102 protein-coding genes, 1 tRNA gene and 1 riboswitch (1 of these 104 running past the window's edge) are annotated in these 115,343 nt (G+C 65.0%); of the genes, 57 read left to right on the plus strand and 46 right to left on the minus strand.

What is annotated here, in order from left to right; genetic code table 11:
* Positions 1 to 155: 155 nt before the first annotated feature.
* A complete protein-coding gene (locus A5785_RS16315) occupies positions 156 to 719 on the minus strand; it encodes a dihydrofolate reductase family protein (protein WP_064867600.1) in 564 nt (187 codons plus the stop codon).
* 197 nt (positions 720 to 916) lie between these two features.
* On the opposite strand from A5785_RS16315, the gene A5785_RS16320 reads away from it, so the two are divergent.
* From A5785_RS16320 to A5785_RS16330, 3 genes are all read left to right on the plus strand, one after another.
* Positions 917 to 1,183, plus strand: coding sequence for a type II toxin-antitoxin system Phd/YefM family antitoxin (locus tag A5785_RS16320; protein WP_005206757.1), 267 nt, complete (start codon positions 917 to 919; stop codon positions 1,181 to 1,183).
* Positions 1,176 to 1,604, plus strand: a complete 429-nt coding sequence (locus tag A5785_RS16325) for a type II toxin-antitoxin system VapC family toxin (RefSeq protein WP_064867602.1) — start codon at positions 1,176 to 1,178, stop codon at positions 1,602 to 1,604. The genes A5785_RS16320 and A5785_RS16325 overlap by 8 nt, the downstream gene beginning before the upstream one ends.
* A gap of 217 nt (positions 1,605 to 1,821) precedes the next feature.
* Positions 1,822 to 2,448 (plus strand): maleylpyruvate isomerase family mycothiol-dependent enzyme, encoded by a 627-nt coding sequence (locus A5785_RS16330; protein WP_082938094.1) that lies wholly within the window; start codon positions 1,822 to 1,824, stop codon positions 2,446 to 2,448.
* Positions 2,449 to 2,631: 183 nt separating this feature from the next.
* Here A5785_RS16330 and A5785_RS16335 read toward each other — a convergent pair whose 3' ends face one another.
* The gene (locus A5785_RS16335) at positions 2,632 to 3,405 is read right to left on the minus strand and encodes an SDR family oxidoreductase (RefSeq protein ID WP_197494595.1); all 774 of its coding nucleotides are present in this window, start codon (positions 3,403 to 3,405) and stop codon (positions 2,632 to 2,634) included.
* Between the two features lie 60 nt (positions 3,406 to 3,465).
* Here A5785_RS16335 and A5785_RS16340 point away from each other — a divergent pair, with 60 nt between their 5' ends.
* A complete protein-coding gene (locus A5785_RS16340; protein WP_082938093.1) occupies positions 3,466 to 3,900 on the plus strand; it encodes a MarR family winged helix-turn-helix transcriptional regulator in 435 nt (144 codons plus the stop codon).
* Between the two features lie 44 nt (positions 3,901 to 3,944).
* The gene (locus A5785_RS16345; protein ID WP_064867606.1) at positions 3,945 to 4,169 is read left to right on the plus strand and encodes a hypothetical protein; all 225 of its coding nucleotides are present in this window, start codon (positions 3,945 to 3,947) and stop codon (positions 4,167 to 4,169) included.
* A gap of 38 nt (positions 4,170 to 4,207) precedes the next feature.
* On the opposite strand, the gene A5785_RS16350 is transcribed toward A5785_RS16345, so the two are convergent.
* Positions 4,208 to 4,663, minus strand: a complete 456-nt coding sequence (locus tag A5785_RS16350) for a MarR family winged helix-turn-helix transcriptional regulator (RefSeq protein WP_064867608.1) — start codon at positions 4,661 to 4,663, stop codon at positions 4,208 to 4,210.
* Between the two features lie 62 nt (positions 4,664 to 4,725).
* Here A5785_RS16350 and A5785_RS16355 point away from each other — a divergent pair, with 62 nt between their 5' ends.
* Entirely contained in the window at positions 4,726 to 5,094 is a 369-nt protein-coding gene (locus A5785_RS16355; protein ID WP_064867610.1) for a VOC family protein, read from the plus strand.
* Here A5785_RS16355 and A5785_RS16360 read toward each other — a convergent pair.
* Complete coding sequence (locus A5785_RS16360) at positions 5,079 to 6,293, minus strand: DUF2235 domain-containing protein (RefSeq protein WP_064867612.1); 1,215 nt, start codon at positions 6,291 to 6,293, stop codon at positions 5,079 to 5,081. The genes A5785_RS16355 and A5785_RS16360 overlap by 16 nt on opposite strands.
* 207 nt (positions 6,294 to 6,500) lie before the next feature.
* Between A5785_RS16360 and A5785_RS16365 the strand changes: the two genes are divergently transcribed.
* Positions 6,501 to 8,033, plus strand: coding sequence for an MFS transporter (locus tag A5785_RS16365; RefSeq protein ID WP_197494594.1), 1,533 nt, complete (start codon positions 6,501 to 6,503; stop codon positions 8,031 to 8,033).
* A 175-nt stretch (positions 8,034 to 8,208) separates the two neighbouring features.
* Positions 8,209 to 8,721 carry an alpha/beta hydrolase gene (locus A5785_RS16370; protein WP_064867614.1) on the plus strand — a complete coding sequence of 171 codons (513 nt, stop codon included), beginning with the start codon at positions 8,209 to 8,211 and terminating at the stop codon, positions 8,719 to 8,721.
* 21 nt (positions 8,722 to 8,742) lie between these two features.
* On the opposite strand, the gene A5785_RS16375 is transcribed toward A5785_RS16370, so the two are convergent.
* Positions 8,743 to 9,174: a PPOX class F420-dependent oxidoreductase gene (locus A5785_RS16375; protein WP_064867842.1), complete on the minus strand. Its 432-nt coding sequence runs from the start codon at positions 9,172 to 9,174 to the stop codon at positions 8,743 to 8,745.
* A gap of 68 nt (positions 9,175 to 9,242) precedes the next feature.
* Between A5785_RS16375 and A5785_RS16380 the strand changes: the two genes are divergently transcribed.
* A complete protein-coding gene (locus A5785_RS16380) occupies positions 9,243 to 9,863 on the plus strand; it encodes a LysE family transporter (RefSeq protein WP_064867616.1) in 621 nt (206 codons plus the stop codon).
* A gap of 63 nt (positions 9,864 to 9,926) precedes the next feature.
* Positions 9,927 to 10,628 (plus strand): M24 family metallopeptidase, encoded by a 702-nt coding sequence (locus A5785_RS16385; RefSeq protein WP_064867618.1) that lies wholly within the window; start codon positions 9,927 to 9,929, stop codon positions 10,626 to 10,628.
* Positions 10,629 to 10,963: 335 nt separating this feature from the next.
* On the opposite strand, the gene A5785_RS16390 is transcribed toward A5785_RS16385, so the two are convergent.
* The 3 genes from A5785_RS16390 to A5785_RS16400 form a co-directional block, all read right to left on the minus strand.
* Positions 10,964 to 11,034 (minus strand) — tRNA-Cys (locus tag A5785_RS16390).
* A 540-nt stretch (positions 11,035 to 11,574) separates the two neighbouring features.
* Positions 11,575 to 12,483, minus strand: a complete 909-nt coding sequence (locus A5785_RS16395) for a hypothetical protein (RefSeq protein WP_064867620.1) — start codon at positions 12,481 to 12,483, stop codon at positions 11,575 to 11,577.
* A gap of 10 nt (positions 12,484 to 12,493) precedes the next feature.
* Positions 12,494 to 13,300 carry a GNAT family N-acetyltransferase gene (locus A5785_RS16400; RefSeq protein ID WP_231894307.1) on the minus strand — a complete coding sequence of 269 codons (807 nt, stop codon included), beginning with the start codon at positions 13,298 to 13,300 and terminating at the stop codon, positions 12,494 to 12,496.
* Positions 13,301 to 13,358: 58 nt separating this feature from the next.
* Between A5785_RS16400 and A5785_RS16405 the strand changes: the two genes are divergently transcribed.
* The 3 genes from A5785_RS16405 (at position 13,359) to A5785_RS16415 (ending at position 21,901) form a co-directional block, all read left to right on the plus strand.
* Positions 13,359 to 13,802, plus strand: coding sequence for a Fur family transcriptional regulator (locus tag A5785_RS16405; RefSeq protein ID WP_156525506.1), 444 nt, complete (start codon positions 13,359 to 13,361; stop codon positions 13,800 to 13,802).
* Positions 13,803 to 13,838: 36 nt separating this feature from the next.
* Positions 13,839 to 16,070 carry a catalase/peroxidase HPI gene (katG, locus tag A5785_RS16410; RefSeq protein ID WP_064867627.1) on the plus strand — a complete coding sequence of 744 codons (2,232 nt, stop codon included), beginning with the start codon at positions 13,839 to 13,841 and terminating at the stop codon, positions 16,068 to 16,070.
* Positions 16,071 to 16,360: 290 nt separating this feature from the next.
* Positions 16,361 to 21,901 (plus strand): ATP-binding protein, encoded by a 5,541-nt coding sequence (locus A5785_RS16415; protein WP_064867629.1) that lies wholly within the window; start codon positions 16,361 to 16,363, stop codon positions 21,899 to 21,901.
* A 99-nt stretch (positions 21,902 to 22,000) separates the two neighbouring features.
* Here A5785_RS16415 and A5785_RS16420 read toward each other — a convergent pair whose 3' ends face one another.
* A complete protein-coding gene (locus tag A5785_RS16420; RefSeq protein WP_064867631.1) occupies positions 22,001 to 22,567 on the minus strand; it encodes an FBP domain-containing protein in 567 nt (188 codons plus the stop codon).
* A gap of 470 nt (positions 22,568 to 23,037) precedes the next feature.
* Between A5785_RS16420 and A5785_RS16425 the strand changes: the two genes are divergently transcribed.
* From A5785_RS16425 to A5785_RS16440, 4 genes are all read left to right on the plus strand, one after another.
* Entirely contained in the window at positions 23,038 to 24,321 is a 1,284-nt protein-coding gene (locus A5785_RS16425) for a GTP cyclohydrolase II (RefSeq protein WP_049700751.1), read from the plus strand.
* A complete protein-coding gene (locus A5785_RS16430; protein ID WP_064867634.1) occupies positions 24,318 to 25,547 on the plus strand; it encodes a URC4/urg3 family protein in 1,230 nt (409 codons plus the stop codon). The genes A5785_RS16425 and A5785_RS16430 overlap by 4 nt, the downstream gene beginning before the upstream one ends.
* Before the next feature lie 26 nt (positions 25,548 to 25,573).
* Positions 25,574 to 26,206, plus strand: coding sequence for a uracil phosphoribosyltransferase (gene upp / locus A5785_RS16435; RefSeq protein WP_049700665.1), 633 nt, complete (start codon positions 25,574 to 25,576; stop codon positions 26,204 to 26,206).
* Between the two features lie 62 nt (positions 26,207 to 26,268).
* Positions 26,269 to 27,237, plus strand: coding sequence for an arsenic resistance protein (locus tag A5785_RS16440; RefSeq protein WP_064867636.1), 969 nt, complete (start codon positions 26,269 to 26,271; stop codon positions 27,235 to 27,237).
* Between the two features lie 10 nt (positions 27,238 to 27,247).
* Here the strand turns inward: A5785_RS16440 and A5785_RS16445 are convergent, their stop codons facing one another.
* Positions 27,248 to 27,982 (minus strand): glucose 1-dehydrogenase, encoded by a 735-nt coding sequence (locus tag A5785_RS16445; protein WP_049700667.1) that lies wholly within the window; start codon positions 27,980 to 27,982, stop codon positions 27,248 to 27,250.
* A gap of 159 nt (positions 27,983 to 28,141) precedes the next feature.
* On the opposite strand from A5785_RS16445, the gene A5785_RS16450 reads away from it, so the two are divergent.
* Both A5785_RS16450 and A5785_RS16455 read left to right on the plus strand, forming a co-directional pair.
* A complete protein-coding gene (locus tag A5785_RS16450) occupies positions 28,142 to 29,245 on the plus strand; it encodes an NAD(P)H-dependent amine dehydrogenase family protein (protein WP_064867638.1) in 1,104 nt (367 codons plus the stop codon).
* A 10-nt stretch (positions 29,246 to 29,255) separates the two neighbouring features.
* Complete coding sequence (locus A5785_RS16455) at positions 29,256 to 30,098, plus strand: crotonase/enoyl-CoA hydratase family protein (RefSeq protein ID WP_049700669.1); 843 nt, start codon at positions 29,256 to 29,258, stop codon at positions 30,096 to 30,098.
* A gap of 16 nt (positions 30,099 to 30,114) precedes the next feature.
* Here A5785_RS16455 and A5785_RS16460 read toward each other — a convergent pair whose 3' ends face one another.
* On the minus strand, positions 30,115 to 30,609 hold the full coding sequence (locus A5785_RS16460; RefSeq protein ID WP_064867846.1) for a nitroreductase family deazaflavin-dependent oxidoreductase: 495 nt from the start codon (positions 30,607 to 30,609) through the stop codon (positions 30,115 to 30,117).
* A 171-nt stretch (positions 30,610 to 30,780) separates the two neighbouring features.
* Between A5785_RS16460 and A5785_RS16465 the strand changes: the two genes are divergently transcribed.
* Entirely contained in the window at positions 30,781 to 31,251 is a 471-nt protein-coding gene (locus tag A5785_RS16465; protein ID WP_082938095.1) for a hypothetical protein, read from the plus strand.
* Between the two features lie 27 nt (positions 31,252 to 31,278).
* Complete coding sequence (locus tag A5785_RS16470; RefSeq protein ID WP_064867642.1) at positions 31,279 to 32,214, plus strand: N-acetylglucosamine kinase; 936 nt, start codon at positions 31,279 to 31,281, stop codon at positions 32,212 to 32,214.
* Positions 32,215 to 32,270: 56 nt separating this feature from the next.
* Here the strand turns inward: A5785_RS16470 and A5785_RS23040 are convergent, their stop codons facing one another.
* Positions 32,271 to 33,725 (minus strand): DUF4878 domain-containing protein, encoded by a 1,455-nt coding sequence (locus tag A5785_RS23040; protein WP_082938092.1) that lies wholly within the window; start codon positions 33,723 to 33,725, stop codon positions 32,271 to 32,273.
* Positions 33,726 to 33,864: 139 nt separating this feature from the next.
* Positions 33,865 to 35,841: a molecular chaperone HtpG gene (gene htpG / locus A5785_RS16480; RefSeq protein WP_064867850.1), complete on the minus strand. Its 1,977-nt coding sequence runs from the start codon at positions 35,839 to 35,841 to the stop codon at positions 33,865 to 33,867.
* 213 nt (positions 35,842 to 36,054) lie between these two features.
* Here htpG and A5785_RS16485 point away from each other — a divergent pair, with 213 nt between their 5' ends.
* A complete protein-coding gene (locus A5785_RS16485; protein WP_064867643.1) occupies positions 36,055 to 36,807 on the plus strand; it encodes a PIG-L family deacetylase in 753 nt (250 codons plus the stop codon).
* Position 36,808: 1 nt separating this feature from the next.
* On the opposite strand, the gene recD is transcribed toward A5785_RS16485, so the two are convergent.
* The 4 genes from recD to A5785_RS16505 are packed head-to-tail and all read right to left on the minus strand — an operon-like array spanning position 36,809 to position 46,175.
* Positions 36,809 to 38,680: an exodeoxyribonuclease V subunit alpha gene (gene recD, locus A5785_RS16490; RefSeq protein WP_197494593.1), complete on the minus strand. Its 1,872-nt coding sequence runs from the start codon at positions 38,678 to 38,680 to the stop codon at positions 36,809 to 36,811.
* Positions 38,677 to 42,162, minus strand: coding sequence for a UvrD-helicase domain-containing protein (locus A5785_RS16495; RefSeq protein ID WP_064867645.1), 3,486 nt, complete (start codon positions 42,160 to 42,162; stop codon positions 38,677 to 38,679). The genes recD and A5785_RS16495 overlap by 4 nt, the downstream gene beginning before the upstream one ends.
* Positions 42,159 to 45,662, minus strand: coding sequence for an exodeoxyribonuclease V subunit gamma (recC, locus tag A5785_RS16500; RefSeq protein ID WP_064867647.1), 3,504 nt, complete (start codon positions 45,660 to 45,662; stop codon positions 42,159 to 42,161). Before recC ends, A5785_RS16495 begins: the two co-directional genes overlap by 4 nt.
* Positions 45,663 to 45,680: 18 nt before the next feature.
* Positions 45,681 to 46,175 carry an acyl-CoA thioesterase gene (locus A5785_RS16505; RefSeq protein WP_231894218.1) on the minus strand — a complete coding sequence of 165 codons (495 nt, stop codon included), beginning with the start codon at positions 46,173 to 46,175 and terminating at the stop codon, positions 45,681 to 45,683.
* A 233-nt stretch (positions 46,176 to 46,408) separates the two neighbouring features.
* Between A5785_RS16505 and A5785_RS16510 the strand changes: the two genes are divergently transcribed.
* Both A5785_RS16510 and A5785_RS16515 read left to right on the plus strand, forming a co-directional pair.
* The gene (locus tag A5785_RS16510) at positions 46,409 to 47,026 is read left to right on the plus strand and encodes a GNAT family N-acetyltransferase (protein ID WP_064867649.1); all 618 of its coding nucleotides are present in this window, start codon (positions 46,409 to 46,411) and stop codon (positions 47,024 to 47,026) included.
* 175 nt (positions 47,027 to 47,201) lie between these two features.
* On the plus strand, positions 47,202 to 48,662 hold the full coding sequence (locus A5785_RS16515) for an NAD(P)/FAD-dependent oxidoreductase (protein WP_064867856.1): 1,461 nt from the start codon (positions 47,202 to 47,204) through the stop codon (positions 48,660 to 48,662).
* Positions 48,663 to 48,687: 25 nt separating this feature from the next.
* Here A5785_RS16515 and A5785_RS16520 read toward each other — a convergent pair whose 3' ends face one another.
* The 8 genes from A5785_RS16520 to A5785_RS16555 all read right to left on the minus strand — a co-directional run bounded on the left by A5785_RS16520 (position 48,688) and on the right by A5785_RS16555 (position 55,110).
* Complete coding sequence (locus A5785_RS16520) at positions 48,688 to 49,395, minus strand: urease accessory protein UreD (protein WP_064867651.1); 708 nt, start codon at positions 49,393 to 49,395, stop codon at positions 48,688 to 48,690.
* On the minus strand, positions 49,395 to 50,081 hold the full coding sequence (gene ureG / locus A5785_RS16525; protein WP_064867653.1) for an urease accessory protein UreG: 687 nt from the start codon (positions 50,079 to 50,081) through the stop codon (positions 49,395 to 49,397). Before ureG ends, A5785_RS16520 begins: the two co-directional genes overlap by 1 nt.
* A gap of 77 nt (positions 50,082 to 50,158) precedes the next feature.
* Complete coding sequence (locus A5785_RS16530; RefSeq protein WP_064867655.1) at positions 50,159 to 50,827, minus strand: urease accessory protein UreF; 669 nt, start codon at positions 50,825 to 50,827, stop codon at positions 50,159 to 50,161.
* Between the two features lie 38 nt (positions 50,828 to 50,865).
* Complete coding sequence (locus A5785_RS16535) at positions 50,866 to 52,584, minus strand: urease subunit alpha (protein WP_064867657.1); 1,719 nt, start codon at positions 52,582 to 52,584, stop codon at positions 50,866 to 50,868.
* 1 nt (position 52,585) lies between these two features.
* Entirely contained in the window at positions 52,586 to 52,915 is a 330-nt protein-coding gene (locus A5785_RS16540; RefSeq protein WP_064867659.1) for an urease subunit beta, read from the minus strand.
* A gap of 120 nt (positions 52,916 to 53,035) precedes the next feature.
* Positions 53,036 to 53,338 carry an urease subunit gamma gene (locus A5785_RS16545; RefSeq protein ID WP_064867661.1) on the minus strand — a complete coding sequence of 101 codons (303 nt, stop codon included), beginning with the start codon at positions 53,336 to 53,338 and terminating at the stop codon, positions 53,036 to 53,038.
* 96 nt (positions 53,339 to 53,434) lie between these two features.
* Entirely contained in the window at positions 53,435 to 54,682 is a 1,248-nt protein-coding gene (locus tag A5785_RS16550) for a DUF6986 family protein (protein WP_064867663.1), read from the minus strand.
* On the minus strand, positions 54,679 to 55,110 hold the full coding sequence (locus A5785_RS16555; RefSeq protein WP_064867664.1) for a PaaI family thioesterase: 432 nt from the start codon (positions 55,108 to 55,110) through the stop codon (positions 54,679 to 54,681). Before A5785_RS16555 ends, A5785_RS16550 begins: the two co-directional genes overlap by 4 nt.
* A gap of 253 nt (positions 55,111 to 55,363) precedes the next feature.
* On the opposite strand from A5785_RS16555, the gene A5785_RS16560 reads away from it, so the two are divergent.
* From A5785_RS16560 to A5785_RS16575, 4 genes are all read left to right on the plus strand, one after another.
* On the plus strand, positions 55,364 to 55,762 hold the full coding sequence (locus tag A5785_RS16560; protein ID WP_005206837.1) for a BlaI/MecI/CopY family transcriptional regulator: 399 nt from the start codon (positions 55,364 to 55,366) through the stop codon (positions 55,760 to 55,762).
* A gap of 99 nt (positions 55,763 to 55,861) precedes the next feature.
* The gene (locus A5785_RS16565; protein ID WP_005206839.1) at positions 55,862 to 56,812 is read left to right on the plus strand and encodes a M56 family metallopeptidase; all 951 of its coding nucleotides are present in this window, start codon (positions 55,862 to 55,864) and stop codon (positions 56,810 to 56,812) included.
* Positions 56,813 to 56,916: 104 nt separating this feature from the next.
* Positions 56,917 to 58,377: an NADP-dependent phosphogluconate dehydrogenase gene (gndA, locus tag A5785_RS16570; RefSeq protein ID WP_064867666.1), complete on the plus strand. Its 1,461-nt coding sequence runs from the start codon at positions 56,917 to 56,919 to the stop codon at positions 58,375 to 58,377.
* A gap of 53 nt (positions 58,378 to 58,430) precedes the next feature.
* Entirely contained in the window at positions 58,431 to 59,054 is a 624-nt protein-coding gene (locus A5785_RS16575; protein ID WP_269449596.1) for a PIG-L deacetylase family protein, read from the plus strand.
* Positions 59,055 to 59,634: 580 nt separating this feature from the next.
* On the opposite strand, the gene A5785_RS16580 is transcribed toward A5785_RS16575, so the two are convergent.
* Entirely contained in the window at positions 59,635 to 60,684 is a 1,050-nt protein-coding gene (locus A5785_RS16580) for a glycosyltransferase family 2 protein (protein WP_064867668.1), read from the minus strand.
* Between the two features lie 148 nt (positions 60,685 to 60,832).
* Here A5785_RS16580 and A5785_RS16585 point away from each other — a divergent pair, with 148 nt between their 5' ends.
* The 6 genes from A5785_RS16585 to A5785_RS16610 all read left to right on the plus strand — a co-directional run bounded on the left by A5785_RS16585 (position 60,833) and on the right by A5785_RS16610 (position 69,485).
* Positions 60,833 to 62,272 carry a GuaB1 family IMP dehydrogenase-related protein gene (locus A5785_RS16585; protein WP_064867860.1) on the plus strand — a complete coding sequence of 480 codons (1,440 nt, stop codon included), beginning with the start codon at positions 60,833 to 60,835 and terminating at the stop codon, positions 62,270 to 62,272.
* A 150-nt stretch (positions 62,273 to 62,422) separates the two neighbouring features.
* Entirely contained in the window at positions 62,423 to 63,829 is a 1,407-nt protein-coding gene (locus tag A5785_RS16590; protein WP_064867670.1) for a hemolysin family protein, read from the plus strand.
* Entirely contained in the window at positions 63,822 to 64,898 is a 1,077-nt protein-coding gene (locus tag A5785_RS16595) for a hemolysin family protein (RefSeq protein WP_064867673.1), read from the plus strand. The genes A5785_RS16590 and A5785_RS16595 overlap by 8 nt, the downstream gene beginning before the upstream one ends.
* A gap of 2 nt (positions 64,899 to 64,900) precedes the next feature.
* Positions 64,901 to 65,860 (plus strand): hypothetical protein, encoded by a 960-nt coding sequence (locus tag A5785_RS16600; protein ID WP_064867862.1) that lies wholly within the window; start codon positions 64,901 to 64,903, stop codon positions 65,858 to 65,860.
* Between the two features lie 141 nt (positions 65,861 to 66,001).
* On the plus strand, positions 66,002 to 68,218 hold the full coding sequence (locus A5785_RS16605; protein WP_064867675.1) for a malate synthase G: 2,217 nt from the start codon (positions 66,002 to 66,004) through the stop codon (positions 68,216 to 68,218).
* A 67-nt stretch (positions 68,219 to 68,285) separates the two neighbouring features.
* A complete protein-coding gene (locus tag A5785_RS16610) occupies positions 68,286 to 69,485 on the plus strand; it encodes a substrate-binding domain-containing protein (protein ID WP_064867677.1) in 1,200 nt (399 codons plus the stop codon).
* 10 nt (positions 69,486 to 69,495) lie between these two features.
* Here A5785_RS16610 and gcvP read toward each other — a convergent pair whose 3' ends face one another.
* From gcvP to secA2, 8 genes are all read right to left on the minus strand, one after another.
* The gene (gene gcvP, locus A5785_RS16615) at positions 69,496 to 72,390 is read right to left on the minus strand and encodes an aminomethyl-transferring glycine dehydrogenase (protein WP_064867679.1); all 2,895 of its coding nucleotides are present in this window, start codon (positions 72,388 to 72,390) and stop codon (positions 69,496 to 69,498) included.
* A gap of 168 nt (positions 72,391 to 72,558) precedes the next feature.
* A riboswitch (glycine riboswitch) is annotated at positions 72,559 to 72,650 on the minus strand.
* A 26-nt stretch (positions 72,651 to 72,676) separates the two neighbouring features.
* Positions 72,677 to 73,282 (minus strand): MerR family transcriptional regulator, encoded by a 606-nt coding sequence (locus tag A5785_RS16620; RefSeq protein ID WP_049700756.1) that lies wholly within the window; start codon positions 73,280 to 73,282, stop codon positions 72,677 to 72,679.
* A 310-nt stretch (positions 73,283 to 73,592) separates the two neighbouring features.
* A complete protein-coding gene (locus A5785_RS16625; RefSeq protein WP_049700692.1) occupies positions 73,593 to 74,093 on the minus strand; it encodes a bifunctional nuclease family protein in 501 nt (166 codons plus the stop codon).
* 117 nt (positions 74,094 to 74,210) lie between these two features.
* Positions 74,211 to 74,897 carry a transcriptional regulator FtsR gene (ftsR, locus tag A5785_RS16630; protein WP_005206868.1) on the minus strand — a complete coding sequence of 229 codons (687 nt, stop codon included), beginning with the start codon at positions 74,895 to 74,897 and terminating at the stop codon, positions 74,211 to 74,213.
* A 43-nt stretch (positions 74,898 to 74,940) separates the two neighbouring features.
* The gene (garA, locus tag A5785_RS16635) at positions 74,941 to 75,390 is read right to left on the minus strand and encodes a glycogen accumulation regulator GarA (RefSeq protein ID WP_049700693.1); all 450 of its coding nucleotides are present in this window, start codon (positions 75,388 to 75,390) and stop codon (positions 74,941 to 74,943) included.
* A 212-nt stretch (positions 75,391 to 75,602) separates the two neighbouring features.
* Positions 75,603 to 76,007, minus strand: coding sequence for a glycine cleavage system protein GcvH (gene gcvH, locus A5785_RS16640; protein ID WP_049700694.1), 405 nt, complete (start codon positions 76,005 to 76,007; stop codon positions 75,603 to 75,605).
* 28 nt (positions 76,008 to 76,035) lie between these two features.
* Positions 76,036 to 76,656: a CDP-alcohol phosphatidyltransferase family protein gene (locus A5785_RS16645; protein ID WP_049700695.1), complete on the minus strand. Its 621-nt coding sequence runs from the start codon at positions 76,654 to 76,656 to the stop codon at positions 76,036 to 76,038.
* A gap of 1 nt (position 76,657) precedes the next feature.
* Positions 76,658 to 79,096, minus strand: coding sequence for an accessory Sec system translocase SecA2 (secA2, locus tag A5785_RS16650; protein WP_064867681.1), 2,439 nt, complete (start codon positions 79,094 to 79,096; stop codon positions 76,658 to 76,660).
* Between the two features lie 131 nt (positions 79,097 to 79,227).
* Between secA2 and A5785_RS16655 the strand changes: the two genes are divergently transcribed.
* The 4 genes from A5785_RS16655 to A5785_RS16670 all read left to right on the plus strand — a co-directional run bounded on the left by A5785_RS16655 (position 79,228) and on the right by A5785_RS16670 (position 82,063).
* Entirely contained in the window at positions 79,228 to 79,722 is a 495-nt protein-coding gene (locus tag A5785_RS16655; RefSeq protein ID WP_231894216.1) for an META domain-containing protein, read from the plus strand.
* Positions 79,723 to 79,782: 60 nt separating this feature from the next.
* Positions 79,783 to 80,769 carry a malate dehydrogenase gene (locus A5785_RS16660; RefSeq protein ID WP_064867683.1) on the plus strand — a complete coding sequence of 329 codons (987 nt, stop codon included), beginning with the start codon at positions 79,783 to 79,785 and terminating at the stop codon, positions 80,767 to 80,769.
* Between the two features lie 74 nt (positions 80,770 to 80,843).
* Positions 80,844 to 81,698: a polyphosphate kinase 2 gene (gene ppk2 / locus A5785_RS16665; RefSeq protein ID WP_064867685.1), complete on the plus strand. Its 855-nt coding sequence runs from the start codon at positions 80,844 to 80,846 to the stop codon at positions 81,696 to 81,698.
* A 68-nt stretch (positions 81,699 to 81,766) separates the two neighbouring features.
* Positions 81,767 to 82,063 carry a DUF503 domain-containing protein gene (locus tag A5785_RS16670; protein WP_064867687.1) on the plus strand — a complete coding sequence of 99 codons (297 nt, stop codon included), beginning with the start codon at positions 81,767 to 81,769 and terminating at the stop codon, positions 82,061 to 82,063.
* A 40-nt stretch (positions 82,064 to 82,103) separates the two neighbouring features.
* Here the strand turns inward: A5785_RS16670 and mug are convergent, their stop codons facing one another.
* A complete protein-coding gene (gene mug, locus A5785_RS16675) occupies positions 82,104 to 82,688 on the minus strand; it encodes a G/U mismatch-specific DNA glycosylase (RefSeq protein WP_064867689.1) in 585 nt (194 codons plus the stop codon).
* Between the two features lie 49 nt (positions 82,689 to 82,737).
* On the opposite strand from mug, the gene A5785_RS16680 reads away from it, so the two are divergent.
* From A5785_RS16680 to poxB, 7 genes are all read left to right on the plus strand, one after another.
* Positions 82,738 to 84,369, plus strand: a complete 1,632-nt coding sequence (locus A5785_RS16680) for a PucR family transcriptional regulator (protein WP_156525507.1) — start codon at positions 82,738 to 82,740, stop codon at positions 84,367 to 84,369.
* A gap of 120 nt (positions 84,370 to 84,489) precedes the next feature.
* Entirely contained in the window at positions 84,490 to 85,842 is a 1,353-nt protein-coding gene (locus tag A5785_RS16685) for a diaminopimelate decarboxylase (protein WP_064867693.1), read from the plus strand.
* Between the two features lie 21 nt (positions 85,843 to 85,863).
* On the plus strand, positions 85,864 to 87,261 hold the full coding sequence (locus tag A5785_RS16690) for an amino acid permease (RefSeq protein ID WP_064867695.1): 1,398 nt from the start codon (positions 85,864 to 85,866) through the stop codon (positions 87,259 to 87,261).
* On the plus strand, positions 87,258 to 87,671 hold the full coding sequence (locus A5785_RS23915) for a serine hydrolase (protein WP_269449594.1): 414 nt from the start codon (positions 87,258 to 87,260) through the stop codon (positions 87,669 to 87,671). Before A5785_RS16690 ends, A5785_RS23915 begins: the two co-directional genes overlap by 4 nt.
* On the plus strand, positions 87,650 to 88,075 hold the full coding sequence (locus tag A5785_RS23920) for a serine hydrolase (RefSeq protein WP_269449595.1): 426 nt from the start codon (positions 87,650 to 87,652) through the stop codon (positions 88,073 to 88,075). Before A5785_RS23915 ends, A5785_RS23920 begins: the two co-directional genes overlap by 22 nt.
* 134 nt (positions 88,076 to 88,209) lie before the next feature.
* Entirely contained in the window at positions 88,210 to 88,611 is a 402-nt protein-coding gene (locus A5785_RS16700; RefSeq protein WP_064867697.1) for a hypothetical protein, read from the plus strand.
* Positions 88,612 to 88,706: 95 nt separating this feature from the next.
* Positions 88,707 to 90,440 carry a ubiquinone-dependent pyruvate dehydrogenase gene (poxB, locus tag A5785_RS16705; protein WP_049700758.1) on the plus strand — a complete coding sequence of 578 codons (1,734 nt, stop codon included), beginning with the start codon at positions 88,707 to 88,709 and terminating at the stop codon, positions 90,438 to 90,440.
* A gap of 21 nt (positions 90,441 to 90,461) precedes the next feature.
* Here poxB and A5785_RS16710 read toward each other — a convergent pair whose 3' ends face one another.
* Complete coding sequence (locus tag A5785_RS16710; RefSeq protein ID WP_064867699.1) at positions 90,462 to 91,826, minus strand: DUF4185 domain-containing protein; 1,365 nt, start codon at positions 91,824 to 91,826, stop codon at positions 90,462 to 90,464.
* 134 nt (positions 91,827 to 91,960) lie between these two features.
* Positions 91,961 to 92,773 carry a shikimate 5-dehydrogenase gene (locus A5785_RS16715; protein WP_064867864.1) on the minus strand — a complete coding sequence of 271 codons (813 nt, stop codon included), beginning with the start codon at positions 92,771 to 92,773 and terminating at the stop codon, positions 91,961 to 91,963.
* Between the two features lie 118 nt (positions 92,774 to 92,891).
* On the opposite strand from A5785_RS16715, the gene A5785_RS16720 reads away from it, so the two are divergent.
* Positions 92,892 to 93,695: an SGNH/GDSL hydrolase family protein gene (locus A5785_RS16720; protein WP_064867701.1), complete on the plus strand. Its 804-nt coding sequence runs from the start codon at positions 92,892 to 92,894 to the stop codon at positions 93,693 to 93,695.
* On the opposite strand, the gene A5785_RS16725 is transcribed toward A5785_RS16720, so the two are convergent.
* Positions 93,667 to 94,083, minus strand: coding sequence for an NUDIX hydrolase (locus A5785_RS16725; protein ID WP_064867866.1), 417 nt, complete (start codon positions 94,081 to 94,083; stop codon positions 93,667 to 93,669). The genes A5785_RS16720 and A5785_RS16725 overlap by 29 nt on opposite strands.
* Before the next feature lie 39 nt (positions 94,084 to 94,122).
* Positions 94,123 to 96,591, minus strand: coding sequence for a Tex family protein (locus tag A5785_RS16730; protein WP_064867703.1), 2,469 nt, complete (start codon positions 96,589 to 96,591; stop codon positions 94,123 to 94,125).
* 174 nt (positions 96,592 to 96,765) lie between these two features.
* Between A5785_RS16730 and A5785_RS16735 the strand changes: the two genes are divergently transcribed.
* Positions 96,766 to 98,658 (plus strand): acyl-CoA thioester hydrolase/BAAT C-terminal domain-containing protein, encoded by a 1,893-nt coding sequence (locus A5785_RS16735; RefSeq protein WP_064867705.1) that lies wholly within the window; start codon positions 96,766 to 96,768, stop codon positions 98,656 to 98,658.
* Positions 98,659 to 98,701: 43 nt separating this feature from the next.
* Here A5785_RS16735 and A5785_RS16740 read toward each other — a convergent pair whose 3' ends face one another.
* Complete coding sequence (locus tag A5785_RS16740) at positions 98,702 to 99,733, minus strand: LLM class flavin-dependent oxidoreductase (protein WP_064867707.1); 1,032 nt, start codon at positions 99,731 to 99,733, stop codon at positions 98,702 to 98,704.
* Between the two features lie 192 nt (positions 99,734 to 99,925).
* Here A5785_RS16740 and A5785_RS16745 point away from each other — a divergent pair, with 192 nt between their 5' ends.
* The 6 genes from A5785_RS16745 to A5785_RS16770 all read left to right on the plus strand — a co-directional run bounded on the left by A5785_RS16745 (position 99,926) and on the right by A5785_RS16770 (position 107,279).
* On the plus strand, positions 99,926 to 101,884 hold the full coding sequence (locus A5785_RS16745; protein ID WP_064867868.1) for a hypothetical protein: 1,959 nt from the start codon (positions 99,926 to 99,928) through the stop codon (positions 101,882 to 101,884).
* The gene (locus tag A5785_RS16750) at positions 101,877 to 103,265 is read left to right on the plus strand and encodes an MFS transporter (RefSeq protein ID WP_064867709.1); all 1,389 of its coding nucleotides are present in this window, start codon (positions 101,877 to 101,879) and stop codon (positions 103,263 to 103,265) included. The genes A5785_RS16745 and A5785_RS16750 overlap by 8 nt, the downstream gene beginning before the upstream one ends.
* Before the next feature lie 19 nt (positions 103,266 to 103,284).
* Complete coding sequence (locus A5785_RS16755; protein WP_064867870.1) at positions 103,285 to 104,811, plus strand: pyridoxal phosphate-dependent decarboxylase family protein; 1,527 nt, start codon at positions 103,285 to 103,287, stop codon at positions 104,809 to 104,811.
* 59 nt (positions 104,812 to 104,870) lie between these two features.
* Entirely contained in the window at positions 104,871 to 105,947 is a 1,077-nt protein-coding gene (locus A5785_RS16760) for a threonine aldolase family protein (RefSeq protein ID WP_064867871.1), read from the plus strand.
* A 127-nt stretch (positions 105,948 to 106,074) separates the two neighbouring features.
* The gene (locus A5785_RS16765) at positions 106,075 to 106,929 is read left to right on the plus strand and encodes a sigma-70 family RNA polymerase sigma factor (protein WP_064867711.1); all 855 of its coding nucleotides are present in this window, start codon (positions 106,075 to 106,077) and stop codon (positions 106,927 to 106,929) included.
* 113 nt (positions 106,930 to 107,042) lie between these two features.
* A complete protein-coding gene (locus A5785_RS16770; protein ID WP_064867713.1) occupies positions 107,043 to 107,279 on the plus strand; it encodes a hypothetical protein in 237 nt (78 codons plus the stop codon).
* On the opposite strand, the gene A5785_RS16775 is transcribed toward A5785_RS16770, so the two are convergent.
* Positions 107,280 to 107,777 carry a flavin reductase family protein gene (locus A5785_RS16775; protein ID WP_064867715.1) on the minus strand — a complete coding sequence of 166 codons (498 nt, stop codon included), beginning with the start codon at positions 107,775 to 107,777 and terminating at the stop codon, positions 107,280 to 107,282.
* 79 nt (positions 107,778 to 107,856) lie between these two features.
* Positions 107,857 to 108,279, minus strand: a complete 423-nt coding sequence (locus A5785_RS16780) for a nitroreductase family deazaflavin-dependent oxidoreductase (RefSeq protein ID WP_064867873.1) — start codon at positions 108,277 to 108,279, stop codon at positions 107,857 to 107,859.
* 104 nt (positions 108,280 to 108,383) lie between these two features.
* Between A5785_RS16780 and A5785_RS16785 the strand changes: the two genes are divergently transcribed.
* Positions 108,384 to 109,757, plus strand: a complete 1,374-nt coding sequence (locus tag A5785_RS16785; RefSeq protein ID WP_064867717.1) for an NADP-dependent succinic semialdehyde dehydrogenase — start codon at positions 108,384 to 108,386, stop codon at positions 109,755 to 109,757.
* A gap of 35 nt (positions 109,758 to 109,792) precedes the next feature.
* Here the strand turns inward: A5785_RS16785 and A5785_RS16790 are convergent, their stop codons facing one another.
* The gene (locus A5785_RS16790; protein WP_064867719.1) at positions 109,793 to 110,389 is read right to left on the minus strand and encodes an Ltp family lipoprotein; all 597 of its coding nucleotides are present in this window, start codon (positions 110,387 to 110,389) and stop codon (positions 109,793 to 109,795) included.
* A gap of 204 nt (positions 110,390 to 110,593) precedes the next feature.
* Between A5785_RS16790 and thiD the strand changes: the two genes are divergently transcribed.
* Both thiD and A5785_RS16800 read left to right on the plus strand, forming a co-directional pair.
* Positions 110,594 to 111,406: a bifunctional hydroxymethylpyrimidine kinase/phosphomethylpyrimidine kinase gene (gene thiD / locus A5785_RS16795; RefSeq protein ID WP_064867721.1), complete on the plus strand. Its 813-nt coding sequence runs from the start codon at positions 110,594 to 110,596 to the stop codon at positions 111,404 to 111,406.
* A gap of 138 nt (positions 111,407 to 111,544) precedes the next feature.
* Entirely contained in the window at positions 111,545 to 112,363 is an 819-nt protein-coding gene (locus A5785_RS16800; RefSeq protein WP_064867877.1) for a DUF1684 domain-containing protein, read from the plus strand.
* Here A5785_RS16800 and A5785_RS16805 read toward each other — a convergent pair.
* Genes A5785_RS16805 through A5785_RS16815 form a run of 3 tightly spaced genes read right to left on the minus strand, consistent with a single transcriptional unit; the run spans position 112,357 to position 114,831 of the window.
* Positions 112,357 to 112,965: an MSMEG_1061 family FMN-dependent PPOX-type flavoprotein gene (locus tag A5785_RS16805; protein ID WP_064867875.1), complete on the minus strand. Its 609-nt coding sequence runs from the start codon at positions 112,963 to 112,965 to the stop codon at positions 112,357 to 112,359. The genes A5785_RS16800 and A5785_RS16805 overlap by 7 nt on opposite strands.
* Positions 112,966 to 112,999: 34 nt before the next feature.
* Entirely contained in the window at positions 113,000 to 114,142 is a 1,143-nt protein-coding gene (locus tag A5785_RS16810) for a sensor histidine kinase (RefSeq protein ID WP_064867879.1), read from the minus strand.
* On the minus strand, positions 114,142 to 114,831 hold the full coding sequence (locus A5785_RS16815) for a response regulator transcription factor (RefSeq protein ID WP_064867723.1): 690 nt from the start codon (positions 114,829 to 114,831) through the stop codon (positions 114,142 to 114,144). Before A5785_RS16815 ends, A5785_RS16810 begins: the two co-directional genes overlap by 1 nt.
* A gap of 177 nt (positions 114,832 to 115,008) precedes the next feature.
* Here A5785_RS16815 and A5785_RS16820 point away from each other — a divergent pair, with 177 nt between their 5' ends.
* Positions 115,009 to 115,343, plus strand: partial view of a DM13 domain-containing protein gene (locus tag A5785_RS16820; RefSeq protein WP_064867725.1) — the 5' portion only. Its footprint extends 130 nt past the window's final position; the window shows 335 of its 465 coding nt (coding positions 1-335); its start codon is at positions 115,009 to 115,011; its stop codon lies off the right edge, out of view.

Raw genomic sequence — 115,343 nt, forward strand, 5'->3', positions numbered from 1 at the left:
CCGCGCCTCGCTATTGAATACAACGCTGCCGCGCGGCCAGGCTGTGCACCTGGGTGCGAATATGCAGCGATCGAATATGCAGGATTACCAGTAGCACCGAAACGCGCGGTTCGAGAGCAGCGCCGGATCGTCGGTCCACCCCGACATCGCAGGCGTTAACGTTGGACGTCGAGAACTTGTTTTTGAATTCCGTTGTTGTAGACCTCATGTTCGACTAGGACGAGCTTGGTTGCGTCTTTATCGGTCCGGCTGAACAGCCGTTTTCCGGCGCCGAGAAGGAGCGGAAACACCAGTAGGTGGTATCGGTCCACTAGACCGGCGTCGGCCAGCGCGGCACCCAACGTGGCGCTGCCGTGCACCGCAATCGGGCCACCGTCACCCTCCTTGAGTCGGCGCACCTCGTCGATTGAGCGCAGCACCGTCGCCGGCCACCGCTTGTCGTCACCGTCGAGAGTCGTTGACACCACGTAGCGGGGCATCGAGTTGTACCCCGCGAATTCGTCCATTGTGGGCCAGACCGGCGCGAACGCCTCATACGATCGGCGCCCTAACAGCAAGGCAGCTGTTTCGTGCTGCTCGCGGCCCTTGAGTTCATACGCCGCCGGATCGAAAGCGACATCCTTGAACGTCCAACCCGAGTTGCGGTACCCGGGCTCCCCACCAGGGGCCTCCATGACTCCATCGAGTGAAACGAAAGCTGAGACGATGAGTGTGCGCATGACTCTCCTGGACTGGTGATGAACGGCTAACCGCCGCTCCGGGGTGGAACGGCTTTGCGTGATTGTTGACCACAACCACTGCCGAAACTCATCGCCAAGCTACCGTTCGAGTTCCACGAGCCGCCACCGAGCGCCCCGCCCTCGACGACGTTCGCTACGGCCTCTACTTCGTGCCATTCCGTGCTACCATGTAGCACATGAGTGTGCCGCGCGAGGTAAGCCAACGCGACCTCCGCATGCGTTCCAAAGAGATCATGGACGCGGTGGAGTCCGGTGATTCCTTTACGGTGACCCGCGACGGCCGTGGGATAGGAGAACTCGTCCCCCTACGTCGACGACGCAGCTTTGTTTCCCGCACAGAGTTCGCCCGCGGCTCGGTGTCGGCTCCATTGATTGATGTGGAGAAGTTCCGGTCTGATCAGGACCGCGTATATGACGAAACTTTGAGCGACCCGTATGCCTGACGAAGTACGGCGGGGGTTACTCGACACCAGCATCTTGATTCTTCGCCACGCAATCGAGCCTGCGGAACTGCCGGACGAGATGGCAATTAGTGCGATCACCCTGGCTGAGCTCTCCGCAGGCGTACACCTGGTAACTGGCGACGACCCACAGGCCTCCGACGAACGCGCACGCCGCGCGGATGTTCTCCAGCGCGTCGAGAACGAGTTCGACCCCTTACCGTTCGGCACTGATGCTGCTCGCGCATTCGGCCGCATCAGCGCCGCGGTCCAAGCTCGCGGAAGAACGCCGCGGAGACGACTGGCGGACCTCATGATCGCATCTGTTTCGACCGCAGCCAGGCTTCCCCTCTACACCACCAACCCCAACGACTTCGAAGGCTTGGACGGCATTGTTCGCGTCATACCCGTGAGCCGCCCCTGAGCTGAGAGCTGACCTCAGCTCGAGTCTCTCATCGACAGGGTCCAGACAATATGCAACAACCGAATATGCAGGGTTACCGGTAACCCACCTCGTGCATCATCAGATCGATCGACGGCTCCTTTCGTCCTGACTGCCCCTCTCACACCCCGCTCCGGCGGTACGCTCCCTCCACGGCGCTGGGACACCCTCGACCAGTCGTGAGTCCGGAGGTACGGCGATGATGTCAGACGACGAGACCTTCGAGGCCATCGCCGATGAACGACGCTCGCTCGCAAACACATTGGAGACACTGACACCTGCTCAGTGGGATCACGCGTCGCTATGTGGCGAGTGGACCGTCCGCGACGTCGCAGCGCATCTCGTGGCACCGTTGGTGGTTCCGATGTGGCGTTTCGGTGTTCTCATGCTTCGCGCCCGCGGCAATTTCGACGAGGCCAACAAAATGATGACCGACATGGTGGTACGCCAGCACGGCAGTGAGCTGGTCTCACTCCTCCGTGACCGCGCCGACAAGCGTTTCACGCCGCCTGGCCGGGGTCCCGCTGCTCCCCTGACCGACATCGTCGTGCATGCGCTCGATATCTGTCGCCCCTTGGGTATTGCACGCAGTTCGCCCGACGACCGTCGCGTCGTCGTTCTCGATCACGTCACTGGTCTCCGCGGGCGCGACGCGTTTGCGCATTCCGCTGCTGCGGTGCGATGGGAAGCCACCGATATCGACTGGAGTCACGGCGACGGACCGACCGTCCAAGGGACGGCGGACACGCTGATGCTCGCTATCACCGGACGACGCGGTGTCGTCGAAGAGTTGTCCGGTGACGGCGTGAGTCTTCTGGGCGCGTAGCACGCTGATGGTGGACCATTCGAATACGCCGGTGCAAATAGGCCGTCACCTATTGCACTGTGTTGCAGGGCCATTGAGGCGGTCAGCGTCGACAGCAATGTCGTGGTGGCTGAGGCTATCGCGGCGACGGTACTGCCTCGCGCCTCTCCCGTGGCCATACGCATTTACTTGGCACACGGCCACCTAGCGAGGACGAATCGAATAGTCCGCCACCGGAACCCTCGTCGACGCGGCGTCAAACATCTCCCGATCCATCTCGCGACGTCTCAGCACGGCTGGCGAATCGGTGGCGCCGTAGCCGATTTCGTCGAGGCGCCCTTCAACGAGTGCGTCGAACACGGCATCGACGAAATCCTCCACCGGCGCGCCGTGTACGTGTCCGGGTCCCGCCAACCGAGTTGCCACCGCCGGCGGGATGACCTCGACGACCCTAACCCTTGTGTGACGCAAGGCAAAACGAAGATTGATCGTGTAACTGTGCATCGCGGCCTTACAAGCGCTGTAGACAGGAGCAAACGGCTGAGGGATGAGCGCACCACCCGAAGTGACGTTGACGATCACCGACGGTCGGGAGTGCCCCACCAGGACAGGTGCGAGTAACGCGTTCAGGTGAATCGGACCCGCGAGCAGCGTGTCGATTTCCACTTGTCGTTGATGCCAGGGAGCGTCGTCGACCGCAAGAGGCACCCGGCGCTGAACGCCCGCATTGTTGACGAGCATATCGATCTCGGGCATCTCGGCGAGAACGTGTGCGGCAAGCCGCTCCCGATCGATCGGCGCAGAGATGTCACTGACGACGGTCTCGAGTCCGGGGTTCCCCTGCGCCGCGTGGCGCAGTGCGTCGGCGGATCGACCAGTCACCATGACGCGGTCGCCCCGCTCGGCGTACCGCTGCGCAAGCGCCAATCCGATACCGGCACTGCCGCCCGTAATCAGAACCGATCTTGATGTTGACATGTCAACATGGTGCATCCAGTCAGTTGACATGTCAACATCGTCCTTCGTATAGTCCGGCGAATGACGACATCGCGATTGAACGACACCGAACTGCTGCACTGGCAACAGTGGAAACGGGCCGCCGACCGGGTGTGGTCGTCAACGGTCAACCAGATCACCGCGGAGACAGGGCTGTCGGGAGCCGATTTCTCTGTTCTGACCCGGGTAGCCGAGTCCGACGGTAACCGCATTCAGCAAGCGCGCCTCGCGGAGTTGTTGGGATGGGAGCGCAGCAGGCTCTCTCGGCAAGTCTCACGAATGGTCGACCGAGGACTACTCACTCGCGATGTGGTACAAGGGGTTCGGACGATTGGCACCACCGAGGCAGGACAGTCTCAGGTGGTTCGCGCCCGTCACGCGCATTCACGAGCTGTGCGAACACATCTGTTCGACCGAATCGAGGCCAAAGACGCCGACGCATTCTGGAGGGTGATCGACTCCTTGACCCGCGAATGAGACCCATCAACCGAGCATCCATGGGCTACTACAGTTGACCCCACATGCCACCACTCGACGCAGCAAGCACCGTGATGCTGATCATCAGCATCGCCCTCGGCGTGGCCGCGTCCGGCTGTGCACTCGCCGCCGCCTACGTTTACCTTCACGAAAACCCCAAGCGCGACAACATCACCCGGGATCGCCTTGCTCGACGCTGGCTCGTCGCCACCGCCGTTCTCGGGTTCTCAGTTGTCTTCATGCGGTTCATCTGGCTGCTGGTGCGGTAGTTCCACGAAATCGTCGGCGAAGCAACACAATCGATGCGTCAGCGAAGCGACCGGCTCATCTGTTGGAGGGCCCGTAACAGCGACGCCTGTTCGACGTCGCTGAGGCCTGAGAGCATCCGCTCCTCCACCGAACGCACTGCTGCAGAAGCCTTCTCGAGCTTGCGGCGCCCGCGGGGCGTGAGCCGTGCAGGAAGCACCCTGCCCACAGGCGCGGCGTCGGGTCTGCTGACGAAGCCATCCCGTTCCAGTCCTTGCAGTAGGACATTCATCGCTTGACGTGTGATGAACGTGCCGCGGGCCAGTTCGGAGTTCGACAGACCAGGCCGCTGCGCAAGCAGTTCAAGACACGAGTACTGGGTCACGCTCAGTCCGAGCGGTCGGAGAACGTCCTCCATCGCCGCTCGGAGCGCACTTGCCACCTCCTTGAGGGCATACCCCACAGAGGTCTCTAGCTCGACGGTCTGCCGTTCGGCGCCGCTTCCGTCTTGACTCATGTCAACATACTGACATACATTGGCCGATGTCAGTAAGTTGACATTCAATCCCGGAGGAAAACATGCCCGTCAGCGGCCCCGACTTCATCTCCCTGCAAACCCGCAACCTAGAAGCGTCCCAAGCGTTCTACGAGAAGTATCTTGGCCTCGTCCGCGCGCCGGCCGGGCCACCGCACGCGGTCGTGTTCGACACCAAGCCGATCGCCTTCGCCCTTCGTGATCTGATTCCCGGCACAGACCTCGACGCCGCCGCGCAACCCGGTATCGGTGCAGCAATCTGGCTTCACGCCACCGGTGTGCAGGAGATCCACGACGCCCTTGTCGCGGACGGATACACGATCGTGTCAGAACCGATCGACGGCCCATTCGGGCGGACATTCGCATTCGCCGACCCCGACGGCTATCACATCACTCTTCACGATCGCGCTTGAACCGCGCCCACCTGGTTCTGTCTGCTCGCCGATGCGAGAGTAACTGCGGCAACGACGAATTTCTCCCGCTCGGCGGGCGACGCACCCAGTCCGTCGAACCACGGCGTCAAATTAGGATTCGCGGCACGCCTAATGGCAGACCGTTCCACGCTCACATCACATGCGGGCGCATAGCCCAGTCCAGGCACCGCGACGGTAGGTGCGAAGTTGCGCCACCCGCCAACGAAGAGCGGAACGTACGGTGCAACCTTGCGGCGTATCGACTCGTGTAGCGCGCTGAACACGTTGCTGATCCGGTAGGCGAACGACAGGGAATTGTGCTCGGTCACGCTCTCGTCGTCGCGACATAGAGTGGTACCCAACCGTTTCCAGTCAATGGCCACACCGGAGCGTCGTTCATCACGAGCCGTTGCCTCAGATGCCATCCACAGCAACGATTTGTCGGAGTAGTAGCAATTCTCGTACCCTCCCCCGACGTCGCTGTGCACGCCGTCGAACCAGACCTGGCTGATGTCGGCGTGCCGACCTCCCCAGAGGCACGGCGCGAAGACTCGTCGACGCTCGGCGATCGCCAGCGCTTGCCTGGCGGTCTTCACCATCGGCGAGAGCGTCACGTCGTGGAACGTGTACTTCGCGCGCGCGATTCCCGGAACGCCCAGGGCGCCAACAGTGTCGAACACCCCGAGGAATTCGATGCGTACCTCGCCACGCCGGTGGGTGTGCTTGTCGATGGCCGCAAGCGCACGCTGGTGCGCGGGATCGGCGGGAGGAGTCTCGGTGGAACTCTTCGCGCGCGGTCTGTTGCGGTAGAGGTCCATCGCTGTGGGCAACTGTCCCTCCGCGACCCCCATCGGGGTGAGCAGTCCGACATGCGCGATCATGCCGCACAGACTCCTGGCCGTGTATGCGCCGCGACTGAATCCGAACACAAAGATGCGGTCGCCAGGTTCGTAGTTCAGCGCGAGGAATCGATAGCAGTCGACGATCGCGTCGTCGAGGCCCACGCCGAATGCGCCGGCAACGATACGTTCTATCCAACTGCCTGTTGACCCGACGCCGCGCGCGTAATGCACGATCTGGGTCTCGCCGTCGAAGCCGCGGGGTGCAATCGAACGCGCGATCTTCTCGACGTTCGAGACGTAGCGATCGTCGGAGTTCTTCCACGTCCCGTCACAGCACACCACGAGATTCTTGGTCATGATGTCGACGCTAAGGCACTGCCTACGCGCCCACACGGGTAGCACGGTACGCGTTTGCGTTCCGGTCAGCCGATCAAGCCTGCGTAGTCGGGCCGGATCGACGCCGATGAGAAAGAAGACGGAACCCGATTCATCGAGGACCGGATGTGTCCGCTATCCCTCATAACGTCGCCGTTGTCAGATCAACCCGCCACCCAGGAGCACCTGATGACGACAGCACCACTCGAGCCCGCCGACGACAAAGTCGTCGACGCCTCCCCTGGCACCACTCGACGTTCACCTGAATCGTCGCCTTCCACAACACCTTCCGACGCCACGCCGAGCATCGGAGGCAAGGCACGAACCATCGCGCTGATCTGCTTGCTCGCGGCGTCGTTCATGGAGCTCATGGACGCAACCGTCGTCAACGTCGCGCTGCGCACGATGCAGGTCGACCTCGGCGCGTCCGCAGTGAGTCTGCAGTGGATCGTCGCGGGCTATCCACTCACCTACGCCGTTGGCCTGATCCTCGGCGCACGGCTCGGCGACAACTTCGGCCGACGTAAGCTCTTCGTCGCCGGTCTTGCCGCGTTCGGACTCGCTTCTCTGGCATGCGGACTCGCGACCGGTCCCACCGAACTCGTCGTCTTCCGCCTCATCCAAGGAGTGGCAGCAGCACTGATGGTGCCGCAGGTGCTCAGCAACATCCAGGTGCTGTATCCACCGGCCGAGCGCGGGAAGGCGATGGGCATGTTCACGTCGGTCATCGGTCTCGCGGCGGTCACCGGCCCCATCCTGGGGGCTGTGATCACCAACGGCGATTGGTTCGGGTTGTCGTGGCGACCGGTGTTCCTGATCAATGTGCCGCTGGCAGTGCTCGCTATCGCGGCGGCGATCGCCTTCATTCCCGAGTCACGCTCGGCGATCAAGACACCCATCACAGCCGGTACGGCGCTGCTCCTCGGCGGCTCGTTGGCGGCGATCATGCTTCCGATCACACTCGGACCTGAAAACAATTGGCCGGCTTGGGGATTCGTCGTGATGGTTGCTGGTGTCGCCGGGCTCTGGTTGTTCGGACTCCGACAGGTGCGTTCGGCTCGACGTGGCATCGAACCCATGGTCCCGCCGACCCTGTTCGCCACTCGATCATTTTCGGTCGGGCTCGCGGCATTCACGGCGTTGATGGTCCCCACCGGCGGATACTTCCTGGTCCAGTCACTGCACGTCCAGCTAGCGCTCGGATGGTCGGTACTTCACGCGGGTCTCATGTGGATTCCGTTCTCGCTCGCGGTGCCGATCTCGGCTGGTCTCGCCGCGACGGTGCTCGTCGCACGATTCGGTAAGCGGGTTCTGCAGGTCGGAGGTGCGGTGTTCATCGTCGGCATGCTGCTGATGGCCTTCGCCGAGCAATCGGCGCATCCCGCGCTGTGGTTTGCCGCGGCTCTGACCGTCGCGGGTCTCGGCTTCGGCGGAATCGTCGGCTCGGCCGGGCTGCTGGTACTCAACGACGTTCCGGTTCGCCTCGCAGGCGCGGCGTCCGGGGTCTTCAACACCGCCCAGGCACTCGCGGTGGCGTTCGGCGCCGCGGTCGTCGGAACCGTGTATACGTCGGTAGGAGAATCGTCGGGTCTCGAGTCCGCCTACCGCGCGTCACTGATCGTCATGATCGGGTTCATCGTGGTGGGTGGCGTGATCGCCCAGGCCTTGCGCACCTCGACCACGACGTCCGACGCAACTGACCTCGAACCGGTGGTCGCGTAACGTCTCGCCTGATTTCACTGCCGGACGACGGGGGCCTGCACCAGCAGGCTCCCGTCGCCGCCGAACGCACGTAATTGCCAACCAACTCACGGCCGACGCACCCAGGACCGATGAGTTCCGACGCGGCGCTGAGTCACAACCTTCGAGAACCGGCGTCGACACAGAGGGACACGAGATGGCCACCGAGATGTTGTTCCTGCACGGAGCGGGCGGATTTCACGACGATCAGCCGCTTGCCGTCGCGCTGGGAAGCGAACTCGACGCGCACGTCTCGATGCCGGAGCTACCCGACGAGGACATGTCCGTCTCGGCTTGGACGTCGGCGATACGCCCCCACGTCGACGGGCTGACTGCATCCGATGTGCTCGTGGCCCACTCGTTCGGTGCGTCGATGTTGCTCGCTCTGTTGAGCACCATGGCGACACCTCCGCCGCGCGCGTTTCTACTGGCGATGCCGAACTGGGGCGATCAAGGCTGGGCGGTCGCCGACTACGACGTCAGCGGTCCGGAACCGACAACGACTCTCTTCCTGCATCACTGCGAGGACGACGACGTCGTCCCCGTCAGCCATGTGGCGCTCAACCAGCGGCTCCTGCCGTCAGCAGACGTTCGCCTCCACGAAGTAGGTGGACATCAATTCGACGGATGCGCCTCGCTCGTCGCCGCCGACATTCGTGCGCACAGTTGACGTCCATCACCCGACCACCGCTCAGCGCAGTTTGGCGCCGTACACCCGTGTAACAGCCAGCTTGAGCAGCACGCGACGGTCGCTCACCATCACCTCGCGGTACTCGGCCCAGTCCGGATGCTCCCCCGCACCGAGGCGGTAGTAGTCGACCAACGCGTCGACCTCCGGACCGTCCGGATCGCTCGACGGACCGATCAGCTCGGCGGTTCCCTCGGCCGTCGTCCACGTAAAGCCGTCGGCGCTGGTGTATTCGATGGCGGCTCGCGGATCTCGGCGGAGATTCCTGGTTTTCGCACGTCCGTCGGTCATGGATACGTAGATCGTGTCGGCCTCACGGTCGTACACCGAGGTGACCGGTGAGAGTTGAGGAAGTCCGTTCGCCTTGATCGTGGCGAGGATGGCGATCGACGTGTCGGCGATCAGGTCACGGGGGTCGTACTGCTCGTCAGTCATGGTTGTGGCAACCGTCACCACGCCGGGGGCATTCCCGTGCGGTGTCGACGCACCACTACCCTCTGCAGGTGACTTTCTCGACCTGGGCGGCGCTGCTGACTGCGTGCGTGCTGATCAGCTTCACCCCGGGAGCCGGCGCGATCAACACGATGAGCAACGCCATGAATGTCGGATTCCGACGTGCGTTCTGGGGCGTACTCGGCCAACAGGTCGCGCTGCTCATCCAATTGCTCATCGTCGCCGCGGGACTCGGCGTCGTCATCTCCCGATCCCACACCGCCTTCGAGGTCATCAGGTACACCGGCGCGGCCTACCTCATCTACCTCGGAATCCGACAGTTCTTCCGACGCCCCGACATGTCCGACGAGGAAAACGAATCCGTCCAGAACGAATCGGCTGCGTCGATGTTCACCCGAGGACTCTGGGTCAACCTGCTGAACCCGAAGGCGATCGTCTTCTTGCTCGCGTTCATCCCCGGATTCGTGCGCCCGAACGATCCGCAGCTGATCCAGTACGTGGTCATCGGAGTGACGATGGTGGTCGTCGACATATCCGTGATGTGGTTCTTCTTCGCCCTGATAGCACGGGGATTCGCGCGTGTCACGAGGACCGAACAGGGCCAGCGTCGCCTCAACCGTGTGTTCGGCGTTCTGTTCGTCGCCGTGGGCGTCATGCTCGCGCTTGTGTGACCATGTTCGAAGGCCAGAGGGATCGAAGGCCTCACGGTTACCAGCACCATTGGAGGAGTCACCATGTCATCGCCCGAGCTCGACGATCGCGCACGCGTCGACAGCCTCCTCGACGCGCAGACCAAGGCTGAACGACTCTTCGACGAGGTGGAGCGGCGCGGCATGATCCGCGCGGGAATCGGCGAGCGCGCACTCTCCGACGAGATCCGTGACCTGGCCGCCGAGATGTTCGGCGTCACGCGTCACTGGCACAAACGAATCGTCCGCGCCGGCGAGAACACCCTGGAGACCTTCCGCGCCAACCCGCCGGACCGGATCATCGCCGACGACGACATCCTGTTCCTCGACTTCGGCCCGATCTTCGAAGAGTGGGAAGCCGATTTCGGCCGCACCTTCGTCTTGGGCGACGACGCGCTCAAACGACGCCTCGCCGACGACCTGCCCCGAATCTGGGATGCAGGCCGCGCCTACTTTCGTGCACACCCCGAGATCACCGGGGCCGAATTGTTCGACCGCGTCGTCGAACTCAGCGAGGAAGCCGGATGGCATTTCGGTGGCGAGATCGCCGGACACCTCGTCGGCGAGTTCCCGCACGAGAAGATCTCCGGCGACGAGATCGAGAGTTATGTGGCACCAGGTTCGTCGGGTCCCATGCGTCGCCTGGATCCGTCGGGGCGTGTGTGCCATTGGATTCTCGAGGTGCATCTCGTCGAACCCGACCGTCGATTCGGTGGCTTCTACGAGGAACTCCTCGACCTTCCGTGAGAAGAGATTGTGTGTGCGGGGAATGAGACTACTTCCCCACTGCCGGTGACCTTTTGCGCGCTGTATTCCCTGCAGGGGGTTTGCGGCGTATCCACCGCCTCTCGACGGTATTCACCATGTCCGGTGCCGTGTCGTGGCACCACGCGTATCGACGACCGCTTCTCCACCGCTGTCACGTCGAAGAGAGACTGGCCGGTCTCTCCGCTACCGCTACTGGCGCGTGAACGTCACTCGGGCCTTGCGGGCTCGAATGTCGCCCTGATTCGTCGTGCGACGTCAGGGATTAGGACACTGTCGCGATGTCGTCGGGAAGAGGCTTTCGCTTGTGTGGTGGTAGCCACGCTGGACTTGAACCAGCAACCTGCCATTCTGCAAATGACCGCTCTGCCAATTGAGCTAGTGTCGCGTTGACTGAGGATGTGCTCTTCCGTGCGGTTCCAGGCCTTTTGGGCCCAGAATGCCGCACACCCTCGACCTTTCGGATGTCGGTCCTACTCGATCTCTCCTGTCTCGGCGAAGCTGCCACGCCCCGCCTCCACAGTCATGGAATACGCCCTCGACTGAACCATCTCGGACTGAAATTCCTTCCCTCACCGCAACATTCGTCGCTACTGACCACACCTGGCAGATGTCGGGTCACCGATCGGCTCTCCCGGCTCTCACCGTCAGATCGCTTCGACGTTGCCTCCACCCTGGGGTGAAGGTTCCGGCTCGGAGTGCATGGGGTACCGGAACTTCTCCCGGCGACGGATGTCACCCCGCCTTTCACCGGATCACTCCGGCTTATGCGCCATGCCGCATTCGTATGTCGATGTAGTTGTCAAACGTCCTGCACCACTTGGGTTGTCGTCGTCGAGCAGTGCGAGTAGCGACTCTAAGCGGTCCGGCTACGACGCACAACAGCTTTTCCGCCGAGTCCGAGAACACCGACATTGAGCGGCACTCCTCAGTCCCGATCGGCGTCGCCCGAAAGATCGTCGAGACGCAGATCATCGAGACGCTGCTGTGCGCGCGATCGCGCGTCGGATGCCGCCTCCAGAGCGGTCGCGGCTTCGTCACGCCGGGACCGCGCCGTCTCCGCCGCGCGCTGCGCGAAGCGCTGCTCCTGTTCAGCACGATCCAGTTCCGCGCGCACCCGTGCGACTCGGTCCTCGAGATCGGCAGCGGTGCGCTCGGCATCGTCGACGCTGCGTTGCGCGCTATCGAGTTCGACGGTCGCCGAGTCGACGTCGGCAGCGTGTCGATCGAGAAGTGCTCTGGCAGCGTCGATCTCCGCTTCGCGTGTGGCCGTCGAACCCTTGTCAGCACTGGACGAGGGTTCGGGCATCCCTGCGGTCGCCTCGTCGGCGGGTGCCGGCGAATCTGCGAGTGCCACCAGCCCGGCCGGGCCGAAGCCGCTGTACTCCATCGCGGTGACCAGCCGACCGCGACGCAACAATTCGGCCACCTGTTCGTCGCCGATCGCCGCACGCAGTGTCTGGACAGCCTCTCGCTCGATCGTCGTGCTCATACCCGCACCGATCTCGGCCGCGAACGACCGTAGGTGCTCGAGCGCGGTGTGCACCACATCGCGTCGTCGTGTTGACAGCTTCCGCAGGAGTTCGGCCGACGAGCGGCGCTGCGCCTCGCGGAGTTCGTCGGCAACGCTGAGCAGGGGGTCGAGATCGGTCGGCGAACGTCGAATCCACTGGTTGAGCAGCCAGGCGACCTGCGTCGGCTTGCGCGCACGCGAGATGTCGAGGGCGAGCTCGGAAGCATCGGCCGCGCGTGCCGAACGTGTCAGTTCGCGCCTACGTGAGACGAATTCGCTTGGTGCGCAACCATACAACTCGTCGAGAGCGTCGTCGAGGTCCACGAGCGAACCCTCAGATGCCGAACTCGATGATCGCTCGCTCGCCGAACTTCCGAAAGCCCATGCGCTGCAACAGCGGCGACGACGTAGCGGTCTCGGCATGCACGAGCCCGAGCGAGGCTCCCCGACGTCGCGCATCGTGAAGTCGAGCGACGATCAACGCCCGATAAACGCCGCGACCCCGATGAGCGGGAAGGACGGCGCCACCCCACATTCGAGCGACCTCACCCTCGAGCGTGTAGCCGCCCGCACCGGCCGGTTCCAGGCCGTCGCGCGAACCGACTCCGGCCACGAACAGCCCGGGCGGCGTGGCGTCCCGCGTAGCAGCGTCGTCGAGGATGGGTGGCGGAAAACCCCAGGCGTCGAGGGAGATTCGGGCGAACTCGGCGATTCCGGCATCGTCGTCGACGCGGCGCGCGACGACTCCGTCGGGTGTCGGTATCCGGTCGACGATCTCTGCCGCTGTCTTGAGCGCGACGATGTCGCGGACCGCGATCGTCGTGGCATCACGTCGCTCTAGTTCGGCGTCATCGACACCCCCGAACAGTCCCGGCGCACGCGTGAATCGCACACGCCGGGCGTCGAGTCGCCTCGCATGGGCGGCGGCCTCATCGAGCACGACGATCGGATCACGTTGCGTCCCGTGGTAGTTCAGCAACGTGGCGGTTCCGTCGAGCACATAGAACTCGTAGCCGTCGATGTCGAGATGGCGCGAGCCGACCGGATGCCAGGAAGACGTCCACCGTATCGATTCAGCGCGCACGCGCTCCGGTGTCCACATCACCAGACAAGCGTGCCACAGCGGAGACGTGCCGATCACGGCGTCTCAGTTTGAGAGAAATCCTGAATCATTCCAGAATGCGTTGCATACTGACGAGGTGTCCCCCACGCCGGAGTACGCAGACCAACTGCGTGCAGCCGAACTTCGAGTGACCCGTCCGCGGGTCGCGGTGCTGCAGGCCGTCAATACGCACGCGCACGCCGACACGGAGACCATTTTTCTCGCCACACGCACGATACTGCCCGACGTCTCACGCCAGGCGGTCTACGACGTACTCGGTGCGCTGACCGACGCCGGACTCGTCCGACGCATCCAGCCCTCCGGCCTCGTCGCCCGCTACGAGGCGCGAGTCGGCGACAACCATCACCACACCGTGTGCCGTTCGTGCGGCGCAATCGGCGACGTCGATTGCGCTGCGGGAACAACGCCGTGCCTCACGGCATCCGACGACAACGGCTTTGTGCTCGACGAGGCCGAGGTCATCTATTGGGGCCTATGCCCCGACTGCAACACAACGTCCACACCGGGGTCACATTCGTGATCACAGCCCGAATCTCCACTTACCGGAAGGAAGACAGTGTCTGAAGAGAAGTCAGCCCCCGAAGCTCCCCCCATCGGTGAGGCACAGACCGAACCTGCCGAATCAGGTTGTCCGATGCACATCCGCCCACCGGTCGAAGGCGGCGGCAATCAGCAATGGTGGCCGGACAAGCTGAATCTGCGTGTGCTCGCGCACAATCCGCAGGTCATTCGTCCCCGCGAACCCGACTTCGACTACGACGCCGCGCTCGCCGACCTCGACGTCGAGGCGCTCGTCGGCGACCTCAAAGACGTCATGAAGGACTCGAAGTCGTGGTGGCCCGCCGACTTCGGTCACTACGGCCCCTTCTTCATCCGAATGTCGTGGCACGCCGCGGGCACCTACCGCGTCGAGGACGGCCGTGGCGGCGCCGGAACCGGAATGCAGCGTTTCGCTCCTCTGAACAGCTGGCCCGACAACGTGAGCCTCGACAAGGCACGACGACTCCTGTGGCCGGTGAAGAAGAAGTACGGCAAGGCACTGTCGTGGGCCGATCTCCTGGTCCTGGCCGGAAACGTCGCGATCGAGGACATGGGTCTGCCGACCAAGGGATTCGCCTTCGGGCGTCCCGACGAGTGGGAAGCAGACGAGGTCTATTGGGGTGCCGAGTCGGTGTGGTTGGGCACCAACCTGCGCTACCAGGGCGGCAAGCGCGAACTCGAAGAGCCGCTGGGCGCAACCACCATGGGTCTCATCTACGTGAATCCCGAAGGCCCGGAGGGTGTTCCGGACTACCTCGCGGCCGCAGCCGATATTCGCGAGACGTTCGGCCGCATGGCCATGAACGACGTCGAGACCGCAGCGCTGATCGTCGGCGGTCACACCTTCGGCAAGACGCACGGCAACGGCGACGCCGAACTCCTCGGCCCTGAGCCCGAAGCCTCACCGATCGAGCAGATGGGTCTTGGTTGGAAGAATCCGCAGGGCACCGGCGTCGGCAACGACACGGTCACCAGTGGTCTCGAGGTGACATGGACCCACACGCCGACCAAGTGGGACAACAGCTTCCTCGAGATCCTGTACGGCAATGAGTGGGAACTCTTCAAGAGCCCCGCGGGCGCCAACCAGTGGCGACCGAAGGACGGCGGCTGGGCCAATTCGGTGCCCGTGGCCCAGGGCGACGGCAAGACCCACCCGTCGATGCTGACCACCGACCTGACGATGCGATTCGACCCGATCTACGGGGAGATCACCCGGCGTTGGCTCGACCATCCAGAAGAACTCGCCGACGAGTTCGCGAAAGCGTGGTTCAAGCTCCTCCACCGCGACATGGGACCTGCCATTCGCTACCGCGGGCCGCTCGTGCCGTCGGAAACCTACATCTGGCAGGACAACGTCCCCGCTGCCGAGGGACCGCTGCTCTCCGACGCCGACGCCGACAGCCTGAAGTCCGCGATCCTCGAAACCGGTCTCACCGTGCCGCAGCTCGTGTCCACGGCATGGAAGGCGGCGTCGACGTTCCGTGGCAGCGACTACCGCGGAGGCGCGAACGGCGGACGGCTGCGCTTGCAGCCGCAGCTCGGCTGGGAATCCAGTGAGCCCGACGAGCTCGCGCAGGTGATCAGCAAACTGGAACTCGTCGCCGAGCAGTTCAACTCCGAGCCCGGCACCAAGGTGTCGTTCGCCGATCTCGTGGTGCTCGGCGGAGCCGCGGCGATCGAGAAGGCGGCGAAGGATGCCGGCGTCACGGTGACGGTCCCGTTCACCCCAGGCCGCACCGACGCGACGCAGGGGCAGACCGACCAGGAGTCGTTCGCCTACCTCGAGCCCCGCTACGACGGATTCCGAAACTACGAGGGCAAGGGCAACGAGCTGCCCGCGGAGTACAACCTCGTCGACAAGGCCAACCTCCTGACCCTGTCGCCGCCGGAGATGACGGTGCTCGTCGGTGGTCTACGCGTACTCGGCGCCAACCACAAGAACTCCTCGCTCGGAGTGCTGACGACCAAGCCGGGCACGTTGACGAACGACTTCTTCGTCAACATCACCGACATGGATGTCGAATGGTCGGCATCGCCGGCAGACGACGGCACCTACGTCGCGGTCGATCGTGAGTCGGGCGAGCAGAAGTGGACGGGTTCGCGGGTCGATCTGGCCTTCGGTTCGAACTCCGATCTGCGTGCGCTCGCCGAGGTCTACGCCGAGGACGACTCGAAGCAGAAATTCGTCGACGACTTCGTCGCCGCGTGGGCCAAGGTCATGGAACTAGACCGCTACGACCTGCACTGATTCGACCGATCACCACCGATGCACCTCGTGGACACACTCCACGGGGTGCATCGGTGTGTGTGGCAGCCCACGTAGTCTTACGCCATTGCCCGACACGTCGAGTCACTCCCCCGTACTCGCGCGTAGCGCAACGATTCGACACAATCGTCCGGGGCCGCAAGTTTTTGCAGTCACGCGTGCGTCCGCATGGGCGTGACGCACACGTGGGCCCACATCCGCGAAGTTTCGTGCTTCGCACGGCGAGCGGGGGCGCTGCCGACGAGCAGTTCCAGAAGAGAAGGGAGTCGGTGATGTTCACGCGCATTGCCATCGTGAACCGAGGTGAGGCCGCGATGCGGCTCATCCACGCCGTCCGCGGATTGTCTGCCGAGACCGGTCAGCCCATCGAAGTCGTAGCCCTGCACACCGACGTCGACCGCAACGCCACATTCGTCCGCGAAGCCGACATCGCGTACAACCTGGGAGCGGCAGCCGACCGCCCCTACCTGAACCTCAAGGTGCTCGAGCACGCCTTGCTCGAGACCGGCGCCGACGCCGCATGGGTCGGCTGGGGATTCGTCGCAGAGGATCCGCTCTTCGCCGAACTGTGCGACCGCATCGGCGTCACCTTCATCGGCCCGTCCGCCGAGGCGATGCGCAAACTCGGCGACAAGATCGGCGCAAAGCTGATCGCCGAAGAAGTCGGTGTTCCGGTCGCCCCGTGGAGCCGCGGGTCCGTGGACACCATCGACGACGCGCTCGAGGCCGCAGCGTCGATCGGGTACCCGCTGATGCTCAAGGCGACCGCAGGCGGTGGAGGCCGCGGTATCCGCGTCATCACCAGCGACGACGAACTCCGCGACGCCTTCGACCGCACGCGCGACGAAGCCGCCCGCGCCTTCGGCAGCGGCGTCGTCTTCCTCGAACGACTCGTCACCGGAGCCCGCCACGTCGAGGTCCAGGTCATCGCCGACGGCCAGGGCACCGCATGGGCGCTCGGCGTCCGCGACTGCTCGGTACAGCGCCGCAACCAGAAGATCATCGAGGAGTCGGCATCGCCGGTTCTCGCACCAGAACAGGTCGCCGATCTCAAGGCATCCGCTGAGCGTCTCGCCGTCGCTGTCGGATACCGGGGCGCCGCAACCGTCGAATTCCTCTACCACCCGGGCGAGCAGCTCTTCGCCTTCCTCGAAGTCAATACCCGCCTGCAGGTGGAGCACCCGATCACCGAGTGCACGACGGGAATCGATCTGGTCCGCGCACAACTTCACGTCGCGTCGGGCGGCCGCCTCGAAGGCGAGCCTCCGGCTGAGCGCGGCCACGCCATCGAGGCGCGCCTCAATGCCGAGGATCCGGACCGTGACTTCGCACCGGCACCCGGCCGCATCTCCCGACTCGAACTCCCCGCCGGTCCCGGCATCCGCGTCGACACCGGAGTCAGTGAGGGCGACACGATCCCCGCTGATTTCGACTCGATGATCGCCAAGATCATCGCCTACGGCGCCAACCGCAACGAGGCCCTCGGCCGTCTGCGTCGCGCCATGAGCGAGACGCGCGTCGTCATCGAGGGTGGTGCGACCAACAAGAGTTTCGTCCTCGAGCTACTCGGGCAGCCCGCGGTCATCGACGGAAGCGCCGACACCGGCTGGATCGACCGCGTCCGCGCCGAGAACGGACTCGTCGTCAACCGCCACTCGGCGATCGCGCTGATCGCCGCCGCGATCGACAGCTACGAGGAGGAGGAAGCCGTCGAACGTCAGCGCCTGCTGTCGACGGCGTCGGGCGGACGCCCACAGGTGCAGCACGAGAGCGGTCGACCGCTCGACTTGAAACTGCGCGGCGTCGGATACCGGGTACGTGTCGCCCGGATCGGCGCGAGCCGCTTCCGTGTGTCGATCGAATCGGGTACCGACACCTACACCGCGGACGTCGACATCGAGCGCTTCGACGAGCACACGGCACAGATGGTGCTCAACGGGGTCCGCTACCGCCTCGTCACAGACACGCACGGCCCAACTCACCTCATCGACGTCGATGGCGTCGCCCACCGCGTCAGCCGCGACGAGGGCGGCGTTGTGCGCTCCCCTGCTCCTGCACTCGTCGTCGCCACTCCGTTGGCAGTCGGCGACGAGGTCGAGGCCGGCGCACCCGTGCTCGTTCTCGAGAGCATGAAGATGGAGACCGTGCTGCGCGCACCCGTGCGCTCGCGACTCAAGGAGTGCACCGTGTCGGTCGGCTCCCAGGTCGAGACCGGCGCGACGTTGATGCGCCTCGAACCGATCGTCGACGCCGAGGACGATGCCGATGCCGCCCAAGAGCCCGCCGAGAGCGTCGAACTCGAGCTACCCGCGGCTCTCGACAACGTCGACCCGGACGTCAGGACCACTCGCACCCAGGAAGATCTGCGCAGTCAGCTCCTCGGGTACGACGTCGACCCGCACGACCGATCGCGACTCCTCGACGACTACCTCAGCGTGCGGCGTGAAGTCCGTGCTTCTGGTCGACGCCCCATCGGGGATGAACTCGAACTGCTCACGGTCTTCGCCGATCTCGCCGAACTGAGCCAGAAGCGTCCGCCGTTGGGCCTCAATCCTGGGTTCGAGCATGTGCACAGCTCACGCGAGAACTTCCACACGTATCTGCAGAGCCTCGACGTGGAGCGTGACGGTCTCCCCGAAGCGTTCCACGACCAGCTACGGCTGGCGCTGCGCCACTACGGGGTCACCGAACTCGACCGCTCACCGGAACTCGAAGCCGCGGTCTTCCGCATCTTCCTGACGCTGCAGAATCCTGGTGCATCGGTCACCGTCATCACCACGCTGTTGCGTGAGTGGCTCAATGAGCCGACACCGCGCGACGAGTTGCGCGAGGACATCGGTTTCGCGCTGGATCGGATCGTGGCCGCGACACAGGTGCGCTTCCCCGCGATTGCCGACCTCGCACGCGGTGTGATCTATGCCTGGTACGGCCAGGCGATGCTCCTGCGCGACCGTGCACGCGTCTACACGAACGTGCGCAAGCACCTCAAGTACCTCGACGAGAACCCCGATGCCGCCGACCGCAGTGAGCGCATCGCCGACATGGTGCGAAGCACCGAGCCTCTGGTTCGCCTTCTGGGACAACGCATTCAGCGCAGCGGCACCGACAACACCGTCATGCTCGAAGTACTCACCCGCCGCTACTACGGCAACAAGGGTGTCGACGTCATCACCACGCAGACCGCACGCGGCACAACGTTCGTCGTCGCCGCACGCGACGGCGCCAGCGTCGTCTCGGCAGCGGTGCCGTTCGACGAATTGGCTTCTGCGGCAAGCGGACTCATCGAGTTGGCGCGTACCAGTGCGTCGATCGCAGCCGACATCTACGTCAGCTGGGAAGACCAGCCGGACGACTTCGACACCATGGCCGCGGCATTGCACGAGATCGTCGCGGCGGCACCGATGCCCGGCCAGGTGCAACGCGTCACGTTCACCGTCGCCGGACGCGGCACCGCTGTGATGCATCACCACTTCACGTTCCGGCCGTCGGCCACCGGCATGGTCGAGGAACGACTGATCCGTGGTCTGCATCCCTACATCGCGCAGCGGATGCGCATGGAGCGGCTCCGCAAGTTCGACCTGACGAGGCTGCCCTCGGCAGACGACGAGGAGATCTACCTGTTCCGCGCCGTCGCGAAGGAGAACCCAGCCGACGACAGGCTGGTCGCCTTCGCGCAGGTACGCGACCTGAGTTCGCTGCGCGAAAACGACGGTCGATTGCTGTCGCTGCCCACGGCCGAGACTGTGCTCGCCTCCTGCGCCGACTCGATTCGTCGCGCCAAGCGTGGCCAGAAGCGTGCGGTCAACACCAACCGAATCGTCATGTACGTGTGGCCACCTGTCGACGCTTCCGCGGACGATCTGGCCACGATCGCCGACCACATCCGCGGTACGACCGCCGACGTCGGGCTCGAAGAAGTGCAGCTGATCGCCCGACGCCGCGACCGCGACACCGGCGAACTGCGCAAGGTCTCCATTCGCTTCTCTGTCAACGCGACAGGTGGATTCGACGTCTCGGTGGGAGAACCATCTGCCGAGCCGATCGAGCCCGTCGACGAATACCGTCAAAAGGTCCTCAGCGCCGCTCGACGCAACACGGTCTACCCGTACGAGTTGACCGGCCTGCTCGGCGACTTCCGGGAGTACGACCTCGACGCCGAGCAGCGACTCGTACCGGTACAGCGCCCGAAGGGACGCAACACCGCAGCGATCGTCGCGGGCGTCGTGACGACGCCGACCGAGAAGTATCCGCAGGGCATCACCCGCGTCGTGTTGCTCGGCGACCCGACGAAATCGCTTGGTGCACTGTCGGAACCCGAGTGTGCGCGGGTGATCGCGGCACTCGACCTCGCCGAGGAGATGAAGGTCCCCCTCGAGTGGTACGCCCTCTCATCCGGCGCGCGCATCTCGATGGATTCGGGCACCGAGAACATGGACTGGGTGGCGCGCGCACTGAAGCGGGTCGTCGAGTTCACCCAGGATGGCGGTGAGATCAACATCGTCGTCGCAGGCATCAACGTCGGAGCCCAGCCGTACTGGAACGCAGAGGCGACCATGCTGATGCACACCAAGGGCATCCTCGTGATGACCCCGGAGTCGGCCATGGTGCTGACCGGTAAGCAGTCGCTGGACTTCTCGGGCGGTGTCTCCGCGGAAGACAACTTCGGCATCGGCGGCTACGACCGGGTCATGGGTCCCAACGGCCAGGCTCAGTACTGGGCCCCGAACCTCGGGGCCGCACGCGACGTGCTGATGGCGCACTACGACCACACCTACGTGATGCCCGGTGAACTGACTCCTCGACGCCTCATCACGACCGACCCGGTCGACCGCGACGTCTCCGACTACCCGCACGTTCTTGCGGGCAGCGACTTCACCACCGTCGGACAGATCTTCTCCAAGGAGATGAATCCCGACCGCAAGAAGCCGTTCGACATCCGGACGGTCATCCGCGCCGTCGCCGACCAGGATCATCAGGTCCTTGAACGGTGGGCCGGAATGGCCGACGCCGAGACCGCCGTGGTTTCCGACGTGCATCTCGGCGGAATCCCGGTGTGCCTACTCGGGATCGAATCGCGCGAGGTATCGCGCCGTGGCTACACCCCGACCGACGGGCCGGACACCTACACGGCGGGCACGTTGTTCCCACAGTCGTCGAAAAAGGCTGCGCGAGCAATCAATTCGGCGAGCGGCAATCGTCCGCTCGTGGTGCTCGCCAACCTCTCCGGATTCGACGGTTCGCCGGAGTCGATGCGCAAACTTCAGCTCGAGTACGGGGCTGAGATCGGACGCGCGATCGTCAACTTCCGCGGCCCGATCGTCTTCTGCGTCATCTCGCGGTATCACGGCGGAGCGTTCGTCGTGTTCTCCAAGGCGCTCAATCCGAACATGACGGTGTTGGCGATCGACGGCTCATTCGCCTCCGTGCTCGGTGGCGCTCCCGCCGCGGCCGTGGTGTTCGCGGGCGACGTCAACAAGAGAGTCGACGCCGACCCGCGTGTGCGCGACATCGAGGCACGGTTGGCGGAGGCTTCCGGCTCGGACCGTTCGGCGCTGAGCGCAGAACTGGCCGATGTGCGTCAGTCCGTGCGGGCCGAGACGATCAATGCTGTCGCCGCCGAGTTCGACGCCGTGCACAGCATCCGACGCGCTGTCGAGGTCGGTTCTGTGGACGCCGTCATCGACGCCGCCGAACTGCGTCCGCGGATCATCGCCGCGATCGAGGCGAATTCGACATGGTCGCACCGTCGTCATGAGGCTGCCGAGCCCCAGCAGGTCGGCACTGAGCAGGTCGGCACGAGTTCGGAGTCGTAGCACCGACTCGGGATACATCGATAACCGACGGCGCGGGGCCGGGATCAGAGAAACACTCTCCGATCCCGGCCCCGCGCTCTGTCTCGTCGCGCCCGCGCGCTAGGCGATCTCGTCGGCTCCGGCACGCACGACGAAGCGTCGAACACGGTCGCGTAGATTGTCGATCCTGTTGAGCCGCACAGCTTCCCGATCCTGACCGGCCATCGCCGAGGACGGCAACCGGTGGACGTTGCGTGAACACTCGAAGTGCGAGCAGATCAGTGTGCCGATCGTGTCGCCGCGGCGACCGGCCTTGCCCACGCGCCGCGCCGTGAACAGCAGGACCTCGTTCGGGATCGAGACGTCTTCACACAGCGCGCACAGCACACGTGTGCGTGGCGGCACCACGCCCGCCCGCAGACGCAGGCCGACGAGACCGGCCGCGGTATCGGAGTCAGATACCTCGGAAGCTTCAGATACATCGGCAGCGTCGGGGACTTCAGAGACGTCGGAGAGATCGACGACCAGGTAGCCGATGGTCGGCGTCTTGGGATCACGCCAACCGAGATATTCGAGCCGATCCCAGTCGAGCGTGTCGAACTCGGCGGGTAGATGGAGTTCCTTACGTTCCCGTACCGAGGCATTGACGAGGGAAGCGCGCAGTTGTTTTTCGGAGAGTTGTCGCATGGTGAATTCACCTGTTTCGTGAGTGGCGTGCCGCCCTGGAAACCTGAGAACCTCGGAATCCTGGAAACCTCGGAATCCTGGAAACCTCGGAATCTTGGAAACCGTGGAGTCTTGGAAACCGTGGAGCGTTGGTGACGGCACGAAGTAGAGAGGACGGCCGGATTGGCGTATGGACGATCACGCCCTCACCGATCACGGCGAGCGCGCGGTCAGCGCAGACGGCTATCTGTTGTCGGCGTGCACGCCGACAACCTCCTCACGCCGCACGAGGCGGACAGATGGTGCAGACACGCACTCGAGTCTGCCGTCGACCGCGTCTCGTCGTCAACGCGGTAAGCGAATCGAACGGTCATCGCTCGCCCGGCGGCAGGCTCTGGTTGTGGCTATGCTGGCGGTTTCCCGACGCGCCGGCGCGACCTCACGGTGGCTCCGACCCGCGACGCCGGGGCCATCCGCGGAAGGAGCGCACCGTGTCAACCGACTCCGGCGCACACGCCAGACCGACTTCTGGGCAACGTCTGCCCGGTCACATCAGATTGACGTCACACAGCGGCGGAGTCGACGCGCCGTCGATCACCTGGGGCGCACCGACCGCGGCAGCGCGTGGTCCCGTCATCGCGACCACCACGACGCGTGGACACCGCAACGTCGTCGGCACTCATTCGGGCTCGTACAGCGTGTATCGGGCATTGGCGGTGGCGAGCGGGGCACTCTCGCGCGAGCACCGCGCCGACCTCACCAACACCTCGCCCACCGACGTGGTCGGCCCCTACCCGCAGTGGAGCGACCCCGAAGCCATCGTCAGCATCGACCCCTGGGGCGCGACGATCGCCGACTCGTTTCCCGATCAGCTTGCCGCCGGATACGACGTCCGGCCGACCATCGCCATCACCAAGGCTCACGTCATCCTCCCCGAGATCGCCGACGCGATCGCGAAGGGACGCTTGGTCCCCGACAACGAGACCCTGCTGCCCAACGGTGCCGCACTTGTGACGAAGGCCGCAGTCGAACCGGTGTGGTACCTGCCCGGTGTCGCCAAGCGATTCGGTTGTAGTGAAACGGAATTGCGTCGTGTTCTGTTCGAGGAAACCGGTGGCATGTACCCCGAGTTGGTCACGCGTTCCGACCTCGACGTGTTCCTTCCGCCCATCGGCGGCCAGACCGTGTACATCTTCGGCAACCCACGCGATCTCGCAGACCCGACCGTCGAGCTCACCGCACGCGTGCACGACGAATGTAATGGGTCGGATGTGTTCGGCTCCGACATCTGCACCTGCCGCCCCTACCTCACCCATGCGATCGAGGAGTGCATCCTCGGAGCGCAGAACGGCGGCGTCGGTCTGGTTGCGTACTCGCGCAAGGAAGGTCGGGCGTTGGGCGAGGTGACGAAGTTCCTCGTCTACAACGCGCGCAAGCGACAGGTGGGCGGCGACACCGCCGACCAATACTTCGCACGCACGGAATGCGTTGCGGGAGTCCAGGACATGCGCTTCCAGGAGCTGATGCCCGACGTCTTGCACTGGTTCGGCATCACGAAGATCGACCGGCTCGTCTCGATGAGCAATATGAAGTACGACGCGATCACCGGGTCCGGGATCGCCGTCGGAGAACGTGTCGACCTCCCCGACTACTTGATTCCCGACGACGCGCGCGTGGAGATCGACGCGAAGACCGCCGCCGGCTACTTCACGAGTGGCGTGATCCCGGACGCCGACGAACTGCGTAAGGCGAAAGGTCGGGGTCTGACCACATGAGGGCGACGGACACGGTCGTCGATCCCCTCGCGACCCTGCACAGCACCGACACCATCCGCGACCGAGCGACAACACTTCTCACCCGCGCACGCGAGGGCCAATCGGAGTGGTTCACCGTCGACGACGATGCCATCGGGACGACTGTCGGCCTCGTCGCCGATGTCACACGCGCGCGCTACCCCGACCTCGACGTTCCGTTCCACAGCCGATGGCGCCACTTCGAGGCCGCGGGAGTCGACAGGGTCGCCGGGCTGGCGCAGCGGATGAGCGCTTTGACTGTGGCTGAACGGATCAGCACGCGCATCGACCTCGCCGTCGTGAGCGTGTTGCTCGACGCGGGCGCGGGTCCGCACTGGCACTTCGACGAGCCCGGCACCGGCATCCGCCTCACGCGGTCGGAGGGACTCGGCGTCGCGAGTTTCCACGCGTTCACCGATGGTCTGTTCTCCGGCGTGGACGAGGATCCACTGCGCGTCGACGCAGCAAGTCTGCGTGCGCTGACCGCTGACCGGCTCGCGCAGGCGTTCCAGGTGAACGCCGACAATCCGCTCGTCGGCGTCGAGGGACGCCTCGGGCTGCTCCACGAACTCGCCGACGTGCTGGAGGCGACGCCGGGCGTCTTCGGCGAGGACGGCCGCCCCGGCGGACTGGGGACTGTGCTGACAAGCGGCTCCGATGGTGTTCGCGCAGCAGACATCCTCGAACTACTGCTCACGTACTTCGCGCCGATCTGGCCCTCTGCCAATCGAATCGACGATCGCCCACTCGGAGACTGCTGGCGGCACAGCGACGTCGGCGGCGACGGCGTCACCGCCGGATGGATGCCGTTCCACAAGCTGTCGCAGTGGCTTTCGTACTCGTTGCTCGAACCGTTCGGCGACGAGGGAATCACCGTCACGGGACTCGGGTATCTGACCGCGCTGCCCGAATACCGCAACGGGGGTCTGCTCCTCGACACAGGAGTCCTCGTCCCGATTCCGGCCGACTGGTCGACGCGCGAATGGCAGGTCGACGATGAGTTCATCGTCGAGTGGCGCGCGCTGACCGTGGCGCTGCTCGATGAATTGGCGCCACTCGTCTGCGCCGAACTCGGACTCGACCCCGCCACCACTCCCCTCGCGTGCATTCTCGAAGGCGGCACCTGGGCTGCGGGTCGCGAGGCCGCCGCGCAACGGCGACAAGGACTTCCACCCCTGACCATCATCAGCGACGGCACGGTCTTCTGACCGTCCGAAGAACGAGAAGAGCACACATGGGCGGCACGGTTCACGTCATCGATCACCCGCTGGTCGAGCACAAACTCACCTTGATGCGTCAGAAAGAGACCTCTACCAACGATTTTCGACGCCTCCTCGACGAGATCTCGACTCTGATGGCCTACGACGTCCTCGCCGACATCCCGATGCACGAGATCAAGGTCGAGACGCCGATGGAGGTGACGACCGGCCGGGTGATCGACGGCAAGAAGCTCGTCTTCGCGTCGATCCTGCGGGCAGGGACGTCGATCGCGGACGGCATGTTGAGCGTGGTGCCCGGCGCACGCATCGGTCACATCGGGCTGTATCGAGATCCGAAGACGCACATCGCCGTCGAGTACTACTTCAAGATGCCCAAGGAACTCGCCGAACGCGACGTCGTCATCGTCGATCCCCTCCTCGCGACAGGCCACTCGGCGGTCGCGGCGGTCGACCGGCTGAAGGAGTATCAGCCACGCTCGATCCGATTCGTGTGCCTCCTCACCTGTCCCGAGGGACTCGCCGCGCTCCACGACGCACACCCCGACGTCCCCGTGTACACGGCTGCCGTCGACCGTGAGCTCAACGACGACGGCTACATCCTTCCCGGGCTCGGCGACGCCGGCGACCGGATCTTCGGAACCCAGTAGGCACAACCCACCCGCCGTAGGGTGCCCGCCGGGCGGCGCACTGCGTTGGGGAGAATAACCGCATGCAGGCTTCCGCGATAGGTGCGTCGCTCGAGCGCCACCAGGTCGCTGTGTACCTGTGCGCGTTCGCCCTCGGTGGCCTCGTCGGGCTGGCGTTGCCGCAGACCAGCGGTGCCGCAGAGTATTTGGTGACGCCGGCGCTGGCGGCGCTGTTGTTCCTCACGTTTCTTCAAGTACCGGTGTCGGGATTGGCTACGGCGTGGCGGGACTGGCGCTTTCTTCTCGCGCTCGTCGCCGTGAACTTCGTGGCCGTCCCCGCGGTGGTCGCGCTGTTGACTCTGGTCATGCCCGACTCCGATCCCGTTCGCCTCGGGATGCTGATCGTGTTGCTCTGTCCGTGCGTCGACTACGTCATCGTGTTCAGCGGACTCGCGGGAGCGCGCAGCGACCGACTGCTGGCAGCGACCCCGCTGTTGCTGATCGCCCAATTCCTGTTGTTACCGGCCTATCTCGCGATTATCGGCGGCGGCGCCTCCCTCGGCGCAATCGACCCGGCGCCGTTCGTGTCAGCGTTCATCTTCCTGATCGTCATTCCGCTGCTGTGCGCCTGGGGCGTTCAGTTGTGGACACGCAACAGTTCGACACGCGAATCGCTGGTCCGTCGACTCGATGTGGCCATGGTCCCGATGATGGCGTTGGTTCTGGCGCTCGTCGCCGCGTCGCAGGTGGCGCGTCTGGGTTCAGACTTCTCGACGGTGGCAGGCGCGCTGTGGATCTACGTCGTGTTCCTCATGGTGATGCCGTTGATCGGATGGGCGGTAGGACGACTCCTCGGTCTCGACACCGGATCGACGCGCGCCGTCGCATTCTCCGGCGCGACACGAAACTCGTTGGTGGTCTTACCCCTTGCCCTGTCGCTGAACGAGGGGGCCGACCTCGCGGCCACCGCAGTGGTGGCGCAAACGGCCGTCGAACTGGTCGGGATGGTGGTGTTCGTGCAACTCATCCCGCGGATGATCCGCGACCGCTGACCCGCCCTCGCTATTTGTGCGGCACGTCGGCGGAAAGCCCGCCGTCCATGACGAATTCGGCGCCCGTCGCATACGACGACTCGTCACTGGCGAGGAAGACCACAAAGGTCGACACCTCGCTCGAATCCGCTGCACGGCCGAGAGGCACCTTGACCATGTCCTCGGGCAGACCCTCAGTCATCGGCGTCCTGATGAGGCCGGGATGGATCGAGTTGACCCTCACATTGTGTGGCGCGAGTTCGAGAGCGGCCGACTTCGCCAGGCCACGAACACCCCACTTCGACGCGACGTAACCGTGCGCCCACGGACTTCCACGGAGCCCCTCCACAGACGACACGTTGATGATCGATCCGCCGCCGGCAGCGATCATCGGATCCGCTACCGACTGGATTCCGAGGAAGGTGCCCGTCAGGTTGACATCGATGATCTGCTTCCACTTGTCGAGGCGAAACTTCTGGACCGTCGACCCGTTGACGATGCCAGCGTTGTTCACCAGAACGTTGACCTTGCCGAAGTCGTCGACCGCCGCGGCGACCGCCGCCTGCCAGTCCTCCGGTGACGTGACGTCGAGGTGCACGTAGCGTGCCGAGTCTCCGATCGCGGCGGCGAGCGCTTTGCCCTCGTCGTCGAGAATGTCGCCGATCACGACCTTCCCACCCTCTGCGACGAGTGCCCTCGCGTGCTCCGCACCCATGCCGCGGGCACCGCCGGTAATGATCGCAACCTTGCCGTCAACACGTCCCATGGCGACACACGGTACCTGCTCGGAGGCCAAATGAGAACACGTTCTACCTATCTGCGTCGTTCCGTGTTCTACTCATATGGACATCAGTCCGGACAGATGTTCACCCCTGCCTGACTTTCACCACTGACAGAGGTTCACACAGCGAGGAGGCATCGGCACATGACGATCAGGGTGGCTCTCGTCGGCACCGGAAACGCGGGCAGACTCGCGCTGACCCAACTCATCGACGACGACCGGTTCGATCTCGTCGGTGTCTGCGTCAACAACCCGGACAAGGTAGGCGTCGACGCCGGAATCCTGGCAGGAGGTGACAGCGCCACCGGCGTCGTGGCCGTCGGCGATCTGGAGTCGATCATCGAAGGTTCACCGGACGTCGTCGTCTACTGCGCCATGGGCGACACACGCCCGATCGAAGCGTTCAACGACATTCTCGCGATCGTCTCGGCGGGCATCGACGTCGTCGGCTCGGCGCCCGGCGGACTGCAGTATCCCTGGGGCGTCATGCCGGACAAGGCGATCGCCAAACTCGAGAAAGCCGCCCACGACAACGACGCGAGCGTGTTCATCACCGGCGTCGATCCCGGATTCGCCAACGACCTCATCCCGTTCGTCTTCGCGGGTACCTGTCAGCGGATCGAGCAGGTCCGGTGCATGGAGATCGCCGACTACGCGACCTACGACGGCGCCGAGGTCATGTTCGACGTGATGGGTTTCGGCAAGCCGCTCGACGAGACGCCCATGCTTTTCCTCCCCGGAATCCTCGGGCTCGCGTGGGGCACGACGATGCAGATCCTCGCCGCCGGACTCGGCATCACCATCGACGAGGTCGTCGAGCACCACGAAAGTGAGCCCGCACCAGAGGAATTCGAGATCGCGGCGGGGGTGGTGGAGAAAGGTACCCGAGCCGCCGTGCGTTTCGAGATCATCGGGATGTCCGCTGGGCGCGAAGCCGTCGTGATCGAACACGTCACGCGGCTACGCGACGATCTGCGGCCCGACTGGGCGCGGCCGTCACAACCGGGCGGGTGCTATCGCGTCGAGATCGTCGGCGAACCGTCGTACCGCGTCGACATCATGCCGACGAGCGCGAAGGGCGACCACAACCACGCCGCGATCGTGGCCGCCATGGGACGGATCGTGAACGCGATCCCGGCCGTCCACGACGCCCCCGCAGGTATCCGCACAACACTCGATCTCCCACTGGTGACCGGTAACGGCGTGTTCGCCACAGGCGCCCCGACCGGCGAGGATGGCCTCCGGTAAGTTGACCCCCATGAGCGAGCAGACCGTCAGTGACCGTGAATGGAAGGCCTTCGAGGTCGATGTGGCCGACCAGGTCGCCGAAGTCCGTCTCACCGGCCCCGGCAAGGGCAATGCGATGGGACCCGACTTCTGGCGCGAACTTCCCGACATCATCGAAGGCCTCGACGCCGACGATGAGGTTCGCGCAATCATCATCACCGGGTCGGGAAAGAACTTTTCCTACGGACTCGACATTCCCGCGATGTCAGGATCGCTTGGCCCGGTTTTGGCCGACAATGCAAAAGCCAAGCCGCGCATGGATTTTCATGACACCATCATCTACATGCAGCGTGCGATCAACGCCGTTGCCGACTCTCGTACTCCGGTCATCGCGTCGATCAGCGGTTGGTGCATCGGCGGTGGAGTCGACCTGATCACCGCGGCAGACATCCGCTATGCGAGTGCCGATGCCAAGTTCAGCGTCCGCGAGGTGCGCGTCGGCATGGTCGCCGACATGGGCAGCCTCGCCCGACTGCCCGCGATCATCGGCGACGGCCACATGCGTGAGCTGGCGCTGACCGGCAAGGACATCGACGCGCAGCGGGCTGCCGCGATCGGCCTGATCAACGAGGTCACAGAAACCCCCGAAGAGTCTCTCGCTCTCGCACGCACGACGGCCGCGCAGATCGCCGCTAATCCTCCGCTCGTGGTCAAGGGCGTCAAAGCCGTTCTCGATCACACCCGTTCGGCGGCGGTTGCCGACAACCTCCGCTACGTGGCTGTTTGGAATGCGGCGTTCCTGCCCAGTAACGACCTCACCGAGGCGGTCGCGTCGATCTTCGAGAAGCGCGACCCGAACTTCACCGGCTCCTGACGTCGGACCTCACCGGTCACTGACTCGTGGTCCGGTCTTCTCGTTCGTCGGTGACGAGCGAGAAGACCGGAATCTTTCTGTCCGTGCGCTTTTCATACAGATCGAAGTTCGGCCAAGTCGCACGCAGTACCTGCCAGGCCTGTGCGCGCTCGTCGCCGTCGAGCTCGCGCACCGTCGCCTCCGATGTCAGCCCCGCGTGACGCACCTTGACCGTGTCCGTCGCGCGCAGGTTGAAGACCCACTGCGGCATATCCGGCCCGCCGAAATACGAACCCGCGATCAACCAGCCCGCATCGGTGGGGGCCGCGAGCAGCGCGGTGGCGCGCTCGACACCGCTACGGCGTCCGCGCACGATCACCGTGATGTGCGGGAGGCCCGCGATATCGAGTAAGCCGTAGCGCTGACGCGTGAGCACCGCAATCGCCTTGTCGCACTTCACGATCTGCGGCAGATACTTCGGCATCCATGGGATGGAACCGACCTTGATCGCAAGCGGAGTCAACAGGCCCATGTGGTCAGTGTTCCATGCGACCATTTCGCGGCCCGATTCCACCACACCGAATGCCTCCTACGCACCGTGCCAAGGTCGCACCGTGCCAAGGTCGCGCCGTGTCAAGGCGGATGTGCACAGCTGTGGAAGCGGCTCTGATCGTCTCGTCCGATCGGGACGACGATGACACGCATGAACCACGACAACGCTTCTGACCGCATCTCCGACGCACCCGACAGCGAGCCCATTCCCGACATCAAGACCGCGAAGCTGCCGTTCGACAGCACCGAGGCGCTGCGCCAGCGGTGGCGCGCCCTCATGGGACCGCTCGGCTTCAGCGAACCTTGTCTCTGGATCGCCTTCATCGACGATGCTCGCCTGGTCCCCGGGGCTCTGCCGCGCATGACATTGCCGACCGTGCCCGACGCGCATCTGATCGACACCCTCATCACCCAACTCCGCACGGTTACTGACGACGGGCATCTGTCGCTGGCGTTCCTGCTCACACGGCCTGGCAGGGACGGGATCACCGCGCGCGATCTCGGATGGTGCCGTCTCCTCGTGAGTGCCGCGCAACGCTTCGGCGTGCCCATTCTTCCGATCCACCGAGCCAACGACGTTGCACTCCTGACCATCCCGATCCCCGTCGAACGCGCGGCATGAGCGGGTAGTTTCGGACCGGGAGGTGCCATGACAACCGGACCGGACACACGTCGAGTCAGCATCGACGGAGGGCAGAGCGGCTCACGCGTCCGCCTCGCCATCGACGGCACGACGACGGACCGCGACGACGGGCCGATCTTCACGTCGCGACCGGTTGTGGAGCAAGTCGCCGAGATCGCACGGCGAGCGCTCGCCGACGCGCCGGTTCGCGCGACGACCCTTACCGCGGGGGTATCAGGGCTGACCCCCGATCAGTCACGTCCCGAGCGACTGCTGGCACTGACTGCCGATCTCGGCGTCGATTCGGTGTTCCTGGTTCATGACTCGGTGTCTGCGTATCTCGGCGCCAACGGATTCGACCATGGAGTCGTCACCGCGGTCGGGACCGGGGTGGTGACGTTGGGCGTGGGAGACCTCGGTACGGCGCGGATCGACGGGTGGGGTCACCTTCTCGGTGACGCGGGCAGCGCCTACTGGATCGGACGCGCCGGACTCGACGCGGCGCTGCGTTCGTTCGACGGACGCAGCGGCGCCACCTCGCTGGAACGCGCGGCGGTCGACGAGTTCGGTGAGCTACCTGAGCTGTACATGCGACTGCAGGGAGCGCCGGACCATGTCGCGTCGATCGCGGGATTTGCCCGGATCGTCGGGCGGGAAGCCGATAGCGGCGACGGAATCGCCGTGGACATTCTTCGCCACGCAGCCACAGAGCTGGCCACGTCGGTGATCGCGGCGCTACGCCGCACCGGGTGGCACGAGGGCGATGCATCTCGCGTGAGCTGGATGGGGGCGGTCCTCACCCGCAACGACATGCTGCGAGAGCATCTGCGCGACGAGATCAGCACGCGCGCACAGGGAGCCGTCGTCCAGGCGCCGCTGGGCACGTCGCTCGACGGCGTCGAAAAGGTCGCCGATACGCCGCCGGGGCACCCACTCGACATCGAGATCTACAGAGCAGGCTGATGGCTGGGCGCGACGTCCCCGTCGCGCCCAGCCATCAGGTGGTCGCCTGCACCTCGTCAGCGAGACGCGGTGAAGGTGGGCTGGGCAGCCGCGAGGTCGACAGAGCCACTGAGGTAGTCGCTGTCGGTGTAGCTTCCCGGGCCGGACGAGGTCGACATGTACGTAGCGGGCCACTCCACACTGCCGTATACCTTCACGCTGGTGGGAGTCTCGTAATCCGGGCTGAGCCTCAGTTCATTGATGTCGGTCGGCTTGGTCCAGCGAACGCTTCCCGGGACGACCGACTGATACAGCGACTGCGAACATCCCGGCTTGTCCTTCGACGCGTCGGCCTGCGTCGAACCCGCGCAGTTCGTGAAGTACGTGTCGAGGGCCGTCGCCACGGCCTTGGTTCCCTGATCGCTCAACTCGACTTTGAGGGAGTTGTACGACGCGTATGTCGGCCCCAGCGGGAAGTCGCCGGAGTTATCGGCCTTGACCGAGAAGTTCGGGTTGGCCGAACCCCACTCGACCGGCCCCGGGAACACGTAGACCTTGCTGTCCTTGCTGACGTCGACACCGAACGCGGTCAGTTGCGGCACGCGGGTGTCATCGACATCGATCGGGATGGTCCCATTGTCGACGGTCCACTTGCCGTCGGACTTCTTGAGCCTGAAATCGATGTCGGCGTTGCGATCTCCGAATTTGTACGTGGCTTTCACCGTGGCCATCGACGACAACGACGTCGACGGTTCGCGCACGTTGATGTCCGAGATCTTGGCGGTTGCCTGTTGCTTCTTCAGCACCTCGTCGGTGAGCAGTTTTTCCGACGGCGGTGTTCTGACGACGCTCAGCGCCTTCTTGGCGTCGCCGCTGGAGAGACCTTCGAGATAGGTCTGAACCGCGGCCTTTGGCGAACCGCCGGGACCCGAGTCGCCGGTGAACACGACGATCAGCGTCACCACGAGGGCGACGATCAGGACCAGGGCGCCGCCGCCGATTCCCAGAAGCAGAAAGAGCCGCTTGTTCTTCTGCTTCGGACGTTGCGGCGGCACTCCCCCGCCGCCCATCGCCGGCTGCGCACCCCACCCCGCACCGGGTTGCTGACCATATCCCTGAGGTTGGCCCGCCTGACCGTACTGGGGCTGACCGTATTGAGGCTGCTGGCCCGGGTTCGCGTCGTAACCCTGGTGCGGCTGACCGACATTCGCCGCCGGTTGGGCGGTGCCGGCCGGCGCCGACTGCCACTGCTCGTACCCGCCCTTGCCATACGCCGGCTGGGCGGCGTCGGCCTGGCCATACGTCGACTGCCCATAGTGCGACTCGCCATACGTCGACTGTCCGTACACCGGTTGCGCGGGACTCTGCTGCCCGTATGGCGCGTACCCGCCCGCCGACTTGCCGTCACTCGAGGTCGCATCACTCGCCCCGGGAGCACTCTGGGGCGTCGCTTTCTGGGGTGTCGCTTTCTGGGGCGTCGCACCCTGGGGCGTCGAATCGCCCGGCTGGAACGGATCGTGCGGATAACTCACGGCGGCATCTCCCCCTGTCGTCGCCGACGCGGCCAGCCTCTGTGGCTCGTTGCACTCGCTGTCGGACTCGTCGGAATCGGACCAACCTTAAACGAACGTGAACGACCTATGGCAGTCGGGTCAGACGGGTGAATGATCGTCAGTCGCTACCACCTGCAGGGGCTACGGAGGCGGTGAGCGTTCCCGTCAGCAGACGTGCGAAATCGGCGGGGTCGTCGAGCTCCCCGCCCTCGGCGATCAACGCCATCCCGTAGATGAGCTTGGCGGTAGGGGTCAGCCGCGAATGGTCGGTGTCGGCCTTGAATGCCGCGTTGAGACCGACGACCAGCGGATGATCGGCATTGAGTTCGAGGGCACGCTTGGTCTTGGGCAGTTCCTGACCCGACGCACGATAGAGGCGTTCGAGTTGCGGCGACATCGAGTAGGTGTCTCCGACGAGACACGCGGCCGACTCGGTGAGACGGTGCGAGAGTCGGGCTTCACTGATGTCGGCGTCAAGCGCCTCACCGAGCCAGGTGAGCAGTTCCTCGAACTCGGCATTGCGCGTATCGGTCGACTCGTCGGAAGTGCTTGTGTCACCGTCGAGTTCGTCGAGATCGACTTCGCCCTTGGCGATCGAACGGAACGGCTTTCCGTCGAATTCGACACCGCTCGAGACCCACATCTCGTCGACAGGGTCGTGCAGGAAGAGCACCTCGATGCCCTTGGCCCGGAACGCCTCCATATGCGGCGAGTTCTCGATCTGCTGACGGGATTCGCCGGTGAGGTAGTAGATCGACTTCTGTGCGTCGGACATCCGACCGACGTAATCGGCCAGCGATGTCAATTCGTCTGCGGCATGGCTGGTTTCGAATGCCGATGCCTTGAGAAGCGCATCACGATTGTCGCCGTCGTTGACCAGACCTTCTTTGAAGACGCGCCCGAAGTTATCCCAGAACGTCCGGTAGTCGTCGGGACGGGCGGCGCGCATCTCGTCGACGGTCGAGATCACCTTCTTGGTGAGTCGACGACGGATTGCTCTGATCTGTCGATCCTGCTGGAGGATCTCGCGGGACACGTTGAGCGAGAGATCCGCAGCGTCGACAACGCCCTTGACGAAGCGGAGATACTCGGGCATCAGCTCGTCGCAGTCGTCCATGATGAACACTCGTTTGACGTACAACTGCACTCCGCCGGTGCGTTCACGCATGAACAGATCGAACGGCGCCTGCGACGGGATGAACAGCAGCGCTTGATATTCGAACGTTCCCTCGGCCTTGAGGGTGATGATCTCGAGCGGATCGTCCCAGGCGTGCGCGACGTGGCGGTAGAACTCCTTGTACTCCTCGTCGGACACCTCGTCGCGCGAACGCGACCACAGCGCCTTCATCGAATTGATGGTTTCGGTTTCCGTGGTGGTCGTGGTGACCGGTTCGTCGCCGTCGTTCTCCGCGGGAGTGGTGGTCGTCTTCTCGACGTCCATCCGGATCGGCCACGCGATGAAATCGGAGTAACGCTTGACGAGTGCGCGAAGCTTCGTCTGGTCGGTGTAGTCGTAGAGGTGGTTCTCGGTGTCGGCCGGCTTGAGCGTCAGCGTCACCGACGTTCCCTGCGGTGCGTCGTCGACATCTGTGATGGTGTAGGTGCCGTCACCCGTTGACTCCCAACGGGTTCCGGTCTGCTCGCCTGCCTTGCGGGTGACGAGGGTGACCTTGTCGGCGACCATGAAGGTCGAATAGAAGCCGATGCCGAACTGTCCGATCAGCTCTTCGGTTGCCGCGGAATCCGACGCCTGCGCGAGCTTGGCCCGCAATTCAGCGGTGCCCGAGCGCGCAAGGGTGCCGATCAATTCGACGACCTCGTCGCGTGACATTCCGATGCCGTTGTCGCGAATGGTGAGGATGCGCTCGGCGCTGTCGTTCGAGCTCGGCTCGAGCGTGATGTGCAGATCGGAGGTGTCGACGTCGAGGTCCTTGTCGACGAGCGACTCCAGTCTGAGCTTGTCGAGCGCGTCGGATGCGTTCGAGATCAGCTCCCGAAGAAAGCTGTCCTTGTCGGAGTACACGGAGTGCACCATCAGGTCCAGTAGCTGACGGGTCTCTGCCTGGAATTCGCGGGTTTCCGACTGGGTGCTCATCATGTGCCTCCGGATCAGTACGACTGGGCGCGTTGTCTGCCGATTCGATGCCGTCGCGACCTCACGGGGTGCGACGTGCGCGACGTAAGAATTTTACCGACGCCGTGCGCAGTACCCTGAGGAGGGTCGGAGCACGGCGAACCTCACCGCGTTCGGACACAATCGACCCCAGCACCAACGACCGCAAGACCACCGAGCCTTGGAAAGCGAAGGATGTCGACACCGCGCATCATGCTCGTTCACGCACACCCCGACGACGAGTCGCTGTGGACCGGCGGCCTGATCGCCCGCGCGATCGCCGCAGGTGGCGAGGTCTCCGTGGTGATGTGCACGTGGACGTCGGGCACTCCACGGCATCGCGAGCTGCTCGACGCACTCGGCGAACTAGGCGTTCACGACGAACCGATACTGCTCGACTACGCCGACCTGAAGGTGCCGGAGTCCGCGCCCGGGCATCAACGGTTGACCGATGCGTCGTTCGACAGCGAGGTCGCCGAGTTGGCCGGCCACATCCGCCGTCTACGACCCGACGTTCTCGTCACCTACGACGCGTATGGGATCTACGGACACCCCGACCACATCAGGGCACACAGAATCACCTGTGCTGCCGCCGATGCTGCCGCCACCCCAACCCTGTACCGCGATGGCTTACCGGCCTGGCAGGTGCGTTCGCTGTACTTCGCGACCATCGCCGACTGGATGGTCGCCGAACTGGCGGACACACTCTTTCCGCTACTGCAGCCCGGCGACTTTCCCGGCGCGCCCACACATACGCTCGGGCTTCAACTCGATGTATCCGAGTGGATCGAACACAAGGTTCGCGCGATCGAGTCCCACAAGACCGAACTGGCACGACGATCCACCGTCTCTGCGCTGATGAGTCTGCCGCGCGCGCAACGTGATCTGGCCCTCGGCACCGAGTGCTTCCTGCGGCGCGACCTCACCGCAGACGGCTGCGACATCTGAATCAGGGCAAGTCCCGGACCGACGACCGCAATCCACTTGCCCGATGAACACGGCGAGTAACGGCCTCGGCCAATACTTCTCGCGTTCCGACGATCCGCACGCGAGTACGTGCCCTCGTGATCGCGGTGTAGAGGAGTTCACGCGTCAGCAGCTCTGAGCCCGCGGGCGGCAGCACGATGGTGACACCTCCGAACTGGCTTCCCTGACTGCGGTGAATCGTCATCGCGTACGCGGGTGCGACGTCTGGCAGTTGCACCGGGGCGATCAGACGCTCCTGCGCGCCGCGGCGGAACGCGACCTGCACCCGGTCGGGATCGGTCTCGTCACCGGTACGGACAACCACTCCGCAGTCGCCGTTGAACGTCCCGGTCTGTCGGTCGTTCGACGTCACCAGCAGCGGCTCACCCACGGACCACACCATCGTGTCGAGCTCGATCCGCGGAAGGCCCGGCGACTCCGACAGCCAGTCGGCAACGCGTCGTTGCCAACCGCGAACGCCCCAGAGCCCCTCACGATGCGCGCACAGAACCCGGTGCGAATCGAGCGCGGCCAACGCGGCGTCGACGTCTCCGGTGTGCGCCGCGCGGTGCAGCGCCCTGCCCCAGGCGACGATGTCGTCGCGTACGGAGTCGAGGTTGTCGGGGGCGACGAGCTGTACGTCGGCGATCTCAGGCGAGGTGACCAGGTCGACGACGGCATCCGCGTCGCCACGATTGACCGCATCGGCCACGCGGGAGATCTCACCGCCGAATCGAAACCCGCGACGCAGCGTGACAACTCCGTCATTCAGACGCGCCGATTCGTCGGCGTCCAACTCGATCGACGGGTCGAGCGGCATCGTCGGGTACGCCGACGGGGGTGGCGGGCCGGGCGCACGCTCGACGAGGTCGGCAAGGACTGCACCCGCTTCCACCGAGGCCAGCTGATGGGGATCGCCCACGAGAATCAGCCGAGCGTCTGAGCGGACGGCGTCGAGCAGTCTGCTCATCGCGGTCATCGACAGCATCGACGTCTCGTCGACGACGATCACGTCGTGCGGCAGCTTGTTGGCCCGTCCGTAGCGGGGCGTCGAGCCCGGACGCCAGCCGAGAAGGCTGTGCACGGTCACCGCCCGCACCGAGGTGGGCAACGTCCCGTCAAGGTCGACCGACGCCTGCAACTGGGCTGCCGCTCGACCGGTCGGCGCGCACATGCCGATGCGCAGGCCACCTCCGGCGACGTTGTCGAGAACAGCAAGGTTGTCGAGAACGGCAAGAATCCGCGCGACCGTGTACGTCTTTCCCGTTCCCGGCCCACCGGCGAGAATCGACGTCCAGTGCGAGGCGGCAACCTCAGCCGCGAGGCGCTGCCGAGGCTCTGCGGTGCTGTCGGCGAACACCTGCTCGACCTGCGCCCGCACCGCGGCCGCATCGACATCGGGCGCACTGGTCGCGCGGTTGGCGAGCGTCTCACGGATCGACTGCTCCTGGCGGAAGTACTTCCGGAGATAGATCAACGGACCGTCGTCTGAATCCATCAGCACGACGGGCTGCAGTGTGGACCCGCGGGCGCCGACGATCAGCGGAGAATCCCGCAGTTCGGCGAGCATCTCGGCGGCACTCGGAAGCGCGAGCGATCCCACGCCCGGCAGATCGTCGACGGAGGCAAGCGCGAAACACGTCGACCCGAGACGCACCGAGCGCACGGCGAGTGCGGTGGCAACCTGAGCCGCGACCGACACCGGCTCGCCGCACATGCGGACCACGCGCGAGGTGATGTGCAGATCCGATGCAGCGAAAAGGCCTGCGGCGTTTGCATCGGCGAGGATGCCGTCAGCGTCGCGAACCCGTCGCGCATCGTCGACGGACAGCACACCGGGATTGTCGGTGCTCACCGGTCGTCGCCTCCTTCGATGCCCGCGAGTAGATCCGACAACTCGGTGACCAACCCGGTGGGGATGTCCCATTCGTAGACACCGCAACCCGGTGGGGTGTCGGCGCCCACCATCCCGCGCACGAAGTGGTATTGCACCGGACCTAGGTGCTCGGCAGGCTTGTAGCCGGGTAGTCGCCAGCGAAGATAGCGGTGCAGCGCAACGGAATACAGCAGTGCCTGCAACGGATAGTGTGCGCCGATCATCTCCGCGGCCATCGCATCGGCGGTGAAGTCTTCAGCGCTCAGCTCGCCCGGACGCAACCGGTTGGTCTTGTAGTCGACGACGACGTATCGGCCGTCGGATGTGCGGAGCACCGAGTCGATACTCCCGGTGAGATAGCCGCGCAGTGCGCGCGGCGGAATCTCGGCGAGCGACTCGGCGTAGGCGCGCAGCGGATCCTCTTCGGAGAGATGGTGATTCATCAGGGCGGCGACGTCGGATAGGACCGCCGCGGCGGACGGCGTCGACGCCGCGTTACCGAGCGGGAACTCGAAGTCCAACTCTGCCAGCCGATCTCGCGGCCTGACCGACCACAGGGTGCCTCCGAGCGACGCCAAGGGGGTTGTCAGTACGGCTCGTAGCGCGGCGGCGAGATCGTCGACGTCGACGTCGAGTGCGTGCCTGGTCGCGGACGTGGCACACAGTTCGCGGACATGGTCGTCGATGTCGGGTGCTGCGGTGTCGACGTATTCGAGCACCTCGTGGACCAGTGTTCCGAAGGCCGCTCCGAATGGCATGCCGTTCATCAGCGACGGTGTTCCGTCGGGAAGCGCCGAAGCCTGTGCGGCTGCCGGATCCGTTGCCGCATAGGGATCGCCGGAGTCGAGAGTGTCGGCGGGATCGGCAGGCTCGTCGGTGATCAACTCGCCGTCGGCAGCGGAGCCGACCTCGGGTTCGCTGCCGGTTGTCAGGGTCGGATGTCGGTGCGCGGCACCGGCGATCAGGGCCGAGTACGAGGTGCGACGCCACTGCTGGTCGATCGTGCGGGTGAACCGCGCGACGTCGAGTTCGGGGCGGCTGTCGTCGTCATCGGGCGGTGTCCACACCGGTGCCGGCGAGTCGTCGGCGTGCTCGACACTGATCGACACCGGCGGATCGGCTGCGAGCGCGCGCAGGGTCGACACGCACGTGTGGTCGTCCGGCACGTTCACCGAGGTCGGTACGGTCTCGGCGGCGATGCCGCGTCGCGTCTCGCCTGCGTGTTCTTGGCGTCCGAACAATAATCGGTGCAGTGGACCCTTCGACGTGTTGAACGACGGTGCCCAGTGCATGACAACCTGTGACGAGGCGCGCGTCAATGCGACGTAGAGCAGGCGGAGGTCCTCGCCCGCTTCCTCCTCGTTACGACGCGCGATCCGCTCACCCCATCCGCGAGTCCCCTCGCCACCGACGTCGAGGTGACGGCGACCGGCATCGTCGTGGTAGCGAAAGGTTTTCGGCTTCGAGACCCGCGCGGCGTCCCAACCGAACGGCACGTACACGATCGGGAACTCCAGTCCCTTGCTCGCGTGCACAGTCATGATCTGCACGACATGGGTGTCGCGGTCGAGACGTCTGGTCTGATCCTCGTGGCGCCGCCACTGGGATTCATCGGCGATGCGATCCGCAAGCCACTCCACGACGCCTGCCAGCCCGCACTCGCTCTCGACGACGTGCTTGTTCACCAGCGACGCCACCTGCAGCAGATCGGTCAGTGCGCGTTCGCCGTCCTCGATTCCAAGCACACGCCCAGCGACGTTCTCGGCTGCGAGGAGACGTTGAGACAGGGCTGCGAACCCACCGTCGGCGAAGACTCGCCCCAGTTCGGCGAACATCGACGACAGCTCCGCGAGGCGGGTGTCGGAGGCCTCTGCGAGTTCGCTTGCGTCCCAACCGATCAGAGGCGTGAGCGCGGCAAGTCGGACGCGGTCGGCACGCGCCGGTTGCTCGATCGCACGGATCACCCACAACCAGTGCAGCGCACCGATCGTGCGGAAGACGCTGGTCCCGGTGCCGACGACTGAGGCGATGCCGAGTTCCGACAGCGCTCGCTGCAGCGGCTCGATGGTGCCGTTCGTGCGAACGAGAATCGCGATGTCGCCCGGGGTGACGGCGCGTGGTCCGTCGCCGGTGTCGAGCCGGGCGTCGGAGGCGAGGAGCCGGGCGATGTCGTTCGCGACGTCGGCCGTGATCGCGGACCGGACGTCGGCAACCGGAGGGAATCCATTCTTTCCACGGATGGTGAAGTCGCTTCGCGACAGGGCGCGCACGCGCAGAGCCGGTGCACCGGAGATCCGACTCCCCGACCGCGCGGCCCGAACGGGGTGCACCGTGATCGATCGATCACCGAGGCTCGCGCCGCCGTAGATCCGATCCAGCGCGGTGACGAGGTCGGCGTCGGAACGGTGATTCGTGTCGAGCGCACGGAGTGAATCGGCGACGTCGACGGCCGTCAGATAGCTGCGGACCTCCGCACCACGGAACGCGTAGATCGACTGCTTCGGATCGCCGACGAGAACCAGTTGTCGATGCCCGTGAAAGCAGCGCCGCAGGATCTCCCACTGGAACGGGTCGGTGTCCTGGAATTCGTCGACGAGGATCAACTCGAACGACGCCCGGATGCGCTCGCACGCCGCCTCACCGAACTCCGGGTCGGTGACGACCCGGTACAGAATCATCTGGAGGTCGTCGTAGGTCCGCAGTCGCGCGAGGCGCTTGCGACGTTCGACGCGGCTGCGCACGCGCTCGCAGAACCGCACCCGCTGGGTTGCGGCCGATGGTGTGGTGTCTGCGGTGTCGTCGGGTTGCGGCGCCAGCGGCACCCCCGCGCTGCGGACGGCCTCGCGCGCGATCGCCATCGCCTCGCCGACGGAGAATGGCGGGCGATCGGCATCACCCGCATACGACGACAGGTACAGATCGAGCGCGGTCTGTTCGACGATGTCGTCGGTGTCTTCGACGACGTCGTAGATCAGTTCGCGTTCGCCGAGGAAGCCCAGCGCTTCGAGCATCCGGTTACAGAACGTGTGCGTCGTCGCGATCGTCGAGGCGTCGAAATCGGAGAGCGCCTGCATGAGACGTCCACGGCGCGCGGCGATCTCGTCGGGGCTACCTGTCAGCACCGTGCGTAACACCGGATCGTCGTCGCCGTCGCGATCGGTGTGCACGCGCGCCGGGTCGAGAGCGACGACGAGGTCGGCGAGGCGTGCGCGCATGCGCTCGCGCAGTTCGGCACTCGCCGAGCGACTGAACGTGACCAACAGCAGCTTGTCGATCGGCAGGCCGTCGGCGATCTGTCGAGCCGCGACGCCGACAATCGCATACGTCTTACCTGTCCCCGCGCTGGCCTCAAGGACCGTTGTGCCGCCGGGCAACGGTGCTGCAACGTCGAAAGGCTGTGGTGCAGAGGCGGTTTCGGACCCAGGTCTTCCCGTGTCGGGGATGGTGCGCGCTTTGGTCATGACATCGTCTCGTGGTCGAGGAGTGGATTCCAGAGGGCGCGGGCGAGCCTGGTGAACAGCGGCGCCTCGGCCTCTCCGGGCAGGATCAGCCCGGCCCACCGGGGGTCGTCGGAGGTCGACATCCGCAGGATCTCGTCGAATGCGACCGACGACGTCACGTCGGCCCCGAACACGAAGCGCAGGTAGGTGTCGGTGCCCGCTCCGAACATCCCGTCGAAGCTGCGTCGTGCGGTCTCCACCGCCGCGTCAGAACGGACGCCTGCGCACACCTTGGTGGCGTACTCCTCCGCGGGTTCGAGCGGCAGGGGAAGCGGCGAGCGCAACCCGAGATCGCGTAGCCGCACGAGATCGTTGAGCACGGCGCGTGCGTCGTCGGGAGCTGTGAGCATGGACTGGGCAACCGCTCCCGCGCCGCCGCGGCCGACGACGAGCGCCGACGGCGGTGACGCGTCGGCGGCCGACGCCGCGAGCAGCAGCAATCCCAGCCACGCGGTCAATCGCTGCTTGGCCCGCACACGAGAGTACGTCGCGGTGACGATCGTCGTTCCGAACGGCGAGTTCTCGACGATGTCGGCGATGCTGCCGTGGACGCGACGACCGTCGGGCAAGGTGACGACGACGTCGCGGGTGACCGGCGGCTGCGTGCGTACCGAGGCGACCGCGTCGTACACACGTGACACCGTTTCGGAGATCTCGACCAACTCACGGCGCCCGAACTCGTATGGAGGCAGGTTGCCACGTCGCAGCTCTGCTGCCTGAGAGGTGACGAGATCGTCGCCCGCGAGCATCTGTCGTAGGAATCGGTCGCCGACGCCCCACCTGTCGAGAGCATCGAGTTCTACGTCGAGTTCGTCGGTGTGTGCCCGATCGTCGTCTGGCATTCGTGCCCCGAGTCGCTGACGCACGAAGCCCTCGATCGGATTCGCGAGGAACGCTACGAGGTCGCGCAACTCGATGTCGGCGGGTTCGAGATCGCCGACCTCGGCGTCGGACAATCGCGCGGACGGCACCGCGTCAGAGTCGAGAGCCTGTGCGCCCGCGAGCAACTCGGCGTCGAAGCTGAATGGTGTCGGAATCGAACCGATCGCGCCGGGGGTGAAATTCAACCGATCGAATCCGTGCAGGGTGTGGGTGATGACGACGTCGGAGGGGTCGTCGAGTCCTCGCAAGGTGGCGACACTCTCGGCGAGTTCGCTGACGACCACCGCGGGCGGGATGCGGCTTCCGTTCACCGGGTCGGCTCCGTTGTAGAACACGAGTAGCGAGTCCCCGGCGGCGCCGATCGCATCGAGGAACAGCTGCCTGTCTTCGTCGCGCGGATTCCGTTCCCCGACAAGCGGATCACGGCCGAGGACATCGTCGCCATCGGTGCGCTGTGCGCGTGGGAAAGTGTCGGCGTCGACTCCGAGGAGCACGATCACACGGTGTGGCACCGAACGCATCGGCACCATGGTGCAGACGGTCAGTTCGCCGGTCCGGAAGTTGGCGCGCGTCGGTCTCCCCGCCACCACCCCGGCCATCAGGTCACGGATGTCGGCGAGCAGCAGATGCTGCGAATCGGACTCATCGGCGTCAAGAGCGTCCGTTATCGCCCGGACCGCCTGTGCCCGTTGCCATTCCTCGCCCGGATCGGACAGCGTGAGCTGGTCAACGACGTCGATCAGCGTCTGTTGCCACGCTGCACGGGAGGAACGACCTCCCATGCGGTCGAAGAGGTCTGCGAGCCGGTCGACGAATTCCGTGAACCTGCCGGCCAAGTCGATCTCGGTACTCTCCACACCTGCCAGCGGGAGCGCGGCGCCCAACCATTCGCCGTCGGCCTCCTCGGCGACTGCTCCGAGAGCGATGCGATCGACTCCGCTCGCGAAGGTTCCCTGACGGAAGCCGGACAGTCCGAATCGGGCGCGTTCATTCTCTCCGAGACCCCAGCGAATGTTGCTGTGCGCCAACCACTCCCGAATCATGTCGAGATCGTCGTCGTCCATCGCGAACCGGGACCGAACCGGCGAACGGCTCAACAGGTCGACGATGTCGCCTGCCGCTGCTCGACTCGCAGCGAGTTCGACGATCGACGCCACCACGTCGAGGACGGGGTTCACCTGACGGGGACCGCGGTCGGCCAGGCGCACCCGGAGGTTGAACGCCGGGTGGTCGAGGCCGGATTGACCGAAGGCACCACGGATGAGCGGCGCGAACGACTCGACGTCGGGACACATGATCAGGACGTCGCGCGGTTCGAGCGTCGAATCGTCGGCGAACAGGTGCAGCAGTCTGTCGCGCATGACCTCGACCTGCCGCTCGGCACCGTGGCACGCGTGTATCTCGAGCGACGAGTCGGCCGGCGCCGTGGTCGGGTGCACGGTGTCGTCGCGCAGGTCGGCCTGCAGGCGCGGCAGCAGACGTGTCGAGTCGACGCCCGCCCCGGCTCGAGACTGTTGGACTCGAGACTCGTGATAGATGTCGCTGTCGACGATAGGGGCGATGCGTTGCTGGAGTTCCTGGACATCGCGCGACAGCCCGGCTAGCAGCGGATGATCGATCGCGGGGATCGGCCGGTCGGCGCGACGCACCTGATCGACGGTTTCGGAGCCCGCCTGTGTATCGGCGCGCGCCACCGATGCCCACAGCGCAGGCGACGGGTGCGGCAGAAACAGGTGCACATCGCGATGGCGTGCGAGTGCAGACAGTATTTGTCGGAATGATTCGGTCACTCGAGTCGCACCGAAGACACTGATGCGTTCGGGGAGGTCGACGGCATCGGGGTCAGAGCGGACGCGTGCGCACACGTCGTCGAGCAGAAGCGCGGGATGGTCGACGCCGATCCGCGCGTGTACCGCCCGCCAGAATCGGGCCTGCCACTTCATGTCCGATGCGAGTGCCGCCCCGGATCCGTCGGTGTCGTGGCCGTTGGCCCATTCGACAAGCATTGCGGGGCGCTGGCGCCCGTACCGATCGAAGAGGTCGGCGAGATGGCGAGCGGTGGCGAAGCGTCGGCCGATCCGTAGGTCACTGTCGCCTGCCGTCGCGGAGCGACCCGAACCTGCCGTCGCGGAGCGACCCGAACCTGCCGTCGCGGAGCGACCCGGACCTGCCGTCGCGGAGCGACCCGAACCGATATGTCGCGCAATGATGTCGAGTGCCGGATCGTCGATGTTCTCGTCGAGGACGGCGAGGACCTGCCACACCATTCGTGCTGGTTCCCAGGGGTCGTGACGACCGTACGGTCCCGCGTGCGAACGCGGCGTTGTACGGACGGCATCCACGACGGCTTCGCTCAAGGCGGCCGGCGACGAGAAGTCGATGTTCGCGGCGATCCCGTCGGTGCGGCCCGCATCGGCACCCAGCGTGGTCGCGAGGTGTTGGGTCAGCCATCGTTCGACGCCGCGCGCAGGCACCGCGACGATCTCGGTTGCCATCGGATCGGCAAGCGGGGTCCGCAGGACGTCGGCGAGTGCGTCGGCGAGGGTGTCGCTGCGTTCTGCGCGGTGGAGGCTCAGCACGTGGTGTTCCGACCTCGGTCAGTTCGTGTGCATCGGCTGCGGCTCGATGCGATGCGATTCAAGGATGGCGCGGCCGTCGTCGGAGATGGGTCGCGGGCGAGAAGTACTGGGGTCGATCGCGACGAGCGTTGTCTCGGCGACGGCACAGACGAGACCGGACGGATCGGCCAGGACGGCCGTCAGTGTGTACGACGTCCGTCCGATCCGCGAGACGCCGGTGGTGATGGTGACCGGGTCGAACGAGTACTCGAGGACTGCGCGGAACTCGATGACCTGACGCGCGACCAGAATCGGTAGCACCACCGACTTGCCCTCGAACCACTCCGCGAACGTGCGCACACGACTTTCTTCGAAGAGCCTGGCGAACTGCACGTTGTTGACATGCTTGTTGACATCCATGTCGCCCCAGCGCAACTGTAGGGACACTGTGGTTGCGCCCGACGGCGACACCGGACCGGGGCCAACGGACGCGGCGGGCTCGCCGGCGACGATCGGGACAGTGGTATCTGACACGCTCCGCAGCCTATCCGGCGGAACCGACATCGGCGGCACGGCGTCGTCGACAACTACACACTCACGCACGACACCCGTGTCGAAGACGCGCGCCACCTACCGTGTCGAAGACACGCACGACACACCGCGACGATCTGACCCGGTCCGGGCGGAGACTACGTAGACTCCGTGACCGGGGAGAGACTTGCAGGGGGCCATGACCGCCCGGCACGCTCGGTTTTCTTGGGGGATGTGTGAACGTTGAGACTCGCCGTCTACGGCTGCGACCGGTCGACGCGACCGACGTCGATGCGCTCGTGTTTCTCGACTCCGATCCCGAGGTCATGCGGTTTGTCTCGGGCGGACGCCCGACGCCGCGTGCCGAGATCTCCGACTGGGTCATCCCCCGCGCTCGGGCCGAACTGCGCACCGGTCGGGGTGGGATGTGGATCGCCATCGACCAGCGCTATCAGGCATTTCTCGGCTGGGTACTCCTCCGTGCGCCGCGCCACAGTCAGCGTTCGGAGATGGAACTGAGCTATCGGCTGTGCCGCGAGACGTGGGGCCGTGGACTCGCCACCGAGGCGGCCCGCGCCGTCGTCGGACTCGCATTCGACGAACTGCACACCGAGCGTGTTTTCGCGAGCACCACTCTGCGCAATTCCTCGTCGCGACGAGTGATGGAAAAGCTCGGGATGCGGGTGTCAGGCGTTCGGGCGGGCGGCGATCTCGTCGACAGGCAGCCCGCACATGGTCACGGGAATCGTGAGAACCTGGGAGAACTCGAATACGAGCTGCTCAGACACCATTGGGAAGCACTGGTCATGGGCGCCGACGCGCGCCGACACCAGGTGCTGAACCTGCCCGCGTGACGCTGGGGTGCCGTGCCGTACGTGACGGCGGTGATGCGTCCGCAACACCGCCGCGCGAGCAGTTCGGCGTCAACCGAAGGCTCACCGCGACCTACGACTGATCATTGACTACCGTTGAGATGTACGCGCGCCCTGCGCGTCGTTCCTGCAATGCGCGAAGGAGATGTTCTCGATCATGAGCAGCCCCGCTCCGACAGCCCCCGCCCGTCCTCGTGTTGTCATTATCGGCTCGGGATTCGGCGGATTGTTCGCCGCGCAGCGACTCCGCAAGGCCGACGTCGACGTCACGTTGATTGCCAAGACCACGCACCATCTTTTCCAGCCCATGCTCTATCAGGTCGCGACGGGAATCGTCGCCGAGGGTGAGATCGCTCCGGCCACCCGGGTCGTCCTGCGCAAGCAGAACAACACCGCCGTCCTCATGGGCGACGTGTTCGAGATCGATCTCAAGAACAAGGTCGTCAAGTCACGTCTGCTCGAGCGAGTGACCGAGACCCCCTTCGACAAACTCATCATCGCTGCGGGCGCCGATCAGTCGTACTTCGGCAACGACCGGTTCGCCGAGTTCGCTCCCGGCATGAAGACCATCGACGACGCCCTCGAACTTCGCGGTCGTATTCTCGGCGCGTTCGAGCAGGCAGAACTGTCCGACGACCCTGCCGAGCGCGACAAGTTGCTCACGTTCGTGGTCGTCGGTGCCGGACCTACGGGTGTCGAGCTCGCAGGGCAGATCGCCGAGATGAGCGACAAGACCCTCAAGGGCACCTTCCGCAACATCGACCCCACTCAGGCGAGGGTGATCCTGCTCGACGCCGCGCCCGCGGTTCTGCCGCCGATGGGACCGAAGCTCGGGACGAAGGCCGCCAAGCGCCTCGAGAAGCTCGGCGTCGAGATCCAGCTCAACGCAATGGTTGTCGACGTCGACTACGACGGTCTCGTGGTGAAGGAGAAGGACGGCACCACGCGTCGAATCGAGTCGCAGTGCAAGGTGTGGTCTGCCGGTGTTCAGGCGAGCCCGCTCGGCAAGCAGCTCGCAGAGCAGTCGGGCGTCGAGCTCGACCGCGCGGGGCGCGTCAAGGTGCTCGCCGACCTGTCGATCCCCGGCTACCCCGACGTCTTCGTCGTCGGCGACATGATGTCCGTCGAGGGTGTGCCCGGCATGGCGCAGGGCGCGATTCAGGGCGGTCGGTACGCGGCCGACTGCATCAAGAACGGACTCAAGGGTCAGACCCCGCAGCAGCGAAAGCCGTTCTCGTACCACGACAAGGGTTCGATGGCGACGGTGTCGCGGTTCTCAGCGGTGATGTCGGTGCCGATCCCGGGAACAGACAAGCGGTTCGAGACCGAGGGATACTTCGCGTGGGTGGGCTGGTTGGCCCTGCACCTGGTCTATCTGGTCGGCTTCCGCAACCGCCTCAACACGCTGATCAACTGGTTCTTCGCGTTCAGCACCCGTGGGCGCACCCAGCTCGCGGTGACCGAACAGCAGGTCTACGCCCGCACCGCCATCGGGCATCTCTCCGAACTCGAGAACAAGCCCATCTACGAGGTCGAGGGCGAATCGGTCGGGGCAGACGCAACGACACCAGAGGCCGACGCAGAGGTCGAGAAGAAAACCGACACCAAGGCGAGCTGACCGCCTGCTCGACTTCCAGTACAGGTCACGGCGCCATCGTCGCGAGTTCCATCTCGTCGACGAGGCGCCGTGTCTGTGCGACGGTCGCTCCGAGTGCGGTGGCGAGCGACCCGCCCGATGCCAGGCCCAGGCGGGCGGCGAAAGCCTCCGGGTCGACCTGATCGGCGCGCGTGTCCGGGTAGCGGAAGACGCTGCTGGTCGCGCGAAGGCCGGACTGATGCGCGGTTGAGCCGACACCCAGCGCCACCCGGTGTCGCAGCGCGGGAACGTCACCGACATCGACATGCAGTCCGCCCTCCCAACGCCCGCCGGCGTCCTTGTCGCCGAGTTCCGCGGAACGTCCGATCTGCACGTCTTCGGAGAGCGTGAGGATCGCATCGTCTGACATCGCGACCACGATCTCCGACCGATGATCAGCACCGGCCGCGACGACAGTCGGCTCCGGATGCAGATGTAACCGGGCACCTGGCCCGAGTTCGATGTACCACGACATCGTCGAGTCGACGCGCCGGGTCGACGGCAGGGCGATGGTCGCAGCAACACTGCCGAGGTCGAGGTGGGCGCCCGCTTCGACGATCACACGCACCTCGATGTCGTCCCCACCGAGCGGCGTAGCTGCCGTTCCGATGAGATGTGCTGCCTGCGAACCGGTTTGGCGTACGGCCAACCCACCGGATGCCCGGTGTCGGAAACGCCGACCGGGCTCGACGACGATCTCGACCCTGGTACGCATTACCCCGTCGCCACGGGCGCCGCGAGTTGTGCGCGAACCCACGCCAAGACGTCGGTGGCGGCCGGGTCGTCGGTCAACGAGATCATCGCGGTCGGCCGGTCGTCGCGGACCTTCGCGGCATCGCGGCGCATGACGTCGAGATCGGCATTGACCCGCTCGGCGAGGTCGGTCTTGTTGATCACCAGCAGATCCGAGAAGGTGACGCCCGGTCCGCCCTTGCGCGGGACCTTGTCGCCACCGGCGACGTCGATCACGAAGATCTGCACGTCGATCAGGCCGGTCGAGAAGGTGGCGGTGAGGTTGTCGCCACCGGATTCGACGAGAATCAGGTCGAGCGGTGGATTCGCCGCGACCAGGTCGTCGATCGCGTCGAGATTCGCGGTGATGTCATCGCGGATCGCGGTGTGCGGACAACCACCCGTCTGCACAGCCGTGATGCGCTCGTCGGGCAGAACAGCGTTGCGCCGCAAGAAGTCTGCATCCTCGGTGGTGTAGATGTCGTTGGTCAGAACCGCGACGGAGAGTTCCTCGCGAAGCTGGCGGCACAGCGCTGCGACCAAAGCCGTCTTACCCGATCCGACAGGTCCGCCGACACCGATCCGCAATGCCTCGCCCGGCTCGCGGTGACGTCGCGGACGGTCATGATCGTGGCTGTGCGGCTCTCCGTCGATGAGATGCGGTGGCATGGTGATCCTTTCGGGATTGTGGACAGTGCGGGGTGGTCTACGTGACTTAACGCTACGTCGCGAGGTGAACGACAACGTCAGGACATGAACAGGGGCATGGGTTGTCGCTCATGGCGTTCGGCGAAGACGTCGAGAACCGGATCGGAGAGATCAGCGAGACCCACCGCCGCCGACGCCGCGACACGTTCGCACTCGGGACCGAGGTCGGCGATCATGAGCGCGACGTCGGCGGGGTCGAGCGCGAGGAGTCGCTGGCCGGCCGTCGCCGAGCCGCTCATCGTCGTGTAGACGAGTACCAGGGCGGTGTGGAATCCCGACAGTGCGCTTGCCGCCCCCACCGCTCCACTGATGACCGGCAGATGCGTCGTCGGCATGTGCGACGACCAATCACGTTCCGGCCACATACGTTTGGCCAATCGGAGCATGCCACGGCCCTGAGCGATCGACGCTTTGCGTGCGGCCGCCGACGGCGTGCGTGCGTCGGTTTCCTGCAGCGCACGCGCAACGTCGATGCTGCCGTCGGCGACGGCCGCCGCGATGGACGCGGCAACCAAACCGCTCGTGGTGACACGTCGATGCAGGAAAGACGCGAGATCACTGACCCCACGGATAAAGCCGTCGGCGATGGCCTGTTCGACGCCGCCCGAGTGCACGTGCCCGCCGACAGGCAGCCGGGAATCGGCCAGCGACAACATCATTGCCAGCGGCGCGCCCGCGTAGCGCGATGGTTTCTCAGGTGGGGTCATGGTGCGGTTCTCGAGATCGGGGCGGGAGCATGGGCAACTCAGAACAGGAAATAGCGTTGCGCCATGGGCAGTTCGGTGACCGGCGGCGCATCCCACACCTCGCCGTCGACGGTGACGGTGAACGTGTCCGGGTCGACAGTGATCTCCGGCCGGGCGTCGTTGTTGGTCATGTCGGCTTTTCCGATTCCGCGAGTGTCGGTGACCGGCACGAGTGTGCGTCGCACACCGATGCGCTCGGCGAGGTCGGGATCGCAGCCCGGTGCGACGAAACTAATCGACGTCGCGGCAGCCAACGGTGCGCTCGCCCCGAACATCGGACGCGGCAACACCGGCTGCGGTGTGGGGATGGACGCGTTCGCGTCGCCCATCTGTGCCCACGCGATCGCGCCACCCTTGATGACGAGATCTGGTCGGACGCCGAAGAATGCGGGATCCCAGAGCACGAGGTCGGCGAGCTTGCCCGTTTCCACCGACCCGATCTCGGAGTCGAACCCATGCGCGACGGCCGGGCAGATCGTGTACTTGGCGATGTAGCGCTGCGCGCGATTGTTGTCGGCGGCGCCGTCGCCCGGCAGTGATCCGCGTTTGCGCTTCATCACATGCGCGGTCTGCCAGGTACGCAACACCACCTCACCGATGCGACCCATCGCCTGCGAATCCGAACCGATCATCGAGATCGCACCCAGATCATGGAGCAGATCCTCCGCGGCGATCGTCGACGGTCGGATACGGCTCTCGGCGAACGCGAGGTCTTCGGGCACCGTCGGATTGAGGTGGTGGCAGACCATCAGCATGTCGAGATGCTCGTCGAGCGTGTTGACGGTGTGCGGACGCGTCGGATTCGTCGAACTCGGAAGCACATTGGGAACCGAGGCGACCGTGATGATGTCGGGCGCGTGCCCACCTCCGGCACCTTCGGTGTGATACGCGTGAATGCTGCGTCCGGCGATCGCACCGAGCGTCGACTCGACGAAGCCTGCCTCGTTGAGCGTGTCCGAGTGCAGGGCGACCTGCACACCGGTCTCGTCGGCGACGCGCAGGCACGCGTCGATCGCGGCGGGCGTACTCCCCCAGTCCTCGTGCAGTTTGAAGCCCGACGCACCTGCGCGGATCTGTTCGTGCATCGCCTCGGCGCTCACCGTGTTGCCCTTGCCGAGCAGCGCGATGTTCATCGGCCAGCCGTCGGTCGCGGCGAGCATCGACGCGAGGTGCCACGAGCCGGGCGACACCGTGGTCGCCTTACTCCCCTCGGCCGGACCCGTGCCGCCGCCGATCAGCGTGGTGATGCCGTTGCCGAGCGCCTCGTCCATGATCTGTGGGCAGATGAAGTGGACGTGGCAGTCGATGGCGCCCGCGGTGAGGATTTTGCCGTTTCCCGCGATGATCTCGGTGGAGGCGCCGATCACCAGCTCGGGATGAACGCCGTCCATGGTGTCCGGGTTGCCCGCCTTGCCCAGCGCGATGATCCGTCCGTCGCGAATACCGACGTCTGCCTTGATGATTCCCCAGTGATCGAGGATGACCACACCGGTGATGACGGTGTCGGGAGCACCGTCGGCGCGGGTGGCGCGACTCTGTCCCATCGACTCGCGGATCACCTTGCCGCCACCGAATACCGCTTCGTCGCCGGCGAGACCCGGTCCGCCGGAACGATCTTCGGTCACCTCGATGAGCAAGTCGGTGTCGGCGAGGCGAATTCGGTCACCGGTCGTCGGACCGAAGAGTTGTGCGTAGCGGTCGCGTCCCAGAATTGCCATGTCAGTCGACCTTTCCCGGCGCGTCCAGCGAAATCCCGTATACCTCACGGGTTCCGCCGAGGGGTACGAGCGTCACGGTCATCTCGATGCCGGGTTCGAAGCGAACCGCGGTACCTGCGGCGATGTCGAGTCGACGGCCCCGCGCGGCGGCCCTGTCGAAATCGAGCGCCGAATTGGCTTGGGGGAAGTGCACATGGCTACCGACCTGGACGGGCCGATCACCCGAGTTCACGACGGTCAACGTCACGGGGTCGGCTCCTGCGTTGAGTTCGATGGTTCCCGGTGCGGCGATCACCTCGCCGGGGATCACCGCGGGACTGTCGTCAGACATGACACCTCTCGTTCTGGCAGCCGCGCGGTGTCGCCGACACGCCGGTACGCGGGATGACGAACATGGAATACGTTGTCGCCGTTGGCTTTTGCGCTACAAGGTCCCGGTGGCTCATCAGCATCACCCGATCGGATGATGCACGGTGACGAGTTTCGTTCCGTCCGGGAACGTTGCCTCCACCTGGACGTCGTGCAGCATCTCGGGCACACCGTCCATCACGTCGTCGCGAGCAAGGACCTCACGACCGGATGCCATGAGTTCGGCGACACTGCGTCCGTCCCGCGCACCCTCGAGTACGTGATCGGTGATCAGCGCGACGGCCTCGGGGTGGTTCAACTTCAGACCCCTCCCCTGCCTGCGCCGCGCCAGTTCCGCGGCGTAGGAGATGAGCAACCGTTCTTGTTCATGTGGCGACAGCCGCACCTGAACCCCTCTTCACGACGATCCGGGGTCGACACACCCCACTGCTGGTGTGGTCATCCTGCCACGCGCGCTGCGCCGCGGCGCGTCGAAGCGCCATCACTCGTCGACGAGTGCACCGCCGGTGGCGCGCAACTGCGCGAGGCGGGTCGAGGTGCACTGCGGCGCGATCGCGGTGACCTCGTCCTCGGTAAACGCGCCTGCCGCCAACCCCCGGCCGACGACCAGCGCCAACGACATCGCGGTGGCCGGCTCGTCGACGACGTCGCCGCCGCGTCGCTCGAAATAGCTCTGCAGTCGAGTCACCGCGGTCGGCATCGCCGACCGGTAGAACCCGGTGACCGCGGCCCATCGGGTGATCAGATGCCCCGGATGCATATCCCATCCCTGGTAGTAGCCGCGCTCGAGTGACCGCAGCACCAGCGAGTGGTGACGCCGCAACGCCGCCGCGACCTGGGCGTCGTCGCCGGTCGGCATGACCTGAGTCGAGCCGTCACTGAGCCAGACGCCGGTCTGCGCGGCCGCGGCCTGCATGACGTTCTTGGCGTGATCGGCGACCGGATGCGCGAGAGACTGCTGCGCCGAGACGATTCCGCATGCTGCGCTGTAGTCGTAGGTGCCGTAGTGCAGACCGCTCAGCCGCGGGGCGCCCCGATGCACCGCTTCGGCAACCGTTGCGCGACCGTCTTGGCCGAGGATCGCCTGCGGGATCTCGATTTGCAGTTCGTATCGCAACGAGCCGGGAGGCACGCCGTGGACGCGCTCGAACTCGGCACACAGCAGATTCACGGCGTCGACCTGCCGCACGTCGCGCAGCTTCGGCACGGTGAACACGAAACCGTCGGGGATCCCACCCGCGGCGTCGAGGACCAGTTCAAGCGTGCGCAGACCGCGGCTGCGCTCGACGACTCCGAGTCCCTTGGCCCGCAAACCCGCGGATCGAGGTGCGTGGGGTCGTTGGCGAGTCCAGGCGGCGAGGGTCTCGCCTGCCCGACGGGCGTCGGCATCCTCGGTGGCGTCCGGACGCCATCCGTAACCGTCTTCGAGATCGATCCGCAGATCCTCGATCGGGTTGGTTCGTAACCGCTCGAGCACGATTCCGACCACGTCGTCGTCCGCGAGTTCGCCGAGGACAGCCGACGCGGCGTCGGCGATCCGGAGCGCCTCGTCACCCCACGATCGCGGCGTCTGTTCGTCGACGTCTGCCGCGCTCACGTAGACGGTGTGCACCGGCTGCGGATCAGCACGATCGCCGGGGTAGTGCGCCGCGAGATCGTCGTCGACCGGCGCAAGGAGCTCTTCTACCGAGCGCCGGACGTCGGCGCCCAACGTGTGCCGCGAGGTCACGCGCCCGCAGGCATGTCGATGTTCTGGAGACGCACCTGCGACGTGGCCAGCAGGCGACCGGCGTCGTCGGACATCTCGACACGCCAGAGCTGCTGCCGGCGTCCGCGGTGGATCGGGGACGACGTGGCGGTGACGACGCCACTGCTGACCGAACGGAGGAAGTCGGTGTTGTTGTTCACGCCGACCGCGGTCTGACCCGGCCCCTGCTTGGACAGCCACACGAAGCCACTGGTGCTGGCAACGCTCTCGGCGATTGCGCAGTAGATGCCGCCGTGCACGATGCCGAACGGCTGATGATGTCGCGAATCGATCTCCAAGGTCGCGGTGACCGCGCCGTCGTCGTCGATGTCGGTGATCTGCAGGCCGAGCAGGGCGTCGAGACCCTTACCCGCGAACTTCGAGAAATCGTCCGTGTCGTCAACAGTCATGCGAACAAGAGTGTCACGACTCACGTGACCGGGCATCGCTGGCCCTGTGGCCCTTCCCCGGGAACCAGTAAGCCCCACATCCCGTTGGGGATGTGGGGCTTACCGCGACGTGGACCGGGGGTCTCTGCAGCCCTCAGGACTCTCGCGCGGTCCGACGTTGTGATTAACGTAGGCTAGCCTTACCAACATTGTCAAGGCACCCCGCGAGGCAAGTTGGCCCCGGCGTCGAGCAAGTAGAGGAAACGGCAGTAAAATGCGAAAGATGAACGGATTGGGCGATCTGGAGCGTGCGGTGATGGACTCCCTTTGGGAGAGTCCCACACCTCAGACGGTTCGCCAGGTCCACGCGGATCTATCCCGCGACCGCTCCCTGGCCTACACCACGGTGATGACCGTGCTGCAGCGTCTGGCGAAGAAGAACCTGGTCACGCAGATCCGCGAGGACCGAGCCCACAAGTACGTCCCCACCCATCCACGCGAAGACCTCGTGGCGTCATTGATGGTCGATGCGCTCAGCGAAGCGCATGCCCCCGGCTCTCGGCACGCGGCCCTCGTCAGCTTTGTCGGTCGAGTAGGCGCCGACGAAGCCGCCGCGCTGCGTCGTGCGCTCGATGAGCTCGAAGCAGCCCGCGGTACTCAAGAGACCAGCTAGATTCGCTTTAGTACCGTTGATTCACTCGCTTTCGTTCTATGTATTTACTTGCACGACTGATTCACCCTGCTATACAGCCCACCGCTAGGACAGCACTCGATGACCGCACTGCTCTTCGGCATCATGACGCTGGTTTTCGTCGGCCCTGCCCCTGAGGCGTTGTCGCGAGCCCAGTGGCCGATTCGTGCACCCCGAGCAGCAATGACGCTGTGGCAGGCCATCGCACTCGCGGCCGTGCTGTCTGCGTTCAGTTGCGGTCTGGCAATCGCGGCGAATCTGCTCTCCCCCGGCCCCGACGGCGCGCCGACGACCCACCCGCTCCGGGAGATCGAACGGGTCGGGCTTCCGCTGTGGATTGCCTATGTGGGCGTCTTCGCGCTCACGCTGCTCATCGGCGCCCGCCTGATCTTCACGGTCGTTCGCGTCGGTGTACGCACCCGTGCTCGACGGGCGACGCATCGCCAACTCATCGACATCCTCGACCGATGCGACCGCTCCGATCAGTCGCATCCGCTGTTCGGTCGCGATATCCGCATGATCGACGTCGAGCAGCCACTCGCCTACTGCCTGCCCGGCATTCGGCAGCGCGTCGTGCTGAGTGAGGGCGTCGTGGCCCGACTCTCCCGGGACGAACTCATCGCCGTCATCGCACACGAACGTGCACACCTTCGCGCACGCCACGACCTCGTCCTCGAAGCGTTCATCGCGCTCCATGAAGCGTTCCCCCGCTTCGTACGTAGTTCCTCCGCGCTCGGTTCGGTCGAGCTTCTCGTCGAGGCCCTCGCCGACGACCAGGCGGTTCGAGCAACCGCACCGACAACACTCGGGCGCGCGCTTGTTGCGTGCGCGGACGCCGTCGCACCACGCGGCGCGATGGCCGTCGGCGGGCCGACAACGCTGACCCGCGTCCATCGCCTCCGGCACGACCGCGCGCCGATCTGGCTGGTCACAGTGGCGTATTCGGGCGCGACCGCGATCCTGGTGGTGCCGACGCTGGCCGTCGCAATCCCCTGGCTGACCGAACTGAGCAGGCTCGTCGCGGCTCACTGATGCTCTCGTGGGCCGGATCGGCCTGCGACACCGTCGACCGGTGCGGTTGCGACACTTCGGACACCACAGAACACAGGATGCCTCCGAGGCAATAGGCTGGTGGCATGACCAACTCCGCCACATCGTCCGCGTCGTCGAAGGCCCAGATCGGAGTCACCGGCCTGGCAGTCATGGGCTCCAACATCGCCCGCAATTTCGCTCACCACGGCTACACCGTTGCACTCCACAATCGCTCCATCGCCAAGACCGATGCTCTCCTTGATGAGCATGGCAGCGAGGGCAACTTCATCCGCACCGAGACGATGCAGGAGTTCGTCGACGCGTTGGAGAAGCCACGTCGCGTGTTGATCATGGTCAAGGCGGGCGACCCCACCGACGCGGTCATCTCTGAGCTGGCCGACGTGATGGAGAAGGGCGACATCATCATTGATGGCGGCAACTCCCTCTACACCGACACGATCCGTCGCGAGGCTGCGATGGCCGAACGCGGCCTGAACTTCATCGGCGCGGGCATCTCCGGCGGCGAGGAAGGCGCACTCAACGGTCCGTCGATCATGCCCGGCGGCCCCGCGGTGTCGTACGAATCGGTCGGGCCGATGCTCGAGAAGATCTCCGCGCACGTCGACGGCGAACCCTGTTGCACCCACATCGGTCCCGACGGCAGCGGCCACTTCGTCAAGATGGTCCACAACGGCATCGAGTACGCCGACATGCAGCTCATCGGCGAGGCGTACGACCTGATGCGTCGAGGCCTCGGCATGGAACCTGCCGAGATCGCCGACGTCTTCGCCGAGTGGAACAAGGGTGAACTCGAGAGCTACCTGGTCGAGATCACCGCGCAGGTGCTGGCCCAGGTCGACGCCGAGACCGGTAAACCACTCGTCGACGTCATCGTCGACCAGGCGGGCCAGAAGGGCACCGGCCGGTGGACGGTGAAGGCCGCACTCGACCTCGGCATCCCGGTGACCGGGATCGCGGAGGCGGTGTTCGCCCGGGCGCTGTCGAGCGCTGCCGACCAGCGGTCCGCGGCAACGTCGCTGGCCTCGGGAACGCTCGCAGAGGCTCCGAAGGACAAAGAGCAGTTCGTCGAGGACATCCGCCGCGCGCTCTACGCCTCCAAAATGGTCGCCTATGCCCAGGGATTCGACGAGATCAGCGCGGGCAGCCAGGAGTACAACTGGAACGTCGACCGCGGCTCGCTCGCCACGATCTGGCGAGGCGGCTGCATCATCCGCGCGAAGTTCCTCAACCGGATTCGCGACGCGTACGCCGACAACGCCGACCTGCCGAGCCTGCTGCTCGCGCCCTACTTCACCGACGCCGTGGAGTCGTCCCTCGACAGTTGGCGACGAGTGGTGTCGGCGGCGACGCTGATGGGAGTGCCCGTACCGGCGTTCGCCTCATCGATCTCCTACTACGACGGATTGCGCAGCGACCGGCTGCCTGCCGCCCTGACGCAGGGCCTGCGCGACTACTTCGGCGCACATACCTACAAGCGCGTCGACAAGCCCGGAACCTTCCACACGCTCTGGGGCCAGGATCGCACCGAGGTGAAGACCGACTGAACGTCGAGGGTGAAGACAGTCTGAACGCAGCGGATCTGTCGCGGGTTCTGGTCATCTCTCCGCATCTCGACGATGCGGTGTATTCGGCCGGCGCAGCGCTGTCGGCGATGGACGACGTCGTTGTCGTGACCATGTTGGCCGGGCGGCCCGATCCGCCTCAGCACACGGAATGGGACCGCTCGACCGGCTTCGCGTCTTCGAGCGAAGCACTCGACATCCGCCGAGCAGAGGACGAGAAGGCCGTCGCGACGCTCGGTGCTCGCGCGGTACATCTCGATTTCCTCGACCAGCAGTACGGTGGCGCCGACCTCGTGGCGCTGAGCGGCGCTGTATCCGAACTGGTGGAAACCCACCGACCACAGGTGGTTATCGGACCGCTCGGTGTCAGGCATGCCGACCACCTGCTCGTACGTAACGCGGTTCTTGCGGCACGGGTGCCGGTTCCCCTGTGGATGTACGCGGATCTGCCGTACTGCAATTACAGCCGCAGCGACGAGATGGCCAGTCGCGACGTGTTGCGTTGGCGGGGATGCGTGCTCGACGAGGTGCAACCGGCCGCCGGGTCGATGGATCTCAAACGCACGGCCGTCGAGTGCTACCCCACGCAGAACACACAGTTCGACATGAACAAAATCGTTGCACCCGAACGTTTTTGGGCTGTCACCCGCGACCTCTGACGGTCACCGGATGCGCACCAGGCACGTCCACCGCCGGGCGGACGCCGGATGCGGCAGAGTCCGGCGCCGACCATGCCGTCGGCGACTGAGCCCGACCCAATCTCACTGAATGCTCAACCAGGACACGGCCGCACCGGGTCAATGCGTACACAACTGCGACGTCAGCGGGACGCCGCGACAATTATTGTCGCGGCCTCGCGCTGACGACCGGATTGTGTACGTACCCCGCCACGCGGCCGTTGAGTGCTACCCCACCCATAACACAGTTCAACATCGACAAAATCGTTGCGCCCGAACGTTTTTGGGCTGTGACCCGCGACCTCTGACCGCCACCGCAAACGCACCAGGCACGTCCACCGTCGGGGCGGACGCCGGATGCGGCAGAGTCCGGGGCCGACCATGCCGTCGGCGACTGAGCCCGACCCGATCTCACGGAATGCTGAACTCGGGCACGGCCGCGCGGGGTCGCTGCGTACACAACTGCGACGCCAGCGGGACGCCGCGACAATAATTGTCACGGCCTCGCGCTGACGACCGGATTGTGTACGTACCCCGCGGCCCGCCACGAGCCTGCTGTCGGTCACCGGGTGCGCAGCACCCGCGCGTACGCCGATGGCGACGCCGCCATGCCGACCGCGAACGCCGCGGAGCGCAACTGGCCGCTGGCGACCAGCGGAATCACGTCGGCGAGCGACGACCGCCGGCGCGACTCCGCGATCAGAGAACGGACTACGTCGGGGTCTCCGAAGTTGGCCTGCGCGGCCCGCATCGCCATGTGCGCGGCGGGTATGAGCACCTCCCGGTAGCGAAACGCGCGGGCGAGCGAGCGGTTCCGACTCCCCTCCAGCCAGCTCGATCCCCACCCCGACAGCGCGTTGCGCTCGCGAAGCTCCGGGGCAAGTCGGGCCACTTCGTCGCCCATCGTGAAGACATCGGCGGTGTGCGTGCAGGTGACCTGCGACGTCGACTCAGGATGCTGTCGATACCAGAGCAGCGGCTCGTCGACGAGCGCGACGCGGTCGGCGCGCAGGGCGATGCGCAGCGTTGCCGCCATATCCTCATACGCTCTGCGTTCGTCCCAGGGTGCATCGCCGAGCACCGCGCGGCGGAACAATCGTGCCGGCGGATACGCCTTCACCCTGCCCCGCATGAGCATTCGGGCGAATTCGTGGCCGTCGACAAATCGCCGCCGCATTCGACGTTCGGCAACGCCGAGAGCAGCCCCAGCAGGATCGACGAACATCGTTCGGCAGGAAGCGAAGTCGGCATGTTCTCGGACCAGCGCGTCGAGCATGCGCGCGGTGAACGTGGGGTCGGCGAGGTCGTCGCTGTCGAAGAACCAGATCACGTCGCCGGTTGTTGCACGCACGCCGGCGTTGCGCGCATAACCCGCGCCACGATTGCGATCGAGTTCGACAACGCGGTGGTCGACACCAGCCGACGTGAGGATGTGCGTCGCCACCGCGATCGACCCGTCGTCGCCGCGGTCGTCGACCACGACAACTTCGTCGACTGGCCTGACTTGCCGCAGGATCGCGCGCAGGCACGGCTCGATGTACAGCGCACTCCGATACACGGGTATGACTACCGACAGGCGCGTCGGATCGGGCGTCGGCGCCACCTTGCCCACGTCACTCCTCGCGCTCAGTCACTTCACAGCGGTTTGCCAGCAAAGTTAGCCTAGCCTTCCCCACAAGAAAAGACTCCGATCGCCCGACGCGCCGACGGCAACAACCCACGAATCGCAGCCGAGTCATCGCCGGGTACAGTGTGTGTACGTGCGCTTTCTCTCGGGACACTCGCCCGCTTATGACCTCACCTACGACGATGTCTTCGTCGTTCCGTCACGCAGTGACGTGATCTCCCGCTTCGACGTCGACCTCGCGTCTTCTGACGGCTCGGGCACGACCATCCCCGTCGTCGTCGCGAACATGACCGCTGTCGCCGGAAAGCGGATGGCTGAAACCGTCGCCCGCCGGGGCGGATTGGTCGTGTTGCCGCAGGACCTGCCGATCCCGGCCGTGGAGTCGAGCATCGCGTTCGTCAAGTCGCGCGACCTCGTGGCCGACACCCCGGTCACACTCGAACTCGACGATTCGGTCAGCGACGCGCTCGCACTGATCACCAAACGTGCGCACGGCATCGTCGTGGTCGTCGACCGTGACGGGCGGCCCGTCGGCACCGTCGACGAGACGGCGTGTACCGACGTCGACCGCTTCACCCGACTCGGCGACGTCCTCGACCGCGGGTTCGTCTCGGTGGCCGCCGGAACGGACGTCCGGGAAGTCTTCGAGATCCTCGACGCCGCGCACCAGCACGCCGCGATCATGCTCGACGGCGACGGACGCCTCACCGGCGTGGTCACCCGGACTGGCGCACTGCGCAGCGGCATCTACCGCCCTGCCGTCGACGACGAGAACCGCCTCCGCATCGCGACGGCCGTCGGCATCAACGGCGACGTCGTCGGCAAGGCGAAGGCACTCGTGGCCGCCGGTTCCGACCTCCTGGTCATCGACACGGCACACGGGCACCAGGAGAAGATGCTCGCGGCGCTCGAAGCTGTCGCAACGGCCGACCTCGGCGTCCCGTTGGCCGCCGGAAACGTCGTGTCCGCCGCGGGCACACGCGACCTGATCAACGCCGGAGCCGACATCGTGAAGGTCGGCGTCGGGCCCGGCGCGATGTGCACGACGCGGATGATGACCGGCGTCGGACGGCCGCAGTTCTCCGCGGTCGCCGAATGTTCAACCACCGCAGCAGAACTCGGCAAACACGTGTGGGCAGATGGTGGTGTCCGCCATCCTCGCGACGTCGCACTGGCTATCGCCGCAGGCGCGTCGAACGTGATGATCGGGTCGTGGTTCGCGGGGACCTACGAGTCGCCCGGCGATCTCAAGCGCGACGCGTCGGGCGCGCTCTACAAGGAAAGCTTCGGGATGGCGTCCAAGCGCGCTGTGGCAGCGCGCACCTCTGCCGACAGCGCTTTCGACCAGGCGCGCAAGGCGCTGTTCGAGGAGGGCATCTCCAGTTCCCGGATCAAGCTCGACGCCGAGCGTCCGAGCGTCGAAGACCTCATCGACCACATCTGTTCGGGTGTGCGCAGCACGGCGACCTACACCGGCGCGCGATCGCTCGGCGAACTGCGTGAGCGCGTGGTTCTCGGAGTGCAGTCGCCCGCAGGCTTCGCCGAGGGCAAACCGCTACCGACAGGTTGGTGAGCCCTCGCCACCGACGCCGCACCTAGAATGGTCTGCGTTGCCCACGGAGCGCACCGACTCCGTGGCGCTGTCCCCAGCCACTCGGTGCGTCATGGAGGGATCGCCTGTGCCACAGGCACCGGACGCTCTGTCTCGACACGAAGGTGACACGTGCAGGCGCTGATCATCGTCGCCAGCCTGATCGGGTTCATAGCGCTGACCCTCGGTACCGCGATCTTCGTCGCGGCCGAGTTCTCCCTCACCGCGCTCGAACGGTCAGCCGTCGAATCCGAGGTCGCCACCCGCGGCGACCGTCGTTCACGCATTGTGCAGCGCGCACACCGGACGCTGTCGTTCCAGCTCTCGGGCGCACAGCTCGGTATCACGATCACGACGCTGATCACCGGCTATATCGCCGAGCCGGTGCTGGCACAGATCCTCGGTCCCGTATTCCGCGCGATGGGCGTGAGCGAATCGGTCGCGTCGGTCCTCTCACTCGTTTTCGCGCTGCTCATCGCGACGTCGCTGTCGATGGTGCTCGGCGAGCTGGTCCCCAAGAACATCGCCATCGCACGTCCGATGGCGGTGGCACGTGCCACCGCCGCCCCTCTCGCCTACTTTTCGCTGGCGTTCCGCTGGGTCATCCGGGGTCTCAACGGCGCCGCGAACTGGATCGTGCGGCGGATGGGTATCGAGCCTGCCGAGGAACTGCGGTCGGCGCGATCGCCGTCGGAGTTCGGTTCGCTCGTACGCAACTCGGCCAAACAGGGGTCCATCGACCCGGAGACGGCGATGCTCGTCGATCGGTCACTCAAATTCGGTGAACTCACCGCCGAGGATCTGATGACCCCGCGCGTCACGGTCGAATACCTCGACCGCGACGACACGATTCGCGACCTCGTCATGGCGACGTCGCGGACCGGACACTCACGCTTCCCGATCGTCAACGACGGCGATCTCGACGACATGATCGGCGTCGTCCACATCAAGCAGGCGTTCACCGTCGCCCCGGAAGAACAACTCTCGACGTCCCTCTCGTCGATAGCGCGCTCGGTACCCACCGTCCCGACGACTCTCGACGGCGACGCGTTGATGGAGCAGATCCGTGCCGACGGCATGGAGGTCTGCGTGGTGATCGACGAGTACGGCGGCACTGCCGGAATCGTGACGACCGAGGACCTCATCGAAGAGATCCTCGGCGACGTCACCGACGAGCACGACGACGAACGCGCCGACGTCCAGGTCGACGCCAACGGATATCTGCTCTCGGGACTGCTGCGCACCGACGAGGTCGCCGACGCCACCGGCTACCGCGCTCCCGATGGCCCGTATGACACGCTCGGCGGTCTTGTGATGAACGAACTCGGTCGCATCCCGGCAGCGGGTGATTCCGTCGACCTCCCGATGGTGGTGTCTCTGCGCGACGACGACGAAGACGAATCCGACGAGGAGTTCGACACCACCCCGTGGAATGCGACCGTCGTCGCGATGGACGGTCGACGCGTCGACGTCGTGCGACTGACACCCATCACGTCCGACGACGCATCGAGCGACAGCCCGGGAGCTCACGATGAGTGACGCATGGGCAATCGTTCTCACCGTGGTGTTGCTCGCGGGCAACGCGTTCTTCGTCGGCGCTGAATTCTCCCTCATCTCGGCACGACGCGACCGACTGGAAGCGCTCGCCGAGAGCGGAAAATCGCGGGCCCGCACGGTGATCCGTGCGAGCGAGCATCTCTCGCTCATGCTCGCAGGCGCCCAATTGGGCATCACGATCTGTTCGATCCTGCTCGGCCGGGTCGGCGAACCGGCCGTCGCACACATCCTCGAGCTACCACTCGAGGTCGCACACGTCCCCGAGTCGCTGCTGCACCCCATCTCGTTCGCCGTGGCGCTCGGACTCGTTGCGGTGCTGCACATCCTGCTCGGCGAGATGGTGCCCAAGAACATCGCGCTCGCCGGTCCGGAACGCGCAGCCATGCTGCTCGTCCCCGTTCACCTCGGCTTCATCAAGATCGTCCGCCCGCTCATCGCGTTCTACAACTGGCTGGCGAACATCACGCTTCGCGCATTGCGCGTCGAGCCGAAGGACGAGCTCGATTCGACGGTCTCGCCCGTCGAACTCGCGCAGATGCTCGGCGAGTCCCGTGAGGAAGGCCTGATCGACGCGGAGGAACACGAGCGTCTGACCCGCGCACTGCGGTCGGTCGCCCGCACGGTGTCGGAGGTGATGATCCCGCTCGATCGGATGCGCAGCGTCGACGTCGAGGTCGATCCGGTGACCGGTGGCGTCGGCCCCACCCTCGGGTCGGTCGAGCGAGCCGTCAGCGACACCGGTTTCTCCCGGTTCCCGGTGCGCGGCCTCGACGGCACCTTCACCGGTTACCTCCACCTGAAGGACGTGCTCGACGACATCCTCGACGACAACGTCGGCCAGGAGACGATCATCGGCGTCGACAAGATCCGTCCACTTCCGGTGATCGGCATCGACACCCCACTCGACGACGCGACGCGCGCCCTGCGCCGCACCAGCTCACACCTCGGTGCGGTGGTCGACGACTCGGGACGCACCGTCGGCATCGTGGCGCTCGCCGACCTCGTGGAGGAGTTCGTCGGCACCGTCCGCGACGAGACGCATCGGGTGTGACCATGACGCACGCGACTCCCGGCCGCCCTGTCGAGCTCTCGAACCCTGTCCTCTCCCCCGACGTCTTATCCCCTGACGTCTTATCTCCCGACGCCTGGCAGGCGCGTCGCGCCGCACACGAGTCGCGCGTCGAAGATCTCGTCGGGCCGTACCTGCGGTCGAGGGCGCAGGGCGAAAAGCACCCCGTCCTCGACTTCTTGTTCACCTACTACTCGGCACGCCCCTCACACCTACGCCGCTGGCACCCCGGCTACGGCGTCGTGCTGGCGGCGCCGGGTCCCACGGGCGACCGCGGCCAAGCGCGCGTCCTCGAAGAGCTGTCGACCCTTCGCGGCTACACCCGAACTCCCGACGGGGGCGTGACCGTCGACCCGGCGTTCCTCACCGAACGTCGCGGCGCACTTCTCGCCACCTGCGCACTTCTCGACGCCACCGCCTCGCGCCCCGCCCGCCTGGGATGCTTCGGTCTGCATGAGTGGGCGATGGTCTACCGCACCGACGCGCCCCGACATTCCGTCCCGCTGCGGCTCGGATCGGCCGCCACCGACGCCGTCGTCGAATCGATGCCGTTGCGGTGCACACACTTCGACGCTTTCCGCTTCTTCACCGACGCGGCTCGTCCACGAAACGAGTCGACGTTGTCGCGGCAGACACAGATCGAGCACGAACAACCCGGCTGTCTGCACGCGACCATGGACCTGTACCGCGCCTGCATCAACCTCGCGCCGCTGATTCCCGCGGAGCTGACACTCGTCGCCTTCGAGCTCGCACTCACCGCCCGCGAGCTCGACATGCGAGCGAGTCCCTACGACCTGCGAGACCTCGGCTACGCGCCCGTCGAGATCGAGACGCCCGCGGGGCGGGCCGAGTACGTCCGCGAGCAGTCGGCCATCGCCGATCGTGGCGCCGAGCTGCGCGGCACGCTGCGTTCCCACCTCGGCGTGCTGCTCGACGCCTGCTGACGACGCGATTTACCTCGCGGGTAACATGGAGCGCGTTCACGATCGCCCCTGTTGTCCCGATGAGGGCTGATGACGTGCGCGGATTCGACACCGAAGCCGCAACGCCACCGGCTTCCGGGCCACCGGAGAAGGAAGGCTCTTATGTCGGACCAGACCCCTGCCGTTGACTCCACCGCCCGCACGAATGTGGAGGGCCTTCAGGTCGCCACCGTCCTCTACGACTTCATCAACAGCGAGGCGCTTCCGGGCTCGGGTGTCGACAAGGACACCTTCTGGAAGGGCGCGGCCGCCGTCATCAACGACCTCGCACCCCGCAACCGTGAGCTGCTCGCAGTGCGTGACGACCTGCAGAGCAAGATCGACGCGTGGCACCGCGACCACAAGGGCGTCGACTTCTCCGATCCTGCCGTGTTCGGCGAGTACAAGCAGTTCCTCACCGATGTCGGCTACCTCGCCGAGGTGCCCGCCGACTTCCAGATCGGCACCACCAACGTCGACCGTGAGATCTCCGAGACGGCAGGACCTCAGCTCGTCGTGCCGATCCTCAACGCGCGATTCGCACTGAACGCGTCGAATGCGCGCTGGGGCTCGCTCTACGACGCCCTGTACGGCACCGACGTCATCAGCGACGAGGGCGGCGCCGAGAAGGGCAAGGGCTACAACAAGGTTCGCGGCGACAAGGTCATCGCGTACGCAAAGGGCTTCCTGGACAAGGCTGTTCCGCTCGAGCAGTGCAGCTACACCGACGTCACCAAGATCGCCGTGGTCGACGGTGCTGTCCAGGTGACGCTCGCCGACGGCACGACGTCGACCCTCGCCGATCCCTCCGCGTTCGCGGGCTACACCGGCGACGCGGCGTCCCCCGCGTCGGTCCTGCTGCGCCACAACGGCTTGTACCTCGACATCGAGATCGACCCGTCGTCGCCGATCGGGCAGACCGATCCGGCAGGCATCAAGGACGTCGTGATGGAGTCGGCGATCACCACGATCATGGACTTCGAGGACTCGGTCGCCGCAGTCGACGCCGACGACAAGGTCCTCGGCTACCGCAACTGGCTCGGACTCAACAAGGGCGACCTGTCCGAAGAGGTCAGCAAGGGCGGCAAGACCTTCACCCGCGTGCTCAACCCCAACCGGACCTACACCGCGCCCGACGGCACGGGCTTCGACCTGCACGGTCGTTCACTGCTGTTCGTGCGCAACGTCGGCCACCTCATGACCAACCCCGCCGTTCTCGACGCCGACGGCAACGAGGTGCCCGAGGGCATCCTCGACGCCCTGGTCACCTCGCTCGCGGGCATTCACGGTTTGAGCGACGACGGTCTGCAGAACTCGCGCACGGGTTCGATCTACATCGTCAAGCCCAAGATGCACGGACCCGACGAAGCCGCATTCACCGTCGAGCTGTTCGGTCGCGTGGAGAAGGTTCTCGGCCTGCCGGAGAACACCCTTAAGGTCGGCATCATGGACGAGGAGCGCCGCACCTCGGTGAACCTCAAGGCCTCGATCAAGGCCGCAGAAGACCGTGTGGTGTTCATCAACACCGGCTTCCTCGACCGCACCGGCGACGAGATCCACACCTCCATGGAGGCGGGTGCGATGATCCGCAAGGGTGAGATGAAGAAGGCCAAGTGGATGGTCACCTACGAGGACTCCAACGTCGACATCGGTCTACACGCCGGTCTCCAGCACAAGGCTCAGATCGGTAAGGGCATGTGGGCCATGACCGACCTGATGGCCGACATGGTCGAGCAGAAGATCGCACAGCCCGAGGCCGGCGCGAGCACCGCCTGGGTGCCCTCACCCACCGGCGCCACACTGCACGCGATGCACTACCACCTCGTCGATGTGTTCGAGCGCCAGGACGAGATCGCCAAGCGCGACCCGGCGTCGGTCGACGACATCCTGACCATTCCGCTCGCACCGAAGACCGACTGGTCCGACGCGGAGAAGAAGGAAGAACTCGACAACAACTGCCAGTCGATCCTGGGCTACGTGGTGCGCTGGATCGACCACGGCGTCGGCTGTTCCAAGGTTCCCGACATCCACGACGTCGCGCTCATGGAAGATCGTGCAACGCTGCGCATCTCCAGCCAGCTCCTCGCCAACTGGATTCATCACGGGATCGTCACCGCAGACGACGTCGTCGCTGCGCTCGAGCGGATGGCCCCGGTGGTCGATCGGCAGAACGCGGACGATCCGACCTATTCGCCGATGGCTCCGGATTTCGAAACGAATATCGCATTCCAGGCCGCCAAGGAACTTATCCTCGAGGGAGCGAAGCAGCCGAGCGGCTACACCGAGCCGATCCTGCATCGCAAGCGCCGCGAGTACAAGGCTGCCGCGGCCAAGGCGTGAACACGCGTGAGGTCCCGGACGGACGCCCTGTCTGTCCGGGACCTCGCACGCGACAACGGAGGCGGTAGTGGCGCATCATCGGGTAACCGGTGGCGGAAGCGGAATCAGGCAGCGGGGGGTCAGCCGCGGGCTGGTGTTCGTATTACTCGCTCTGGTGCTGATAGCCGCCGTGATCGTGGCATGGCAGCAACTCGGCGACCACCTCGACAAGCAGGCTGATTCTGCTGCTGCCTCGTGCATCGAGGGGCCTGCGACGGTCGACGTCGTAGCCGACGCCGACGTCGCTCCGGCACTGATCGCGATCGCTCGCGAGTTCGGTGCGAGCAAACCCGTCGTTCGCGACCACTGCATCACCGTCGCCGTGCGTGCGGGCGACGCGAAGACCACCCTGGACGGGCTGGCCGGAAATTGGGACGCCGCGTCGATGGGAGCGTTTCCCGCCGCGTGGATTCCGCAGTCGTCGGTATGGGCCGCCGAGTTGGCGCAGGCAAAACCGTCGGCACTCGAGGGAACACCGACATCGTTGGTGACCTCGCCTGTCGTGCTCGCGACATCAGCAGAGCTGGGCAGCAAGATCGACGGCAAGATCGATTGGGGCCAGGTCCCCACGCTGCAGCAACGCGACGGCAGCCTCCGCGACTTCGACATCACCGGCTGGGGTTCCCTGCGCATGGCAATGCCGCTCGGCGCGCAGTCCGACGCCTCCTCGCTCGCCGCGCAGGCGGTAGCCATGCGCGTCATGCGCACCACCGGACCGCTCACCAACGACGACGCCTCATCTGACCGAGTCGCGTCGAGCGTCGGGGCGATGCTCGACGGCGCGCCGCAATCACCCGACGGCAGCCCCGTCGGAGCGGCGACGGTCATGCGCGACGCGTCCGACGCGAAAACCTCGCCCATCCACGCTGTACCGATCACCGAGCAGCAGCTCTACAAACTCACCCGCGAGGATTCGACGGCCCGTCTCGCCGAGATCGTGCCGAGCGGCCCGACACCCTTTGCCGATTTCCCGATCATCCGGCTCGCCGGTGACCAGGTCTCGCCCGTGGCGAGCGCCGCGATCGCCGACTTCTTCCGCTTCGCCCAGGACCAGAAGCACCTGTCGTTGCTGACGTCGCAGGGATTCCGCGGCAACGCACCGCTACCGCCCGCGACGAAAACCGTCGGATTCCCGATCACCAAGGAGCCGATGCCGCAGCCCGAGAACTCAGCCATCGTGACGATCAACAAACTCGTCTACGGACGCGACTTCGGCCCCTCCGCCTGAACCGGAACGCTCAGTCCGCGAACGCCTCGATCGGCGGGCACGAGCAGACGAGGTTGCGGTCTCCATAGGTGCCGTCGATACGACGCACCGCCGGGAAGACCTTGGCCCGCGCACCCGCGGACGGCAATCCCTGGGGATAGACCGCTTCTTCGCGTGAGTAGGCGTGATCCCATTCGGCGACAAGGCATTCCGCGGTGTGCGGTGCTCCCCGCAGCGGGTTGTCGTCGACGGTCCAGGTGCCGTCGCCCACCTTGTCGATCTCGGCGCGAATGGCGATCATCGCGTCGCAGAAGGCGTCGATCTCGTCGAGATTCTCACTCTCGGTCGGCTCGACCATCAGGGTTCCCGCCACCGGGAAGCTCATCGTCGGCGCGTGGAAACCGTAGTCGGCCAACCGCTTTGCGACATCGTCGACGGTCACTCCGGTTTCCTTCGTCAGTCCGCGAAGGTCCAGGATGCACTCGTGTGCGACCCATCCACCGTCGCCGGTGTAGAGCACCGGGTAGTGATCGCCGAGGCGTCGTGCGATGTAGTTGGCCGACGCAATCGCGGTCAGTGTGGCGCGACGCAGCCCGTCGGCACCCATCATGGCGATATACGCGTAGGTGATCGGGAGGATCGACGCCGATCCGTACGGCGCCGCCGAAATCGTTGCCGCGCCGGGCAGTTCGTCGGCGAGCGGATGTCCGGGCAGGAACGGTGCCAGGTGTGACCGCACCGCGATCGGCCCGACGCCGGGACCACCACCGCCGTGCGGGATGCAGAAGGTCTTGTGCAGATTCAGGTGACTGACGTCGCCGCCGAACCGGCCGGGGCGCGCAACGCCGACCAGCGCGTTGAGGTTTGCGCCGTCGATGTAGACCTGACCGCCGGCATCGTGGACCGCTGCGCAGATGTCGCGGATGTCGTGCTCGAACACACCGTGCGTCGACGGGTACGTGATCATGATCGCGGCCAGCGACTCGCCATGGGCGTCGATCTTGGCGCGCAGGTCATCGACGTCGACATCGCCGTTCTCGCGGCACGCGACGACCACGACGCGCATGCCCGCCATCACCGCGGACGCCGCGTTGGTGCCGTGCGCGCTCGACGGGATCAAGCAGATGTCACGAGCGGCGTCGTCCCGGCTGAGGTGATACTGGCGGATCGCGAGCAGACCGGCGAACTCACCCTGCGAGCCCGCGTTCGGCTGAAGGCTGACCCTGTCGTAGCCGGTGATCGTCACCAGCCACTGCTCGAGGTCGGCGATCAATTCGCGAATGCCCGCGCCGTCGCTGTCCGGCGCGAACGGGTGCAGCCGGGTGAATTCGGGCCAGGTGATGGGCTCCATCTCGGTGGTGGCATTGAGCTTCATGGTGCACGACCCGAGCGGAATCATGCTCCGGTCGAGCGCGATGTCTTTGTCCGACAGGGCGCGGAGATAACGCAACATCGACGTCTCGGTGCGGAACCGGTTGAATGCCGGATGCGTGAGGAACTCGCTCGTCCGCGTCTCGACCGACTGCGCGAAGCTGCGCGGCGTCACGCCCGCCACCTCGAACACCTCGAGGACCCGGTCGATGTCTGCGGCCGAGGTGGTCTCGTCGCACGCGATCGACACCGTGTCGGCATCGACCCTGCGCAGGTTGATTCCCGCGCGGTGAGCATCGGCGACGATCGCGTCAGCACGGCCGTCCACGCGGACCTGCACCGTGTCGAAGAAGTTTGCGTGCTCGACGCTGAATCCGGCAGCGCTCAGACTGTCGGCGAGCGTCGCGGCATGTGCGTGTACCCGACGCGCGATGGCGCGCAGGCCATCTGGCCCGTGGTATGCGGCATACATCGCGGCCACGATCGCCAGCAGCACCTGTGCGGTGCAGATGTTGCTTGTCGCCTTCTCCCGGCGGATGTGCTGCTCACGCGTCTGCAGCGCCAACCGGTAGCCGAGGTTGTCGTCGGCGTCCTTGGACACACCGACGAGTCGCCCGGGCAGTTGACGAGAGTGCTTGGCGCGCACCGACAGATAGCCTGCGTGCGGTCCGCCAAAGCCCATCGGCACGCCGAAACGCTGGGTGGTACCGAAGCACACATCGGCACCCTGCTCGCCGGGCGGCGTGATGAGGGTCAGCGCGAGGAGATCGGCCCCGACCGTGACCAGCGCACCGGCCTCGTGCGCGGCGTCGACGATGGGCGCGACGTCGAGGATTCGACCCGACGCTCCCGGCGTCTGCAGGATGACACCGAAATAGTCGCCGTCTGGCAGCCCACACCCCGGCAGCCCCGGATTCAGCGTCGCCTCGACAACCTCGATACCGAGCGGCAGTGCACGAGTGTCGATGACGGCCCTGGTCTGCGGGAAGAGATCGGAGTCGACGACGAGCCGATTCGACTTCGACTTTCCGGCACGCCGCATGAGCGTCATGGCTTCGGCGGCAGCGGTGGCCTCGTCGAGCATCGACGCGTTCGCCACCTCCATGGCCGTGAGGTCGGAGACCATCGTCTGGAAGTTCAGCAGCGCTTCGAGCCTGCCCTGGCTGATCTCCGGCTGGTACGGCGTGTACGCGGTGTACCAGGCCGGATTCTCGACGACGTTGCGCAGGATGACGCCGGGAGTGATCGTGTCGTAGTAGCCGAGACCGATCATCGACCGGTTGACGGTGTTCTTCGATGCCAGCGCCGACAGTCGCTCGAGCGCCTCCTGCTCGGTCAGTGGGGCGTCGAGTGCCGACAGCCCGTTGTCCGACGGATCGTCGAGGATCAGAGAGGGCACGACCTGCTGAGCGAGGTCGTCGAGTGACTCGACTCCGAGGAGCGCGAGGATTCTTGCGGTCTCGTCTGCGTCCGGCCCGACGTGGCGGTCGACGAAGGCAGCGGATGTGAACTCGGAGCCGCGGATCTCGGGGGTCGAGGCATCGACGGATGTCATGGGGGTGGAACCTCTCGCGCGCACCGGTCGCACCGGCGGGTCGGCCCTCCCCCTCTGTCATGCCGCGGGGCGGCGCCTGAGAGATTCAGTCATCGTGTCGGCGATGACACGAAAACCTTTCACCGTGGGCGGGTAACGGCTTGGCCGTCACCACTTTCCAGAGACGCCGTCGACAGTACGGTCCGGGTGCCTGAGAGTTTGACGAGGAGGTGTTGCTCCTTCGGCGGCCATTCGAGATGACGCTCTCCCGTACTGCAGCGACGCGTTGTTCAGTCTACCCGTACGCTCATCCGGTTCGGCGGGTGCGGTTCTTGCGACGCGCTGCGAGTTCGTCCTCGGGGGCCGACTCGGTGACTCCACCGTCGGCTCGCTCGCCGGGGAAATCGGCGATGGCACCGGTCAGCTCGCGCATGGCACCGTTCACCGCGATACCGAACACTCCCTGTCCGCCCTGCAGCAGGTCGACGACCTCTTCGGCCGACGTGCACTCATAGACGGTGGTGCCGTCGGAGAACAGGGTGATTCCGGCGAGGTCCTCGACGCCGCGCTGGCGCAGGTGATCGACGGCGACCCGGATGTTCTGCAGCGAGATCCCGGTGTCGAGCAGACGCTTGACGATCTTGAGGACCAGGATGTCCTTGAAGGAGTACAAACGCTGACTACCCGAACCTGCCGCACCGCGGATGGACGGCACGACGAGTGATGTGCGTGCCCAGTAGTCGAGTTGTCGGTAGGTGATCCCTGCGATCTGGCATGCGCTCGGCACCCGGTAGCCGACGAGTTCGTCGGGGACGGTGTCGTTGGGGAAGAGTCCCGGCGCGATGTCGTCGAGGCTGCCCTGCGTTGCCCGGCGACGTGGGGTCGGGTCGTCCGCCGGATGCTCGGCTTCCACGCCGACGTTGCCGTCGGTCGTCGTCTCGCTGTCTGACGGCTGACCTTCGTCACCGTCGAACGGCACATCGCCCACTGCAGACTCCCTCGCCACGCTCGGATCGGACCGGTGCGGACCTGCAACCACGATACGCCGCCGAACCCGATCTGCTCTCTCTCGTCGGGTGTGTCCCCGACGATCACGTGCGTGACGGTATGTCGCGGCCGTGCGTCGAATCAATGCGACGCGCCCTAAGACTCAACCTCAACTTGAGATCGAGATGAACGGTGATCTACGGGATACGCAACCGTGACGTGTCGCTGCGGGAGTGTCAGGCTCCGCCGCTGGCCTTGAAGTCGTCGGGCGACACGTTGTCGAGAAATTCGCGGAACTTCTCCACCTCGTCCTCTTTCGCCTCGGGGCCGTCTTCGGAGTCTTCGTCGGGGATCAACAGACCTGCCTCGGCGAGGACTTCCTCGTCGGCGATGATCGGCACTTCTGCGCGCATCGCGACCGCGATCGAATCCGACGGTCGGGCCGACACCCGCACATCGCCCGAGAAGACCATCTCGGCGTAGAAGGTGCCCTCTTGCATGTCGACGATGCGCACCTCGACGAGTGTCTGACCGAACTCTTCGATGAGATTCACGATGAGGTCATGGGTGAGCGGCCGCGGCGGCTCGATCCCTTTTTGGCGCAAGGCGATCGACGCCGCCTCGCTCTGCCCGATCCAGATGGGCAGATAGCGCTCGCCATCGACTTCGCGCAGCAGCAGAACCGGCTGACTCTGCGGCGGCTCGACCCGAATGCCCACCACACGCATCTCGCTCATCTCGCACCTCCCGCGCCGTCAATAATTGCCATCGACGCTACACCGACTGGACCCGCTGCGGCGTCGTGGCGAGATACACGGCTCCGGCGAGCCGTGCCGCTTTCGTCAAGAAGATCGTCAATCAAGGACGCCACGCACGGCCTGCTTGACCAGTTGCGTGTGCAGGGTCACCGACAACGCGGCGATTTCGCGAATCAGTTCTTCGGCGCGGTCGCGGGCGCCGGTGCCTTTGCCCTTCGCGATCGGGTTGGCAATCTGCGCGACGAGTCCCGCCTCACGATCCGCGGAGACCTTGAACGCGCGCAGATGCCTGGTTTCCACGCCGTAATTGGCGAGGGCCGCGGCGGCTTCGACGAGCCGTACCGCGTCCTCGTCGAAGAATCCGGCGGGCCCGGATGTCAATAGACCGTTGCGCTGGAGTTCGGTCACGAACGCCGAATCGACTCCGGTTCGCTCGATGAGGGTCTCGCGGGAGACCCGACCACCTCGCGCCGAGAAGTCGGTGGCCGGTGCGACGACGCTGCGCGCAGTCGACAACACCGGTGTGCCACCTGCGCCGAATCCCCCGTCGCCGTGGTCGATGGCGTCGAGTTGCTCTTTGATGACCTTGAGCGGCAGGTAGCGATCGCGCTGTGCCGTGAGCACGAAACGCAGGCGCTCACAGTCGGACTGGCTGAATCGCCGGTAGCCCGACGGGGCGCGTTCTGGCGTGACAAGCCCTTCGGCTTCGAGGAAACGGATCTTTGAGATCGTCACATCGGGAAAATCCTCGCGCAGCAGCGCGAGGACCGACCCGATGGACATCGATCCTCCGCCGCGCGCGTCCGCAGTCGAGGCCGGCACGGTGTCAGGCGCCGGAACCGTCGCGCGGACCACTCAGGAAGACCAACCGGAACTTTCCGATCTGGACCTCGTCGCCGTTGCTGAGAGTTGCGCTGTCGACAGGCTCGCGATTGACGTAGGTGCCGTTGAGGCTGCCGACGTCGACAACCTGGAACTCGTTGTCCCCCAACCGGAATTCGGCGTGTCGTCGGCTCACTGTGACGTCGTCGAGGAAGATGTCGCTGTCGGGGTGCCGACCTGCCGATGTCGTCGGCTGATCGAGCAGGAAGCGCGAACCGGCGTTCGGGCCACGCTTCACGACGAGCAATGCGGTACCGGGCGACAGCCGCTCGACCCCTGTGTCGGCCGGCTCGCTCGAGGTCGCCGCGCCCGCGTCGAGTTCGTTGATGAACTCTTCACGGAACACCGATGTGGTTTCCACCGGCGCCTCGTAGCCGTTGTCGTTATCGCTCACCGCTTCTCCTTCGTCCTCATCCGTTCGTCACCTTGAGTGCACTCACCGTCGGCGTCCGCGCTCACGCGCTGCGAGGTCTCGCACCAGGCCACCCGACGCCGCGGATGCGACGTCGAATTCCGTTGGCTAAACCGTACCGCCTGTGCCGAACGCAACCACGTGCGACTCGGCCACGACAACGACGATCATACTTTCCCGTGCCCTGGGAATGGTCAGCCTTCGATTACGGCCCGGTAGCCATCTGCATCGAGCATGTCGGCCAGTTGAGCGTCGAGGACCGATGCATCGTCGAGGCTGATCTCGACGAGCCAGCCCGAGTCGTACGGCTCCGAGTTGACGAGGTCGGGCGACGAATCGAGCTCGTCGTTGACCTGTGAGATCGTCCCGTTGAGCGGTCCGAAGATGTCGGAGACACTCTTGGTCGATTCGACCTCGGCAAACGACTCGCCCACCTCGACCTCGCTGTCGATCTCCGGCAGCTGCACGAAGACGACGTCGCCGAGCTGTCCCTGCGCGTAGTCGGTGATCCCCACTCGGACCGTGGTCGGACCGACCTTGCGCACCCACTCGTGTTCGGGGGTGTAGCTCAGTTCAGCCGGCACATTGGTATCGGTCACGTCGACCCCTTTCTAGTCCTCCGAGACTTTAGGCCATGTCCCTGCCGGTCGGCACGCCAGCACGCGGCATCTTCGTGACCACCGCAATCGTCTGCGCCCAGTACAGCAGAAATGACCACACATACAGCGCGACGCCCCATATCAGGAACGCCCAACCGATCGGGTAACAGATCGTGCCGATCACCGAATCCAATTGTCCCGCAAGCAACCACGGGAACGCACTCATCAACGCGAATGTCGCCGCCTTGCCGATGTAGAGCACCGGTAAAGCCAGCAGTCCCCTGCTCCGCAACAGCGGACCGGACGCGAACAGCAGCACGTCACGCGCCACGATGATGCCGATGATCCACCACGGGATGATCCCCCTGATCGCAAAGGCGACCGGAATGATCACGATGTAGAGCCGGTCGGCCAGCGGGTCGAGCAGTTCACCGAGCCGCGACGACTGGTTGAGCAGGCGAGCCAACTTGCCGTCGGCCCAGTCGGTGAACCCCGACAACATGAGTACCCAGAACGCCCAGGCATCGGCCTTGACGTCGAGCAGCAGCCACAGGAACACCGGGATCAGCGCCAGGCGCAGGACGCTCAGCGCGTTGGGCACCGTGACGATCCGCGACGTCGAGCTCACGGACTCGGGGTGGTCGTCCACGTCAGCGGAAGATGCCGATGACGCCCTGCAGGGTCTTGGCCCCGCCCGACGCGAACAGGTTGTCGTGCACCATGTAGGTCCACGTCGTCGTCGATCGGTGGAGGTCGGCGGAACCGAGGTCGACGCCGTCCGCGGTGATCGCGACATCGCGGAACGTTGCACGCGCATTCTCGACGGCCTCGTTCGGCAGTTCGCCGAACTCGGCGAGGATCAGCCGATGGAACTCGTCGAGCGGACTCTCCTTGCCGATTGCCCGCAGGTGGATGCTCGCGCGGACATCCGAGACGAATGCGAGGTGATCTGCCCAGGCACGGTCGAGGTGGTAGAGCATGATCTCGCGGGCCGCCTGGACGAGAACATCGCGGGAAACGGGCTCGGTGGGTGTCGCAGGGGTTGACTCAGCCGCGTCGTCGGCAGTGTCGGCTGTCGTGTCACCGGCATCCTTGTCACCGGTCTCCCCGTCGGCCGTCGCCTTGTCCGCCTGGTCTGCCTTGTCCGCCGTCGGGCTCGCGGTCCCGGTCAGTTCGGCGTATCGCTCCGGCTCGAGCTCGGCGAGTTCCTCGAGCGCGGTGTCGGTCGTGAGCAGCTTCATTCGACGTGCGACGACGATCTCACGCTGCTGGTTGACCAGCTTGTTGTAGCGCCAGGTGTTGGCGTGGAGCTCGAGCATCACGCCCTCGGCGACGCGCTGGGCCTGCTCGATCAGGTCGATGCCCTTCTGCCCCATCGATCCGTCGGGCTCCGAGGAGACAGGGTCGCGCTTGAACGCGAGGTTCTTGGTGACGACCGGGTCCTCGAGGCTGCTGAAGAACACCGCGGAACCCGGGTCTCCCTGACGGCCCGCACGGCCGCGGAGCTGATTGTCGAGTCGTTCGGTGTCGTGACGACCGGTTCCCACCACGCACAGGCCACCGAGCTCGACGACCTCCTCGCGCGCTGCCGGATCGTCGTCGGAACCGCCGAGTCGGATGTCGGTGCCTCGGCCTGCCATCTGGGTCGACACGGTGACGGCGCCCTTCACACCCGCCTCCGCGATGATCTTCGCCTCTTCGACGTCGTTCTTCGCGTTGAGGACGACGCTCGGGACGCCTGCCTTCTCGAGGAAGTAGGCGAGCTCCTCCGACTCGGCGACGTCGTGGGTTCCGATGAGCACCGGCTGCCCGGTCTCGTGGATCTCCTTGACGTAGTCGACCACTGCCTCGACCTTGTTGGCCTTCGTGTCGTACACACGGTCGGGAAGGTCGGTGCGGATGTTGGCGGTGTTCGGTGGGATCTGCGAGACCCGCAATTCGTAGAACTGGCGCAACTGCTCGCCCGCGGCGAGCGCTGTACCGGTCATGCCGCAGACGCGCGGGTAGCGACCGATGAGTGCCTGCACGGTGAGCGTGTCGATGACCTCGCCCGAATCCGTCTGTGCGAGTCCTTCTTTGATCTCCACGGCGGCCTGCACGCCGTCGGGCCAGCGCTGCAGCTGCGCAACGCGACCACGCGAGGCGTTGATGAGATGGACGCCGCCGTCGCGGACGATGTAGTGGACGTCGCGCTCGAGCAGGTAGTGCGCGTGCATCGCGATGTTCACGTGGACGAGTGTGGTGCCCACATGTTCTTCGTCGTAGAGGTTGATGCTGCCGAGTTCCTCTTCGACGAAGGCGGCGCCCTCGTCGGTGAGGGTCACGTTTCGACCTTCGGCGTCGATGTCGTAGTGCTTGTTCTTCAACCGGCCGACGACCTCGTGGATCGCCTGGTCGGGAACCTCGGCCTCGGTCGAGCCTGCGAGCACCAGCGGGATCAGCGCCTCGTCGACCAGCACGGAGTCTGCCTCGTCGATGATCGCGACGTCGGGCGTCGGCGAAACCAGATCATCCTCTGACTGTGCGAGCTGGTCGCGCAGCACGTCGAACCCGATCTCGTTGACCGATCCGTAGGTGATGTCGCCCGCGTAGGCCCGCTTGCGTTCTTCGCGGGTCGAGTTCTCCGACACCGCGCCCGCGACGATCCCGAACGAATCGAAGAGCGGCTTCATCCACTCCGCGTCACGAGTGGCCAGGTAGTCATTGACCGAGATGACGTGCACCTGATGGCCGTCGAGGACATAACCGACGGCAGCGATCGCGCCCGCGAGGGTCTTGCCCTCGCCGGTACCCATCTCGATGACGTCGCCCTCGAGAAGGCGAAGCGCGCCCTGGAGCTGGACGTCGAACGGCCTCAGACCCAGCGTGCGGTCGGCGGCCTCCCGGGCCAGCGCAAGGAACTTGGCTCGGTCCTTCTCGTCGGCGCTGATCTCGAGTTTCTCGGCCTCGTCACGGAAGTGCTCGGTGTCCAAGCCCGCGGCCCAGTCGGTGTAGTTGTCCGCCTCTTTGATCAACCCGACCGATTTGGACTGGTTACGTGAGGACTGGGCTCCCAGCAGCCGCCACATGCTGTTCGTCAGCTTTCCCACCGAACGATTCTCCTACCTCGTCGTTTCATCCGAACTCCGACGTCACGGCCCGGATCGACAACCACGGTACGCGGCCACGCAGCCGACAATTACGACGCGTCCACCAGACGCTTTCGGCTACCGTGAATCCCGTGAGCATCCGACGCCGGGGTTCGACGTGTCAGTACCGCCCAGCTCGATCTCGTTCGCCGGTGCGACTGCTCGTCGCCTCCTTGGGCGCTGCGTGTGTCGTCATCCTCGCCGCCTGTGGTGCGAGCACAGACTCATCATCGCGGGAGGTCGACCCAGGCGTGCTGGTCGGCAAGAACTACTCGTCGACGTCGGTGACCGGTACACCGATTCCCGGCGGCGGGCCGATGCAGGTCTCGTTCCCCGAAACCGGGCGAATCTCGGCAACGGCCGGCTGCAATCGCCACAACGGTGCGCTGACCTTCGTCGACAACACGTTCCGCACCGACAAGCTGGCCACCACGATGATGGCGTGTCCCCCGCCGCGTGACGGTGCAGACAAGTGGCTGAGTGACTTTCTCTCCGACTCGGTGACCTGGGATCTGGAGGGAACCACGTTGACGCTCACGCACGGCTCGACGAAAGTCGTTCTGACCGAGAGTTCTTCACAGAGCTGACGTGTGCGGCACGTCAGGCACAAGTCGACACGTCACCCACAACGAGACAGGAAACCGAAGATGACAGACACCACTCCAGTGGTCGTCACCGTGACCGGCGCCGCAGGCAGCATCGGGTACGCCGCCGTGTTCCGCATCGCCGCGGGCGACATGCTCGGGCCCGACCGCCCGATCAAACTCCGCCTCCTCGAACTCCCCCAGGCGGTCTCCGCGGCGCACGGCACGGCGATGGAGTTGCAGGACGGCGCGTTTCCGCTACTGACCTCCGTCGACATCTTCGACGATGCGCGTGCAGCATTCGACGGCACGGACTTCGGGCTCCTCATCGGTGCGAAACCGCGCTCCAAAGGCATGGAACGAGCGGACCTGCTGTCGGCGAACTCGGCCATCTTCGCCGAGCAGGGCGCTGTCATCAACGACGTCGCGGCCGACGACATCCGCGTCATCGTCGTCGGCAATCCGGCGAACACCAATGCGGCGGTCGCCGCGGCGAGCGCGCCCGACGTCCCCGCCGAGCGATTCACCGCACTGACACGTCTCGACCACAACAGGGCCATCGCGCAACTCGCGGCACACACCGGAGCCCCGGTGCGCGACATCAGCAGGGTGAGCATCTGGGGTAACCACTCGGCAACGCAGTACCCCGACATCTTCCACGCGCGCATCGGTGATCGAAGTGGCGCCGACGTCGCTGCCGACACCGACTGGCTTGTCGACGACTTCATCCCGACCGTCGCCGCCCGAGGCACCGCCATCATCGAGGCACGGGGCGCGTCCTCGGCGGCGTCGGCCGCCAATGCGGCAATCGATCACGTGCGCGACTGGGTACTGGGTACCCCCGCCGACGACTGGACGTCAGCCGCGGTCAGTTCTCCCGGTGCATACGGAGTTCCCGAAGGCCTGATGTGCTCGTTCCCCGTCCGATCGGTCGACGGCGCGTGGCAGATCGTCGACGGCCTCGAGATCAACGAGTTCTCGCGCGCCCGAATCGACGCGTCGGTTGCCGAATTGCAGTCAGAACTCGACGCGGTCGCCGCACGGCGCTGACGCAGGGACCCCAATACGTCTCCTGTTGGTCACTCTTGCCCGCCCAATCGTTCACGGCAGCTTAAACTTCCGACATGTCAAAGAAGTCGACGTCGAAGAAATCGAAGTCCGCCGAGCCCAAGCAGAAGAAAATCCCCAACAAGGTGTACGAGGCGGAACTCTTCCGACTGCAGACCGAAATGGTCAAACTGCAGGAGTGGGTACGCGAAACGGGTGCGCGCGTGGTCGTGATCTTCGAGGGGCGCGACGCCGCCGGTAAGGGCGGCACCATCAAGCGCATCACCGAGTACCTCAGCCCTCGGATCGCGCGCGTGGCCGCGTTGCCCGCCCCCACCGATCGTGAACGCGGCCAGTGGTACTACCAGCGCTACGTGGCGCAACTGCCCGCGCCCGGCGAGATCGTCCTGTTCGACAGATCCTGGTACAACCGTGCCGGAGTCGAAAAGGTGATGGGCTTCTGTACACCCGAAGAACACACCCGCTTTCTCCGACAGACCCCGATCTTCGAGCAGATGCTGATCGACGACGGAATCATCCTGCGCAAGTACTGGTTCTCGGTATCCGACGACGAGCAGCTGCGCCGGTTCCGCTCGCGAATGAATGACCCTGTGCGGCAGTGGAAGCTGAGCCCGATGGACCTGGAGTCCGTCTATCGGTGGGAGGACTACTCGCGCGCGAAGGACGAGATGATGGTGCACACCGACACCGCGCTGAGCCCCTGGTTCGTCGTCGAATCCGACATCAAAAAGCATGCGCGACTCAATATGATGTCGCACCTTCTCTCCACCATCGACTATCAAGAGGTTCCGCGCCCGCAGGTCTCGCTGCCGAAGAAGCCGATCGAGAGCGGGAACTATCATCGCCCGCCGCGCTCGTTGTCGAAGTACGTTCCCGATCACGTCGCAGAACTCATCGGACCCAGTGACTGATGAAGACCGGCGACTGACCAAAAATTACCGGTGACTGAACCGATCGCGCCTGCGTAGCATGAGTCGCGATGTGGATTGGTATCGCTGAATTCGACTTCCTGCTCGGTGACGTGCACTCGCTCAAGACGAAACGCTCGCTTGTCCGCCCGTTGATCGCCGAGTGCAAACGACGTTTCTCGGTGTCGGTCGCAGAGGTCGACCATCTCGACGCCCATCGTCGCACCACGATCGGGGTGTCGCTCGTCGCCGCCAATCGGGGGCATGTCGTCGACATCCTCGATTCGGTGGAGCGGTTCGCGGCGGCGCGCCCCGAGGTCGAGTTGCTGTCGGTGCGCAGACGCGAACTGTCGTCCAACGACATCTGACAGGTGCACGGACAGCACCGACTCAGCGGACAGCACCGACTCAGCTGTCGGGCACTCCCGCCTTCACCACTCCAGCCTCGACAGCGACGACGCGATACGCGGCCGCGAGGGTGTCGACGGTTTCGTGTGCGTTGAGTCCGCTCGGGTTGGGCACCACCCACACCCGGGCGGTGCCCCAGCGTTCGGCCTGCTCGCCCGGGTGTGCGTGGCGATCGCCGAATGCGGCGCGGTAGGCGGTGATACCTGCAACGGCCACGACCGCAGGACCGATGTGTTCGACCCGCGCGCGCAGGCGTTCGCCGCCCGCGACGAGCTCTGCCTTGTCGAGTTCTGCCGCTGTCGCCGTTGCCCTTTCGACGACGTTGGTGATCCCGACGCCGGCGCCGATGACCTGCTCGCGATCGGCATCACTCATCCCGGCCGACGCGTCGACAACGTGGTCTGTGATGCCCGCTCGGTACAGCGCGGGCCAGAATCTGTTGCCCGGTCGGGCGAAATGCGCGCCGGTTGCCGCGCTCCACAGACCGGGATTGATACCGACGAACAGCAACCGGCACCCCGGCCCGATGAGGTCGGGAACCAGCCGATCGCTACACGCTGCCAGTTCGGCTTTGGTGAAGCCCATGTGGCCGAAGGTACTGTGTCACGGATGTGCATCGTGAATCGCAAAGATTGTGAGTGACGCGAACAACAGGTCTGTTGCGCTATCGGCGCTGATATCCAGCGCGGCGGGCATGATCGTTCCGCTTGAGATCGGCCACGAAGGTGACGAAAACAGACAGGTCACAACCGTCGTCTTGTACGAACCCGGAGTTCTCCGAGATTACTCGGAGGCTCTAGTTCTAGTCTCCACACCTATTCGAAACCAGTTCGAACTCCTGTCAATCCTGCACGAAACGAGGACTTCGGCGGCGATCATTGTGCCTCCTGACACGTCCATCGATAGGTCGATCACCAGCCTGCAACAGCTCGATGGGGTGCCTATCCTTCGTCGATCACGATGGACGGGGTGGACGGAACTGTTCAGGGCAATGATCAGACTCGTCGATGCGGGTCGCATCGAAGCACCGGCACCACGAGTCGACACCCTGCAGGAATTGGCTCGATGGATCAGCACGAGTAGCTCTACCGCCGTGACAATTGAAGATAGGCAGTCGCGGGTCCTCGCATACGCCGTCGAAAGCGGAGAAGTCGACTCCATACGCAACCAAACCATTCTCCGCGGAGCCGTACCGGAGTGGCGCGTCGAACATCTCATGGCCACCGGGTTCCTGCCTGCGGTATGGCGCTCCGACGATGTCGTCGTGCGCGAGGCAGGGGACGGAGAACCGGCTCGGATGGTGATTGCACTCCGATCTCAGGACGAGGTCCTCGGAACAATCTGGTCGACTCTTGACATGGACACCGATCGCAGCTCTTTACGCCGACTCCTACTGGAGACCAAACAGACGGCCACTGCGATGCTGTTACGTGAGATCCTGCACGCTCAGTATGAACTCCGGTTGCGGGAATCTGCTCTCGCCGCAGCGCTGACAACCGGGCTAGGTGAAGAGATCGCTGCGGCACCGCTCGGACTCCGGCCGACCGACAGGCACAGCGTCGTCGCTCTGGGGGAAGACACAGAGCTATCACGCAAAATCATGTTCCACATGCAGGCGTTTCGTGACGGTGTCAGATCGGCGAGTATCGGGAGCGCATTGTTCACAGTCGTGCCACTGGACGAAACCGAACAGGATGCGGAGGACGTCGCGTCCATGCTCTCCGAGCGCTTGTCTCGAGTGGTCGGTGTCGGCTCCTATGTGATTGCCGTTGGAGCAGCGACCGCTGCCCTCTCCGAACTGCCCGCTTCGGCAACCGAAGCACGACAGATCCGGGAAGCGTCGGCGCTGAGGCCAACCTCTGACCTCGAACCACCAAGACCGGTGATGCTGACGGCCTCCTCAGTCTCTGATGAACTCGCCCTCATAAGGGCGGCCGAACAACTGGCGCCCCTTGCTAGCGAACTCACTTCACCCCTCCAAGTCCTACGCGATCACGACGCGGAGCACGGCACTCAATTCATCGCTACGGTTTCGGCGTCGCTCTTGCACCCCGGCAACCTAGCGGAGGCGAGCCGCACGCTGGGTATACATGCCAATTCGATGAGGTATCGACTGCAGCGAATCAACGCCCTCGCGAGCCTCGATCTGCAATCTGCGACGGCCCGGCTCCGTGCCGCACTAGCGCTTCTCGTATGGCATGAGTCCCTTGGCGCTCGCCTCCCGCCCAACACCTCCGATTCGCACAAATTAGGACGTCGCTCATAGTGCATCTCGACCAAGTCTCCCGCCCGCGAATCGGCGAACCTCCACACACAACGAACAACGGCCTAAAAGTCTTCATCCTCGATCGACTTGACATGGCTCCGGCATCAATAGGCTCTATCCATGCTTGACTTCACGAACAATGTCGGCGATGCGACGCCGACGCCCGAAACCCTCATACGGCGTCGATCGGAAGTTGTCGCCGGGATCGCTACCAAAGCGCTCCTCGACGACAACCACCCGATGTGCGGTGTCATAGACCTAGACACGATCGACGACTTGATGTTCGCCTTAACTTCCGCTTATAGAGGCGGGCACTCCGTTCTGCACACCGTCGCCGCTAAGGCGATCACCCTTCGGCCTGTGCTCGCGCACTTCGCCAGCAATGGGTTCGGCTGCGAGGTCGCAAGCCCCGGCGAGCTCGCACTAGCACTTGCTGCAGGATTCGCCCCCGAATCGATTGTGTTGGACTCGCCCGCCAAGACCGATACCGATATCAAACGGGCGTTGGAACTAGGCATCAGCTTTAATATCGACAGCTTCGAAGAGCTAGCGCGGGTCGACGCAGCGATCTCACATGCAGGACCACCTCGATCACCCATAGGCATCCGAATCAATCCCCAAACGGGGGCGGGCGCTATCGGAGCCACGAGCACAGCCACCCGAACGTCGAAATTCGGCATAGGTCTTGCAGATAACCGCGAGCAGATTATTGAAGCGTTCGCAACACGACCTTGGCTGACGCAGTTGCACGTACACAGCGGTTCGCAAGGGCTTAGTCTCGACCATGCTGCAGCGGGTGTACGACTAATCGTCGAACTGGCTCACTCGATCACTGCACGAAACGGGTTCCAACAGGTCACCAGAATAGACGTTGGCGGAGGGCTTCCCGTGAATTTCGACTCTGATCTAGTCACTCCAACCTTTGCGGACCACCGAGCTGCGTTATTTGCAGTGGCACCGGAGCTATTCGACGGAACATTCGAACTCGTCACCGAGTTCGGTCGCGCCCTGACCGCAAAGGCCGGCACACTGGTCACTCGAGTGGAGTACACCAAAATAGCAGGTGGAAGGCACATTGCGGTGACCCACGCTGGCGTCCAGGTAGCAACGAGAACCGTTTTCGCACCAGGCGAATGGCCGCTGCGAATTTCGGTCTACGACTCGAAGGGGCAACAACGGTCCGAAAACATATGTCTTCAGGATATAGCCGGGCCAGCTTGCTTTACTGGCGACATGCTTGCGGTAAACCGTGGCCTCCCACTAATACGGCCGGGTGATCTAATCGCAATACCCGAAACCGGTGGATACTACTTCTCCAGCCACTACACCTACAACGCACTACCGCGTCCGGCCGTCTATACGATCCGGTCCGAATCGGGTTTCAGAAATTGGGCGACCGCGCGACGCGCGCAAAGCGTTACAGAGATAGTATCTGAATCCGGAGAATCAACCCTAGTCCCACTCAGCGTCTGACCTCTTCCCGAATCGAGTCCAATGCTTTCACAATCGCAGACACCTTCGGATCTCACGAGGGCCCTTAAGACACGTCACATGACAATGATCGCCATTGGCGGCGCGATCGGAGCTGGCCTCTTCGTTGGTAGCGGCGCAGTAATTAAAACCGCAGGCCCTGCCGCCATCCTTTCATATTGCCTGGCCGGCATTCTCGTTCTTTGCACGCTGCGAATGCTCGGCGAGATGGTTGTCGCCAAGCCACAAGCTGGCGCCTTCGCAGATTATGCCCGTATCGGGATCGGACCATGGGCTGGATTTACCCTCGGCTGGCTCTATTGGTATTACTATGTAATCATAATCGCCGTAGAGGCGGTCGCCGGAGCTAAAATTCTATCAGAATGGATTGGACTTCCATTATGGATGATGGCAATCGTCCTCTTAGCAGTTATGACCGCCACGAACTTGGTCTCGGTCAGGTGGTTTGGCGAGTTTGAGTTTTGGTTTTCGGGGATCAAAGTTGCCGCTATCGTCTCGTTTATAACACTCGGAATTCTGTGGGTTCTCGGCGTGTGGCCTAGCGAAACAACCGGATTAAGCAACCTTGTTTCACATGGCGGATTCGCACCTAACGGGATCAGCGCAGTCTTCAGCGCCATCGTTGTCGTAATCTTTGCATTCGGCGGGGCCGAGATAGTCACCATCGCCGCCGCCGAGAGTGAGGAACCGGGAAAATCTGTTGCGCGCGCAACAACCGGTGTAATCTGGCGCATCATCCTCTTCTACGTTGGCTCGATATTCCTGGTTGTCTGCATTCTTCCGTGGGACGACGCTTCAGTTCTATCTAGCCCATATGTAGCAGCACTGCAGAAGATGGGCATACCTGGTGCCGACATCGTCATGGACTTCGTCATTCTGACCGCAGTACTGTCGGTTCTTAATTCATCCATCTTCACCTCTTCGCGAATGCTCCGCATCCTCGCCTCTCACGGCGACGCTCCGAAGTCATTGGTAAGAACCAGTTCACGTGGCGTTCCGACACGAGCGATATTCGCGAGTACTGTGGTGGGCTGGATTTCAGTCATAATTGCGTACTTCGCCCCTGACTCCGTCTTTCTCTTCCTCGTAAATTCATGCGGTGTCGTCGCGATCTTCATGTACATCATGATCGGCTTTTCCGAGCTGCGAATACGTAGGCAACTCGAGACTGAAGATCCGTCCAAGATCACGTTGAGAATGTGGTTCTTTCCCTACCTCACCATCGCGGTGATAATCTGCTTCGTCGCGGTATTGATCGCCATGCTTCTACAAGCAGACCAACGCATCCAGCTGCTAACGAGCATCCTAAGCCTCATTGTTGTTCTGTGTGCGTACGCCCTTCGAAAAAAGTTCGGTCAGAAATCTGTCGACTCAACGCCGGTGAGTCAGGAGTTGTCATGAGCATGCTGGAGCTTCCGGTGCTAACAGAATCCGCCGAGTGGTCGGTCCGCTTGATCGAAGCCGATACAGCAAAAGTGATCGCCGAGCACGCACCGGGCCGGCTCCTGAAGACCGCAAGCGTTGGTAAGACGTTTCTCCTCGCTGAGGTCGCTCGTCAGATATCAGTGGGCACATTAGACGCCATGCAGACGATTACCCCCACTGCTGCAGACGTGGTTGCAGACTCAGGGATCTTGTACTTGATGAAGCAGAAGGAGATGCGCATAGACGACCTGTGCCTGCTCATCGGCGCAGTCAGCGACAATACAGCCACGAATATGCTCCTGCGAAGAATCGGGCTTCGTGCTGTCCAGGAAGCGACCCGCGAACTGGGGTTCGTAGAGATGGAATGCGAGACCGCGTTCGCTTGAATCGGCCTGTCGATGACGCTCTGACACTTTCGAGCGGAACTGCTGCCGAGCTGTGCGAGTTGGTCCGTCGGATAGAGGCGGGAGAAATCCATAATGCCGACGTGTCTGCTCAGATCAGAGAATGGCTCGCCGTTAATACCGATCTTTCGATGGTCGCGCAATGTTTCGGCCTTGATCCGTTGGCGCACACTGAACTCGACAACGGCTTCCAACTGTGGAACAAGACAGGAACTATCTCGGATGCCCGGATTGACATAGGCTGCGTCCGCCACGACAGAAGCCGTCGCTCAATCGGGTACGCGGTGCTCGCCAACTGGCCACTCGGAACCGACCCGCGTGACGAGGTTCTCGGGAGCATGCGGTCCATCGGCCTAGGCATCCGCGAGTACCTGGAGCGCATATAACCGTCGCGGGTTTTCATAGTCTGGGTTCACTGAGATTCTTGTCTCTGCTGCAGTACGTACCCGCCCGTCACACGACGTGGTGTGCGACCTTTTGTGCACTTGACCTGATGCCCGCGGGCGCATTCGATGAGTAGATGAGCCCTGACGACGCGCCAGCTCCCTCACTTCCCCTCCTTGTCGTCGACGCCGCCAATGTCGTCGGTTCGGTTCCCGACGGTTGGTGGCGGGACCGTCGGGCAGCGACCGAACGTCTCCTCGACTCCGTGGCACCGCTCGCCCCCACCGGCGTGCCGGGTTTGCCCGGTCCCATCGACATCACGGTGGTCGTCGAGGGACGCGCCCGCGGAGCGGCCGGTCGGCCGGGAGTGGGAGTCGTCGAGGCGCCGGGGTCGGGCGACGACGCCATCGTCGACGTGGTGTCGGAGAACCGTGACAGACGGGTCGCGGTGGTTACCGCTGATCGCGGATTGCGTTCTCGGGTAGAGGCTTTGGGTGCCGAGACCATCGGCCCGCGGGTGATCCGAGAGGGTGCCTGACCAACACCGACGCAGCGGGTATCGCCCGCGCCGTGCCTACGATGGGATCCGAGCACGCCGAACTGAACGCCCGTCCCCGATCAAGGAGTGTGCACGTGGCACGAACCGTGGCCGACAACATCATCGAGACGCTCGACCGATCCGGAGTACGGAGGGTCTACGGAATCCCCGGCGACTCGTTGAACGGATTCACCGACGCATTACGCAAGGATCAGCGGCTCGAATGGGTCCACGCGCGCCACGAGGAAGGTGCCGCATTCGCCGCGTCGGCGGAGGCGACACTGACCGGCGAACTCGCAGTGTGCGTCGGTAGCTGCGGGCCGGGCAACCTGCACCTGATCAACGGTCTGTTCGACGCTCAGCGCAGTCGTGTTCCGGTGCTCGCGATCGCTGCACACATCCCCGCCGCGGAGATCGGCAGCGGGTACTTCCAGGAGACCCACCCCGAGCAGTTGTTCGTCGAGTGCAGCGACTTCTGCGAAATGGTCAGCACCCCAGCACAATTGCCACGGTTGCTCGACATCGCGATCCGCACCGCCGTCGAACGACGAGGTGTCGCCGTTCTGGTGATCCCGGGCGAGATCTTCCTCGAGAAAGAGCATCACCGTCAGGGCGGCGCGCCGATCCGCGCCATCGACAGGATCGTCCGCCCCACCGACGCCCAGTTGCAGGATGTCGCGGCAGCGCTGAATGCTGCCGAAAAGGTCACCATCCTGGGTGGCGCGGGTGTTGCCGGTGCGCATGACGCCGTCGTCGAATTGGCGGGGGCTCTGCAAGCCCCGGTTGTTCACGCGCTGCGCGGCAAGGAGTTTCTGGAGTACGACAACCCGTACGACGTCGGGATGACCGGACTGCTCGGCTTCAGCTCGGGGTATCGCGCCATCGAGAAATGCGACACCTTGTTGATGCTGGGCACCGACTTTCCGTATCAGCAGTTCTTTCCCTCCAAGGCGACGATCATCCAACTCGATATCCGCGGCGAGCAGATCGGTCGACGCACACCGGTCGACGTCGGGCTTGTCGGATCCGTCGCCGACACGATCCCGGCCCTGTTGCCACTCATCGACCGAAACCGCAGCTCGGAGCATCTGACTTCGTCGCGTGAGCATTACGTCAAGGCACGCGGGTCGCTGAACGATCTCGCCGTGAACGACGGCAAGACACCGATCCACCCGCAGTATCTGGCAAAGCTGCTCTCCGACCACGCCACCGACGACGCCGTGTTCATCCCGGACGTCGGCTCACCGGTCGTCTGGGCGGCGCGATACCTCGAGATGAACGGGAAGCGGCGGCTGATCGGCTCCTTCACGCACGGGTCGATGGCAAACGCCGTCTCGCAGGGAGTCGGCGCGCAGGCGAGTTTCCCCGGACGGCAGGTCATCGCGATGGCGGGCGACGGCGGCCTCGCCATGCTGCTCGGCGAGTTGCTGACGCTCACGCAGAACGCGCTGCCGGTCAAGATCGTCGTCTTCAACAACTCGTCGCTGAACTTCGTCGAGTTGGAGATGAAGGCTGCGGGGTTCGTGAGCTTCGGAACCGACCTGGAGAACCCCGACTTCGCCGCGTTGGCTCGTGCGATCGGCATCAAGGGTGACCGCGTCGAGAATCCAGGCGACCTCGACTCCGCGGTGCGCGAGTTCCTCGCTCACGACGGACCGGCACTGCTCGACGTCGTCACCGCACGTCAGGAGTTGTCGATTCCGCCAACGGTGTCGGCGGCGCAGGCGAAGGGATTCACGCTATATGCGATCCGAACCGTTCTCTCCGGGCGCGGCGACGAACTGATGGACCTCGCCGAAACCAACGTCTTCCGCAGGCTCTTCGACTGACATCCGCGGCAGACACCGCCCTCAGTGCGGCACCTTGCTGAGGTCGGCGCGCACGAGCATCACGTTGTAGTCGCTCCAGCGCGAGGCGTTGAAGAACAAATCCGGCGATGACCCGACGACTGCGGGCGAGTGCGGTTGGATCATGGGTCCGTACAGGACGACGGCGCCCGGCTCCACGAGGTAGGTCGGGGCGCTCCACGGACCTTCTGGTCGATCCGCTGTGCGGATGCGAATCCCGTTGTCGCCGTCGAGCATCATGTACTTGTTCAGGTACGGGCTCCACGCCACCGACAGTTCCGTGACGGGAGCGGGCACGACGATCGCCGATCCGTCGTCGGGAACGTCGGCGATCTTGTCGACCCACTTACGATCGCGACCTGCCCAGTACTTGTATTTGGTCACGTCGAGGATTTCGGTCGGCTTGAACCGTGCGAGGAAGCCTGCGCCGAATCGTCCGTTGGGCGTGCCGAATTGATACACGTACTCGTCCTGCGCGCCGTGCCCGCGCACGTAGGCGTTCTGCTGGAACTTTCCGTTGTTGGGCTCCGCGGGCGGCAGGTCGAACGGAAGTGCCGCGGCCACTGGCGAATTCACGAGGATGGTGTCGCGATCGACCGTCCAGTTCTGTCCGTTGTCGTCAGAGTGGGCGACGGCCGAGTAGTTGGTCACCCAGTGCCCCGCTGAACCCCACGATCGCACCGACATGAAGTTGATGTACTGCCGATACCCCGAGCCCCATGGCAGCGACATCGCAGCGGTGGGGATGGTCGTCGTCTCGATGGGACTGACACCGAGTGCTGAAATCAGTTCGCGGGCATAGGTGGGGCGTGCGGCGTCGACGGGACTCCCGGACTGCACATCTCCGGGGATACCGGGCGGGACGCTCACGCCGTCGTCGAACTTGGTGTCGCGGGTCCGCATCAGCGTGTTGTGTCGCCACTCCTGACCGACTACGTTGCAGTCGCCGAAGGTGTCGCCGAACGCCATCAGCGTCTGCCCGGAGCCGTTGTCCCAGGAGATTCCGAGATCGGTGCCGCTGATCGTGAACCGGTTGAAGGTGCTGTTGATGCTGCGCGGCCCGGTCACCCACGACACCGTGCGGGCGCGTGGCGTGACGTAGATGGGCAGTGGCCCCTGGGTTCCGAGGCCCGGTCGCGCGCCGGACGAGCCAGAACCCGAACCCGAGCCCAGCGAGCCGGTCCCCAGGGAGCCCGTTCCGCCCAGAGACCCGGATGCGCTGCCGAGATCGGGAAGCGAGCCGTTGCCCACATTTGCGCACGGCGCCGCGGTCGCACGTCCCTCGCCGGAGACGAGAAAAGCGCCGACGGAAGTCGCCACAAGCGCCGCGGTGACGAGTCTGCGTGCACCCGCTCGGGTTCGGAGCATGGTCGACGGTCCTCTCGATGAACGGTCCGACTGTGAGTCGGTGGCACCACGTCCGTCACCCTGTGTGACAGATGTGATTCAAGAGGCCAGTGTGACGCAAGAGTATTACCGTTCACTCGCAGGCATGGTCACGATCACGTTTCGGCGCGCGAGAACTCCGACGCTCGGGTGACCTGTTCTGCGGTCAGCACCCGGCCGGTGTACTTCTCGAACTGCGCCGCCGCCTGTAGTGCGATGACCTGCGCTCCGGTGATCACGGGGGTCCCTGATGCCGACGCCGCGCGGATCAGCGGCGTCTGGTCGGGCAACGCGACGACGTCGAACACGAGATCAGCAGCGGCGATCTCGTCGTCGTCGAACGACTGCACGTCCTCGTCGGCACCTCGCATGCCGAGCGGAGTCACGTTTACCAGGATCTGCGGTCCCGGGGCCTGCTCGGTATCCGCCGCACGGTAGCCGTACTTCGCTGCCAACTCCTGACCGGCCGCAGCGTTGCGAGCCCACACCGTCAGATCGTCGAAGCCTGCGCCACGGAACGCCGCAACCACGGCTTTCGCCATTCCGCCAGATCCCCGCACCACCACCGACGACGCAGGATCGATGTCTGCGATGAGTGTGGCCACCGCTTCGTAGTCGGTGTTCGACGCCCTGAGGTGACCGTCGTCGTTGACGATCGTGTTCACGGAGTCGATCGCCGCGGCAGACTCTTCCACCTCGTCGACAAGCTCGATCACCGCTTCTTTGAACGGCATCGATACCGAACACCCGCGAATGCCGAGTGCACGAACACCGCCAATCGCGCCGTCGATATCGGTGGTGGTGAATGCCTTGTAGATGTAGTTCAGGCCGAGTTCGTCGTAGAGATAATTGTGAAACCGCGTGCCGATGTTCGACGGCCGCGCGGCGAGCGAGATGCACAGGGTCATGTCCTTGTTGAGAATCGGCATGCGTGCCACGCTACGGCCCACGGCGCCACTCAGACCGACCGAACGACGATGTGACAGCACTACGAGTCGCGTCGTAGCCTCGTCGTTAGTCGCACTGGGACATCAGGAGGTCGATTCTGTGGGCTGGAACACATATGTGGCACTTGGTGATTCGTTCACGGAGGGGGTCGGCGATCCGGATCCCACCCGCCCCAACGGGTTACGCGGATGGGCCGATCGTGTCGCAGAACAACTCGCCGTCGACAACCCGTCGCTGCGCTACGCCAACCTCGCGATCCGTGGCCGGCTCCTCGATCAGGTGCTCGACGAGCAGATCGACCGCGCCATATCGCTGCAGCCGGATCTGATCACGATTTACGCGGGTGGAAATGATCTGATGCGTGGTTCGGTCGACCTCGACGCGATGATGTCCCGCTACGAGGCAGCGCTGGCCCGACTGCTCTCGACAGGTGCAACTGTCGTCGTGTTCACCGCGTACGACGCAGGCTGGGCTCCCATCTTCCGGCTCACGCGCGGCCGGAGCGCGATCTACAACGAGCTGCTGCGGGCGATCGCTGAGCGCCAGGGTGCGCGCATCCTCGATTTCTGGCGGCTGGCGGGATACGACGACTATCGGATGTGGGACTCCGACCGACTGCACATGTCGTCGCTCGGACACACACGCATGGCAGCCGAGGTGCTCGAGTTGATCGGCGCACCGCACAGCATCGACGTGCCCCCGTTGGCGCCACTCCCCGTGCCGACACGTGAGCAACGGCGGCGTGACAACGTCGAGTGGGCGCGCACTTTTCTCTATCCCTGGCTCATGCGTCGCGTTCGTGGGGTGTCGTCGGGTGACAGCATCAGTCCGCGGTGGCCGGAGCCGGTCGTCGCTGCCGAAGCGCTCGGTGATGTCAGCGCCGAGCCAGCAACAACGGGATGATGTGGTCGGCGAGCAGCGGCGCCAGCGGGGTATCCGTCGAAGCGATGTCGATCCACTGAAGTTCTGCGATCTCGGCGGCAGGCGCGTCGACGCGGACGTACGGATGCTCGAACACCGTGGCTTCGACGAGATGACCGACCTCGTTCGCGGCGTCGGCGCGAAACACACCCAGTTCGACGAGGTCGTCGGGGCGTAGCGCAACCGACAATTCCTCCAGCGATTCGCGCAGCGCGGTGCGTCGACGATCCTCCCCCGGTTCGGGCTTACCGCCGGGCAGCATGAATCGGACGGCTCCCTTCTTCCGGACCGTCAGCAACAGGCCGTTGGCGTCGCGGATGACGACCGCAGCAACCGTGATGACCGGAAACGGCGCGCCACGGGACGTCATCGGCTCGCCGGGCTCACTCACGCTGTGACGTAAGCCGCGTCATTTGCCGAAGCCCGCGTCGCGCAGCGCCTGTGCCATCGATCCGTTGATCGGCTGGGATTCCCGCCGATCTCGCCCCTTGCCGTCACGTCCCTTACCCCCGCGCGGTTGACCGCCACGAGCCTGCCCGTTGCCTGCACGACCTCGATCGGAGCGGCCGTCGTTTCCGCCGCGTCCGTTCGCTGCCCCGCCACGAGGGGCTTGGCGCGAATCCTGACCGGTGCGGGCCTCGTTGCGGCGCGCGCCGCGATCGCCGCCCGGTGTGCGCACCTCGTCGTCGAGTCGAAGACTCAGACCGATGCGCTGTCGATCGACGTCGACCTCCACGACCTTGACCTTGACCACCTGGCCGGACTTGACCACCTCGTGCGGGTCGGAGACGAACCGATTCGCCATGGCCGACACGTGGACCAGCCCGTCCTGGTGCACGCCCACATCGACGAATGCGCCGAACGCAGCGACGTTGGTGACGACACCCTCGAGGACCATGCCGGGCTGGAGGTCGGAGACCTTCTCGACGCCCGCGGCGAAGGTCGCGGTGGTGAAGGCCGGGCGCGGATCGCGTCCCGGCTTCTCGAGCTCGCCGAGGATGTCGGTGACCGTCGGCACGCCGAACCTCTCGTCGGCGAACTCCGCGGGCTTCAACGACTTCAGCGAGCGCTCGTCGCCGATGAGTTCTGCGAGTTCGAGGCCTGTGCGGTCGAGGATGCGACGCACCACGGGATACGCCTCGGGATGCACGCCGGACGCGTCGAGCGGGTCGTCGCCGTCGGTGATCCGCAGGAATCCCGCGCACTGCTCAAATGCCTTGGGCCCCAATCGAGGAACCTCGAGCAGTGCCCCGCGACTGCGGAAGCGACCTGCGGCATCCCGATGTCCGACGATGGCTTCGGCGAGTGCCGGGGTAACACCGGACACTCGGGCCAACAGCGGCACCGACGCGGTGTTGAGGTCGACGCCGACCGCGTTCACCGCGTCCTCGACCACCGCGTCGAGGCTGCGCGCGAGCGTGCCCGGCGTGACGTCGTGCTGATACTGGCCGACGCCGATCGACTTCGGGTCGATCTTCACCAGCTCCGCGAGGGGATCCTGCAGGCGGCGCGCGATCGACACCGCACCTCGGATCGAGACGTCGAGGTCGGGTAGCTCACCCGACGCGTACTCCGACGCCGAGTAGACCGACGCTCCCGCTTCGCTCACCGTTGCCTTGATCGGCGGCCGCGTACCCGAGGCCGAGATGTCCGAGATCAGCTCCGCGGCAAGAGAATCCGTCTCCCTCGACGCCGTACCGTTTCCGATCGCGATCAGTTCGACGCCGTGGCGCGCCACCAACGCTGCCAACGTCGCTTTCGCGGTGTCCCACTGCTTCTGCGGCTGATGCGGATAGATGGCGCACGAATCGAGCACCTTTCCGGTGCCGTCGACCACGGCGACCTTGACGCCGGTACGGAACCCCGGGTCGAGACCGAGAGTGGTGCGGTTACCCGCGGGTGCCGCCAGGAGCAGGTCTTTCAGGTTCTTCGCGAACACCGCGACAGCATCGTCCTCGGCACGCTGACGCAGGCGGACCCGAGCGTCGACGGCGGTAGAGATCATGAGTTTGGTACGCCATGCCCAGCGCACGGTGGTGGCCAGCCAGGTCGACGCGGCGCCCGTCCCGGACAGGTCGACGCCGAGACTCGCCGCGACCATCGCTTGATAACCCTCGTCGTCGCCGCCGGTGAAGTCGACCGCGAGCACACCCTCCTTCTCACCACGCAACACGGCGAGGACTCGGTGCGACGGCATCTCGTCGAGCGGCTCCGCGAAATCGAAGTAGTCGCGGAACTTCTGTCCCGCAGCGCTTTTCGCGATCTCCTCCGACCGCGCGGCGCTGGCGCACGATCCCTGTCGCCAGAACGTCTCGCGCACCTCGCCGACAAGTTGTGCATCTTCACTGGCCCGCTCGATGAGGATGTGTCGGGCACCCTCGAGCGCCGCAGCGGAGTCGGTCACCGCGTCGGAGACGAATTCGGCTCCGGCGACGGCGGGGTCGAGTGATGGATCGGCGAGCAATCGGTCGGCGAGCGGTTCGAGACCCGCCTCGCGGGCGATCTGCGCCTTGGTTCGGCGCTTGGGCTTGTACGGCAGGTAGATGTCCTCGACGCGCGACTTGGTCTCCGCGGCCAGCAGAGCGTTCCGCAACTCGTCGGTGAGTTTGCCCTGCTCCTCGATCGAGGCGAGCACAGCGGCTCGTCGTTCGTCGAGTTCACGCAGGTAACGCAGCCGTTCGTCGAGCAGGCGCAGTTGCGCGTCGTCGAGCGAGCCGGTCACCTCCTTGCGGTAGCGCGCGATGAACGGGACGGTCGACCCCTCGTCGAGGAGTCTGACCGCCGCGGCTACCTGATGCTCGCCGACCTGGAGTTCGTCCGCCAGGCGCGCGTTGACCGACTTGATTCCGGAAACCGTCTCGGATGCACTCGAAGTCACTCGGAGCACCCTACCGAAGCGCGCTGACAACGATCTGTGCGGTGGATGTGCGTGTCGTCGACCGCATCGTCGCGGATGCGGTGCGCGTTTCGGTCCCGCACCGCCGGGACCAGCCGTAAGATCGGCCGGTGGGGGTCGCCACCGGCCGGTCCGTTACCGAGAATCGAGTGCCTCATGGGATTCCTGATCGGCTTCTCCCCCTGGATCATCTACTGGATTCTGGTAGGCAACACCTCGTTTCGCGTCGCCGTGATCGTCGCCCTCTGCCTGGCCGTGCTCGCTGTCGCGGTGCAGCGGCTGCGTAAACAGCCCTGGCACACACTCGAGGCCGGTGCCGTCTTGGTTTTCGCGATGTTCACCGTCCTCGCATTCACCGTCAGCGACACGTTTCTGGAGCGCTGGCTACAACCACTGGGCAACGCCGCGATCTTCCTCATCGCTCTCGTCGGCATGGTGATCGGCCGACCGTTCGTCCGCGAGTACGCGCGTGCGTCCGTCACCGACGACGTCGCGCGGAGCGACGGATTCCGCGTGATCACCTCTGCGATGACGTGGATGTGGATCGCGGTCTTCGGAGTGATGACCGTGGTGTCGCTGATCCCGCCCCTCGTACAGGGCGACGCGACGATCCGCGACGGCGCGTCGACGTTGTCGATCGTCTGCTACTGGGTGGTGCCCTTCACGCTGCTGGGTGTCGCCGGCACCGTGTCCGGGGTCTTCCCCGCGTGGTTCTCCTCGCACACCGACGCGATCGGCAAGCGACAGGTCGCGGCGCGTCCGGGTGATCCGGTCGCCCAGCCCGACGCTCCCGCTGACGTGCAGGATCCTCGCGTCGTCGTGCGCGCGCCGTCGACCAGCCGTCACGACGAACCGTTCTCCATCGGCGTCGACGCCGCCGGCATACCCGACCTCACGGTGTCGGTGTCCGGCCAGGATCTCTTCGGCAGACCCTGGCGCTGGCAGGGCCGCCTGGCCGGCACCGGACAATCCGTCGACGACATCCTCTGGGCGATGGCGTTCACCGGCGAACCCGATCGCGCCGACCTGTTCATTCCTCCCGCGGAACCGTGGCAGCTTCGTATCGAGGCGAGCGGAGGCCAGCATCGCTCCGTCGTCACGCGACTCCGGTGCGCGACAGCTCCCAGCGTTCGCGTCAGCGAGGTCGATGTCGACGGCAGACCGGGCCTTCTCGCACTGCCGGCCGATGGCCATGCCCGACGCGCCGTGGTCTGTTTCGGTGGTTCGGAGGGCGGATACGACTCCCAGCGGGCGACGATCTGCGCACTGGCATCGCGCGGCATCGTCGCCCTTGCCTATGACTGGCTCGACGCCGACCCGGAAGCAGTTCCGGTCGCAGGCATTCCACTCGAGCGCTTCGCCACCGCGATCTCGTGGCTGTCGCGGCGCACCGACGTTGATTCGACCACGGTTGCCGCGCTGGGCATCTCCCGTGGAGCCGAAGGCGTGGCGGCCACCCTCGCGCGCGAACCCGACCTTCCCGTCGGAGCCCTTGTCTTGTTGAGCCCGAGTTCGGTGACCTGGCAGGCGATCGGCGACGGCGGCGAGATACCCGACACCTCGTCGTGGAGTTACCGGGGCCAATCGTGTCCGTACGCGCCGCTGCCGAGCGGAGTCCTCATGCCCCAATTGATCAGCAACGCATGGCATCTCTCGCGAGATGTCGCACGCAACAAGCCGACGTTGCTGAGGTTGGCACCCGCATACAGTGCAGGCCTCGACACCGTGTCACGCAACCGCTCGCAGACCGCAGATGCGGTCATCGCGTCGGAGAAGATCGCGTGCCCGATCCTGTGCGTGAGCGGCTCCGACGATCACCTGTGGCCGTCGGAGCAGATGGCCGACGCGCTGCTCGGCCGCCGACAGTCGCAGGCCGATAGGCACATCCGCTACGACGGCGCGGGGCACCTCCTGCGTCCGGGTCTCTACCCGTCGCAGGTCCAGGTGGTCGGCGGGATCGATCTCGGTGGCCAACCACGCGAACACGGCATGGCCTGCCTGGCGCTGACAGACGAGATCACCGGATTCCTCGACTCCGCCCTGGCGTGAACCCTAATGCCCATGACCCCCGACTGCCCATGACCCCGACTGCCTATGACTCGGTGCTCTTGGGTGTCCAACCCAGCGCTGGTCCGAGATGCTGCGCCATGTCGGTGATGATCTGCTCGTAGTCTGCCGCGTCGAAGGTGAAGGGCAACGCGAACGCCACCTCGGTCGCTCGTTGAAAGCCCTTGTGCGAGAACAGCTTCTCAGCCAACTCAGCGGAACTTCCGACGTAGTCCGGCGAGAACATCATTCCGCGCGGACCCTGCGGGCTCAGCGTCCGCTCGAAGCGAGACTGTGCGTATGCCTCGTATTTGCGTACCTGGTCGGGTGTCGCGGAGTCCGTCGGGATCACTACGAGCCCTTGCGACACCCGCGCCGACGACGGATCGGGATGGTTCGCCCGATAGGCGTCGATGTGCTCGGCCTGAATCGTCGCGAAGTCCCGCGACGTCGTGCCCTCGATACTGACCACCGAGGAGGTCAGGTAGTTCAGTCCGTGCTGAGCGGCCCACTTCGCCGATTCGAGTCCGCCGCCGTACCAGACGCGGCCGGCCAGACCCGGTGACTGGGGCTGGACGCTTCGGGAGAAGGTCTCGATCCCGACGGTGCCCTCGAAGTCACTCACCGGTTCACCCCGCAGATGCGACAGCAGCCGCAGCACCCGGTTCTTGGAGAAGTTCTCACGGTCGTAGGTGTCCGGATAGAGCGCGGTCTTGAAATCGTCGTATCTCATCGGAGTACCCACGGACACACCGGGATTGATACGACCGCCGGAGAGAAGATCGACCGTGGCGAGGTCTTCGGCGAGGCGGAACGGATTCTCCAGTCCGAGCGGAATCACCGCCGTACCGAGTTCGATCCGCGTCGTCCGCATCGACGCGGCCGCCAGCATCGCGACCGGCGACGAGATGCCGTGCTGCAGGTGCCGGTCACGCAACCACACGCTGTCGAAGCCGAGTTCTTCTGCCGCCTCTATCGTGCGCAGCGTCTCGAGGTGACCAGCCCTCGGGTCGGCCTCGTCGAACCGACCTATCGTGAGGAACCCCATCTTCTGTAGTGATTCGCCTTCGCGCGGCATCACATCTCCCGTCGTGATTCTGCTCTCGTGTCAGTGATACCCCGTCTGGGATGATGCCTGTGGGCCCGCTGCGCGTCGCGGAGCGTCGTCGCAGGAAATGCACGTCGGTGCGATGACCTGACCACGTCCGACTTTGGCTCACCGGTATCGAAAAGTCGGCGCGTACAAGCGCGCTCGGTTACCGTGCCGGGAATGACCAGAACGGCGACGCCTCGCCTACACAACCGCGTTCGGGTCGCACCGACCGCACTCATCCTCGCGTGCTGCCTCGCCGTCGGCACCCTCACCGTCCTTCTCCCTGCACGTGCGGGAGCGGTCACGGGCGACGTCTACGCCCTGGCGAACACCTGCGTGCACATCGCCGATCGAGGTGGGAAGAACGTGGGCGGGCAGTCCGGGCCGTTCACCGCCAAGGCCGCAGGCCTCGGCAGCTATCTCTTCTCCGGTAGGGACGGACGTCTACTCACCGCGACTGCGGGCACGCCGACACTCACGCCCACCGTCAGCCCCCGCGCCCAGTGGAATGTGACAGGCAGCGGTCGCGACTTCACACTGACACCCGCCGTCGCAGGAAGTGGCGGACCTCGAGAAGTACAGCTCACGCCTGCGACGGGATGTCGACCGTTTCCCGAACCGGAGATCGACGTGACCGGTCCCGTCATGCGTGGCACCGACGCCCAGGGCAATCTCCGCGGCTTCGTCGACTCACACGCGCATCTGCTTTCCGAGCAGTTCCTCGGTGGAGAACTGCACTGCGGCAAGCCTTTTGATCCGCTGGGTGTGACGGTCGCGTTGCGCGACTGCCCCGACCACGAGCCCGACGGCATTCCCGCGGTGTCCGAGCAGGTGCTGTCGCGCCCCGGCCCGCACGCCACCGACGGCTGGCCGACGTTCTCGCAGTGGCCGAGGTGGGATTCACTGACGCACGAGCAGACCTACTACCGCTGGATCGAACGTTCCTGGCGGTCGGGACTGCGCATGATCCAGAACTACTACGTGCAGAACCGCGTGCTGTGCGAGAAGTACTGGCGCGGCGATCAGCCGTGCAACGAGATGGAATCGGTGCGCATCCAACACCGGCTGTTACACCAGCTCGTCGACTACGTCGACGCCCAAAATGGTGGCCCCGGAAAGGGATTCCTGCGCATCGTGTCCTCGGCGGCAGACGCCCGTCGAGTCATCGCGGACGGCAAGGTGGCCGTGACTCTCGGCATCGAGATCTCCGAGCCGTTCGGGTGCCGCGAGGTGTCCGGTCGTTCACTGTGCTCGCGCACCGATATCGATCGAGGACTCGACGAACTGAAGTCGATGGGCATTCGCCAGGTGATCCTCACGCACAAATTCGACAACGCGCTCGGCGGAACGCGATTCGACCAGGGCGTCACCGGAACCGCCGTCAACACCGGCGAGCAGTTGTCCAACGGGCATCCGTGGCAGGTCGAGAAGTGCCAGACCGCAGAGAAGGACAACCCGGTCCTCGGCTACCCGCGCGGGCAGCAGTGCAACGTTCGCGGGCTGACGTCGTTGGGCGCGTACGCGGTCAACGGACTCATCGACCGCAACATGGCCATCGACATCGACCACTTCAGCGCCAAATCGGCCGAAGCCGTCCTCGACATCATCTCCAGGCGTCACTATCCAGGAGTGATCTCGTCGCACACGTGGACCGATCCGCGCAACTATGGCCGCATTCTCTCCGCCGGCGGCATCGTCGGATTGTTCGCGACACCCGCCGAGGGCAAACCGGGCGAGAAGGGACGACACGGTGACCTGCCGCCCGACTACCTCTCCGCGTGGCGTGTGCTGCGCGAGCAGCGCAGTCCCGACTATTTCTTCGGCGTCGGGTTCGGCCCTGACATGGGTGGTCTCGGCGCCCAGGCACACCCGCGACCGTCAGCGAGTCGCAACCCGGTGAGGTATCCGTTCCGCGGAGCCGACGGTGTCACCGAGATCAGCAGGCAGGTCTCCGGGAAACGCGTCTTCGACGTGAACGTCGACGGCACAGCACATTACGGACTTCTGCCGGACTGGATCGAGAGCCTTCGCGTCCAGGCGGGGCCGGTCGACGGCCCGCGCGTCGTCGACGACCTGTTCGCCGCCGCGGAGGCGTACACCCGAATGTGGGAACGGGTCGAGGCATACCGTGGCTGACCGGCCCGCGGCACCTGCAGACGTGCTCGGACGTCGAACGCTGCTGTCGTATGCCGCGGGCAGTGTCGGTACGGGTGGTTTCGGCACGCTCCCCGGATTGGTACTGGCGTACTACCTCACCGACACGCTTGCGGTTGCGGCGACGGTTGCCTCGATAGTCGTGGTCGCACCGAAGATCATCGACGTCGTGGTCAACCCGATCATCGGTGCCCGCTCGGATGCACGCGCAGCCCGCACCGGGAGCCGACGCTCCTTCATGGTCTTCGGAGCGCTGGCACTCGTCCCGTTGTTCGTACTCACGTTCCTCGTCCCACCGAGCGCGTCCCCTGCGCTGGCCGCCACCTGGGTGTTCGTGTTCTTCACGTTGACGGCTATCGCCTACGGCTTCTTCCAGGTGCCCTACGTCGCGCTACCCGCAGAGATCACGCACGACTATCACCAACGAACCCGCCTCATCACCACACGAATCGCGGTCCTCGCGCTCGCTATTCTGCTGGTCGGCGCGGGCGGTCCGGCGATTCGCGACGCCGCGGGCGGCGGCCACGTGGGGTACGCGGTCATGGCTGTCGTGGCAGCACTGGTCCTCTGCACCGGAATGCTCATCGCGACATTCGGCGCAGCACCCCGATCCGCTGAGGCGTCACGAGTCGCCGAACCTCCCAGAACCCGCCTGCGCGACGGTGTCGCAGCGCTGACACAGGTACGCAACTTCCGACTCCTCGTCGCACTCTTCGTGATTCAGGCACTCGCGAGCGCCGTCATGCTCGGTGGCGCGCAATACGTAGCGACGTATCTCCTCGGCAATAAGTCCGCGCTGACGTACATGTTCGTCGCGCTGGTCGGACCCGCGCTGATCGTGATGCCGCTCTGGTATCGACTCGGACACCGATTCGGGAAGGTGGCCGGGCTGGTCCTGGCGTCAGTGCTGTTCATCGCCGCAACGGCGTCGTTGCTGGTGGCGACGTGGGCCCCCGGCTGGTGGATGCTGGCGTCCGTGGCGGTCGCAGGCGTCGGATATGCGGGCATGCAGGCATTCCCGCTCGCGATGCTCCCCGACATCATCGAATCGGATCGCCGCACCACCGGCCACGACCGGGGCGGTGCCATGTCCGGGGTGTGGACCGCCTGTGAGACGGTGGGCCTCGCTCTCGGACCGGGCGTGTTCCTGCTGATTCTCGCGCTCGGCGGGTTCGTGTCGTCGAGCGGCGATACCGCAGTCGGACAACCGGATTCGGCGCTCACCGCTATCGCACTCGCCTTCTCGCTGGTGCCGGCGCTACTCGCCGCATTCAGTCTGCTCTTCCTCCGCGGCTACCGCGACGACGCCGGCGTCGACGCTCTGACAGCTCACCCCAGCACGACGGGGCACCCCACTCAGTGACCCGAAAGGACCCATGTCGATGACCTCCAGCGCCGACGCAGCCGACCCGGTGGATCCACGAGCTCAGGAACCGCCGAACCTGAAGGATCGAGCCGACGCGGCTCTGCACGAACTGGCTGACTATCGATCGACGGATGCGCCGACGCACGGCGGACATGTGCTCTCGTACGTCTACGATTCCGGACTCGAGGTGCTCGACGAAGTCGCGGCATCGGCAGCACGAATGGTGCAGTCGGTCAACGGACTCGACCCGACTGTCTTCGGCTCCGTGGCGGCAATGGAACGCGACCTGATCGAGTTCGGCCGCACTACTTTCCACGGTCCGGACGCCGTGGGGTCGGTCACCTCGGGGGGCACCGAGAGCTGCCTGCTCGCTGTGAAGGCTGCACGCGATCGCGCAGGCGCCGCACCCGGGCAGTCGTCGATGGTCCTGCCGACGACCGCACACGCGGCGTTCCTCAAGGCCGCCGCGTTGTTCGGTGTCGAGGCGATCCGGGTGCCCGTGCCGACGGCATCGACTGCGGTGCGCGCCAACGACATCGCCGATGCCATTCGGGACGACACGATCCTCGTCGTGGCCTCGGCACCCAACTACCCGACGGGAGTGCTCGATCCGATCGCGGAGATCGCCGAGATCGCCCGATCGCGCGATCTCGCTTTCCACGTCGACGCCTGCCTCGGCGGATTCGCACTGGCGTGGTGGGATGGTCTGCCTCCCTGGGATTTTCGAGTAGACGGCGTCACCAGCCTCTCTGCCGACCTGCACAAGTACGGCTACGCGCCAAAGGGCTCGTCGCTCCTGCTGCACCGCGACCGCGACCGACACCGCGCCCAGTTCTTCTCCATCACCGACTGGCCCGGCTACCCGATCGTCAATCCGACGCTGCTCGGCTCCCGCTCCGCTGCGGGACTCGCCTCGGCATGGGCGGTCAGCCGAACCCTGGGTGCCGACGGGTACGCCGCACTCACGGGACGAATCCGCCATGCCTTCGATGCCGTCGTCACATCCATCGACGGAATCGACGGGCTACGCGTCGTCGGCGCGCCGTCGGGACCGGTTCTCGCCGTACGCACCGACCCCGAGGCGGCCGAACCCGTCGACACCCACCTCTGGGGTTCCGCGGTGTCGGCCCGCGGATTCGCACTGCAGGCTCAGCCCGCGTTCACGCAGCCGGATGGCACGGTCCTGCCTGCCACCACACACCTGACGATCACACCGGTCACCGATTCCGTCGTCGACGAACTCGTCGAGGTTCTCGCGCTCGCGGCCGAGGAGGTGCGTGGCGAGCCCGCCCGGCTGGCGCCCGAGGCACTACGTGAACTGGCGGGAGCATTCGACAGCGGAGCCGTCACGCTCGCCCAGGCGCTCGCATTGCCGAGTGCGGCAGCGGAAGAGGTTCTGATTGCTGCCGGGATCGACCCGCATCGGCATGGTGGCGCGTCAGACCTGGACATGCCCGCGATCATCGCGGCCGTCGAATCATTGCCACGCCCCGTCACCGCCCGCCTGCTCGCCGAGTTCCTCGCCGCGTATTGCAGCCCGTAGATTGAGTCGGCTCGACAGTGACATTGAGTCGGCTCGCCGAGAGTGACAACGTGGACAGCGTGACCATCTCCTCGCTACACGACGACAACCACCGCTCCTTCGCCAGCGACAACTACGCGGGAATCCATCCCGACGTGCTCGCAGCGCTCGCAGCCGCCAACGGCGGACACCAGTCCCCGTATGGCGCAGACGAGTACACGCGCAGTCTCCGCGGCGTCGTCCGTGGTCAGTTCGGCGATCGTGCCGAGGTCTACCCGCTCTTCAACGGCACGGGCGCGAACGTCGTCGCACTGTCGGCGCTTCTCCCGCGGTGGGGTGCTGTCATCGCGCCTTCCAGCGCACACATCAACACCTCCGAAGGTGCTGCGCCCGAGCGTCTTTCGGGCATCAAGGTGATCGGCATGAGCACCGGCGACGGCAAGCTCACACCGTCGCAGATCGAAGCAGGAGCTGACGCGCTCGGCGATGAGCAGCTCGCACAGCCCTTGGCGGTCAGCATCACACAGGTCACCGAACTCGGAACCCTGTACACCGCAGCAGAAATCGCCGAACTCAGTGAGACAGCGCACCGATTCGGAATGGCAGTCCACGTCGACGGGTCGCGGCTCTGGAACGCCGCCGCCGCTCTGCGGCAACCGTTTCGGGAGTTCCTCACCGACGCCGGTGTCGACATCGTGAGCCTCGGCGGGACGAAGAACGGAACCATGGCCGCCGAGGCGGTCGTGGTGCTCGACCCCGACCGCGCCCCCGGCGTCGGATTCCTCCGGAAATCGACCACCCAACTGTCGAGCAAGATGCGGTTCACCTCAGCACAGCTACTCGCGCTGTTCGACGACGACCTCGGTCTCCGAAACGCCGCGCACGCCAACGCGTTGGCAGCCCGGCTGCGCGCCGAGTTGGAGAAGGGCATCGACGACGGCTCACTGCCCGGGCTCACGTTGACTCAGAAGACGGAGTCCAACACCGTCTTCGCCCGATTGCCGGTCGACATCGCCGACCGCATCCGCGAACGCGTCCACTTCTACGACTGGGACCGAAGCGTCGGCGAGGTGCGCTGGATGACCGCCTGGGACACGACCACCGACGACGTCGACCGCTTCGTCGACGCGATCCGCTGGGGGTTTGCGACGACGTGACCCGTCCTCGCCGCGCAGCTGTCACATGTGCGTGCTGTGAACCGTCAACAAGGTGTGAGTCAACAACAAGACACCGGGACTGGAACACAATGGACTGGGACAAGCCAACCAAAGACGAGGTAGCGACATGGTTCTGAACGCGAATGATCGCGCCCACGAATTCGAGGCGGAGCGCCCGCGCCTGCTCCGCGTGGCCGGCCGCATTCTGGGCGACGACGCCGAAGCCCAGGATGTGGTGCAGCAGGCCTGGCTGCGAATGACCTCGACCGAGACAGACATCAAAAATCTGCCGGCTTGGCTGACCACCGTCACCAGCAGGCTGTGTCTCGACCGACTGCGGGCGCGAATCCCCGAGGCCGCAGAACCAGCGATCGACGAGCACTCCGAAGATCCCGATCCCGCTGACGTGATCGCGCTGTCGGATTCAGTGGGGATCGCGCTCACCGTGGTTCTCGACCGCCTGTCACCGGCCGAACGCGTCGCGTTCGTCATGCATGACACCTTCGGTTTCGAATTCGCGACCATCGCGTCAGCACTCGACATTCCGCCCACCGCCGCACGCAAACTCGCCTCGAGAGCAAGGGCGAAAGTACGCCAACCCGCGGCCGACGACGCCCTCGCCGACTGGGAGGTCGTCGACGCGTTCATGACAGCGGCCCGCGAAGGCGACTTCGAGCGTCTTCTCGAACTCCTGGCCCCCGACGCCCAGGTCAGAGCCGACGAGGTTGCCATAGCCACCGGCACCCCCGCGCAGATCGACGGCCGACGCAGTATCGCCGACTTCTTCAACGGAAGCGCCAAGGCCGCGTTGTCGGTCTTCGTCGACGACCGCCCGGCGTCGGCGTGGTTCCATCGCGGCACGGCGATGGTTCTGTTCGACTTCGACGTGGTCGACGGCATGGTCGCCCGGATCACGTTCCGCGCCGACCAGGACGTTCTCGGCCGCGTTGTCCGACGCGAGAAGAACGAGCACCGCGCCTGACCTCGATCGGTCACATTCGAGGCCGCCGACTCGTCATCCCTATGCAGCACCAAGAAATCTATGACCAGGAACCGGCCGTACCACCAAGCACGGCCCTTTATTGAGGAGATCCGATGAAAACCATGACCTGCACGCAACTCGGAGGTCCCTGCGGACTGGCGCACCACGGCGCGACCGCGGACGACATCATCAAAGCGCAGGACCAGCATCTCAAGGACGCCGAAAAGGCCGGCGACGCAACACATCAGGACGCGCGCGACGCGATGAAGGGTCGCTGGCGTCACCCGCGCCAGTCGATGGGTTGGTACAACGGCATCAAGCAGACGTTCGCAGGGCTGCCCGAGGACTGATCAGGTGAGCGTGTGGAAAGCGCGGTCGCGGTAGACCATCGGCGGTTGCGTCGACGAACCGAGCCGCGTCTCGAGCACTTCTGCCACGACGAGGGTCGACGACCCCACTGCGATCGTTTCGACGATGACACACCGGAGCGCGGCGTGGGCATCGCGCAGGATCGGCTCGCCCGACTCGAAACTCGTCCAGCCCTGATTCGTCGTGAATCTGGGTGCCCCTGGACGCGCAAAAGCGTCGGCAACGTCGACGTGTCGGGCGTCGAGCAGACTGATCCCGATCGTGTCGGCGCCGAGTACCGCACCGGCACTCCCCCGCGAACTGGTCACGGAAAACGACACGGCGAACGGGTCCACGGACACCGACGCCAGACTCGAGACCGTCAGGCCCGCGAGGCCGTCGGAAGTCTCGGCGGCAACAATGGCAACCCCCGCGGGGTGAAGACGAAACGCGGTGGTGAAAGCGGTGCGAGCATCCACCACGTCAGACAGCGACTGCATACCGTCGACGATAAAACCTCAAGGGCACTTCAGGTCCATGACATGCGATGCAGATCACCCCGCGGGAACTGCCCTGTCGTCACTCGAGGACGAACACCGGGATCTGACGGTCGGTCTTGGTCTGATACTCGGCGTAGGGCGGGTACGCGGCCACCGCGAGCTCCCACCAGTGCTCACGCTCGTCGCCCTCGACCTCGCGGGCGGTGAGCTCGTACACCTTGTCGCCGTCCTGGGCTGTGATCTGCGGATTCGCCTTGACGTTGAAGTACCACGCCGGATGTTCGGGAGCGCCGCCCTTCGACGCCACCATGGCGTACTTGCCGTTCTCCTCGACGCGCATCAATGGTGTGTAGCGCTTCTTCCCCGACTTGGCACCCGTCGTGGTGAACAGCACGACGGGACGATCGGCAACCAGCACACCGTCGGTCGTCCCCTGCTCGAGGATCTTCTTGGTCTGATCACGTACCCAGTCGCTCGGGCTCAATTCCGGTAGTTCGCTCATGGATCGCACAACGCCCTCCGCACCGCGCTGATTCCGCATCGACGCAACGTTTCGATCACGAGTGGTAGGCATGAGAGGGGACCCGACGCGGAAGGACCAGCGACATGGCCATTGCCACCACCAACCCGGCGACCGGAGAGATCGTCCGGGAGTTCGATTCCCTGACAGAAGACCAAGTCGACGAGGCGCTCGACCGAGCGGTCAGTGGATTCGCGAGCTATCGCACCACCTCGTTCGAGCAGCGCGCGACCTGGCTGCGCGCCACCGCCGACCTACTCGAAGCCGAAGCCGACGGCGTCGCAGCCATGATGACCGAGGAGATGGGCAAGACCCTCGCCTCGGCCAAGGCAGAAACACTGAAGTGCGCGAAGGGCTTTCGCTACTACGCCGACCACGGCGCCGCCATGCTCGCCGACGAGCAGGCCGACGCCAAAGCTGTTGGCGCCAGTCGTGCATATATGCGGTACCAACCACTCGGCGTCGTACTGGCGATCATGCCGTGGAACTTCCCCCTCTGGCAGGCGGTGCGTTTCGCTGCGCCCGCGCTGATGGCAGGCAACGTCGGCATCCTCAAGCACGCCTCCAATGTTCCGCAATCGGCCCTGTATCTCGAAGACGTCCTGCATCGGGCCGGTTTTCCGGAGGGCTGCTTCCAGACGCTCCTGATCGGTTCGGGAATGATCGAGTCGATCCTGCGCGATCCGCGGGTCGCCGCGGCGACTTTGACCGGAAGCGAACCCGCGGGTCGGTCGGTGGCCGCGATCGCGGGTGACGAGGTCAAGCACACCGTGCTCGAACTCGGAGGGAGCGATCCCTTCATCGTCATGCCCAGCGCCGACATCGCGGCGGCCGCGAAGACCGCCGTTACGGCACGAGTGCAGAACAACGGCCAGTCCTGTATCGCCGCAAAGCGATTCATCATCCACGCCGACGTATACGACCAGTTCGTCGACGCTTTCACCGAGGGATTCCGCGGCCTCGTCATCGGAGATCCCACCGACGAAGCCACCGACGTCGGACCGCTCGCCACCGAACAGGGGCGCACCGATCTCGAAGAACTCGTCGACGACGCGGTGGGCAAAGGCGCGAAGGTACTCATCGGAGGCAGCCGAGTCGAGCGGCCCGGATGGTTCTACGAACCGACGATCCTCGCCGACATCACCGACGAGATGGAGATCTACTCCGCCGAAGCATTCGGTCCGGTGGCAGCGCTGTACCGCGTCGAGAACATCGACGAGGCGATTGCGATCGCCAACGACACCACCTTCGGCCTCGGCGGAAACGCATGGACCACCGACGAGGCCGAACAGGATCAGTTCATCGACCGGATCGAATCGGGCCAGGTGTTCATCAACGGCATGACCACCTCGTATCCCGAACTGGGATTCGGCGGGATCAAGCGATCAGGCAACGGCCGCGAACTGACGTCCCACGGCATGCACGAGTTCTGCAACATCAAGACGGTGTGGATCGCCTGATCGGCCGGCTTGATCGTCGGGCGTTCAGGTGACGGTCACACGCCCGCACCGGTCGCGCCCGCCTCGGCCTGTGCGGCTGTGAAGCCGTCGTACTCGAGCTGTTCGACAAGCCCGGAGTGGCTGAATGCACTGATCTCGAGATACGACTTACCCTTTCGTACCGCTTGTGCGGTCCAGTCGGCCCCGCAGTTGTCGGCCGCGTAAGTTGCGTCGGAATTCGAGAATCCCTCGTACTCGAGTTGCTCGATCAATTCGGTGTAGCTGAAGCCTGAGATCTCGAGATATGAGTGGGCCTTCGAGAGAGCGTTGCGCTGCCCCGACGACGACCCAGTGGACCCGGTCTCGTCGGCCGGCGCGTCGACAGTTGCTGGCTCGGTGGCTGTCGGTTCGGTGACATCGGCATCTGTGACGGCAGTCGCCGTATCGTCCGTGGTCATCTCGGTCTCTGTGGCCTCGGGCGCCGCGGTCGCGGTAACCGTCGTGGTCGTCGGTGTCACCGTCGCGATCTCGGTGACGGTGGCGGTGCTTGCCGAAGCAACCTTGCCTTCCTTGCACCCTCCGACACCGAGAACGATGACGACGGCAGCAAGGGGCACTGCGATACAAGCGGTAGATCTGGTCGAGCGTGTCATGACTGGTCCTTCGTCAAGATGAAACTTTCGCCGCGGCTGCAACGTGCGACACGATGCAGCAGGAGCCGCATGTGCGAATCATCATGACGTCGACCACCGACAAGCGAGACTGTGCTCGGCTCAGACGTAGGCCGATCGGCAGACGGCGTCGCTCTCGTGAAAGGCGACTTCAGGCCGCGATCTGCGGAGTCGTAGGCTTGATGTGTGGTTGATTTTGCATATGTCATCGCCGGTTCGGAAGCGACTGGCGGCGCCGGGATTCAAGTCGATCTGAAGACCTTCCAGGAGTTGGGTGTCTACGGAGTCGGCACCATCACCTGCATCGTCTCGTTCGATCCGAAGAACGGGTGGGCGCACCGGTTCGTACCCGTCGAACCGGACGTCATCGCCGACCAGATCGAAGCGGCAACCGCCACCCATGATCTCGACGTCGTGAAGGTGGGCATGCTCGGCACGCCCGCGACCATCGACGTCGTCGCCGACGCGCTCGCCGCCCGAGACTGGCGTCACGTCGTCGTCGATCCCGTCCTCATCTGCAAGGGCCAAGAGCCGGGCGCTGCACTCGACACCGATACCGCGTTGCGCGAGAAGATCATTCCGCTCGCGACGGTGGTCACCCCGAATCTCTTCGAGGCGCAGATCCTGTCCGGCATGGACGAGATCACCAGCGTCGAGGATCTCGCTGAGGCCGCGCGTCGAATCGCCGATCTCGGTCCGAAGTACGTCATCGCGAAGGGCGGCGTCGAACTTCCCGGCGACGACGCCGTCGACGTGCTGTTCGACGGCACGGACGTGACCGTGCTGGCCGCGCCGAAAGTCGGGTCAGAGCGAGTCTCCGGGGCCGGATGCACGCTCGCCGCCGCCATCACGGCCGAGTTGGCGAAGGGCGCCGAGATCGGTGAGGCTGTCGCATTCGCCAAGGAATTCACCACGGCAGGCATCAACGGCCGCGTGTCGGGGCACACCCCGTTCGACACGGTGTGGCAGGGCGCTTTCGTGGACGCGCTCGAGGGCTGACCCGCACGCCGTCAACGTGAGCCCAGAGCGATCGAACCCGGCGTCAAGGGTTGCGCCCAGCGAACGCGAATGGCCATGGTTGGGACGTCGTCGACGTTGCAGAAGGAGTCACATCCGCGACGACTCAGGGAGCACCGAATGACCGGAGCACTGTCCACCTCGACGACACCAGCCGACGGCGACTTCGCCGACGAATGGCAGCAGTGGCACACCATTCGCGAGCGTGACCTCGCCGCTCCCCTTGGATGGCTGTCGATCAACCGCCTCGAATGGCTCGACACGGAACCGTCGCGTTTCGAGGGGCTGCCGGGAACCTGGTGGTTCGACGGCCCGACCGCCCACCTTCGACCAGGCGACGGCGAGTCCTTCGACACCCGCGATTTCGACCTCGAACCGACCGGCCCGGGTGAGGTCGTGGACATCGACGACGTGCACATCGAGGTCGCACGCCGCGGCGACGGCTACCTGATCCGCGTGCACGACGAGAACGCGCCCACGGTGCGCAATTTTCGTGGCGTTCCGGCATATGACGCCGATCCCGCGTGGGTCGTCGAAGCGCGGTTCGAGCCGTACGAACAGCCTCGGCCGGTGACCGTCGGCGCCGTCGCGGAGGGCTTGGCCCACGTGTACGTCTCCCCCGGTGACCTGGTCTTTGACCACGACGGGCAGCAGCGTCGACTCATTGCCTTCAACGGCAAGCAGGGCGGGCTGAGCGTGCTGTTCACAGATGCCACCTCGGGAATCACGACGTATGCGGCGAATCGAAGCCTGGCCGTCGACGCCGCCGACGAAGTTTTGCGCAACGGCGGACGTGTGGTGCTCGACTTCAATCGCGCGACCAATCTGCCGTGCGCGTTCATCGACTTCGCCACGTGCCCGCTGCCGCCCGCGGGCAATCAGCTCGATGTCGAGGTCACCGCTGGCGAGAAGACGCCGTACGAGCGCTCAGCTCAGTAGAGCCACGGTCGGTACGCGTCGTCGCCGAACTCCTCGTCCGGAATGTCGTCGAGGCCCGCCATCACCTGCTTGGCGAGCTTCGCGGTGCTCGGCACCCTGGTGGGGTCCCACGTCTCGGGCTTCCAGAGTTCGGACCGCATGAATGCCTTGGAGCAGTGGAAGAACACCTCCTCGACGTCGACCTCGACGGCGAGGATGGGTCGCTTGCCGCGGACCGCGAGCTGGTCGAAGTACGGACCATCGTCGACGATGCGTGCCGATCCGTTGACCCGCAACGTGTCGCCACGCCCCGGGATCACCGCGATCGCGCCGACGTGCGGATTGGTGAGGATGTTCTCGTAACCGTCCACGCGTCGATTACCCGGGCGCTCGGGGATCGCGATGGTGTGTTCGTCGATGACGTGAACCACCTTGCCCGCGGGATCGCCCTTGGGTGATACATCCACGCGGCCCGACGCGTCCGATGTGGCCAGGAAGATCATCGGTGTCGCGGCGAGCCATTCGACGTGCGCCGACAGCAACTGCGGCATGGCTTTGTTCGCGATGATCTCTGCCGGATGCCCGACGATCTCCCGCAACTGTGCCTGCGTGGTGACCTGCATACCCTCCATGATGCCCAGCCAGCACGATATGAGGTCAACCGGCTGCGGCGGTCGGCAGTTCGAGATCCAGTTGAAAGCCGGCGGCCGTGCGTTGCGCCCGAATGGTGCCACCGTGCGCTTCGACGATGCCTCGCACAATCGCGAGGCCCAGACCGGCCCCGGTCGTCGCGGAGTCATCGCGGTCAGACGTGCGCGCGGTGTCCGCGCGCCAGCCGACGTCGAAGATCGAACCGAGGTCTTCCGACGACACTCCCTCGCCCTGATCGACGACGCTGAGCACCAGCGTCGCCTCGTCTCCGACTGCACGGACGGTGATCGCGCTGTCATCCGGCGCATGCCGTACGGCGTTGCTCAGCAGGTTGCCGATCGCGCGCGTGATCTCGCGGGGATCCGCCCAGACGACGTGACCGTCAATTCCATCGTCGACGATGCGTATACCTCGACCGGTCGCGATGGCCCGAACGTCCGCGACGGCGTCGCTGACAAGATCGCGTAGGACGACGGGCTCGCAGCACAGCTCCAATGAACCGGTCTGAAGCTTGGACAGCTGGAACAGGTCGTCGACCATTTTGTTGATTGTGTCGACCTTCGTGCGAATCGTTGCGATGTAGAGTCCCGGCTCGGCTGCCGTGCCATCCTCGAGTGCCTCCGCCATCGCCCTCATCCCGGCGAGAGGTGTTCGCAGATCATGCGAGATCCAGGCGAAGAACTGCCGTCGCGCGGCATCCAGTTCGGCAATCTGTGCGCGGGCATCCGCCAGGCGGCGCGATGTCTCGGCCAATTCCGCTGACACCTCGTCGAATTCGCGCCAGCCGGTGAGCGACGCGGCAACCACATCACCGTCGCCGACCCGGCGAGCATCGGCGACAAGCGCCTCCACCGGTGATCGAATGGCGCGCCCCGTCACCGCCCAGCCGGCGATCATGCTCATCAACGCCGAGATTCCAATGACATAACCGAGCACGACGACGTCGTGCCCGGACAGGTACATCTCCGCGGCAACCGCCAAGGTGGAGAACACGATCGATAACAACGATCCAGCGAGAACGACAGCGCATCGCACGGCAATACCGCTGTGCGGCGTCAGCCTGAGGACCAGCACCGTAAGGACGGTCACCACCGCGGTCGCCGCGAACGTGGTGCCCGCGATCAGCAGGACTTCGTACGGGCCCAACATCATTCGCCCCGTGCGGTGAATCGGTATCCGGCGCCCCACTCGGTGTGCAGAAAGCGCGGAAAGCGCGGCTCGGGTTCGATCTTCTCGCGCAACCGTCGCACGTGAACTGTCACCGTCGATGCGTCGCCAAAGGCCCACTGCCACACTTCGCGCAGGATCTCCTCCCGGCTGACAACCCGATCCGGGTTGCGCACCAGATAGAGCAGGAGTTCGTACTCGCGGGCCGTCAACGCGATCTCCTTACCGTCGACCCACACTCTGCGATGAGCGGGATCGACGCGGAACGGCCCCGCCGTAAATGTCAACGGCGCACTGGTGTTGGCGCTACGGCGCAACAACGAGTTCACTCGAAGCTGCAACTCCCGCAACGCGAACGGCTTCCCGAGATAATCGTCGGCGCCTCGCTCGAGTCCGGCTATTCGATGGTCGGGTCCATCGAGCGCCGTCAACATGATGATCGGTACCTCAGACACTGCGCGCACTCGACGACACAATTCGTCGCCGTCGATCAGTGGGATCATGCGATCCAGAATCAGCAGATCGGGCATCTCCGCGCTGAGCGCAATCCATGCGTTCTCTCCATCGGCGTGCATCGCGACGTCGCACCCCGCAGCACGAAGGTGATCGGCGACGACGGTTCGCACCGCCGGGTCGTCTTCGACGACCATCACTCGTGCCCCTTGCTGCATCAGTCGAGCGTAACCGCGAAATGGCGTGTCCCCCAGCTCGAATTATTACGGTGCTGAAATCATTACCGCGCTGAAATGTGGGCTTACGACGCTGAAATGATCGCCGATCGCACCCTCTGCGATTGCTGTAATTCCTGTCGTGCCGAGTCGGTACATCCACCACGTCAGGAGAAACACATGAGGATCAAGACCTTCGTCGCCAGCGCCTTCGCAGCCTTCGTCGTCGTCGGCGCCATCGCTGGATGCAGCGATCAGAGCACATCTGCGACGACGACCTCGGCGGCCCCGATGTCCGCATCGGCCGAGATGTCGATGGCCCCCATGAGCTCGACGGCGGTAGCACACGGAGCGTTCGCGGGACTCAACGACAAAAAGGTGTCGGGCACAGCGACTCTCACGGCGGGAAAGGTGGAATTGTCAGGCTTCTCGTCCGACGAGGGTCCCGATCTCCATCTCTACCTGGCCAAGGGCACCTCGGAATCAGACGTCAGCAACGGAGTCGCACTCGGTAA

The sequence above is a fragment of the Gordonia sp. 852002-50395_SCH5434458 genome, from assembly GCF_001665905.1.
Classification (GTDB): domain Bacteria; phylum Actinomycetota; class Actinomycetes; order Mycobacteriales; family Mycobacteriaceae; genus Gordonia; species Gordonia jacobaea.

Excerpts from the sequence above, each read along its gene's own strand:
- A5785_RS16315 (WP_064867600.1), bottom strand. The coding sequence starts at position 719 with ATGCGCACACTCATCGTCTCAGCTTTCGTTTCACTCGATGGAGTCATG.
- A5785_RS16320 (WP_005206757.1), top strand. The coding sequence starts at position 917 with ATGAGTGTGCCGCGCGAGGTAAGCCAACGCGACCTCCGCATGCGTTCC.
- A5785_RS16325 (WP_064867602.1), top strand. The coding sequence starts at position 1,176 with ATGCCTGACGAAGTACGGCGGGGGTTACTCGACACCAGCATCTTGATT.
- A5785_RS16330 (WP_082938094.1), top strand. The coding sequence starts at position 1,822 with ATGATGTCAGACGACGAGACCTTCGAGGCCATCGCCGATGAACGACGC.
- A5785_RS16335 (WP_197494595.1), bottom strand. The coding sequence starts at position 3,405 with ATGTCAACATCAAGATCGGTTCTGATTACGGGCGGCAGTGCCGGTATC.
- A5785_RS16340 (WP_082938093.1), top strand. The coding sequence starts at position 3,466 with ATGACGACATCGCGATTGAACGACACCGAACTGCTGCACTGGCAACAG.
- A5785_RS16345 (WP_064867606.1), top strand. The coding sequence starts at position 3,945 with ATGCCACCACTCGACGCAGCAAGCACCGTGATGCTGATCATCAGCATC.
- A5785_RS16350 (WP_064867608.1), bottom strand. The coding sequence starts at position 4,663 with ATGAGTCAAGACGGAAGCGGCGCCGAACGGCAGACCGTCGAGCTAGAG.
- A5785_RS16355 (WP_064867610.1), top strand. The coding sequence starts at position 4,726 with ATGCCCGTCAGCGGCCCCGACTTCATCTCCCTGCAAACCCGCAACCTA.
- A5785_RS16360 (WP_064867612.1), bottom strand. The coding sequence starts at position 6,293 with ATGACCAAGAATCTCGTGGTGTGCTGTGACGGGACGTGGAAGAACTCC.
- A5785_RS16365 (WP_197494594.1), top strand. The coding sequence starts at position 6,501 with ATGACGACAGCACCACTCGAGCCCGCCGACGACAAAGTCGTCGACGCC.
- A5785_RS16370 (WP_064867614.1), top strand. The coding sequence starts at position 8,209 with ATGGCCACCGAGATGTTGTTCCTGCACGGAGCGGGCGGATTTCACGAC.
- A5785_RS16375 (WP_064867842.1), bottom strand. The coding sequence starts at position 9,174 with ATGACTGACGAGCAGTACGACCCCCGTGACCTGATCGCCGACACGTCG.
- A5785_RS16385 (WP_064867618.1), top strand. The coding sequence starts at position 9,927 with ATGTCATCGCCCGAGCTCGACGATCGCGCACGCGTCGACAGCCTCCTC.
- A5785_RS16415 (WP_064867629.1), top strand. The coding sequence starts at position 16,361 with ATGTTCACGCGCATTGCCATCGTGAACCGAGGTGAGGCCGCGATGCGG.
- A5785_RS16420 (WP_064867631.1), bottom strand. The coding sequence starts at position 22,567 with ATGCGACAACTCTCCGAAAAACAACTGCGCGCTTCCCTCGTCAATGCC.
- A5785_RS16430 (WP_064867634.1), top strand. The coding sequence starts at position 24,318 with ATGAGGGCGACGGACACGGTCGTCGATCCCCTCGCGACCCTGCACAGC.
- upp (WP_049700665.1), top strand. The coding sequence starts at position 25,574 with ATGGGCGGCACGGTTCACGTCATCGATCACCCGCTGGTCGAGCACAAA.
- A5785_RS16440 (WP_064867636.1), top strand. The coding sequence starts at position 26,269 with ATGCAGGCTTCCGCGATAGGTGCGTCGCTCGAGCGCCACCAGGTCGCT.
- A5785_RS16445 (WP_049700667.1), bottom strand. The coding sequence starts at position 27,982 with ATGGGACGTGTTGACGGCAAGGTTGCGATCATTACCGGCGGTGCCCGC.
- A5785_RS16450 (WP_064867638.1), top strand. The coding sequence starts at position 28,142 with ATGACGATCAGGGTGGCTCTCGTCGGCACCGGAAACGCGGGCAGACTC.
- A5785_RS16455 (WP_049700669.1), top strand. The coding sequence starts at position 29,256 with ATGAGCGAGCAGACCGTCAGTGACCGTGAATGGAAGGCCTTCGAGGTC.
- A5785_RS16460 (WP_064867846.1), bottom strand. The coding sequence starts at position 30,609 with ATGGGCCTGTTGACTCCGCTTGCGATCAAGGTCGGTTCCATCCCATGG.
- A5785_RS16465 (WP_082938095.1), top strand. The coding sequence starts at position 30,781 with ATGAACCACGACAACGCTTCTGACCGCATCTCCGACGCACCCGACAGC.
- A5785_RS16470 (WP_064867642.1), top strand. The coding sequence starts at position 31,279 with ATGACAACCGGACCGGACACACGTCGAGTCAGCATCGACGGAGGGCAG.
- htpG (WP_064867850.1), bottom strand. The coding sequence starts at position 35,841 with ATGAGCACCCAGTCGGAAACCCGCGAATTCCAGGCAGAGACCCGTCAG.
- A5785_RS16485 (WP_064867643.1), top strand. The coding sequence starts at position 36,055 with ATGTCGACACCGCGCATCATGCTCGTTCACGCACACCCCGACGACGAG.
- A5785_RS16495 (WP_064867645.1), bottom strand. The coding sequence starts at position 42,162 with ATGACCAAAGCGCGCACCATCCCCGACACGGGAAGACCTGGGTCCGAA.
- A5785_RS16515 (WP_064867856.1), top strand. The coding sequence starts at position 47,202 with ATGAGCAGCCCCGCTCCGACAGCCCCCGCCCGTCCTCGTGTTGTCATT.
- A5785_RS16520 (WP_064867651.1), bottom strand. The coding sequence starts at position 49,395 with ATGCGTACCAGGGTCGAGATCGTCGTCGAGCCCGGTCGGCGTTTCCGA.
- ureG (WP_064867653.1), bottom strand. The coding sequence starts at position 50,081 with ATGCCACCGCATCTCATCGACGGAGAGCCGCACAGCCACGATCATGAC.
- A5785_RS16530 (WP_064867655.1), bottom strand. The coding sequence starts at position 50,827 with ATGACCCCACCTGAGAAACCATCGCGCTACGCGGGCGCGCCGCTGGCA.
- A5785_RS16535 (WP_064867657.1), bottom strand. The coding sequence starts at position 52,584 with ATGGCAATTCTGGGACGCGACCGCTACGCACAACTCTTCGGTCCGACG.
- A5785_RS16540 (WP_064867659.1), bottom strand. The coding sequence starts at position 52,915 with ATGTCTGACGACAGTCCCGCGGTGATCCCCGGCGAGGTGATCGCCGCA.
- A5785_RS16555 (WP_064867664.1), bottom strand. The coding sequence starts at position 55,110 with ATGACTGTTGACGACACGGACGATTTCTCGAAGTTCGCGGGTAAGGGT.
- A5785_RS16560 (WP_005206837.1), top strand. The coding sequence starts at position 55,364 with ATGCGAAAGATGAACGGATTGGGCGATCTGGAGCGTGCGGTGATGGAC.
- A5785_RS16565 (WP_005206839.1), top strand. The coding sequence starts at position 55,862 with ATGACCGCACTGCTCTTCGGCATCATGACGCTGGTTTTCGTCGGCCCT.
- gndA (WP_064867666.1), top strand. The coding sequence starts at position 56,917 with ATGACCAACTCCGCCACATCGTCCGCGTCGTCGAAGGCCCAGATCGGA.
- A5785_RS16595 (WP_064867673.1), top strand. The coding sequence starts at position 63,822 with ATGAGTGACGCATGGGCAATCGTTCTCACCGTGGTGTTGCTCGCGGGC.
- A5785_RS16600 (WP_064867862.1), top strand. The coding sequence starts at position 64,901 with ATGACGCACGCGACTCCCGGCCGCCCTGTCGAGCTCTCGAACCCTGTC.
- A5785_RS16605 (WP_064867675.1), top strand. The coding sequence starts at position 66,002 with ATGTCGGACCAGACCCCTGCCGTTGACTCCACCGCCCGCACGAATGTG.
- gcvP (WP_064867679.1), bottom strand. The coding sequence starts at position 72,390 with ATGACATCCGTCGATGCCTCGACCCCCGAGATCCGCGGCTCCGAGTTC.
- A5785_RS16625 (WP_049700692.1), bottom strand. The coding sequence starts at position 74,093 with ATGAGCGAGATGCGTGTGGTGGGCATTCGGGTCGAGCCGCCGCAGAGT.
- ftsR (WP_005206868.1), bottom strand. The coding sequence starts at position 74,897 with ATGTCCATCGGGTCGGTCCTCGCGCTGCTGCGCGAGGATTTTCCCGAT.
- A5785_RS16660 (WP_064867683.1), top strand. The coding sequence starts at position 79,783 with ATGACAGACACCACTCCAGTGGTCGTCACCGTGACCGGCGCCGCAGGC.
- ppk2 (WP_064867685.1), top strand. The coding sequence starts at position 80,844 with ATGTCAAAGAAGTCGACGTCGAAGAAATCGAAGTCCGCCGAGCCCAAG.
- A5785_RS16670 (WP_064867687.1), top strand. The coding sequence starts at position 81,767 with ATGTGGATTGGTATCGCTGAATTCGACTTCCTGCTCGGTGACGTGCAC.
- mug (WP_064867689.1), bottom strand. The coding sequence starts at position 82,688 with ATGGGCTTCACCAAAGCCGAACTGGCAGCGTGTAGCGATCGGCTGGTT.
- A5785_RS16685 (WP_064867693.1), top strand. The coding sequence starts at position 84,490 with ATGCTTGACTTCACGAACAATGTCGGCGATGCGACGCCGACGCCCGAA.
- A5785_RS16690 (WP_064867695.1), top strand. The coding sequence starts at position 85,864 with ATGCTTTCACAATCGCAGACACCTTCGGATCTCACGAGGGCCCTTAAG.
- A5785_RS23915 (WP_269449594.1), top strand. The coding sequence starts at position 87,258 with ATGAGCATGCTGGAGCTTCCGGTGCTAACAGAATCCGCCGAGTGGTCG.
- A5785_RS23920 (WP_269449595.1), top strand. The coding sequence starts at position 87,650 with ATGCGAGACCGCGTTCGCTTGAATCGGCCTGTCGATGACGCTCTGACA.
- A5785_RS16700 (WP_064867697.1), top strand. The coding sequence starts at position 88,210 with ATGAGCCCTGACGACGCGCCAGCTCCCTCACTTCCCCTCCTTGTCGTC.
- A5785_RS16710 (WP_064867699.1), bottom strand. The coding sequence starts at position 91,826 with ATGCTCCGAACCCGAGCGGGTGCACGCAGACTCGTCACCGCGGCGCTT.
- A5785_RS16715 (WP_064867864.1), bottom strand. The coding sequence starts at position 92,773 with ATGCCGATTCTCAACAAGGACATGACCCTGTGCATCTCGCTCGCCGCG.
- A5785_RS16725 (WP_064867866.1), bottom strand. The coding sequence starts at position 94,083 with ATGACGTCCCGTGGCGCGCCGTTTCCGGTCATCACGGTTGCTGCGGTC.
- A5785_RS16735 (WP_064867705.1), top strand. The coding sequence starts at position 96,766 with ATGGGATTCCTGATCGGCTTCTCCCCCTGGATCATCTACTGGATTCTG.
- A5785_RS16740 (WP_064867707.1), bottom strand. The coding sequence starts at position 99,733 with ATGCCGCGCGAAGGCGAATCACTACAGAAGATGGGGTTCCTCACGATA.
- A5785_RS16745 (WP_064867868.1), top strand. The coding sequence starts at position 99,926 with ATGACCAGAACGGCGACGCCTCGCCTACACAACCGCGTTCGGGTCGCA.
- A5785_RS16755 (WP_064867870.1), top strand. The coding sequence starts at position 103,285 with ATGACCTCCAGCGCCGACGCAGCCGACCCGGTGGATCCACGAGCTCAG.
- A5785_RS16765 (WP_064867711.1), top strand. The coding sequence starts at position 106,075 with ATGGTTCTGAACGCGAATGATCGCGCCCACGAATTCGAGGCGGAGCGC.
- A5785_RS16770 (WP_064867713.1), top strand. The coding sequence starts at position 107,043 with ATGAAAACCATGACCTGCACGCAACTCGGAGGTCCCTGCGGACTGGCG.
- A5785_RS16775 (WP_064867715.1), bottom strand. The coding sequence starts at position 107,777 with ATGCAGTCGCTGTCTGACGTGGTGGATGCTCGCACCGCTTTCACCACC.
- A5785_RS16780 (WP_064867873.1), bottom strand. The coding sequence starts at position 108,279 with ATGAGCGAACTACCGGAATTGAGCCCGAGCGACTGGGTACGTGATCAG.
- A5785_RS16785 (WP_064867717.1), top strand. The coding sequence starts at position 108,384 with ATGGCCATTGCCACCACCAACCCGGCGACCGGAGAGATCGTCCGGGAG.
- A5785_RS16790 (WP_064867719.1), bottom strand. The coding sequence starts at position 110,389 with ATGACACGCTCGACCAGATCTACCGCTTGTATCGCAGTGCCCCTTGCT.
- A5785_RS16800 (WP_064867877.1), top strand. The coding sequence starts at position 111,545 with ATGACCGGAGCACTGTCCACCTCGACGACACCAGCCGACGGCGACTTC.
- A5785_RS16805 (WP_064867875.1), bottom strand. The coding sequence starts at position 112,965 with ATGCAGGTCACCACGCAGGCACAGTTGCGGGAGATCGTCGGGCATCCG.
- A5785_RS16810 (WP_064867879.1), bottom strand. The coding sequence starts at position 114,142 with ATGTTGGGCCCGTACGAAGTCCTGCTGATCGCGGGCACCACGTTCGCG.
- A5785_RS16815 (WP_064867723.1), bottom strand. The coding sequence starts at position 114,831 with ATGCAGCAAGGGGCACGAGTGATGGTCGTCGAAGACGACCCGGCGGTG.